The following is a 95,060-nucleotide window of genomic DNA, read 5'->3' as shown; positions in this document are numbered from 1 at the left end:
AGATAAACAAATTATTTGTAGATATTTATATAAAGTTTCATAATCAATAACTACCTCTTCGCCACTATGTAGACCAAACTCAACACCTTCAAATATGCCTCCTGTCGCAATATCATAATGTGCTGAGACATTGTATGCTTTTCCCGGCAACAGCACCTAAAGCACCTATCCCCGCAAACGCAGCTCCGGTTATCGCTCCCGTAACTGCTCCGCCTAAAGCACCGTCCGCAGACTTTTAAACGAGCTTTTTATATCTTGATTATTTCTGCAAAGCAAAGGTATTCCATAGATTTCACCACTATGGAATGCCTTTTGTTTTATGTTTGAAAAAATTAATAATACAATAGAATTCAACTAAGTTTTGTATAAAGTAAATTTAGAAATTATTTTTATCGATTAGAGATTTAATATTATCGGATAACTCTAATATGTTTCTCCATTCTTTATTATTTCTAACAGACTCTACATTACAGGCTTCTGTATTTTGCATTGCTAAATATTTTTCCCTTAACTCAATACTCTTTTCTACAATTTGTTCTGATATCAAATTCGCATCTTTAAGCTTAGATAATGTATTTTGATGAAGAAATGAAACTACATTTATATCAAATTCTTCAAATATATTGTATTCTATATCTTCATCCTCCATGTCTAAAAGATATACACCACACTTTTGTAATGTATCCATATAGAAATCCATGAGCTTATCAATAGATATATTGGTATCCATAAAGCACCTCCTTTATTTTCCTCCATAAATAATCGTAGCTTTGTCACCAGGTATTGGTATATAATCCGGTCCAACTACTTTCACTTTCCCTGTAGCTGCACTTGAATAGCCATAGTAAGAACCACCATGTCGTCCTCCTCCGGGATGATAGAAAATAGATTGATCACCTTTGGTAAACTTCCAACCAGTTTTATTCGAACCATATGCGCCTTCAGTCCATCCTTCGCCTAGTATCTTTGCTATGTCTGCTTTAGTTTTTCCTTGTAAAGAAGCAGGATTTTTTATAATATCATTAACTGATTTTATAGTCTTACCGCCACCCTTATTATAATTCGCATTATGAACCAATACACCATTATTGCCAACATGATATGTATGAAAATCATCGACTTGGAAGTTGTATACCTTGGTTGGTTCATTAGTAATTTCAACTTTTATGTTTTCTACTAATAAGACGTTACCGCTTGAATCAAGCACTTCATTGCCAACTACCAATTCTCCGGCATTAACGAAACCGACATCTTTAACATAAAACGGATGTTCAAAGGTTGTTTTGATTAACTCACCGCTGATTGTCAAATGCACAAGTTCTGTTGTTTCTCGTATGTAGGTTTCAATTACTGTTTTTTCGGCAACTTCAAAAGAATCAATATTTGTCGAAATAACTCTGCCGCCTGCCTTGATACTCTCAATTGCAACTAAGCCAGTTGCGGTTAAAATCATCGTACCTGCAACAAAACACTTCAGTGTAGAAGCTGCTCCCGCGGTGAAAATAGCAATGGCATTAACGGTAATTTGTAATCCATTATAAAGTGCATTGGAATGAAACTGCTTGTTAAATTTAACCAGTGGATTAGACGGCTCAAACAAACCTATGCCCATAGACAGTATATCCAATCCATCCAAGCCGAGGGAAATCGCCATTGTCACTTTTGATGTGACCGTTATCACTTTCCCTAATGTGCTAAGACATTGTATGCTTTTCCCGGCAACAGCACCTAAAGCACCTATCCCCGTCCGCAGAACCATCTAAGAACGAACCTCCACTCATCGCGGAGGTAATCCCGCCCATTTTTACTATTAGACATAAATAGACCACAGCAGCCGAAACTTTGTGGCCCCATGGATTATTTTACATTAATCTTTTACTAAATCAAACCCAATTGTACATTATTCATATGATATGCTTACTCTGCTATTTTCTTCGATAGATTTTTTTAATAGTTCAAGTATTTGCTCAAGTATTTCCTGTTCAGTAGTATCAAGTTTATACTTATCTATACCTTTAAATTGTTCATATGCATCTAAAATATTATCTATTAACCACGGACTTTCATCATACCATCCTATATTAAGGTTATAATAATATGCTAATGCTGTCCATCGGCCTTCTACTGGTTCAATTTTCTGCATTATATTATTAAAATATCCAGACCATAAACTAATGCCTGATTTTTCATCATTTTGTTTAATAACCGTAAAAATTATCTCTGGCTCTCCTTCAAATCCAATATAATACTTTTTATTTATTTCACTCATAGTTCCTCCTTATTTTGCCTGATAATGGCCATCTTGCAACATCTGTTTTTGTGCCTCAGTAGCTGTTCCTGCTTGATTTGCCTTAACAGCTTGGTTCCAAGTTGATTCACTAACACAAGAATCTCCAACTTTAACCTCAACTACTTTTTGCACTCCATTTGCATTGCCGGGTGTTGTTTTTGTAGCTACCCATGTTGTTCCATTATCATATTTTGCTGCTCCAGGTGTTTCTGTATGCCATCTTGCTTCATAACTATATGTTCCATCATTCCATTTATATTTTACCTGCTGATATCCACTTTTAGATTGTGCAATTGCAGTAGCATTGTCAGGAATCTCAATCGGTGAGCCACCATTTGTTCGAATATCAGTTGTTACTTTTGTCAAATCATTACTTGACAAAGAATCAAACTCAATATTATCATATTTAGTCTTACCGCCACCCTTATTATAATTCGCATTATGAACCAATACACTATTATCGCCAGCATGATATGTATGAAAATCATCGACTTGGAAGTTGTATACCTTGGTTGGTTCATTAGTAAATTCAACTTTTATGTTTTCTACTAATAAGACGTTACCGCTTGAATCAAGCACTTCATTGCCAACTACCAATTCTCCGGCATTAACGAAACCGACATCTTTAACATAAAAAGGATGTTCAAAGGTTGCTTTGATTAACTCACCGTTGATTGTCAAATGCACAAGTTCTGTTGTTTCTCGTATGTAGGTTTCAATTACTGTTTTTTCGGCAACTTCAAAAGAATCAATATTTGTCGAAATAACTCTGCCGCCTGCCTTGATACTCTCAATTGCAACTAAGCCAGTTGCGGTTAAAATCATCGTGCCCGCAACAAAACAGACTGGATTCTTCATTCCAACACTGAAGCCCGCGGTGAAAACCGCCAGCGCACTGACGCTAATTTGGAACGTATTATATAATTTGCTGGAGTGCAATTTCTGATTAAGAGCAACTATCGGATTTGTAGAATCGAAAAGGCCAATACCAAAGGACAACAAGTCAAATCCAGCCATGACCGCTGTGATTCCGCCAGAAATCTTTGCAATGTGCGGAATTATCTTTGCAATGTTTCCTATTTTGCCTAACACTTGGCAAGAGTTACCGAGCATCTGACCAGCTCCGCCGATTCCTCCAAATATTGCCCCGGTTATCGCGCCTGTAAATGCTCCATCCTCAAAACCTTCAAAAAACGAGCCTCCAGCGGTAAGGCTTGATACCCCACCCATTATTCCGCCAGTTAATGCACCAACTATTGCACCTTTTGCCGCGAGCAAAAGTAACGGAGCAGCAGCTGGAAAGAAGACAATTACTACAATTGCAGCAATTACAATGATTACAGTCACAATCAGCTTCCAATTATCCTTGCACCACTCGTAAGCCGATTCACAAACATTGCAAAATAAGTTCGTTTTTCAGAAAGCAGTTAAACACCAAAATTAATCGCTACATCATTTAATTTAGTTCTATTTCTCAACAATTTCAATAATATAAGTTTTAATTAAGTTTATATCAACCTGTTCATTAGAATCCTTTGAATATTTTATTTCAAGGTAGTTCAATAATTTATCTGCCAAAACGTTATCCAAATATACTTGATCAAAATTTGTAATAAAGCTTTCGATAGTGTTATAATCAACGCTTTCAATAGTTTGTGGAAGATACTTCTCTTTATTATATTGGTAAGCTTCCCATATTGTATATGCCAGAGCATTTCCTATACAAATCCATACACTTTCTCTTTTTTTATCATCTTCAATTTGCATGTATGTCATAACATCGTTTTCATCCATATTCTCCAAATAATGATATAAATTGTGTGGCTCAATATTTTTAAATTTTACCCATTCCCAACACTTTTCTATTGATTCAACAGCTACATCATAACCCTCGGAGTTTGAAATATTGCTAATTATTAGTTCAGTCAATGATAAAAGATATGTAACTTTGGCATCCACACTTAAATTATCAAATTGATTCATTATATCACTCCCTAATTAGTATATATAAGTACCATTTTTCACTTTAAGCATACGATTATATCAGCCATTCCGGGTGTCTATTAAATCGGGGTAGGGTCATTCATATCAAAGTTTTAGCATTTCATGTAAAACTTGTTATACACTTTGCTACATTTCTTAAACCCAATTTCAATTTTACACCTTGAAATCCGATTGTATACCCAATGCAAATTTTTTTGATAAAGTCTCTTAATTCAATATCATGGATTACGTCACTTCGTGAGAGCCATGATATTGAATTAAGAGACTGGGATTTATGTAGTTGGAAGTCCTAAAGTATAGCCATAATTAAAATAATACCATTTTATTAGTCTGCGATTCTTACCCTTATTTCTCTCGCTGCTATAAAAAAGTTTGTTGCATTATCATCAATTAATAATTTAAATATATAGTTTCCTTGCTCAATTTTATATTTTTTATTCATTTCTATAGCTTCTTCCCCTTCTATTATAGAAATAAAATTTCCATCTTCGTATGAAAAATTCATTAAACACGAAGCCATAAAGGGTTGAATAAAAGAAATCTCTATTACTTCTTCATCTAGTTCATCCAACTTTCCACTTAGTACTATTTGTCCTTCATTCATTCTACATATTTCAAAATCCATCCATTGGTTTTCTTTTAAGCATCTGTTAATTCTTTCTATAATCGCCAAATAGTCTTCTCTACTCATTTAATTACTTCCTCCTACTGGAATATGTGTCATTTTTGATGCCGTTTCATTAAATAATGGATTTTTACTTCCATCCTTATAAAATTCTTTCAAAACTGATTCTGAATACCATTTACCATCAGTCCCTAAATATTGTAATCCATTACCTTGACCATTTGCATCTGTAACTGTATTTTTTCTAGATACTCTGTAAATAGAATCTGCATCTGTATAAGCAGTATTGCCCTCATGAACTCTTACTGTATATTTATAATCTCCTTCTATCCATGTTTCTTTCATTCGAGCAGGCATATTTTCTACGTCCTGATTTTTTAATGCTCTTTGTAAATATGATTGTGGATTATTAGTTTTTAAGCCCTCCTTATTATAATTCGCATTATGAACCAATACACCATTATTGCCAACATGATATGTATGAAAATCATCGACTTGGAAGTTGTATACCTTAGTTGGTTCATTAGTAATTTCAACTTTTATGTTTTCTACTAATAAGACGTTACCGCTTGAATCAAGCACTTTATTGCCAACTACCAATTCTCCGGCATTAACGAAACCGACATCTTTAACATAAAACGGATGTTCAAAGGTTGTTTTGATTAACTCACCGTTGATTGTCAAATGTACAAGTTCTGTTGTTTCTCGTATGTAGGCTTCAATTACTGTTTTTTCGGCAACTTCAAAAGTATCAATATTTGTCGAAGTAACTCTGTCGCCTGCCTGGATACTCTCAATTGCAACTAAGCCGGCTGCGGTTAATATCATCGTGCCCGCAACAAAGCACTTCAGTGTAGAAGCTGCTCCCGCGGTGAAAATAGCAATGGCATTAACGGTAATTTGGAATCCATTATAAAGCGCATTGGAATGCAACTGCTTATTAAATTTAACCAGTGGATTAGACGGATCGAACAAACCTATGCCCATAGACAGTATATCGAATCCATCCATGCCGAGGGAAATCGCCATTGTCACTTTTGATGTGACCGTTATCGCTTTCCCTAATGTGCTGAGACATTGTATGCTTTTCCCGGCAACAGCACCTAAAGCACCTATCCCCGCAAACGCAGCTCCGGTTATCACTCCCGTAACTGCTCCGCCTAAAGCACCGTCAGCAAAACCGTCTAAGAACGCACCTCCACTCATTGCGGAGGTAATCCCGCCCATGACTCCACCAATCAACCCTCCGGCCAAAGCGCCCCAGAATGCACCAGCCAGTATAACTCCTAAAATGCCGCCTGTCAATGCTGTCGCAATTCCCAACGCTGCGACAATGACAACAGTAATAAGAATTTTACCGATTGCTTTCCAATTATCCTTACACCACTCGCCAACTGATTTGCAAGCACCGCAAAACTTCTCCCAGCCGCTTTTTTCACATTCCGGCTTTAAATAATTGTATTTGTCGTAAAAATCATCTTTACGCTTTTTAATAATATCAGCTGCATCGCTATCAATGCGAACAGCGTCTGATATGAACTCTTCGCTGCTATTGTTAAAGGTGTCAAGGGAAGTGATTTTCTGTTCCTGCGTTTGCGAAGACGTTTGTATGGAACTGATGATATCATCCAAATTACATACGCTTTTATTGATTGTTAAGGATTTTGTCTTAAGCGCGGATAATTCAGATTTATAATCGGTTACAGATTTTTTAACGTCCTTGATTAACCCGGGCATCTGGTTGATTTTATTGGCATATAACGCTATGGTCGCCACACTCTCACCTCGTTCAAAGTCAGCTTAAAAGCAATAGCCTTTTTGTGTTGTCGGTTAAAACCAATTCTACTTTATCAAACTTATTTATCAACTTGCAATCCAATTTATCTTTAAAGCTATTATATTGCTAATCAATCCACCTTTTTGTCGGAATTTCTGGTCTTTCTGAATTACTTAATAATTTAGCAGAAGTCTTCCATTATCCTGGTTCAATTTCTCTTAATGTTGATAATAGTTCCCAGTTATCATTATAATTCTTTGTACCATTTTGTCTGGCGGTAAAGCTTTCAGGATATTTAGGAGCATCCTTAACAGAGTTATAAATGTTCTTCGGAGTAAGCAGAGTAAGTAGCGAAGGCTGTGAACCCTCAGAATGAACCGTAGTATTCAGGTTGAAGGCTCATTTGGAGAGCTGAAGCAGAATGTGGGATTTCGTAGATTTTTATGCAAGGGAAAGCAAAATGTCTTGGCAGAAAGTATTCTTTTGGCAATGGCACATAACATAAACAAGCTTCACAACAAAATCCAGGCAGATAGAATTAAAACGCACCTATATCCATTAAAAGAAACAGCATAAATCCCAAAATCCAAAAAAGAAAGTGATTAAAAATGCAGTGGTATTAAATGGCTTATTAAAGTGCGCCTTTTTCATAAAATCAATGATTTTACCCCTATAAAAACTATAGTAAGAACCTATTTATCCAATGAAAAAGGAGCTGTGCACAACTATTTTTCAATAGCTAATGCGACAGCCCCGGCAAGGCAGGGGGGGCGTTACTGTACGGTATTTTTCTCATAGGCCTTGTTGCGATAGTATAAAAGAATATCCGTGGAAACCATTAACAGGTTGATTATGTAAAGTACCATGACAATGTCCCTGCTGTATAATATTTTATGGATAATTCCCGACAGGTACCCTAAAATTACTATATAAAGAAACAGTACACTTTTACCCTTGGTACTTTTGGAGGTGTAGGACTTAAAAATCTGTGTGGGCCAGGCCGCCCCGAAACTCAGCAGCATTAGTGCTTCAAATATACTCATATGTCAGACTCCCGGTATGTAATATTCTGCAGGCCTCCTTAAAAACTTCAAAGCACCTGCGGACTTAATTATTATACACCATTGGGCCTGACAAATAGCAGTCACGGACAAAATTTTTTAAAAAAGGCCTGGGTTGCCACTCCATGGGGGCGGTTCTTCCGCTTAAGTCCGAAAAGCACATTCTTATTGTCCCTGTTGATTAAATTCACACCCTCAAGGCAGGATAAGGAGGCCTTAAACCCCAGCTCCCGCAGGATGGTATCAGATTCCCTGCTGACTGCACCAAAGGGATAGGTAAAGGTATTGGGGATTATGCCGCAGTATTCCCTGAGCTTGCCTTGAAGCTTCATGATATCGGAAGTCAGCATATTGCGGTAGCTCTCAATGGTCTCTCCCTTTCGCCGCTTTGCCCCGTTTCTCTTATTAATGGAGTGCAGGTTGTAGGAATGATTCTGAATCTCAAAATAACCCGAAGCCGCCATTTCCTTTATCTGATCCCAGGAAACATGGGCATAGGTGGGGTCTGCGGTGGGGTAGGGGGGCTGTGAGAAGGCTTCGGTATAGGAGCCTATAACCGAGACGACAGCCTTCATCTTGTACTTTTCAAGTATGGGCCGACCATATATATAATTATTCAGATTGCCATCATCAAAGGTTATTATAACAGGCTTAAGGGGGATATCACCATTGTTGTACACATAATTTATCAAATCGGTCATGGTGATGGAATTATAATTGCGTTCACTCAAGTATCTTATATCCTCTTCGAATTCCGCAGGTGTTATCACATATTTGCCCAGGTGGGAATTCTTGAGAATACTGTGATACATGATGATTGGCACTGCAATGCCATCTTCGGTTATCTGCCCGCCCTCCACGGCATTGAAAACATCCTCCGACATGGTGACCCCCAGTGTAATGGACAGTGTGAGGGTAAAAGCCACCATGATTATCAGGGATAGGTATTTCAAGGTTCTCTTACCTGAAAAAATAGTCATTGTAAATAAGCACCTCTAGTCAGTTAATAAAGTCGGTATATCAAAAGTCATATCCGCTGTTCTCTTCCATGATATCGTATGCCCTGTAGTAATCACGGGTTTCTTCATCCTTCACCACAGAAGAACGGTTTTTCTGTAAAAGGTTCACTATTTCATAGACATTGATCCAGAGCTCGTTTACACATTCCTTCTGGGACTCGTCAAAAATTATCTGCATCCCGAAATGAAGATGGGGTGTTGTAATATTATTTACATTCTCTCTGGTACTGTAACCTGTCATTCCCAGATAGCCTATGACCTCACCTGCCTTGACCGCCTTTCCCTCATAGAGGTCGGCATGGAAGGGCCTGTCTTTTCTCAGGTGGGCGTAATAATAGTACCTCTTCTGGTCAAAGCTTCTGATACCGATTCTCCAGCCTCCGTACATATTCCAGCCCATGACTTCTACAATGCCTGACTCCACTGCGATGATCGGCGTCCCTATGGAACCCATAAGATCGTTTCCCAGATGCTTTCTGGCATAGCCGAAGGTACGGCCGTTGCCAAAGTCGTCGTAGTGACTGAAGCTGTAACCCCTTGCGATAGGGGAGAAGACCTTCAGCCCGTATTTTTTTTCCCATCTCAGGCTGTCGCCGTTGTCAGGGTCTTTAACCTGAACTTCATATTCACCTACAAAATTGCCCAGGATTGCGTCGTAGGCCTCGTGATAGTAGCCGTAATACTTCATGTTTTCTGTCAGTTGCTCCATGGTCTGGCCTTTGTTGAGCTTTGAAACCAGCTCATCCATATCCTTGGACTTGTACTTTTTAAAATTTCCTCCGTATTTTGCAGCCAGGTAGGAAAGCAATTCCACCCAGTTCAACTGCACCTCCTTGCTGCGGGATTTGACATCCAGTGTCAGGGCCCTTTCCATAGCCTGATAGCAGGCATTGAATTCCACCCATTTAATGAATTTTTTTTCACCGGTAGAGTCGGCTGCTGCTGAGATTGCCAGGCCGCGGTCGTTGAACACCACAAAGGTAGATGCGGCAAGTATAGCCGTTATTAATGCAAAGGCTATGAATACTTTATATATGCGCTTATTTATTTTCAAAAAATAAAACAATAGGTCCACCTCTCAAATAAAAAAATGAGTCAAGAAATCAACTACTATAAAATTTATGCTATTTGGTCAAAACATATCCTCGATAAACGTAAAATTAAGTTGTAATATTTTTCAATTAATTAATGATTTACTTTATTAAAGTTATGAAGTAAAATACCATATGTGAGTAATTGCTTGTGGGTTACAGGCAATCTATGCTATAGAGAGAAACGGCCATACGGTAAGACCGGATTTAATTGTGAAGGGATGGATTAAAATTGAAAAAGAAAGCATTAGTAAAAGTATTAATTTTAGCAGTGGCAGCCACTTTCGCGTTGGCGGGCTGCGGGGCAAACGGAGGTGCATCAAATGCATCGGATTCTTCCGCACCGTCAACATCAGAGGTATCCTCAGCGGTAGACTCCTCAACTTCCGCAGATTTGTCCTGGGACAAGGTTAAAGAAAAGGGTGAACTCATTATGGGTCTGGATGAAAGCTTTCCTCCCATGGGCTTCCGGGACGATAACAACAATATAACAGGCTATGACGTGGATCTGGCTCAGGAAGCGGCAAACAGGCTGGGTGTAAAACTGAAGCTGCAGCCCATCAACTGGGAGACAAAGGAACAGGAACTCAATACAGGAAACATAGATTGCATATGGAATGGCTTTACCATTACAGATGAGAGAAAAGAGAACATACTCTTCTCACAGCCCTACATGAACAACCAGCAGGTGATAGTCGTACTTGCAGATTCAAAGTTTCAGACCCTGGCGGACCTGAAGGACAAATCCCTGGCTTTGCAGGCAGCCTCAAGTGCGTCAGACGCATTGGACAGCAAGGCGGATTTCAAGGCCACTCTTAAGGAAGTCGTACAGCTCAAGGACAACAATCTTTGCCTGATGGATTTAAAGACCGGTAATGTCGACGCTGTTGCCATGGATGAAATAGTTGCAAGATACTATATCCAAATGAAGAGCGAAAAATACAGAGTACTTGATGAAGGCCTTTCCAAGGAGGAATACGGCATAGGTTTCAGAAAAGCCGATACACAGCTTATGACCAAGGTGAATGAAGCCTTGAAGGAAATGGCCGGAGACGGCAAGATGGCTGAAATTTCAAACAAGTGGTTCGGCAAGGACATATCAACCATAAAGTAAGTAAGTGCAGACGGGCATTCGACTGCCCGGGTAAAGCTGTCTGTTTGAATTTGTTGGCTCATTATATTGTTATTTTATCGTAAACCGGCATGGTGCGCGGGTTTGTGGCCAGGCAGCAGAAATGTTGGAGGGCTGAGGCGGTAAAAAACATATGGTGGGCCATTACCATTGGATGGATAATTTGCAGGCTGGGGATTAAGTTCAATAAAAATAATTATTTTGTAGAATATCCTTGAAGAATCTTGTATAATTATGTGTACATTTAAAGCTGTCTGGAGAGGAGATTTTTTGTGAAGCTTATCTTGATGCTGGGAGAAGGGATGATTGTATCCGTTCAATTGTTCCTGCTGACTTTGCTTTTTGCAATTCCGCTGGGACTGGTAGTAGCCTTTGGAAGAAGATCAAAAAGCTATATTATCAGGGGTATAACAGGTATTTACATATCCATTATGAGAGGGACCCCCCTTATGCTTCAACTGGTGGCGGTATTTTACGGCCCCTACTATATTTATGGAGGAAAGATAGACCGGTTTGCCGCTGCAATCATAGCCTTTACCCTGAACTATGCGGCGTACTTTGCCGAAATATACAGGGGCGGAATAGAATCCATCCCCAAAGGCCAGTATGAGGCCGGTGAAGTTTTGGGTTTTACGCGGCCCCAGGTATTCTTTAAAATAATACTTCCCCAGGTGGTCAAGAGAATACTTCCGGCAATAAGCAATGAAGTAATAACCCTAGTTAAGGATACTGCCCTTGCAACTGTTATCGGAGTTTCAGAAATGTTCAGAGTGACAAACAACGAAATGAGCAGAATAGCTTCAATCCGGCCATTGTTTGTTGCCGGAGGGTTCTACTATATAATGAACCTGATAGTTGCACAGCTTTTTAAATTTACTGAAAAGAAACTCAACTATTACAGGTAGGTTGATTCTGAAAGGATGATTGACTGGAAATGAAGATGATAGAAGTTTTGAAAATATATAAGAGTTTCGGCGGAAAAGCCGTGCTGTCGGGCATTTCACTTGAGGTTAACAAGGGTGAGGTGGTTGCGGTTATAGGACCGTCCGGTTCAGGAAAAAGTACGCTGCTCAGATGTATAAATCTTCTTGAAAAAATAGACAGGGGCACCATAGCTGTCGAGAATGAAATAATGGTCAGCACCAATGCAAACGGAAGGGCTGAATATGCCGACAAGAAAAAGCTCAGGGATATAAGGCTTAAGCTTGGCCTGGTTTTTCAGAATTTTAACCTCTTTCCCCATTTCAATGTTTTGAAAAACATAACGGAAGCGCCTGTGAGTGTTGCGGGCACCAGAAAGCAGGAGGCACTTGAAACAGCCCTGCAGCTTCTTGAGAAAATGGGGCTTGAGGACAAGGCAGAAGCTTACCCTTTTGAGCTTTCGGGAGGCCAGAGCCAGAGGGTGGCTATTGCCAGAGCCCTTGCACTGAACCCTGACGTACTGTTCTTTGACGAACCCACCTCCGCCCTTGATCCGGAGCTTACCCTGGAGGTAATGAAGGTAATCAGAAAACTGGCTGAGGAGCATATGACCATGGTGGTTGTTACCCATGAGATGGGTTTTGCCAGGGAGGTTGCCGACAGGGTAATTTTCATGGATAACGGGGTCATAGTCGAGCAGGGCACACCCGAAGAGCTGTTTACAAATCCTAAGAATGAGAGAACTAAAATGTTCATTAAAGGCTTCAATTAATTTGATGGCGTATACAAGTTGAGGCATATTTGCTGGAGTCCTTAGCCGGAAAAGGCTGCAGACAGGGATTCAGCCGATATGCTTTTTTGTCTGCGGCTTTTAAATTAACCTGCAGTGCTGTTTAATTTGACAGATAAGCTTGCATGCCCCGTGAGGACGACTTTAAAGAAATGCGCAGCACCCAGGCAGCTTTGGCCTGTACCACATTTTTAATCAGGTACTACAGGTTAAATTATAGGAAAAGGTGTGCACTTTTTGTGCTTTGTTATTATTGACTTATTTTTTGGAATGTGATAATTTATTTCTTGTTTAACAAAAGTAAACAAAAAGTTTACTTTGCCCAAACACAAAAGCTGCCGCCATTGACGGCAATTTTTTAAAATAATAGGCAAACACTGAAGTTTTGAAAATAAGAGGTACATAATGAATATCGGTGAGAAGATCAAGCAGCTTCGGATAAAAAACGGGCTGACGCAGGAAGAACTTGCCGGCCGTTGTGAGCTTTCAAAGGGTTTTATTTCACAGCTTGAAAGAAATCTGACGTCTCCTTCCATTGCCACGCTTATGAATATACTTGAATCCCTGGGAACCGATCTGAAGGACTTCTTCAATGAGACGGTAAATGAAAAGGTTGTTTTCAAAAAAGACGATGTTTTTGTAAAGGAAGACAGGGATTCCGGATTCGAAATACGATGGCTTGTTTCAAACGCACAGAAAAATATGATGGAGCCCATTCTTATTACCTTGTCCCCCTCCGGAAGTTCGGATATGGACAATCCCCATGAGGGGGAAGAGTTCGGCTACGTGGTAAGCGGGGCAATCACGGTTAACCTTGGGTCGCAGAAGTTCAGGGCTAAAAAGGGTGAAAGCTTTTATTTCAAGCCCAGTGCGCCTCATAATATTGTAAATGCGGGTAAGAGTGAGGCAGTGGTATTGTGGGTTTCATCACCGCCAAACTTTTAATAGATTATATAATGAACTTGGGGGAAGGGTATGAACGAGAGCCAGCCAATTATTTTATTAAAGGATATACGCAAGAACTTTGGACAGACAGAAGTTCTAAACAATATAAATCTGTATGTATTAAAAAATGAATTCGTAACGCTGCTGGGTCCCAGCGGCTGCGGGAAGACTACTACCCTGAGGATAATCGGAGGCTTTGAGACTCCGGACAGCGGAGATATATTTTTTGAAGGTCAGAGAATAAACAATCTGCCTCCCTATCAGAGAAATGTAAATACTGTTTTTCAGAAGTATGCCCTTTTTCCCCACATGAATGTCTATGACAATATTGCCTTCGGCTTGAAAATAAAGGGTACGGACAAGCCGGCTATAAGCAAAAAGGTGGATGAGATGCTGGAAATGGTTAATCTGCAGGGCTTCCATAAAAGGTCGGTGGACTCTCTGTCAGGGGGGCAGCAGCAGAGGGTGGCCATAGCAAGAGCACTGGTAAACCAGCCTGAGGTACTGCTTTTGGACGAACCGCTGGGGGCTCTTGACCTTAAGCTGAGAAAAGAGATGCAGGTGGAACTGAAAAATATTCACAAGCGGACCGGAATAACCTTTGTATATGTTACCCATGACCAGGAAGAGGCTTTGACCATGTCGGACACCATCGTTGTAATGAACAAGGGAAAAATCCAGCAGATCGGAACTCCCCAAATGATTTACAATGAGCCCAAGAATGCATTTGTGGCCGACTTTATCGGAGAGAGCAATATTATTGAGGGCAGGATGCTCAAAGATTACTGCGTTGAGTTCGCAGGCCGGGTTTTTGAATGCCTGGACAAGGGTTTTGAGCCCAACGAGGATATAGACGTGGTTGTGAGGCCGGAAGATATTAAACTGGTGCACAGCGATACCGGCATGATATCAGGTGTGGTAAAATCCGTAACCTTCAAGGGTGTTCATTTTGAGATGCTGGTGGAAGGACAGGGCGTGACCTGGACGCTTCACAATACCGAAATGGCGGAGGTGGGAGCCACAATAGGCATGTCCCTTAATCCCAACGATATTCATATCATGAAAAAGACTGCCAGGGGGTAATGAACTGACATGAAGGAAAGATGGAGGTTAGCATGAACAGAAAGTGGGTTTCCTATCCATACTTTGTATGGATGCTTATATTTATAATTATTCCCTCGCTACTGATACTCTTTTATGCCTTTACCGTACGGGACGAGCAGGGAATAAGGTTCACTCTGGACAACTTTTACAAGTTCTGTGAGCCCATATACATAACAGTGCTGTTAAAGTCCTTGGGACTGGCCCTGTTCAGTACGTTTGTCTGCCTGATTGTGGGCTACCCTGTGGCAATGATCCTGGCCAGCAAGCAGTTCAGCAGGAGCACTACCCTGTCCATGCTGTTTATAATTCCCATGTGGATGAATTTTTTGCTGAGAACGTATTCCTGGCTTACCCTGCTGGAGAAAAACGGCATAATAAATGCCATATTGTCCTTTTTCAACCTTCCCAGGCTGGACATACTGTATACCAATACGGCTGTGGTGCTGGGAATGGTATACAATTTCCTCCCGTTTATGATATTGCCCATATACACGGTGCTGATGAAAATTGACGGGAAGCTGGTGGAGGCCGCTCAGGATTTGGGTGGAAACAGCCTTACGGTTTTCAGCAAAATTACCCTGCCCCTGAGTATACCGGGTGTTATGTCGGGAATAACAATGGTATTCATGCCTGCGGTTACAACCTTTGTCATTTCAAAGCTGCTGGGCGGAGGACAGTACACCCTTATAGGCAATTTTATAGAAAGGCAGTTTATACAGTTGAGCGACTGGAATTTCGGTTCTGCCATTTCAATGATAATGATGATATTCATACTTATAAGCATAGGAATAATGTCCAAGTTTGACGAGGACAAGGGAGGAGGAGCGGCACTTTGGTAAAAAGAATCATAATGAAGTCCTATCTTGGGCTTGTATTGCTTTTTATGTACCTTCCCATTGTAGTGCTTATCGTTTTTTCCTTCAACAAGTCAAAATCCAGGGGAAACTGGTCGGGGTTCACCCTCAAATGGTACGGGGAGCTTTTTCAGAACTCCCAGATAATGGATTCCCTGTATAATACTTTGCTGCTTGCGCTGATATCCTCGGTGGTTGCAGTGATTATAGGAACTTTTGCGGCCATAGGCATTCACAACATGAAGAAATTTAAAAAATCCGTGGTTATGAACCTGACCTATCTTCCGGTTCTGAATCCTGACATTGTGACAGGTGTATCCCTGATGATAATGTTTGTTTTCATAGGCTCTCTCATAGGCTTGAAAATGGGGTTTCTTACAATGCTGCTGGCTCATATAACCTTCAACATACCCTATGTTATCTTATCGGTGCTGCCTAAATTAAAGCAGATGAACAAGCATTTGTATGAGGCGGCGCTGGATTTGGGAGCTACCTCCATGTACGCCCTGAGAAAGGTAATAATGCCTGAAATCATGCCGGGCATCATATCCGGCTTCCTCATGGCTTTTACACTGTCCATAGATGATTTTGTCATCAGCTATTTTACCGCGGGGTCAGGTGTTTCCAACCTGTCCATAACCATATACTCCATGGCAAGGACGGGGGTAAAGCCTACCATTAACGCTTTGTCCACATTAATGTTTGTCAGTGTGCTTTTGCTGCTGATATTAATTAATATACGAGCTTCAAGGGAAGAAAAAAGAAAAAGGCAGTATGATGCCTGAGTTTTCAGCTATCGAATTATTTTTTGGGAGGTTACGGGAGATGAAAAGAGTATTAGCCGGTTTGCTGGTTCTGGCAGTTGTTTTGTCCACGGGCGCTTTGGCGGGCTGCGGTGCAAACAATACGACATCAAAGGGGTCGGAGGAAAAAGTTACGCTTAAGGTTTACAACTGGGGGGATTACATCGGTGAGGATGTAATCAAAAAATTTGAAGAAAAATACAACATCAATGTTGTTTATGATACCTTCTCGGATAACGAGGTTATGCATACAAAGCTCAAATCCGGCGGAGGAGATTATGATGTGGCGATACCATCGGACTATATGATAAAGCGTATGATTGACGAGGGTATGGTCAAAAAGCTGAATTTTGAAAATATACCAAACTATAAGTATATTGACGACAGTTTTAAAAATCTGGGCTTTGATCCCAAAAACGAGTATTCCGTTCCGTACATGTGGGGAACTGTAGGCATCATATACAATAAGACCATGGTTACCGACAAGGTGGACAGTTGGAACATATTGTGGAATGATAAGTACAAGAAGCAGGTATTCATGCTGGACAGCCAGAGGGATTCCATAGGTATTACCCTCAAAAAGCTGGGCTACTCCCTGAATACAAAAAAGATGGAGGAGCTGGAAAATGCCAAAGAGGAGCTTATAAAGCAGAAGGAATTGGGCGTGGTGCAATCCTATGTGGGTGACGAGGTAAAGGATAAGATGATAATGGGTGAAGCCGCCTTTGCAGTGGTGTGGTCGGGAGATGCGGTCTTTATGAAGCGTGAGAACCCGGATTTGGAGTATGTAATACCCAAGGAAGGCAGCAATCTCTGGTTTGATTCCATGGTGGTGCTGAATAATACGCAGCACCAGAAGGAAGCGGAACTATTCATCAATTTTATGTGTGAAACGGATATAGCTTTTGAAAATGCGGACTATATAGGCTATTCCACTCCGCATACGGAGGCAAAGAAACAAATGTCTCCCGACCTGCTCAGTGATATTGCAGCATATCCCACCAAGGAGCAGATAAAGAACTGTGAGGTTTTCGAGGATTTGGCAGATTCCATCAGGGACTATGACAGGATTTGGACTGAGATATCAGCAAAATAGCATAAGCTTAAAATTAAGAATAAGTTTTAGAAAATGACATTTTCTAGGAATGTAAAGTGCGTTGGTGAGAAGCAGGAGTTATCTCACCAACGCACTTTGTTTTTGAGTTGGAGAATGTGACAAGGGTGGAGACCGAGTAAACCTTGTAATTGACTGCAGTTGAAATTAAGTAATATGGCACACATTTTCAAATGATAAAACATTTCAGGATTTGAAGGATTATGAAACTTGATATTGTTCGACAGGAAGTCTATAATAAAGGTAATATTTTACATATGGTATTTTTTTACTATAATGATTTTAAAATAAAGTTAGAAACTCTGTGTTAGTGTATAGGCTTCATAATGATTGTTTTTGATGAGGTGATAAAAATGGGGACACTAATTGATATATTAAAAGCTACCTGGTATTTATGGGCATTAATCTTTGCAGTAAGCATATTCAAACTTTTCCGGCCAAGAATTAAAGGCTTTTTCGGGGAAAAGTCGGTCGCATTCTTCCTTTCCAGGCTTGACCCTGCAAAGTATAAAGTAATTAACAACATTATGCTACAAGCCGGAAGCCGGACAACACAGATAGACCATGTAGTGGTCTCCAATTACGGTATATTTGTAATTGAAACAAAAAATTATCAAGGTTGGATTTTAGGTAACGAATTTGACGATTATTGGACACAGGTAATTTTCAAAAGGAAGGAAAAGCTTCATAATCCAATAAAACAGAATTATGGACACATTCAGGCTTTGAAGGATGCGCTCAGTGAGTATGAGAATGCAAATTATGTTTCCATAGTGGCTTTTACTACGAAAGCCGAACTGAAGGTCAAAGCGGATACTGATGTTGTTTATACTGTTAATTTGCCTAAAACTATCGGAAAATATAGCAATGAGACTGTCTCTGATTTCGTTAAAGAGCAGATATATGAAAAGCTGCTTTCACTGAACATTGATAACAAAGAAAACCGGAAAGCACATGTTCAGGCGATACACAATAATCTGGAGGACAAGCACAAAAAAGTTGATGCCAATACGTGCCCCAAATGCGGAGGGAAATTGGTATTGAGAAACGGTAAGTACGGTCAGTTCAAGGGGTGTGGCAATTATCCAAAGTGCAGGTTTATTGCGAAATAGAAAGAAATGAGTTGGACTTTCCAGCCCTATCTACAATATGCCCCATTGCCTTTCAGGCTCTTTTGCCGGAATAATTTGCTTCAGTTTGGTAATAATATAAGCTAAATTAATTCTTTGTGCCAGTTAATAAAGTTTTTAACAGGTAAGTTTGTATGCAAGCAGCTTTCTGTCTGTTTACCACACTTTTAACTGGCACTGCAGGTTAAATTATTATCGAAAGCAAAGGTAAATGAGGACTATTATTTTTGCTTTCCCATCAGGAGGCTTATATGGGTAAGTTAGCAGGTACACAGACATCGGAAAACCTTGCCAGGTCGTTTGCAGGAGAATCCCAGGCAAGAAACAGGTACACCTTCTATGCCGAATATGCAAAGCAGGAAGGACATGCTGCAATAGAGCAGCAATTCAAGGTGATAGCGGAAAACGAACGCGCTCATGCAAAAGTATTCTACGATTTGCTTGTAGACGGTATGGGAGGCCCCAGCAATGTAAATGTCGACGCCGGCTATCCTTTTGAATCCGGAGATACGCTTGCGAACCTTAATTCAGCGGCACACGGCGAGCACGAAGAGCATTCTGAAATATATCCCGCCTTTGCGGATATTGCTAAAAAAGAGGGTTTCCCCCAGGCAGAAGCGGCGTTCAGAATGATTGGCAACATAGAGAAAGAGCATGAGCAGAAGTTCAAGCAGTTGGCCACGGAGCTCAATAACAAGACTCTCTACCAGAAGAAGGAGCCGGTTCAATGGATATGCACCAATTGCGGACATATTCACACAGGAACGGATGCACCGGGCATATGCCCTGTCTGCAAGTATCAGCAGGGCTGGTTTGAAGTAAAGACCAAGCAGTAGGCAAATTTCAATTTCGCAGTATTAATTAACCTTTATCAGCAATAGAATCATAAAGGTATTTATAAGTGCGGGACATGGTTAAAAACTTAACAAACTCAAGGGAACCTAAGAAAACTTGAGATTAAGCAAGGTATTTTTACTGGATTGGCCCACAGGGGATAACTTTGTTAAATAATAAACAATAAGATTGTTGTTTTTTTAACAATGTAGGTCTAAAATGAATTTATAGGATATTTAAGTTTGTTTGAAGCAAACAATAATTATATAAATGGAGGTTAAAAAACATGTGGGAAAACAAAATTGATATTAACCAGATTGTAGAAATCAGAGCGAAGACAACTGCTTTTTTTGGAGTGGGAGCCATTAAAAAGATGGCGGATGTTGCAAAAAACCTGTCCTCACGGGGAATTAAAAAAGTAATCGTAATGACGGGAAAGAGCTCCCATATTAAAACCGGGGCATGGGCTGTAACAAAGCAGGCTCTTGAAGCCAATGCCATTGAGTACCTTCTTTACAGCGAGGTCACTCCAAATCCGACTGTGGAGCAGGTGGATGAAGCCGCAGCACGGGCAAAAAGCTTCGGGGCTCAGGCAGTTATAGCCATTGGAGGAGGAAGCCCTATCGATGCTGCAAAGAGCGTGGCGATTCTCATTTCATACCCGGAAAAGAATGCTTCAGAGCTTTATGAGTTAAAATTTGCTCCTGATACGGCAGTGCCGCTGGTTGCCATAAACCTTACCCATGGTACTGGTACGGAGGTTGACAGGTTTGCGGTGGTAAGTATACCAGCCAAGGAGTACAAGCCTGCTATCGCCTATGACTGCATCTATCCGCTCTATGCAATCGATGATCCGGCATTGATGACCAAGCTGCCTGCGGAGCAGACCCTATATGTCTCTGTCGACGCAATAAATCACGTAGTTGAGGCTTCTACCACCATTGTCACCAACCCGTTTGCCATTTTGCTGGCCAAGGAAACCATCAGACTGGTTGCAAAATATCTGCCGGTGGCTGTGAAAGAGCCTGAGAACCTTACCGCCAGATACTATCTGCTTTATGCGTCCTTGATTGCAGGTACTTCCTTTGACAATGGGCTGCTTCACTTTACACATGCCCTTGAGCATCCGTTGAGTGCCGTAAAGCCTGAACTGGCCCATGGACTTGGCTTATCAATGCTGCTGCCGGCTGTGGTAAAGGAGATATATCCTGCGTCGGGTGAGGTGCTGGCTGAAATATTTGAGCCCATACTGCCCGGTTTCAAAGGAACTGCCGACGAGGCTGACAAGGCCTTTGCAGGCATCAGAAACTGGCTGGACGGCATTGGTGTGACTTCAAGCCTGAAGGATGAGGGTTTTGACGAATATATGGTCGACAGGCTGGTAGATCTTGCATTTGAAACTCCAAGCCTGGACGGTCTGCTTGCAATAGCTCCGGTCAAGGCAACAAGAGAAGCTGTGAGAAACATATATACCAATTCTTTATAAAAACCATGAAAAGCATATTGCTTTTAATTTTTTCTGCTTGATATGTTTTAAGGTTCATAATAATATTCTTTTGCCTTACAAAACCAGCAGTCTTGAAGCCGTATATACTTCAAGGCTGCTGGTTTTCATATCAATACATAAAAAAGCAGATGCCTATATAATGCGTCAGTACACCGAGAAATACGAATATATGCCAGACCATGTGATGGTATTTGAACCCTTTTTTCGCATATATTGCAGCGCCCACAGTATAGAAAATACCTCCTCCCAGTATCAGCCAGAATAATACCGGGTTGGCCTTCCGGAAAAACAGGGGCATGAAGATGACAAGACTCCAGCCCATTACAAGATAAATCATCAGAGAAACCTTGGGAATGGATTGCCTTGAAATGGATTTGTATAAAATACCGAACAGCACCATTACCCATTGCACCGAAAGCAGCACAACAGCCTGCCAGCCGCCTATTACCGAGGCTGCAATGGGCGTGTATGTGCCTGCTATGGCTATGTAAATACATATGTGGTCCATTATCTGCATAACCCGCTTGTGGGTGGTGTCATGCTTCATTACATGATAGAAGGTTGACATGAGGAACATCAGAAAAATACAGATGCAGAATATAGTCACACTGGCAACATCCACAAGTGTTCCCTTTGTGTAGGCGGTAATTATGACTGCGGGAAAGGCGGCCAGCACCATAAGGGCCGGAACTCCATGGGTTATGGCATTTGCAACCTCTTCACCGAAAGTAAGCTTGACTAATTTTTTCGCCATTATCTTTATCTCCTGTAAAGCTTTTATATTAAATTTAACACTGTTGAAGGCTGATTTCAATTGTTCAGGGAATAAATTCACGTATTCTTTCCGCTTTTGTCATATTCAGGCAAACGGTTTCTGCATAAAAAGAGTCTGCCGGTGGCAAGTTAATAGCTGATTTGCTTTTTCATAGGAGCTGGATAAAAATAACATTTGGAATATATTGATAGATTCGTTTGATAGAATTTGCGGAATGGAATATAATAATTATAACCAGGTAATAATTATTATATTCCATTAATTCCAAGGAGAAAAGTATGCACAAAAAAGGCATTTTCCTATCAGAGGTAGACGGCAGGAAAACGGTAACCGGACTGGGTTACTATGAAACGGATACTGTCGGAGATTTCAGGCAACTGGTCAGGAACAGCGTGAAGCAGTTTGGAAATAAGGCTGCTTTTAAGTTTAAGTCAGATAACCGCATAATAGTAAAAACCTATAATGAATTCGGTGCAGAAGTCGATGCTCTTGGAACAGCCTTGCTCAGTCTCGGTCTGAAGGATAAAAGAATAGCGGTTATAGGTGAAAACAGGTATGAATGGGCTGTAAGCCTCTTTTCAATTGTCAATGGTGCGGGAATCGCCGTGCCTCTTGACAAGCATCTGCCCGAAGTGGAAATAGAGAAGCTCATAAGCAGGGGCAGGGTAGACGCCATATTTTACAGCAGGCATTTCCATGGGGAGATGCTGGAACTGTCCGGCAGGAATACTGGAATACAGCAGTTTATATGCATGGATTCTATGGAGGGAGTTTGTCCTCCTGGCTTTTCAAGCCTTGCGGACCTGCTTGAGAAAGGCAGAAGCTTGCTGGCTTCAGGTGACAGAAGTTACGTTGATGCGGAAATTGATCCTGAAAGGCTTTCACTTTTGCTGTTTACCTCAGGAACCACCAGTATGGCCAAGGGCGTGATGCTGAGCCAGAGAAATGTCTGTACGGACATAAGCGCAGTAACCTCAATTATAAAAGTTCATCCAAATGATGTTCACCTTTCCATACTTCCGCTGCATCACACCTTTGAGCTTTCGGCAGGAATGATGTTCATGATTAAAAATGGAGTCACCATTGCCTATGCCGAGGGAATTAAGCATATTGCCAGGAATCTGAAGGAGTTTGAGGTTACTCTCCTGGTGGTGGTTCCCGCCATATTGGAGGCTATGTATAAAAAGCTCCAGGACGGCCTTAAAAAAGCAGGAAAACAAAAAACCGTAAGGGTTCTGGGCAAGGTTTCAAATGCCCTGTCTTCCGTGGGTATTGACATAAGGAGGAAGTTATTCAAAAAGGTTCTGGAGCAGATAGGACCGGGCTTGCGTCTGGCTATTTCGGGAGCGGCCCCCATCGACAAGGAAATCATTCACGGCTTTGGAACTCTGGGGCTGAAGGTAATACAGGGCTACGGACTGACCGAAACCTCCCCTGTGGTTTCCGCAAACAATGATTTTTACAATATGGCAGGAACAATAGGACAGCCTATGAAGGGTATAGAGGTTGCCATAGACAAGCCTGATGAAAACGGGATGGGAGAAATTATCACCCGGGGTCCCAATGTTATGCTGGGATATTATGAGGACGAAGCCGCAACCAGGGAAGCCGTGGATGAACAGGGCTGGTTCCATACGGGAGATCTGGGCTTTATAGATGATAGGGGCTTTATAACCATTACGGGCAGGGCCAAGTCCATGATAGTTTTTACAAACGGCAAAAAGGCCTTTCCGGAGGAATATGAGATGCTCATGAACAATATAGAAGGGGTGAAGGAATCCTTTGCATGGGGGAATGCAGCTCCTGACGGGGATATACAGGTATGCGCCAAGGTGGTGATAAATGAGGCTGTGCTGGCTGAAAAGTTCTGCAGGAAGCCGGAGCCCGATGAAATAGCCGAAATGCTGCAAGGGGAAATCAAAAGGCTGAACGAGGATTTGCCACAGTATAAGATTATCAGATACTTTGTTTTAAGCTATGAGGAGCTTATAAAGACCACTACGCTGAAAATAAAGAGGCCGGTCGAATTCGACAGGATTTCAGAGCAGCTTAAGCTTGCCGGAACCACAATGAGAAAGGCAAACCGGAGGGTTATTGAGCAGCTTTGAGGATAAAATTTCACCATAAAAACACAAAAATCCACTTGCCGGCGGGCGGGTGGTGTTTTTTTGCCGCTTTCCGGCGGGGTGGATATAGATTGAGACAGTATTTTGCATTTGTATGTGGTATGTAGTATAATCACGTTTGGTAAAATAATATACAAAAGTACGTTTTTGGGGGATTTAATGAAAAATATCATAAAGGGAGATAAAATCTTTTATTATAAGCTTTTTACCCTGGCGCTGCCTGTTATCATGCAGAATCTTATAACCTCTTCACTGAGTATGGTTGACGGCGTGCTGGTGGGCAAGCTGGGCAACGAGCCTGTTGCTGCCGTTGGAATAGCAAACCAGTACGGTCTTCTGGTTTTCTTGATGTATGCCGCAATTCACAGCGGGGCAGGAATTTTTATAGCGCAATTCTGGGGCAAGAAGGATTATGAAAATATCAAGAAGGTGGTTAACCTGGGTGCTGCCCTGGGGGCAGGGGTAGCCATTCTGTTTTCGGTTGCGGGAATTCTTTTTCCCGGGCAAATAGTAGGCATATTTAACACACAGCCCATGGTTATAGAGCTGGGAGCGGACTTTTTGAGAATATTCAGCTTCAGCTTCATATTTGCAGCCATCAGCTTTGGAATAAGCGTAAATCTCAGAAGCATTGGAAAGTCGGTTATGCCTATGGTCATAAGCGGTATAGCGCTGGGTGTGAACACTCTTTTGAATTTTGCCCTTATTTTTGGACTGTGGGGCTTTCCAGAAATGGGGGTAAAGGGGTCGGCAACTGCAACCCTGGTGGCAAGAATAATTGAAATGGCCATTTTTCTGATTGTCAGCGGAAGATATTATGATATATTGAGATTAAGAATAAAAGTATTGAAGGCGGTGTCTTCCGACCTTTTCAAGCGTGTTAGCCACACCATGGTGCCGGTTGTTTTGAATGAACTTTGCTGGGGCCTTGGTTTTGCAGTTTATTCGATTGCATACGGAAGGATAAGCACCGAGGCTTTTGCAGCCGTGCAGATAACAAACAATATAACAAATCTGTTCCTGGTGGCAGGCTTTGGAATGGCCAGCGCCTCTGCCGTTATGGTGGGGCATGTCATTGGAGCAGGCGAGGAGCACAAGGCAAGGGATTATGCCTGGAAATTTATCACCCTGTGCCTCCTGGGGGGGATTGTGCTTGGAATTGCACTGCATTTCACCGCACCGTCGGTGGCAAGGCTCTATGATGTTACGCCGGATGTACTTAAGTCGGCAATAGTCATACTTAATATCAATGCATTTATTATTCCAATACGTCTTACAAATATCGTGTCCATAGTGGGGATATTAAGAGGCGGAGGGGATGCAGGCTTCGCATTTAAGGCCGAAGGAGTTACCATGTGGCTTATCGGGGTTCCCATGGCCTTTGCGGGAGCATTTCTACTGAGACTTGAGGTGCAGTGGGTGGTGCTGCTGGTAATGGCTGAAGAATTGGCCAAGATAGTACTTGCGGTATTGCGGCTCAGATCTGGCAAATGGATAAAAAATGTGGTATTAGAGGTATAATTAATTATGGCACATGAAAAGCATAAACATAAAAATCAACGATAGGAGCCGGAGAGTAATGATAGTAAAAAAAGCGGAACATGTTATTACGGCGGTAAAGCCAAACCAGTATCCTGCCACGGGCTATCCGGAGATAGCTTTTGTAGGCAGGTCGAATGTGGGGAAATCCTCAATAATCAACACCCTTGCAAACAGAAAAAATCTTGCCAGGGTAGGGTCCACTCCCGGGAAGACCAGGCAGATCAATTTCTTTAATATCAATGACGTATTTTTTCTGGTGGATTTGCCGGGTTATGGTTTTGCCAATGTTTCAAAGGATTTGAAAGCCTCCTGGGAGAATATTATAGAGACCTATTTATATTCCAGAAAGGAAAATGCCCTTAAGCTGATTGTCCTGCTGGTGGATATAAGGCATTCGCCCAGCAAGGATGATATTACAATGCACCAGTGGCTGAGAGGCTTCGGGCTCAATACCTTGATAATAGCCACCAAGGCCGATAAAATCTCAAGGTCCCAGATAACTCCCAGGCTCAACGACATAAAAAAGGTGCTGCAGCTTGGGAACGATGAAAAGGTAATACCTTTTTCAGCCGAAAAGCGTATTGGGATTGAGGCTGTGTGGAGCGAGATAGACATTAATCTGGAAAGGTTTTTGAATCAAAAGCCTGAAACAATTATTACAGAAAAAGAAACGGAAACCGAGTAAACCGGTTTTGGAGCTGTGTAATGGAAAAATACGATTACAAAAATGAAGAATTAAAATTACGTGTGAGGCTGAGGAATATGAAAATCCTTGCAACTTCACTGCTGGTCTTCATGGCGGTTGTTTTCGCCGTTATGAGAAGATATGAGGACAGAGGGCTGCTGTATTCGTCAATAACGGCCTTTGCAGAAGCGTCCATGGTGGGGGCGCTGGCAGACTGGTTTGCTGTGGTTGCCCTGTTCAGGCATCCTCTTGGCCTTAGAATAATACCTCATACAGCGATTATTCAAAATAACAAGCAAAGGATTGCAAAGGCATTGTCAGGCTTTGTAGTGTCAAATTTTTTCACGCCCGAACTTATAAAGGACAAGCTTGACAAAATGGAATTGTCCTCAAAGCTTGCGGGGTATATTTCCGCAAACGGGGAAATATTGGCCCGGGGAGCTGCCCAAAAGCTTCCGGCACTCATGGACACACTGGTGGACGACTCGAAGCTGAAAATGCATGTCAGCGAGCTTATTATCGGGAAAATCAGGGACATGAAGCTCTATCCCGCACTGGCCGGAGCTGTAAAGCCCCTGGTGGAAGGCGGGCATCACAAGCCTCTGGTAAGGGCATTGCTCACCGCCCTGTCCAAATACATAGGTGAAAACAAGGAAAAAACACTTCAAGTACTTGCGGGAATAAACAAAACTCTGGCCATGCCTATTATAGGTGATCTGATATATAAAAAAATACTTGAATTCCTGCTGGAACAAATAGATGCAATTGAGACGGACGACAACTCTGAAATAAACAGGCTTGTGCTGTCGGCCCTTCCCAAGCTGCTGGAGGATATGAGCGGTGACGAGGAGCTTATCCAAAAGGGGGAGCAGCTAAAAAATCAATTGGTTTCTTCCCAGGGGTTTTCTGCTATGGTGGATAAACTGGGAGAGACTGCGGCAGAGTTTAAAAACTCAATTTTGAAGAATGAAGCTAAACTGCAGGCCGGTATCAGCAGTGCTTTAAAGCTGGCTGCGGGCAGCCTGGCCCAAAGTCCCGAGCTGAGAAAAAATATAGATGCGACAGTGACAGACCTGGCGGTTGAAATGGTAAAACTGTATGGTGACAAGGTGGGTTCACTTATTTATGATACCATGGACGGCTGGGAGACAAAGGACATGGTGGACAAGCTGGAGGTCCAGGTGGGCGCCGACCTGCAGTATATAAGAATAAACGGAACTGTCATAGGCGGCCTGGCGGGTCTGGCCATACATCTTTTGACTCGGCTGTTCTAAGCTGTTTTAAAAGATGTTTTAAAATATGTAATAATGGAATAAAATAGTATTCAGCAAAGATACCCGCAAAAGCACAAGGGTGTATTAAAGGGAAGTCGTATAGCTGAAAGGGTATGCTTGCAGCAATATGTGTAGCGGCAATGGCATGTTGCAGCAATGGTATATAGTGACAATGGTATGTTGCAGCAATGGTTTATAGCGGCAATGGCATGTTGCTGGAAGGCAAGGAGGCACAATGGATAGATTTAAAGCGACGAAAAAGGTTGCGGTTCTGGGAATAGGCGCTAATATTTTTCTATTGGGGATAAAGCTCACGGCCGGGTTTTTAAGCAGAAGCCAGGCAATGATTGCAGATGGCTTCAACAGTGCAGGAGATGTTTTCGCATCTGTAATGACCCTTGTGGGGAACAGCATTGCCAGCCGCCCGGAGGATAAGGACCATCCCTATGGTCACGGCAAGGCTGAATATATTTTTTCCATGATTATAAGCCTTTCCCTGATGGTGGTTTCCTTTACCATATTTAAAAGCTCACTGTCTTCCATAATCAACAAGGCTGCCTTTGGAACCTCCTGGTTTCTTATTACCGTGGCAATAGTGACCATAGTAATCAAGCTTTTGCTGTTTCTTTATACAAACCGTCTGGGAAAAGTGCTGGAAAATCTGCTGGTGCTTGCAAACTCTGAAGACCACAGGAATGACGTCTTTGTCACGGCAGGAACGCTGCTGGGCATTATTATGGGTTATCTGGGCTTCAGTTGGGTGGACGGCGCTGTTGGTATAGGCATATCTCTATGGATATTCTATACGGGTATCAAAATCTTTATCAGCTCCTTTAATGTTCTCATGGATACGGATATCGACCCTGCCTTTAAGGAGAACACCTACTGTATAGTCAGTGAAGTGAGAGGCGTGGACCATATTGACAGCATTAACGCCAAGCCTGTGGGAGCAGGCTTCATACTTCTGATCAAGGTGTCCGTGGACGGAGAAATGTCTGTGAACGAAAGCCACAAGATTGCTTCTGAAGTAAAGGCAAGAGTCAAGAATATAAAGGGTGTCAAGGATGCAGTGGTCCATATCAATCCCTGCTGATACCAAAAGATTAATATATATGAATTCTGTCTGCACAACAGGTTTATTCAATATATGGGGCACAACATGCTTATTAATATATGGGCACACAGAGCTCACAAAAGTGCTTGTTGACCAACCGGGCCGCATACCTTTCCATAACCGGCCTTGAAGCATCAAAACCGTACCCCTTTGCCAGCAATTCGGGAAAGATGCTGCTCCATGCCTCCTGAACAGCTTGCGCCGTATGGGGGATTCTGAATACCGCGTATTTTCCGCCGTGAATATTTCCCCGGCTGACACCGCCGCCGCTAATCCGCCGGTTCTCACAGTCTTCGGGAAGGACAAGGCAGGCATCGTAACGGCAGTTCTCCGGCCTGGTAGTTTCAGGGTTATCCTGTGGTATACCCAATATGACGGATTTATCGTCCAACAGCCGGTTATCTCTTGCAAAGGCCTTCAATTCCTCCATTACCTGTACATTGCCTGCTCCGTATGGGCCGGTTTTTCTCATGTAGGCGATTCCGTATGACGGAAGCCTTTCAATTGTAATATCCATGTGTGTTATTACCTCCTTGAATTGTAATATGAATTTCCAACAATAGGTTACTATGCTTTAAAATGATAATCAACAAAACTTTTAAAATGGATGAAAAATCCAGGAAGCATTATTTTGTTTAGGCCCCCGGTTATGTGGTACATATATGAGGGTGAAAGTGATTACCGCCAATATCGGGTGGGAATTTCAAATATTCAGCAAAAATAATTATTGCATATGGAGGATTTTTTATTATGAAGAAATTTGTTTGTTCAATTTGCGGTTATGTTCATACAGGAGATGCTGCACCTGACAATTGCCCGCAGTGTAAAGCAGTCAAGGAAAAGTTCGTAGAGCAGACTGAGAGTTCTGCCGCATGGGCCGACGAACATAGAATAGGCGTTGCACAGGGCGTGGATGCTGAAATCCTTGAAGGTTTGAGAGCAAATTTTATGGGTGAATGTACTGAAGTGGGAATGTACCTTGCAATGGCAAGACAGGCTGAAAGGGAAGGCTATCCTGAAATCGGGGCGTTTTACAAGCTGGCTGCCTGGGAAGAGGCTGAGCACGCTGCAAAGTTTGCAGAGCTGCTGGGAGAAGTGGTTCACGCGGACACCAGGAAGAACCTTCAGTTGAGATATGAAGCGGAAGCCGGAGCCTGTAAGGGCAAGAAGGACCTTGCTGTAAAGGCAAAGCAGCTTAATCTTGATGCAATACATGATACAGTGCATGAAATGTGCAAGGACGAAGCAAGACACGGCGCAGGGTTTAAGGGCTTGCTGGAGAGGTATTTTGGTAAGTAATCAAGCCTGTATTTAGATAGTGGGCAAATCAGGAGTTTGGCGGTTGCCTAGATAAGAAATTTTAATAAGCCAGTTTTTGAGGGGGTGTTGGAATGTCAACATCCCTTTAGTTCTGTTTTTTACAGATTTAAAGAGGAAATCCCAGGAAAAAGCTTCATTTTTGCCCTTTCATAAAAACACTGCTCAAGGAATATGGAACTCCTTGAGAAAAATTCATAAGGTATCCCCCGAAAGCCCGAGTAACCCACGATTTAAAGAATGAAGGAATACGTGGCAAAAGTCGTATTGACAAACTGATGAAAGAAAATAATATTGATGCTAAAACTATATTTAGGCAGAAACAATGTAAATGAAGGTATAAGGAATACACTTCTTAATGGTGATAATAGGAACAATTTTTTCTTTTTTAATAACGGCATCACAATTATATGTGAAAAATTTGGAGCAAATTATCTTCAAGAAAGTAATTGGATAGTGAAACTTGATAAGGCTCAGATTATAAATGGAGGTCAGACTTGTAAAACAATATTTCAGACAATTGATGAAAACCCAGATAATGATTTTACAAATGTTGAGGTGCTTTTGCGTATTTATGAGGTTAATAATGATGAAAGAGTCATTCAAGATATTACGCTTGCCACCAATAGCCAAAATCCTGTAGATTTTAGAGATTTAAAATCAAATAAACCTGAGCAGAAAGATTTAGAAATTGGTGCAAAACAACTGGGTTATATTTACAGAAGGAAAAGAGATAATCAATCAGGTAAGCTGAATGGATTAGATGTTATTCCATCTTCGGTAGCAGCGGAAGCGGTTTTTGCAATATGGAGAGAGCAGCCTCATCTAGCAAAGCACAGAAAGCACGAGTTTTTCAATATATATTATGATACAATTTTTTCTAACCTTAATGCAGCACAAATGATTATCTCTGTTTTGGTTTTTCGTTATTGTGATAATAATAGAAAGAAGCTTTCAAATGACCCTGAGATTCAAGCCTATAGAAAATTTAGTCAGTATTTTATGGCAATGCTAATGGGAAAACAATTACTTTTGATGTTAAATATAACTTTTGAGCAATTAACACATAGGAATTTTTTAATCGCAAGAAATATGTTTGATGATAAAAAAGAGGAATTATATAATTCATGTGAGGTTTTTTTACTGAAGTGTATGCATGAGAGCCTTAATTATATAAGCGAGTCTTTAAATCTAATAGATGGGCGAACTATAGCAGCAGTTTTTAGAAGATTTGATATTGTTGAAAAATATCTGAAGAATCCTCCAAAGCTTTTTTAAATGAAATTTTCATTTTGATTGGAAAGTCATATCTGTCATTCTCGAAAAGCAATGATAATTCTTATTTCGCAGGTTTCCTCTTGGCTTATTCTGGTGAAGCTGTAGAGATAATAGATAGCAATGTGTATGTAGACTATTGCCAATTACGCACAAGACTCCAAGCTTTAAACAAACAACACTTAATAATTATGCCTTGACAATAAAAACCATAGTTTATATAATGTTCAAAATAACCAAATTCCATGAAGAGGAAAGTACCCTTATAAGATTTCTGACAGCGAGTAGGAGCAGAGTGAAAGTCCTATAAGATATTATCAGGGGAAAAGGGCCTTGGAGAAGCCGCCTGAGCTTGTAAGTCAGGGCGTGACGTTGACTGCGTTAAAGTTCCAAGTGGATTGCAGATGCAATCAACCAGAGTGGTACCACGGGATTTGTCCGTCTCTTATTTCAAGATAAGAGGCGTTTTTTTTATATTTATTTTAGCTGGGAGGTATTATTTAATGAAAAGATTGACAGAACTGATTGCAGATGCGGTAGGGGATGCTTTCTACCAATGCAGCTATTCTCCGGAATATGGGCTGGTTACATTATCAAATAGGCCGGATTTATGCCAGTTTCAATGCAATGGTGCTTTGACTGCTGCAAAGGCGTATAAAAAAGCTCCTATTATTATTGCAGATGAAATAACAAAAGTATTAAAAGAGCACCCTGAATTTAAGGAAGTAACAAGCGTTATGCCTGGATTTATTAATATTACTATGGAAGACAGCTTTATTGTAAGCTATTTAAATGCCATGACAGGTGCTTACAAGTATGGCTGTGAAGAAATTGGAGATAACAAAACCATTATTGTGGATTATGGTGGCCCAAATGTTGCAAAGCCCCTTCATGTAGGGCATTTGAGAACGGCTATAATAGGTGAGAGCATTAAGCGCATTGGAAGATTTATCGGGTATAAAATGCTGGGGGATGTCCATTTGGGAGACTGGGGTTTGCAAATAGGTTTGATTATAGCTGAACTGAAACGTCGCAGCCCTGAACTGATTTATTTCGAAGAGGACTACGAAGGCGAATTCCCCATGAAGGCACCTTTTAGTATAGCGGAACTTGAAGAAATTTATCCTGCTGCAAGCAGTCGTGCTAAGATTAATACTGATTTTATGGAAGAGGCAAAACAGGCCACCTTTTTATTCCAGCAGGGGCACCGGGGATATATTGCATTATGGGAGCATATCCTGAACGCATCCATAGAGGATTTAAAGAAGAACTATGCTGATTTGAACGTCTATTTTGATTTATGGAAAAAAGAAAGTGACGCTCAGCCATACATCCCTAAAATGATAGAAGACTTGAAAAACAAGGGCTTTGCATATCTTAGCGAAGGAGCACTTGTGGTAGATGTAAAAGAAGATGGGGATACAAAGGATATGCCCCCATGTATTCTGGTAAAATCAGATGGCGCAACCCTGTATAGCACAACGGACTTGGCGACAATAATTGAAAGAATGGAATTATACTGCCCTCAAGAGATTGTTTATATTGTTGATAAAAGACAGGAACTCCATTTTGAACAGGTCTTCCGGTGTGCAAAGAAGGCAAAGCTGGTCTCAACTAAAACCAAGCTTACTTTTCTTGGATTTGGGACAATGAACGGGAAGGACGGGAAGCCTTTTAAGACCCGCGACGGCGGAGTAATGCGCTTGGAACAGCTTATAAAGGAGGCCAGGGATAAGGTCTGCCATAGAGTTACAGAGAATAAGGCTATTCCTGAAGAGGAAGCAAAAGAAATTTCCAGGAAGGTTGGAGTGGCAGCTCTCAAATATAGCGATTTATCAAATCAGATTTCAAAGGATTATATGTTTGATGTGGACAGGTTTACTTCTTCTGAGGGGAATACGGGACCATATATTATATACACTGTAGTAAGAATAAAATCCATCCTTAACAGGTTTTATTCAATGAACTCCGGATATGGGAATGATGGTGTGGATGGATGTATACAATTGCCCTGCAGTGGAAATGAGCGTAATCTTATGCTGAAGCTTACACAGTTTAACGAAGTCATTATAAACAGCTTTATTGACTATTCGCCCCATAAGATATGCCAGTTTATTTATGACTTATCCAATGAAGTGAACAGGTTTTATTATGAAAACAGAATTATTTCAGAGCAAAACCCTTCAAAACAAACTTCGTGGATAAAACTCATTTCCTTGGGGCGGGATATTTTGGTTACTTGCCTGGACTTGCTGGGAATAGAAGTACCCGACAGAATGTAGTGAAGACAAGCAAGCTGATAATACAATACAGCAAAAATGACCGTTGAATAATTGGAGAAATAGAAACTGAGGCCGGCAAAAAGAATTTTCTCAATATTCCGACAAAAATCATACATTTTGCGTTATAATAGAAAAATATGGTGAAAAAAATATAATAATAGGAGATAAACGGGAATATGAAGAAAATATCAACTGTTTTACTGGTTTTGCTGGCGGCGCTGTTGACTGTCTATTCTTCATCTTTTACAACAGCATCTGCGGCCTCTTCCCCATACTTTTCCAACAACAAGGCACTGGACGCAGTATTTGCAAAACTGGAGAAGGAGTTTCTTCAATATAAGAAGGATGAAGTTATTCCGCTGAAAAGTCTGGGAGCGATAATCACGGATGGAAGCAAGCCCACAATCAAAAGAACTTCCAAAAAAATGACCGACGCCCAGCTAAAGGCTGCGGCCCAGAGAGCATTAAACGAGCTGCGGGTAGCTGTGGAAGTCAAGGAAGAATATCTGGGAGGCCTTTCACCACAGGAGTATAAGGTTATTGAGGACCGTCTCAATCAAAAAATTTATTTATCAAAAAATACTGGTGTATACGGGTGGGATTACGAAGGGAAAACCGTCACCTTATATGCTGACTTATCCGACTTTACCGAATGGCTGATGTCTAAGGACATGACAGGCAACTATGGAAGGATGGGAAAGGAAAAGGACCAGGTGGACCCGGCGGCATTGAAGGTCAAGGATAAAATCACCCGGTACCTGAACCAGTCCATACAGAAGGGGAATACTGTCAGCCCGAAAATTCTTGAGCAATTGCCGGGTGAGGTCGAGAAGCTGTTTATTGAGCGCAATTTATCCAAAATCATGGCGTCCAGGATACTTTCGGAAATTCATGAAGGTATCTTCACCATTGAAGCCGGAAATTCGTTAGCAGACCGGTTTGACGGTATCCAATCGGTGGAAGAGCTCATTGAAAGCTTCGGGTACTTGATAAACAGCCGGGAAGGTGACCGGGAACGGCAAAAGCAGATAGAGTATTACGAATATCCGGAGGATAAGCCTTCTGCGGAAGCCTGGGATACTATTACCAAAAGAATTGCCGTATATGACCAATTGCCGGAAGCCTTGACCCACGGATTTAATAAGGCGATTACTCTGGGGGAACTGGCACAATTGTACTTTGGAAAAGAAGAGCTTAGTGAGAAAATCGTCATAGACGATAACAGCATTCCAGCAGACAGTCCGGATTACATAAAACAGGCCTATGCCTATGGCATGCTTGATGACACCAAAGGACTGGACAAGCCTTTGACAAGGCTGGAGGCTGCAAGAATACTGGCCAAGGCCCAGGTTTATGACAAGACGTTTTTCTCATTGAAGATTTTGGATGCAAACAAGATACCTGCAGGCGACCTGATAAATGTGGGAACCTGTCTGAATTCAGGAATGAGAATCAAATCTGCCAGGTTCGATCCCCAGGGCAGCTATACAAAGGAAGACGCCATAATGGACGACTCTGCGTTTGAATTTGAAGACCTTAGAGGCTACAGGCTTCCTTTTGACATGTGGGACCTGTCAAAGGTCGTTGTGGGGAAAAATACAATCAACCTGCTTTTTGAAGATAAAGCTCAAATACTGGAATACATTGATGACAATTTTTATGACACCATATTGGAAAAAATCAAGTTAACCGGAAGTTATACAAAAATTGATACGGGGGGAGCCTTGATAGAAGTGTTTACCCCTGAAAACGGTATTAAATTCACCATGAAAAATGGAACAACCTTTATTGACCTTGAAGAAGGGGATTACGGACCGAAATTAGGCTATACAATAGAACCGAAGGTCATAAAAAGCAGTGATAAGGTTGATATGAACATGCAGCCCGATTCTGTCACCAAAAAGCTGAATGGTAAGCTGGATGCCATTGTGGCAAAGATTATCAAGCCCACCATGACAGTGGAACAGAAAGTCAGAGCAATTCATGACTATGTTGTCAAGCATATTACGTATGATTTAAAGTACCGGGATGTACAGAGTGTGGGCAGTGTCATGATATCCATTGACCAGGGCAGAGGTGTTTGCGGAGATTACTCCCAGTTGTTCAAGGATTTGTGTGAGAGAGTATCAATACCCTGTGTTTATGAGGCAGGTGATCCCTATACACTTAACCATGCCTGGAATGCGGTGTTTATCAACGGCGAATGGAAGTATGTAGATACTACCTGGGATGACAAGGATGACGGAAAAGTCCGATATACCTACTTCCTTGTAGACAGGTTTACCTTTATGAAGGATCATACACCCTTTATGGGTGTCCCTGACATCAGGTATTATTCTGATGCGGAACTGGATCCCATGAAGTTGAAAAACCAGGATGAAATCAGGGCCTATCTGCTTAAGAATTTTTACTGGGTGGACGGTTACAAATTGACCTTCAGAGTGGCCGATAAGAATATAAAGCCTGCGGTGGGCTATTTAAATGATCCCTATGTAAGCATTTCCCTGACCTATGATTCAAAAAATAATCTGTATACTGTTGCGGCAAAGTCCAAAAAGTAAAACTGAAGCTGTTATTTAAAAGTCCTGCAAGCAAAGCTCGCAGGACTTTTATGCTATATGCCGCAAGGAGTTTTACGCTGTGCGCACGGTGCTTAATGATACTTTACTGCGCTTGCTGCAGGTATTGCTTCAATTTCATAAAATCCAGCGCATCTACGGTCCCGTCAGAATCAAGATCTGCTGCGGACAAGGCGTCACCGGTCAACTTGGATATCTGAAGCAGGTGGGCTTTGAGCAGCGCCAAATCTATGGCGTCTACCCTGCCGTCAAGGTTTACATCCCCCTTCTGGACTGCTGGTGTGGAGTCCACCAGCTTCAAGGTGTCAAACACGCTGGCGTTTATCCAGGCAACATTCTTGTCTGTTCCGGGAATATCCATGGAGCCCATGAAATTTTCCCGGGTCATGCCGTTGTCATTATCATTGTATGCAACGCCGAAGCCCATTATCTTATCCTTGGTGAGAGTTACAGGCACATTGGTTGTGACTTTCTCGTTGTATTTATCGTCAAATACCTTCAGTTCGATCTCCCAGGTATAGACATTTCCGTTCTTGGTGCGGAGAACCTTGGCGTGGTCGTTATACAGGCTTTGAGTACCGGAGGTATTGTTGTCTATGATGTCATAGTCCAGTTCAATGTGGTAGGCAAAGGCATTATAATTATTCTGATGATTGCCGCCCGAATGGTCCTCGTCTATGAAAAGCTCAACGCAGTCATTGTCATAATAGTTTTTGAACTGGGTGGTATTGGGGGCGGAAAGCTTATCATCGGTTATCTCTACAAGATAGTAAAGCCTTTCCGGTGTCCAGACCAGCTTGAACCGCCCGCTGAAATCGCTTGCCGTCGGAGGATTTCCCAGCCAGACATATTTTATATCCTTCCACTGGGCCTGCTGCCAGCAGTTTTCACTGCCAATGCCGTCAATAACAGGGGCCTGGGCTGCTCGGGGAGCGCTGTAACCCGTTTCGGGGCTGGTTGTGCCGTCCACCGAGAACTGGACGCTTTTGGTGGTCCGGTTCAGGAAACGGTCATAGGCCTCTACAGTCAACTGGTGGCTTCCGCTGAGGCCTGATATATCCAGAGTCATGGAGTTCATGCCCGAGGCGGAGAAGGGCTCCTTCAATTGACCGTCAATATATACCAATTCTTTCACTGTTTCGCTGTCTGTGGTCAGGGGAACGGAAAGCTTGCTGCCCGAGGTCTGTACAGAACCTATACTTAGCTGCGGAGCCGTTTTGTCGGTAATCTTTGTTACACCCAGGGTGGTTGTGCCTGCCAGGTATTTTCTGACTTCATCCACTTTCTTACCTGAAACATTGATGCAGGAGGGATCGATATTACCCAGCCTGCTTGTATTAAGGTAACGCAGGTAGCCAATGGTCTGGGGGTCATAGCCAACGGTCAGGGAGGCTATGCTGTCAACCGCCACCGCATCTTTTCCTGCCAATATGAGCCTCATATTCATCTGATTGCCGTTTGCACCCGAGGCATTATAGGGGAAGGGGCCGTTCTGGTAGCCCTGCAGCCCGTCCATTATTACCAGGTTCACGGGACGGCACTTATAAAAATCATGAATCCATTTATGCAGGTCATCGGTATCGTGATTTACCATGTTATTCCTGGCGGGGTCGCTGGAGGACCTGCCGTATATGTTTCCGGGTGTGGCTCCTATGCCCACGTTCTTGATGCCCCCGGTAAAGCCAGCATTCCAGTGGGTTTTCATAGTGGGCAGGCTAATGACTACGTCGGCTTCTTTATACTTTCGGTTGAGATAATATTGATTGTGCAAAAGGCCGTCAGGAAGATTGACCAGGGTTACACCGGAGGAGTTTTTATCCTGCCAGTTGCCGCTGTCTTTTTCAATGGGGAGGAAGGCATCCACACCCGGAATATTTCCGGAAGTGTATTTATAATAGTTGAATATTGTTGCCGTATCGGTGATAGCCCCCTCCATGACATAAACCTTGCCGCTGGGGTTTACACTTCTCACAAGCTCCACCACTGCCTTGGCAACCCGCCAGTCGGTAGTCACCCCGTTGGCCTCTGCGGACAGTCCGTTGGTCACTATCAGGTTGGGCTTTAGAACCACTGTGTCGCCGTTTTTAACCACACTTCCGATTCCACCCACCTGGGACACCGCATCTGACACCATTTGTTTTATTTCTGTATAATCAATCTGCTTAACATCGGATTTTGAAGATTGTACTATTGCCACATTGGTTTTATCCAGCATTACAGGTGTAAAGGCTGCCAGGGTTGTCTGCTGTGGAAAGAAGTACAGATTCCAGGCCACGGCAGCCAGAAGGGCGGCCCCGCCCAGTATTGCCGCTATTGGACGTGCCGAATGGAATCTTTTTTTAAGCTTCTTATAGATAAATGTGCCTCCCACAATTCCCGTCAGCCATATGACAAAGGAAGAGGCAAGGGGAAAGGCCGCTCTCTGACAGGGATAGGCAGCTCTGCTGGGCTTTGGGATAACCCGGATAAAAAACCAGATAAGTGCTGCAAGGCCGGTAATGGGGAAAATCAGTCTTTTCAGGGTGAATTTAGCTTTTTCACCGTGTGGGGCGGCAGCCGGGCAGCCAGGTGCCGCAGGTGTTTCGGAACTGTTTGTCATTGTAAAACCTCCTGTAAAATGTATTTTAGAAGTCAGTTGAGGATAATTTTTCCCAGCCGAAAAAATCGGATGGAAAACAGGTAAGATATATGATGACAGTTTAATAATTGGGAATATACGTAAATAAAGGTGTGAAATGTAAGTGCTTATATATCTATTATATAAGATATGAAAAGAAAAACAAGCCTTTTAAAGGATTGTTCCCCCTCACTTACATTATATCATTTCACAGCCTGTAAAAACAGACTTATATTTATCCTGCTTAAAAGGTATTATATTATCCTGTTCATATTATCAGGGGCATATATTTTTTCACGTTTTCAAATGGCTCACCTTATATGGCTGAGCCTGACTTTTCGGGTGTTTGTGTATGTAAGGAGGAATGTGATGATTACAGGCAAGGAGATTTGGGATTTTGAAAAGGCGCGTCTTGAGAGGGTTGTAAAGGAAATACGGCTGCAACTGGACAGGGAGACTGACGCTGTAGTCAATTTTAAAAAGGAAGCAATAGAGCTGCAGAAGAAGATGTGGGAGGAGGTTAAGCTGACCACCACAGATTTGACCGATTTGGAGGGTGCCGCCCAGGTATGGCAATATCAGACGGGCATAGCCAATGAGGCCAGAAAATACCAATTTTCCTTCAGCAAGGTAACACGCCTTGAAAAGATGCTTCAAAGCGCATATTTCGGAAGAATAGACTTTGCTGAGGACGGAGAGGCTTCTGCGGAACAAATCTATATCGGCATTCACAACCTGATTACGGGAAATAACAGGGAAATACTTGTATATGATTGGAGAGCTCCAATTTCGGGCATGTTTTATGATTTTGAAAACGGCACCTGCCGTTATGACTGCCCGTCTGGAACCATAAGCGGACAAATGCTGCTCAAAAGGCAGTATAAAATCAGCGGTACCAATATATTATACATGTTTGACAGCAGTTTGAGCATAAACGATGAAATGCTTAAGGAAATACTGGGAAAGAGCACCGACAGCAGGATGAAGACCATTGTCACCAGCATACAGCGGGAGCAGAATACAGTTATAAGAAACAGCGGGAGCAGAACCCTCATAGTGGAAGGGCCCGCGGGCAGCGGTAAAACTTCCATTGCACTTCACAGGGCGGCATATCTTTTATATAAATTCAGGGACAGCATTACAGCGGATAATATTCTGGTGTTCTCTCCAAACCACGTTTTTGAGGATTACATTTCAAATGTTCTCCCGGACTTGGGAGAAGAGGAAATTAAAAGAAGCACCTTCATCGATTATTTCAGAAAAATGCTGGACTCAAGCTACCGGATAGAATCCATGAACGGACAGATGGAAGACATTTTGTCGTGCAGTGCGGCTAAAACCAGGCTTCTTGGCATACGGCTCAAGGCTTCCGCAGAGTTCCTGAGCATGTTGAAAAAATATGTCTGGGAGCTTGAAGGGGGAGAAGGTCTGGAGTTTAAAAGCCTGGTGCTGAACGGCACGGTAATAATCTCCTCCAATGAGATTTATAAGCTTTTCATTAATGACTACAGTTACTTTACCTATTCAAAACGGCTGGAGAAATTAAGGCAGAGGCTTTTTTACCTGTTGGAGAAATTTGAAGAAGACAGAGTTATGAAAGCGGCCGGGGATTCAGGACAGGGCCGCGGGCAGGACCTGGAGTCGGGGAGAAGTCTGGCTGAGAAGGAAATTACTGCGGAATATGAGGTTTTGAAGGAAGAAATAATTAAGATGACTTCCTTTGATATATACCGGCTCTACATTGCATTTCTCAGCAATATGTCCATCTGGACAGCAGAGTCTGACCTTTGGGAGCCTGAGCAGCTTCAAGCCATTGGAACCTATACTGTTTCCCGGTTGAGCAAGGGGGTGATAGATTATGAGGACACAGCTCCCATAATTTATCTTAAAACCGCATTGGACTCCGTAAGTGAGGCAAAAGCCATAAAGCATGTCATTATTGACGAGGCCCAGGACTATACCGTGATACATTACGAGATTTTCAGGAGAGCCTTTGCAAATTCCGACAGGACTATCCTTGGAGATGAAAACCAGTCTGTCAACGGCTATATGAATGTGGGAAACTTTGAAAATATCTATGAAGTTTTTGGCGGAAAGGCTGCGGACAGCACTGAAAGCATTCGCCTGACCAAAAGCTACAGGTCAAGTAAGGAAATTGCAGGTTTCTGCAAACAGTTGCTTTTGAAGCCCGACTGTTCAGAACAACTGGACCGGCACGGCAATAAACCTGTGGTAATAAGGCAGGATAAGGCACATTTGAAGGAAAGGCTGGCTTCAGACATTATGAGTCTTAAAAACAGAGGCCATAAGCTGATTGCAGTTATCTGCAAGACTGCGGCGCAGTGCGAAGCTCTGTTTTCAGCATTAAAGCCGCTGACGGATATTAGCCTGGTATCAAATAAAAATGAGGAATACCAGGGAGGTGCAGTGATAATACCCTCGTATCTTGCCAAGGGACTTGAGTTTGATGCCGTCCTGGTAAGCACCGCCGATGAGGAGGAATACTCCCGGGCGGAGGACAGAAGGCTTCTGTACACCGTGTGCACCCGCGCCCTCCATGAGTTATATTTGTACTACTGCCAGGATTTGTCGGGCTTCATAAAAGAAATGGATGGTGCATATTATACCTGTGAGGTTTCCGGACGGTAGGATTCCCGCGGAGGAAAAACCACATGGCACCCCTTGAACTTTATGGTTGCTTGTTTTATAAATATTGGTATAATGATAAATGTTATCTGCACCATATATCTAGTAAATTAAGGAGTTGACTTGTATGAACAAAAATGCAATGCCAAAAGAGCCATTGGTTACTCACATTTATACAGCCGATCCGTCTGCACATGTTTTTGACGGTAAAATTTATATTTATCCTTCCCATGACCTGGATAAGGATATTGAATCAAATGACAACGGCGATCAATATATGATGGAGGATTATCACATCCTGTCCATGGACAGCTTGAACTCGCCCTGCATCGATAATGGAGAGGCCCTTCACCTGAAGGATATCCCCTGGGCTTCAAAGCAGCTATGGGCACCGGATGCAGCCTATAAAAACAACACCTATTATCTGTTCTTTCCTGCAAGGGACAAGGACGATATATTCAGACTGGGAGTAGCCACAAGCCCTTCTCCTGCTGGACCGTTTACAGCTCAGGAAGAGCCCATTCCGGGAAGCTTCAGCATCGACCCTGCAGTTCTGGTTGACGATGATGACAGAGCCTATGTTTACTTCGGAGGACTCTGGGGGGGACAATTGGAAAAGTGGAGAACAGGCACTTACATGCCTGAGGCTGAAGGCCCTGCCGTATCAGAGCCTGCCCTCGGACCGCGGGTTGCCGAATTGAGCGGGGATATGCTCACCTTCAAGGAAGCACCACAGGAGATATCAATAATTGATGAAGCCGGAAATCCGATACTGGCAGGGGATGAGGACAGAAGATATTTTGAAGGTCCCTGGGTACACAAATACAATGGTTATTACTACCTTTCATACTCCACAGGAACCACCCACTGTATTGTATACGCCATCAGCAAAGATCCAAAAGGGCCTTTCACATATCAGGGCAAGATATTGACTCCGGTTTTGGGCTGGACCACTCATCATTCAATTGTCGAAATTGAAGATAAATGGTATCTGTTCTACCATGACTGCTCCTTGTCGAAGGGCATTGACAATAAGCGCTGCGTTAAATATACCGAGCTTAAATATAATGAGGACGGCACCATACAAACTATAGAACCATATAAATAAAAATAAAAATATAAACATAAATAAAAATAAAAACTCTGGGTCCCTGTCCGGAAAATATTCCGGGTAGGGACTTTTTACTGTCCTTGCCTGCAAGTCCGGGACTCAGATAATGGAACAGTGTCATACATTTTTATATTATATGGTTTGATTAACATATTTTATAAGTAGTGAAATAATGATACAATAAAAATCATCAAAAAAATTCCATTTCAGAGGTATAAATCATGCATAACAATGTTGTATTGGACAAAGCAGAAAAAGTTGTCGTTAAAACTCATAAGCAGCCTGTACTTTCCGGGGCAGACGGGCTGCGTGCCATAGCCTGTCTTAGTGTCATATTGCATCACTTTGCCCAGAAGCTTGCCATAGGGGCCCAGATACGCCCGGTTCAGGAGGTTCAGGGCCTGCTTCTCCTGGGGAACACAGGCGTAAGTGTATTTTTTGTGTTAAGCGGCTTTTTGCTGTCGTATCCGTTTTGGAGACAGTATCTGAGCGGGGGAAAGTTTCCGGATATGAAGCAATATGCAGTGAGAAGGGCAGCAAGAATTATCCCTGGCTACTATGTTTCCTTGTTGGTCTGTACACTTGTAGTCATACTGTTTCACATACCCAGTGAATACACCTGGACACGGCTGGCGGCAGGAATGACCTTTACAGCCGGCTTTCATTATGTAACCTTCTTTCCAAACGAAATAAACTCACCCTTCTGGTCAATCAGCTTTGAAGTTTTCTGCTATTTTCTCATGCCTGTATTTATGCTTGGACTGTACAAGGCAGCGGGAAAAAAGCGCTCCTTTGCAGTAGCGGTCCTGTATTGGCTGGGTGTGTTTGCTGCAATCACCGGCTTGAACCAGTTGGTACATATATTTTTGACACCTGAGAATATAAGGCGCGGCTGGGAATTCGGAACCCTGGGCGGTGCAAAGTACTGGATGCCAAATTACAATCCGGTTGGCTTTTTCGGGCATTTTACCGTGGGTATTGTGGCTGCCGGCATCACCACAAAACTTTTTATAAGCGCGGACAGGTTTAAAAGCTTTAAAAGGTATAACGGCTTTGATCTGGCGGGTCTATTGTGCTTTGCCGGTTCCCTGGTATTGCTCTGGAAGGTGAGAGGACTTGCGGATTTCAGCTTCAGTCTGCAAAATCAGCCCTATTATTTTCCCCTGTATGCCGTACTTATTGGCGGTACACTGGCCGTAACTCCGCATTCCAAATGGCTGGGAAGGATTCTGGACAACAGCTTTTTCAGGTTTACCGCCAAAGTATCCTTCGGGCTTTACATATGGCATTATTTCATTATGTTCCTGGTTTCCCGCCTGTGGGTCAAGACCTATCAGCAATATATGGGAATAGTCAACATAAAAACCTGGGCGCTGGTGTGCCTGGGGGTATTGCTGGCAGCCTATGCCATTGCCGCCCTTTCCTTCAGGTTTGTTGAGAAGCCTGTACTTGACAGGGTGCATAAAAAGTCACAAAACAATTTATTTGAAAAATAAAAAGACCTGTGTTATCATTAAACTGATTTTTACAGAATGGAGGGTTGTTTGATAATGGGCATCATTAGTGCTAGATTCTGGTTTAAAACTTTATTTAACTAATTGAACAGTGATTAAAGTGTCTGCAGTGTGCAGAGCAACCGGGATAAATCTGCCCGTTTTCAGAAAACCCTTTAACAATTCTTCATTACGGCTTACGGCAATGAGATTCGGGATTTTGTATTACTAGATATCGGAGCCCGTTTAATGACCTCTGTCATTAGATACATATCATAGTCCATTTTTACGTATATGAAATTTTAATTTGTTAATTGGGGTAGAATAAAATCTATCCTTATTTTATTGTCTGGATGCAGAGAGTTATCCTTCACTTATTTCACACTTATCTTTATCTGTTCGATTATTCCGGTAAAAATAATCTTGAATACGAAATGGAGTATATATGAACGAAAATTGGAAAAAGAAAATCATACTTTTCCTGACAAGCCAGACAATATCCTTATTCGGCTCCTCCCTGGTCCAGTATGCAATAAGCTGGTATATAACCTTGAAGACCCAATCGGGTGTAATGATGACCATAGCCATAATCTGCGGATTTCTGCCAACCTTTTTCCTCTCTCCCTTTGCGGGGGTGTGGGCCGACAGGTATAACCGCAAAAGGCTCATAATATTATCGGATACTGCAATAGCCCTGGCTACACTGGTTATAGCCATATTGTTTTTAATGGGCTGCAATTCCATATGGCTGCTCTTCGTGGTATCTGTTGTAAGGGCGCTGGGGACTGCCGTACAGACACCTACGGTGGGAGCGCTGATACCGCAGCTTGTGCCGGAGGATAAGCTTACAAAGGTCAATGCTGCCAACGGCAGCATACAGTCCATGGTCATGCTTGTGTCTCCCATGCTCAGCGGAGCACTGTTAACCATGGCCCCCATGGAGATTATATTTTTTATAGATGTGGTTACGGCAGCGGTAGCAGTAATCACCCTGCTCTTCTTTTTGAAGGTGCCCAGTCATGAAAAGGCTCTTGAGAAGCAGTCTGTAAGCTATCTGGGTGATATGGCAGAGGGCTACAGGTACATTAAGAATCATGGCTTTATCAGAAAAATAATCATGTATAGTGCCCTGTTCAGCTTTTTGGCGGCACCCGCCGCCTTCCTGACACCTCTGCAGGTGACAAGAAGCTTCGGAAACCAGGTATGGAGGCTCACGGCAATAGAGATTGTCTTTTCTGTAGGTATGATTTTGGGCGGAATACTGATGGCCTCCTGGGGAGGCTTTAATAAAAAAATACATTCAATGGTTGCGGCAACCGTGGTAATGGGAATAGGAACCTTTGCCCTGGGTATTACCCCTGTCTTCTGGCTTTACCTGGTCATGATGTCTCTTATAGGTGTGGCAATGCCTGTGTTTAATACACCTTTTACAGTCCTGCTGCAGCAGAAGGTGGAAGCAGATTATCTGGGCAGGGTATTCGGAGTATTCGGCATGGCATCGAGTATAATGATGCCTGCGGGTATGCTTGTGTTCGGGCCGCTTTCCGATGCTGTCAGGATAGAATGGCTGCTGCTGGGAACGGGTATGCTGATATTCCTGGAGGGTTTTGTCATGTTAGCCGACAGGGTATTGAAGAAGGTGGAAAAATAGAAGCATGAAAACTGAGGTGGAGACCTGCGGAGGATACCTGCAGTGAAATCCACATTTCCGGTGCTTCAGTGTATTGACAATTTTGGACTATTGTAGTAGTCTGTTATTATAAACTATTGCGATAGTCTGAAAATGAAAATGGAGGTACGAGAGTATGAATTTTATTGCCCGAAAGCCCAGAGTGGGTATGTTGCTTTTGTCCGTGCTGCTTGTCATTTCGGTTTTAACCACCATATGCTTTGCAGAGGGAAATACTACAGCGGCAGGAGGCCGCGAAGAGGCGGGAACCATATCCGTTACGGGTACCGCGGATGTTATGGTCATGCCTGATGAGGCGGTGTTTTCACTGGCTGTGGAAACTACAAATCTGGAAATTTCAAAGGCTAAGTCCGAAAATGATACAAGGATAAAGAAAATAAAGGCTATTACAAATGAACTAAAAATAGAGTCCAAATATGTTGTTACCGATTATATCAATGTGAATCCCAAATATACCTACTCAAACAACGGGGAGAGTATTTTCAAGGGCTATACCGTCCATAGGGGACTGGTGATAACACTGAAGGACCTGGCTAAATTTGAAGAGCTGCTGACCAGCTTGCTGGAGGCCGGTGCAAATTACATTCAAAATGTGCAGTTTAAAACCACCCAATTGAGAAAATACAAGGACGAAGCCAGGACCCTTGCCATCAGAGCCGCCAAGGAAAAGGCTTCTGCCATGGCCAAGGAGCTGGGACAGACTGTGGGCAAGGCCTCCCTTATACAGGAGGTCCAGGAGGATGCCATCTCCTACTACAGCCCGTGGAGTTCAGCATATTCCAGTGCAAACTGGGCTGCAAATTCCATATCCAATGCCACGTCCAATGTGCAAATGCCGGCAGCACAGGGAAGCAGTGACGACGATTTTTCCCCCGGTCAGATAAAGGTAAGTGCGAGAGTGTCCGTAACCTTTAACTTGAACTGACGTTTTGAACAGGATATAAGCAGAATATAAACGGAATATAAACAGAAGGCCATCACCCGTATTCTGAGGGGAGATGGCCTTTTTCGCTGCAAGAGTACTAAATTCTTTGACAACCTCATAAAGTTTTTGTATCATTTTAGTTATGTGGAGCAATTTATATACGGCAATTGTTCCGGCATTTTTTTATTAAAGGGGTCCTTTATGATTAAAATATACAACCGTAAAACCGGAGAATACGATCTGGAAAAGGTAGCCGGGGGAAGGCTGCTGAATGCGCTGTACAAGACGGGGCCCGGAAAACTTGGGCTGGAACTGCTGATTAAACGGAAAATTTATTCTGCCCTCACAGGCTTCTTTTGCGACCTGCCTTTGAGCAAAGGAAGCATTGCCGGTTTCGTAAGAAATTTTTCCATAGATATGACCGAGTGTGAAACTGAGCCTGGGTCTTTTAAAAGCTTTAATGATTTTTTTGCGCGGAAGCTGAAAAAAACTGCCAGGCCTTTTGATAAGCCTGCCGGCTGCCTTATGTCCCCGGGAGACGGGCGTCTTCAAGCCTGGACCGATATTAATCCCGGGAGTATCCTGCAGATTAAGGGAATGAATTACAGCCTGGCTGAGCTGCTTCAAAATGATAAGCTGGCAAAGGAGTATGACGGGGGGACCTATATGATTTTGAGGCTTTGCCCGGTGGATTACCACAGGTTCCATTTTTTTGACAACGGCTCATGCAGTGCGCCGGTCAAAGTGAAGGGTGAATATTACTCTGTCAATCCTGTGGCCCTGGAGAGGATACCTGAGCTGTACTGCAGAAACAAAAGGGAGTACAGCATATTCCGCACCGACAACTTTGGAGAGGTATTGTATGCGGAGGTTGGCGCCACATCGGTAGGCACCATAATTCAGACCTATACGCCGGACAGCAGGCTGGAGAGAGGGGAAGAAAAAGGGTACTTCAAATTCGGAGGTTCCACGGTGCTCCTGTTCTTCAAAAAGGGCCGGGTTGTCATAGATAAGGAAATCCTGGAGCAGACAGCCTCCGGCTTTGAGACCAGAGTTTTGGCAGGAGATACCATAGGAAAAGCCCTAAATGGCGCAAAAATCTGTTAGTTTTTGTATTGTTAATAGTACAGTATTAGTTTATAATAAATTAAATTGGGTTTTTATATTTTTTTTTAAATATATTTTATTAATCTTATCAGTCGGTTTCATGTTGCTTCAATGAGGAAGACCATAAACAGATGAATTTAGAGATTCTCATTACTAAAAGTTTTTTCAAGGTCTTAGGAGGGTTCGTATGAGTGACATAAAAACAATAGGTGTACTTACCAGCGGCGGAGATGCCCCCGGAATGAATGCAGCAATACGCGCAGTTGTCAGATCAGGAATTTATTACGGTTTTAAGATGCTGGGAGTCAGAAAAGGATACAATGGGCTTATAACAGGCGATATATCTGAAATGACAGCCAGAAATGTATCGGATATAATCCACCGCGGCGGAACTATACTTCAGACAGCCAGATGCAAGGCATTTACTACCGAGGAAGGCATGCAGAAGGCCATGTCAATATCAAGGGCTTTTGGAATGGACGCACTTGTTGTAATCGGAGGAGACGGTTCCTACAGAGGAGCAAGGGATTTCAGCAAATTCGGCATGAAGGTGATGGGTCTGCCGGGAACTATAGATAATGATATAGCCAGCTCGGATTATACCATAGGGTATGATACTGCAATGAATACCGTACAGGATGCGCTGGATAAAATAAGAGACACCGCATATTCCCACGAGCGCTGCAGCGTGCTTGAAGTTATGGGAAGGCGTGCCGGACATATTGCTCTTAATGTTGGTATAGCCGGAGGCGCGGAAGTTATTTTGCTGCCTGAGAAGGAATTTGATTTTGACAAGGATATAATCAGGAAGATTATTCAGGGAAGAAATAACGGAAAGAAAAACTATATCATTATTCTCGCAGAGGGCATATCTGAAAAAATCGGCGGTGCACTTGAGCTTGCCAAGAAAATTGAAGATCTCACAGGCATAGAAACCAGAGGAACAGTTCTGGGATATATTCAAAGAGGCGGAAGCCCCACTATCCAGGACAGGGTTATGGCAAGTGCCATGGGCGTTAAGGCTGTTGAACTGCTGAGAGACGGAGTCTTTAACAGAATAATTTCCGTCAAGGATGCAAAGATTGTTGACCTGGATATTGATGAAGCACTTTCAATGAAGAAGGATATCGACCAGGATCTGCTGAGAATGAGCAGTATTTTATCAATATAGCATGTATACATGTATATAAATGAACTGATATAAAACAGGCCGCAGGATTTTAAATCCTGCGGCCTGTTCCAGTCCGGAATGTTTTTTACCTGAAAATTATATCGGAGTATTTAAAAACCGCCGGTGTATCACAGTCAATACCAGTGGTATAGGAGTTGTTCCCCAGCAGCTCAAGTGTGCGAGGCAGCCCCGAACTGTCCAGAAAGATACCCGAATACAGCAGATCGCAGAACACCTGGGTTTTTTTACAGGCTTCATTAAAAAGGTCCATAAATGACTTTGTACTTTTGATGGTGCTGTCAAAGGGCATACACCATTCACTTCCGGAAATATTCAGATAATCCAGTCCGTCTGTCACCTGCAGAGGGTATATCAGGCTGGAGTACAGCGGGAACCTGTAAATAAGCCGGTCAATAAATTCAAGTACCTTTTTCTTTACTCCGCAGGGGTCCCTGAGCAGCTTTTCCACAAGCAGCATTTCCTTTACGGCTCTCTTAACCTTTTTCTTATGAATATTTGCATTAAAAACGGAATTTACCGCACTCTCATACATCTCTCCAATCAGCCCCAACTCCACCTTATTTACTTCCAGCAGTTCGGCGCAGTTTATCTGGTGTACCTGTTTGTCAAGAAACCTTTTGCACAAAAGTACGTCAATGGTCACCTCGAATTTGCGGTGATAATACACAAACAGGTTCTCGTTGTTTGCCTCGGGAGTATTGAAGCCCGACCTGTAAAAAATGTAGGGATGTCCAAGCCCATCCATGCAGTTATGGCTGACAAAGCCCATTAAATATACACTCAATATATCCCTGACATGGCCCTTTTGCCGGAGGATATAATCAACGAGGGCTCTGAACACCATATTTACCTTGGAGCTGTGCATTGTCCGGCCGATATTCGGCTCTATGCTTTTCTTGCTCCAGGGCCACACCTCATAGTAAAAAAGGATATCAGGCCCTTGGACACCCAGGTTGAATACGTTCTGATGCCTTTGTATCAGCTCTCTGCACCCGCTGTTCTCAATGTTTTTTACAGCTTCCAGACCGCATAGGTAATGTGTTGCCAGATTGGGCATAATTGTCTCCTCTCAACGCTCAAGCATCAGTACTAGTATATACGTTTTTTGCATTGATTAAGTATGTTTTAACTGTTTTTTTACAAATTTCCAGGAAAAAATTAAAGAAGTATTGACAGTTATTCCAAACAGTTATATAGTTAGTTACATGAGTAATTAACTATATAACTGTTTAGGTGGTGATAAATTGAATTTGGATTTTAGTTCGGAAAAACCCATATACCTGCAACTGTCCGAGGAAATAGAGGACGCCATATTGGCAGGAGCATACCAGGAAGAGGCTCAGATACCTTCCACCACGGAAATATCCATAAGCTACAGGATAAATCCTGCTACGGCATTGAAGGGTATAAACAGGTTGGTGGACGATGGAATAGTTTATAAGAAAAGGGGATTGGGTATGTTTGTTTCAAAAGGCGCAAAGGAAAAGATACTTGACACAAGAAAAGAGAATTTTTTTGAAATGTATATAACTTCACTTGTTTCAGAGGCTAAAAAGCTTTCAATTACCAAGGAAGACATACTAAAAATGTTGGAAAGAGGGTTTGATAAATGAGCATAGATATCAAGGCTGTAACCATGACATTCGGCAAAACTACCGCACTGGACAATATTTCGCTGAAGCTTGAGGAAAATAAAATCTATGGGCTTCTGGGAAGGAATGGAGCAGGAAAAACTACATTGCTCAATCTTATAACCAACAGGATATTTCCTTCAAATGGAGAAATACTGCTGGATGGGGAACAGGTCATGGAGAATGACCGAGCCCTGTCAAAAATTTATTTTATGACTGAAACCAATTTTTATCCCGAGTGGATGACTGTCAGGAAGGCCTATATCTGGACCAAGGAGTTTTATCCGGAGTTTGATGCAGAATACGCAGCTTCGTTAAGTGAGAAGTTTTCATTGAGTACAGGCAGTAAGATTAAAAACCTTTCCACCGGATACCAGTCCATATTGAAAATAATAATTTCTCTTGCCAGCAATGCTCCTGTGGTACTGTTGGATGAACCTGTGCTGGGACTGGACGCAAACCACCGGGAGCTGTTTTACAAGGAACTTATAAGAGCATACAGTGAGCGCCCCAGAACCATAGTGATATCTACACATCTGATAGAGGAAGCTGCGGATATCATTGAAGAGGTGGTTGTTATTAAGGACGGCAGGCTCATAATGCAGGACCAGGTTGAAAACGTACTTTCCAAAGGCTATTCGGTTTCCGGGACTGCAACGGCAGTTGACAGCTTTGTCCGGGGGAAGAAGGTACTGGGAGTCGATACACTGGGGGGGCTTAAAACCGCTTATGTCCTTGAAACACCACAAAAGGACAGTCTGCCTGAAGGTCTTGAAATATCAAGGCTTGACCTTCAAAAACTTTTTATCCAGCTAACCAACTGAGAAAGGCAAGTTGATAAATCAAATAAATAAAGCCGGTGCAATACTTAATTCTGAACGGTTTATCAATGGTGGAGAATTAATTTTCGCATGGCGGAAAAGGAGTAAAAATGAGAATTAAGGCAATTGTTAAATATTATCTTACAGAAATCAAAACGGCAGTAGTTATGTTCTATTTGATTATGGCTGCGGTTACCATACTCATCAGCTATTCGATAAATGTGACTACAGGTGACGGCGACAGCTTTGTGGGCGGAGGGAAAATGGCCTCGCTGATATTTCTATTTGTTGCAGGCTTGAGTTCCTTCAAGCAAAACTTCCTGTTCCTTTCAACAAACAATGTTCCCAGAAGGCTTCAATTTAAGGGCTTTTTGCTGTCGGCGCTCATATTGTGCGGAGCAATGGCATTTATTGATACTTCATATTCCAATATAGTAGCGCAATTTATGGACTACAGGTCGGCTTTTTACCAGGTATACGGAGAGTGGACTTTACAGGCTTTCGTATTATTGAAAATAGCAGTGAATTTCTTCTTTAATCTTGTCTTTTACCTTTTATCCTATTTGGGAGGCTACTTTATTACAAGCCTTTATTTCAGAATGAACAAAATGCTCAAGATAATAGTCTCAATCGGAGTTCCTGCCATTTTCGCAATCATTCTGCCTGCTTTGGAAAGTGCTGTTACAAAGGGAAGGATATTCAGATTTATTGGAGATGTCCTTTTAGTACTGGGAGGTCTGAAGGATGGGGTAAACCCCTACATTGCCCTGCTTTCCTTCACTGCCGGAGCTGCTGCTGTGGCGGGACTTTGTTTCCTGCTTTTAAGAAGGGCAGCGGTGAGAAAGTAAATTTTTATAGGTTTTTCTTCTGCTGGAATACACATACCGGACTTAACAGGTTATACTTAAAGAAATGAAAAAGTCAGTTAATATCGGAGGAAACACAATTCACCTGAAAAGGCAAAGGATTTGAACCGTAATTGACTTTGGTAGGCAGGAGGATAGCGTGAAAGATACATGTGGTAAGTCAAAGTGGATTTCACGCAGCGAAAGCCACTGCGTGTCTTTCATTACTATTTGTGTACGCGCTATGCGCGTAGATGGGAGATAAGATGAACAGACCCTATATAGGTATTCCCATGGGAGATCCGGCAGGCATTGGCCCTGAAATAGTTGTAAAGGCAATTGCCAGGGAGGAAATCAACAGGGTATGCAAACCGGCAGTCATAGGCTCCGTAAAATTGATAAGCAAATATATAGCTATGCTGGGGCTTGCTCTGAAGGTGCGGGTAATTGAGAGCAGTTCCCGGGGCAGCTATGAAACAGGGATGATAAATGTTGTGGACCTTGACAATATAGAGCCGGACTCTCTGAAACTGGGCTCGGTTCAGGCCGGAGGCGGAACTGCCTCCTACCAGTATATAAAAAAATGTGTTGAGCTGGCAAAAGCAGGCCAATTGGAGGCTATCGCCACCACACCCATAAACAAGCAGGCTTTAAAGGCCGGCAATGTGGACTTTATAGGGCATACCGAAATACTTGCCGCCCTGACTGATACCCCTGATCCCTTGACAATGTTCGAGGTCAGGGGTATGCGGGTTTTCTTCCTGACGAGGCATGTTTCACTTGCAAAAGCCTGTGAACTGGTAACGGAGCACAGGCTGCTGGACTATATTGACAGATGCACCGGGGCTTTAAAAAGTCTTGGCATTACTGAGGGTATAATGGCGGTGGCGGGACTCAATCCACACAGCGGGGATAACGGGATGTTTGGTGCTGAGGAGCTCAAAGAGATTGCACCTGCGGTAGAGAAGGCAAAAAAACAGGGCTACGGGGTTGAAGGCCCCATCAGTGCAGATTCTGTATTTCATCAGGCCCTTACGGGAAAATATAACTCGGTGCTTTCCCTGTATCACGATCAGGGGCATATAGCCACCAAGACACTGGATTTTGAAAGAACCATTGCAATCACCATGGGTTTGCCTTTTTTGAGGACCTCTGTAGACCATGGGACTGCGTACGACATAGCCGGCAAGGGAATAGCCAGTGATGTGAGCATGGCGGAGGCAATACTTCTGGCCTCCAAATACGCTGCACCCTATTCAGCCTGGTACAATAACAAATCTCATGGATTGTAATTTTTTTACAAAAACAGACTGTTATAAGTTTTAACCGTATTATATAATTGAAATAGTTGGTCCCATACCTTCGGGTTTGGCCTGTAACTATTTGAAATATACTTATAACAGGAGGCCAAGGTTGAAAGAAATTTTGAAGCAAATAAAAATAGGGCACCGATTCCATGTCGTGACTTTCATGGAGTCTTGTGCGAGATGGGGGGCATGGAAATATTATGGCAGATGTTATTGATTACAAAATCATCGGAGATGATATGCAGATTGTGGAGGTGGAGCTGGACCCTTCGGAAGGTGTGAGAGCTGAAGCCGGTGCCATGATGTATATGGAAGACGGCATAAGGATGCAGACTTCAACAGATGGCGGAGCATTTAAGGGCTTTAAAAGAATGCTGACCGGGGAGAGCTTTTTCATAACCACCTTTTACAACACTTCTCCTGCCAAAAGGCATATGGCATTTTCAGCGCCCTATCCTGGAAAAATCATTCCAATAGACCTGCCCAGCGTTGGGGGAAGCTTCCTTTGTCAGAAGGATGCATTCCTGTGTGCGGCAAATGGCGTGGATATTGAAGTGGCGTTCACAAAAAGGCTTGGCGCCGGTTTCTTCGGAGGAGAGGGCTTCATACTTCAGAGGCTGGTTGGAAACGGTATGGCCTTTGTACATTCGGGAGGAACCATAATTCAGAAAAATCTCCTGCCAGGGGAGACTCTCAAGGTGGATACAGGCTGCCTGGTGGCCTTTTCACCCAGCGTAGACTATGATATCGAATTTGTGGGAGGCTTCAAAAATGCACTTTTCGGCGGAGAGGGCTTATTCCTTGCCAAGCTTACCGGTCCGGGGCTGGTTTATCTTCAAAGTCTGCCCTTGTCAAGGCTCGCAGACAGGCTCACATCAGCGGGGGCCAGGCACAGAGAGCAGCAGTCGGGAATAGGAGGCATAGGCGGAGGATTACTGGGCGGCTTGTTCGGAGGAGACAACAAATTTTAAAGATGTAAAGTATTACTCATAAAGTTGATTACGGTTGAAATTTTCGTCTTTCAGGCGATGCAATTGACTTGCCGCACTTAAATGAAAATTCCTTCAAGTTACCATAAAATCTCATAATATTGGAAAATAATGTTGAAATAGATTTTTATATATGATATTTTAAATATGGCTGGTCCGGTTTAGGTATTTCTCAAGTAAATTGCTTGAATAAATATGGCCGGACTTCAATTTTATATTTAAAGGGGTGTTTACATGAATAATCTATTTTCCAGGAGAAAAGGCCTGGCTATAAAAACTATTGTTGCAATCGGTATCGGTGCCGCTCTGGTTGTGGCTATTTACCAGGTCAGCATTCCGGTGGGCTTCATACCAAATACAAGACTCCAGTTCAATGCCGCGATAATTGCCATAATCAGTGCTATTTTCGGGCCGGTGGCCGGTTTGTTTACAGGACTGATTTCCCATACGCTGGGGGATGCGATTTTTTACGGCGGAGTCTGGTGGAGTTGGGTTATAGCAGATGCAGTTTATGGCTTTCTGGTAGGACTGACCTTCAAGAAGCTGAAAATATCTGAAGGCGGCTTTGCAAGCAAACAAGCGCTTATATTCAATATAAATCAATTTCTTGCAAATGCTGCAGCCTGGATATTTGTGGCGCCCATACTCGATATACTTATATATGCCGAGCCTTCCGACAAGGTATTTGCACAGGGAGTCACGGCTTTTGCGGTAAATGGAGCCGTAACACTTATTGTTGGAACTATTCTTGCCTTTGCATATTCCAAAATACGCACAGGTAATTCCAGCCTTGAGAAGGAAGCATAACTTGGGGCAGTATACTCTTTATCACAGAGGTCTTTATGAAAAAAGCTATTATAGAGTTTGAAAATTTTTCCTTCAGGTACAGGGTACAAAAACTGCCTTCACTGACAGAAATAAATCTTAAAATATATGAAGGCGAGAAGGTGCTCATAGTGGGCCCTTCCGGCTGCGGAAAATCGACACTGGCCAATTGCATCAATGGGCTGGTGCCTTTTTCTTATTCGGGCGTAACTGAGGGTACCTTGAAAATAAAGGGACAAAATCCTGCCGAGCTTGGAATATTCGGCTTGTCAAAGCTGGTGGGTACTGTTCTTCAGGATACCGACGGCCAATTTGTAGGACTTACTGTTGCTGAGGATATTGCATTTTCCTTGGAAAATGACTGTGTGGAACAGGCGGAAATGAAAAGAAGAGTGGAAGAAACTGCTGAGACGGTTGAACTGTCAAGGTTTAAAGGCCATTCCCCTCAGGCTTTGTCCGGAGGACAAAAACAAAGGGTTTCTCTGGGCGGTGTTCTGGTAGACAATGTGGAGATACTGCTGTTTGACGAGCCGCTGGCAAATCTTGACCCGGCAACCGGCAAATATGCCATGGAGCTGATAGACCGGATACATTCCAATTCAGAGGCCACGGTACTTATTGTGGAGCACAGGCTTGAAGATGTGCTGCATTGCAAGGTAGACAGGATAATTGTCATGTGGGAGGGCCGGATAATGGCGGACACTACACCCTCCCGGCTGCTCTCCTCAGACATATTGAAAAAGGCAGGAATACGTGAGCCGTTGTATATTACCTGCCTGAAATATGCAGGTTGTGAGATTTCAGCCCAAGACCGGCCTGAAAATATCCGCTCCATTGCTCTGGAGGGCCTGGAAAAGAGCATTTCTGCCTGGTATGAGAAAAAAGAGCCCCAACCTGCGGGTGAGGTGCGGGAAAGGTTGCTGGAACTTAAAAATATAAGCTTTGGATATGAAAACAACAATACTGTTTTAAAAGGTGTAAATATCTCGGTCAATAAGGGGGAAATGGTTGGGATAGTTGGGCGGAACGGGGCGGGAAAGTCCACTCTTTCCAAGCTTATCTGCGGTTTTGAAAAGCCCTCGGAAGGCTCTGTGTTTCTGGAAGGAAAGTGCATCGACAAGGACAGTATAGCGGAAAGAGCGCAGAAAATCGGACTTGTCATGCAAAACCCCAACCATATGCTGTCAAAGCCCATGCTTTTTGACGAGGTGGCTTTGGGCCTGGTGACCAGGGGCTGGAAGCAGAAGGAGCTGGAGGCAAGGGTTTTCGAATGCCTGAAAATATGCGGGCTTTATGAATTCCGCAACTGGCCCGTTTCAGCTCTGAGCTACGGACAAAAAAAGCGGGTTACCATTGCTTCCATACTTGTATTGAAGCCCCAGGTTATCATACTGGATGAGCCCACGGCAGGACAGGATTTCAGGCACTATACCGAATTCATGGAGTTTTTGCTGAAGCTGAACAGGGAAAGCGGCACAACAATTCTTATGATTACCCATGACATGCATCTGCTGCTGGAGTATACACAAAGAGCGGTAGTAATGGCTGAAGGAACTGTGGTTGCTGATGACGTTCCTGCCTCCGTTCTAACAGATGATGACATAATCCAAAAGGCGAGCCTGAAGAGGACTTCACTGTACGAGCTGGCCATAAGGGCGGGAATAAGTGATTCCCGTTCCTTTGTACAGCATTTTATTGATTATGACAGGAGGGGCAGGTTTAATGGCTAGATTATTAAGCTACAGTGACAACGGAAGTCCGGTCCACGCATTGAGCGGTACTACAAAACTGCTGTATTTTCTTGTATGGTCCCTGGTAAGCATGATTACATATGACACCAGACTGCTGCTGTTCATGTTCCTTTCAAGTCTGGTTGTTTTTAAGATATCCAGAGTGGATTTCAAGACTGTTGCTTTTGTATTGAAGCTGATTCTGGTTTTTTTAAGTATAAATCTTATTGCAATATTTTTATTCTCTCCGGAGGAGGGAGTGGACATATACGGCGGCAGGACCGTACTGGCGGATTTGTTCGCAGGGTACAGCCTCACAGCCCAGCAGTTGTTTTATGAATTTAATGTGGCACTTAAATATTTTACCATAATACCAATTGCCCTCCTTTTTATCCTTACTACAAATCCCAGCGAGTTTGCCTCTTCCTTGAACAAGCTGGGGCTGAGCTATAAGATAAGCTATTCGGTGGCCATTACCCTGCGCTACATACCCGACATGCAGAGGGACTATGTAATAGTATCACAGGCCCAGCAGGCCAGGGGCGTTGACATGTCCCGCAAGGTCAGCCTTTACAAGAGGATAAAAAATGCCGCGCTGGTGCTGATACCTTTGTTTTTTTCCAGCATGGACAGGATTGATACCATCAGCAATGCCATGGAGCTTAGGGGCTTCGGAAAGAAAGGCAGGAGAACCTGGTATGCAGCGGGAAAAATCCGAAGGCGCGACCGGGTGATAATAGCAAGCCTTGTTTGTTTTGCCATACTGTCAATTGTTATAACCTTTGCAGACGGCAGCAGGTTTTACAATCCTTTCAAATAAGAAATATGCAAAAAAAATCACCCGCTGTGTCTGCAAACCGGCTTGCGGCCGGACTTGTCCATTTTGCAGAGGGCACAGCGGGTGATTTTATTTATACTGGTAATCCCTGTCTTTGTGCTATAATACATATGTTGATAGTATGGAACAGGAGGCTGTGCCCCTGGTCCGGGGTAATTTAACTTGCGTGGGTAATGAAATCTTTTACGAATATATTTGCATGTCACACGAGGCGACTTAAAAGAAATGCGCAGTATGCGAGACCTGGATCGCCGAGTTGCTGCGACGGCTAAAAAACATGCTGCAATATTACAAGCATTTATTTAAAGCTCGTCCGGGAGTGAAAAGCAGGTATACAGGTAAATAAAATGAATATTCAGAGGTCTTACATAAATGATGACTGCCAAACTGGAAGAAAAAAAGCACTATATTCTCAAAGATTTTATCGAAGGGTCCAGACTAAGTATTCCCATAGCGTTGGGGTATTTTCCTGTATCCTTTACTTTTGGCCTGATGGCTGTCAGGGGTGGTATCCCGGTGTGGATAGTGATTCTCATATCCATGACAAATCTTACCTCCGCCGGACAGTTCGCAGGGACAAATCTGATAATTGCAGGAGCGGGACTTGCTGAAATAGCTGTTACAACCTTTGTAATCAACATCCGGTATATGCTCATGTCCCTGTCCCTTTCGCAAAAGCTGGCAAACGGCATATCCAGCCTGAAAAGGTGGGTCATGGCTTTTGGGGTGACAGACGAGACCTTTACGGTAGCTGCGATGCAAAAGAGGGATATAACCTTTCCCCTGATGGCCGGGCTTGAGCTCCTGCCTTATGTGGGCTGGGCGGCGGGGACGGCAGCAGGAGCAGCGGTTTGTACCCTGCTGCCTGAAACCTTGCAGAACTCAATGGGAATAGCACTTTACTCCATGTTTATTGCGCTGGTAATTCCGGCTGCGAAAAAATCAAGGCCTGCCTTTATGGTGGCAGGCTGTGCAATTGCAATCAGCTCGACTCTGAAATGGCTGCCTGTCTTTTCAACTGTTTCAGGGGGCTGGAGGATAATTATTTCAACAGTCATAGCCTGTACGCTGGGAGCTTTGCTGTTTCCGCCGGAGGAGATCCGGCACGGAGGTGGAGATGAATAAAGTGTTGGCAGGAGTACTTGTAATGGCACTTGTTACATATTTACCCAGGGCACTGCCTTTGGCTATATTTCAAAACAAAATACGCTCACGTTTTATCACAGCCTTTCTGAGCTATGTCCCGTATGCTGTCCTGGGAGCAATGATATTTCCGGACATTTTATATTCTACCGGGCATCTGCCGTCAGCCATAGCAGGCCTTGTGATTGCTTCGGTAATGGCCTATTTTGAAAGGGGGCTCCTGCAGGTAGCCGTTTGTGCCATCATCGGAGTATATGTTTGTGAACTGATAATTGTAAGAATGGTTTAAGGTTCTTACGATATTGCCGTCTATGATATTGCCACGAGTACAATAAGATATATTGGAGGCCGTAAAAGCCGATTTAATTCATCAATCATACAGGGAGGACATTATGCACAAGAGATATATTTTATCGCTGGATCAGGGAACCACAAGTTCAAGAGCTGTCCTGTTTGACAGCCTCACAGGGCAGATAGCAGGTATGAAGAGCGTTCCGCTAAGGCAGATATACCCTCGGCCGGGCTGGGTGGAGCATGATGCCTCTGAATTATACTCAGACCAGCTTGAGGCCATGGCAGGAGCATTGGAGGAAGCTGCCGTGGGCCCGGAGCAGGTGGCCTGCATAGGCATAACCAATCAGAGAGAAACTGTGGTGGTGTGGGATAAAAATACCGGCAAGCCCGTATACAATGCCATAGTCTGGCAGTGCAGGCGTACCTCCCATATGTGCGACAGGCTGAAAATGAAAGGGCTTGCTGCGGACATAAAAAAGAAAACCGGACTGGTAACAGATGCATATTTTTCGGGTACAAAAATAAGATGGATACTTGAGAATGTGGAGGGAGCAGGAGAAAAAGCTCAAAAGGGCCAATTGCTGGCCGGAACCATTGACACCTGGCTGGTGTGGAACCTGTCGGGAGGCAAGGCCCATGTGACGGATTATTCCAATGCTTCCAGAACAATGCTTTATAATATCAGGGAGCTGAAGTGGGACGAAGAACTGCTGCGGGAGCTGGATATCCCTGAAAGCATGCTTCCTGTGGTTGTACCCTCCTCGGGAGTATGCGCCTGTACCGGATATCCTGATGGAGCAGGGAAAGCCGGCGGGCAGTTGGACTACAGGGAAAGGGTCATAAAAAGCATTTTGGACATGGGAATACCTATATCTGGCATGGCAGGGGATCAGCATGCCGCTTTGTTCGGCCAGGCCTGCTTCAAGCAGGGAGATGCCAAAAACACCTACGGCACAGGTTGTTTTATACTGATGAATACCGGGAAAACACCTGTGGAGTCAAAGAACAATCTTCTTACCACCATAGCCTGGGGGATGGACAATGAAGTTGAATATGCCCTGGAAGGCAGTGTTTTCAATGCAGGAGCGGCAATCCAATGGCTCAGGGATGAACTGGGCATAATAGAAAGTGCCCATCAAGGTGATATTGAAGCCGAGCAGGTGGAGGATACCGGAGGCGTATACGTGGTTCCGGCGTTTACCGGACTTGGTGCCCCGTACTGGGATATGTATGCACGCGGAACTATTGTAGGTTTGACCAGAGGCACTAACAGAAGGCACATTATAAGGGCAACGCTGGAGGCCATAGCCTACCAGAGCAGGGACGTGCTGGAAGCGATGCTGAAGGATTCGGAAATCGGGCTTAATGAACTGAAGGTGGATGGGGGCGCCAGTGCCAGCGATTTTCTCATGCAATTCCAGGCGGATTTATTAAATATACCTGTGCTCAGACCTGTGATAAGAGAGACAACTGCGCTGGGAGCAGCTTATCTTGCCGGCCTTGGAGCCGGTATATGGCAATCCCGGGAGGAAATTGCCCGGGCCTGGAATCTGGACAGAATATTTACGCCCTCTGAGGACAAAGACAGGTTCCATGAATTGTATTTAAAGTGGAAGAAGGCTGTAGAGCGTTCCATGAAATGGGAGCTATAGCCTTTTTGGACGGCACATTTCCCGAGGGTTGTCCGGAAATGTTATAAATTGTGGTAAAGAAAAGTGTACTATATTGGTTTAATGTGTTATAGTAATACAAAAGTGTATCGCCGGGAGGTTTTTGTATGGATATAAAGCAGGTGTGTGTTAAGGCCGGTGAGGCATCCATAAGGATGGCCGAGCTTGACGGTGCTGCCAAGAATACGGCGCTTTCAGCTATAGCCGATGCGCTCCTTGAAAATAAGAATAAGCTTGTTGCTGCAAATAATGAGGATATGAAGCGAAGCCGGGAGGAAAAGCTGGCAGAGCCTTTGTTGAAGAGACTTAAATTTGATGAAAAGAAAATAGAGGATGTGGTTGAAGGCATCAGAAGTCTTATGAGCCTGGAGGAGCCGGTGGGGAGGACGCTGCTTTCAACTATGCTGGATGATGGGCTGGAGCTCTACAAGGTCACCTGCCCCATAGGCGTGATCGGTATTATTTTTGAATCCAGGCCTGACGCCCTTGTACAGATTTCAACGCTTTGTCTTAAGAGCGGAAACAGCGTACTTCTTAAAGGAGGACGGGAAGCCAGGGAAACCAACAGGGCCCTGACCGAAATTATAGAAGGTGCGTCAATTGCTGCCGGTTTGCCGGAGGGCTGGATTACACTTCTGGAGAGCCGTGATGATGTGAATGAGATGCTTAAGATGGACGAATACATCGATCTTGTGATTCCCAGAGGTTCAAATGAATTTGTAAGATATATAATGGAAAACTCAAAAATTCCTGTCATGGGTCATGCCGACGGAATCTGCCATGTTTACGTGGACAAGGATGCAGACCTGACCATGGCGGAAAAGATAACTGTGGATTCAAAAACACAGTATGTGGCTGTGTGCAATGCCACAGAAACCTTGCTGGTACATGAGGCTGTGGCTGGGAAGTTTTTACCTGCCCTGAAGGAGGAATTTGACAGGAGACAGGTTGAAATCCATGGGGATGAGGGCACCAGGAAAATTATTGCTGTAAAGGCTGCCCATGAGACCGATTGGTCCACCGAGTATCTGGACTATACTATCTCCATCAAACTGGTACGGGATGCGGATGAAGCTATTGAGCATATAAACACTTACGGCTCAGGCCATACCGACAGCATTGTAACTTCAAACAAGCTGACTGCGGTGAGATTCATGAACCTTGTGGATTCCGGGAATGTTTTCTGGAATGCCTCCACCAGGTTCAGCGACGGCTTCAAGTACGGCTTTGGAGCCGAGGTGGGCATAAGTACCAGCAAGCTTCACGCAAGAGGTCCCGTGGGACTTGACGGTTTGTTAAGCTATAAATATATGCTGATTGGAAACGGCCATATCGTTGACGATTATGCAAACAACAGGAAAAGCTTCAAGCATCTGGGGCTGAAAAAGCAGATCGGGGATTTATAACATATATATTTCAATTGCACTGAAAGAAGGAGAGAAGGACATGAAAATTGAAACAATAACCACAGACAAGGCGCCTGCTGCAATAGGACCGTATTCACAGGCAATCAGGTGCGGAAACTTTATATACACCTCCGGAGCCATACCTGTTGACCCTGTGAGCGGGGAAGTGGTTGCCGGCGGAGTTGTCAAACAGGCGGAACGGGCCCTTGAGAATCTTGCCCAAGTGCTTGCCGGCGCGGGAGCGGGACTTGAAAATGTGGTAAAGACCACGGTATTTATTAAGGATATGAATGATTTTGCTGCTATAAACGAGGTTTATAAGAAGTACTTTACAGGCAGTTTTCCTGCAAGGTCCTGTGTGGAAGTTGCCAGACTGCCCAAGGACGTGCTGATAGAGATCGAATGCGTTGCAGTAATATGACCTGCCTGGGTCTGCCCGGGTGTTGAGGAAAAAGCATAAAAAATAAGTGGGGCTGCTGAATTTGTAGAGTTTCAGCAGCCCTTTTTATCTGTGTGTTATTTTTCTGGAAGCTACATGTCCCTGTAAAACGCCAGGTTCACTTCCATATCCTTGTCTACAGGCTCATTTTTAAATAGCTTGGAATACTTGGCTGTAAGGGATTTGGCGGTTTTTGCCCTGGAAATATTCATCTGGCTCAAAAGGTCTGAAAAAGCCGGCTGTTTCGCCAACGTATCCCGCATCTCCTTTGGAGGCGGGCAGTAGCGGAAAAGGATGGAGCGCGCCAGCTTGTTAAGGCGCAATATACCTCGTGATTCATAGTTTATCCAGGTTTCGTAGTCGCTGGTGAAGATGTCCCTCATGACATTTCTGTTCTTCTGTATCTGTACCTTTATCTTTTCTTTTGCATCTTCAGTCAGATCGTGGTTCTTTTTGAAAAACTGTATATAATCGGTGTATTCCGAAGTGAGAGATTTCTCGGTAATGTCATTCCAGGCCACTCCCATCATGGTTCTGCAAAGCTCCCAGCGGAAGGAACCTACCAACTTCAGAATCAGCTCTGAAATATTTTCATCAGTAAAGGCGGGCACAATAAACCTTCCGGGAGTATTTCTTGCCTTCCCGGTAATTTCCTGCCACATGGATACCCTGGACCCGAAGGTGGGAACTATTATTATATCAGGGCGCACCTCCTTCATGATGGGTTCCTTTTCAATTCCCCTGGCGTCATTTTTGTACCAGATTTCCCTGTAGAATATGGAGAAATCCACCGACAGCAGGTTGTTGATTGCCTGCTGCAGCTTGTTCGGCGTAACTACTGCTCTTTCCAGATCACGTGCTATTATGTCCTTGTGCAGTACGGGGAAATAGCTGCTGATATGACCATGGCAAACCTTCTGGTTGGTTTTTAGCATATTATTTATCTCAAAGCCCACCTTTGCTTTTACATCACGGTCATAGGCGGGTTTATCGGCATCGGAAACCAGCTTTCTCTTTTTCATGTCTCTGAACACATCAAAATAATCCTGGCCAAAATCATTTATTGAAGGTTCTTTTTTATTTTGATGTATCATTTCCAGCCATTTTTTTGAGGTGTAGACCGAGAAGTCGGAGCAGTTGTATTCCTTGTCGCAAAGCCTGTACAGCGTGATAGCCTGATCTACGGTGACAAGGCGCTCGTCCATGTAGCCGAAATTCAAGAACATGCTTATAAGCTTGGGACAATCATTATCTTCCTGGGTCTTCCTGAAGGCCTCTTCATAGAGCACAAAGAAGTCCTTGGTTATTGAGGCGCGCAGCTCCCTGACTTCCGGGTCGGAGGAGGTTTTGTCCTTTAGGGCCCTGAAATGGCTCAGCCTTCTGTTCATGCTGTCAATCCTGTCCTGGGAGCTGTTGCAGTAGTGCATGATTTTTTCCAGGCTGTTTTCCAGCTCTCTGGGCAGCTCGGAACCCACTTCCGGATTTGCCGGATCTGAAGAGCCGGGGCTGATTGATGCCTTGGCTCGTACACCGTCCAGAAGACGTGAAAATTCCGTCTTGTCAATGTTGGTGAAGGTGTCAAATTCATTTTGAAGCTTGTCTATGCATTGACTGGTAATATTTATGGCCTGAGTCAGTATATTCAGTATATTGCGGGCAGCTTCCTTATCCTCTCTGGAATCGGCGGTAATCCTGCCATAAGAGGAGAGCAGGTTTTCAGGTGACAAATAGAGAAGCTCCATATTTTTGCATAATGACGAAAAAATATTCTTTATTTCAAATATTATTGAATCCAGTATCTCGGAGCCTTTTTGAATATGATACTCGCATACATAGCTGTTGCTGTTGAAAAAGTTTTTACGGCTGTCCATGGGTACATTCAATAAACTTGTATAGTAATCAATGCCCGCATTGTCCAAATCGGGAGAATCCGCCGCAGGAGCGGCTATATTGCGGGTCAGGACGGTATCCCCGTCCAGAGGGAAAAATTTATAGCCTTCATTTTTCAAGTCCTCATATGTACTTTGATAAGTTTTCAGCAATTCTATATCAGGAGTGTAGCTGAAATAGAACTTATCCCTTATTGCCCAGAAGTAGAGCATTAGATTCTGAGTCAGAGCATCAATGTTATGACATATGGGAAGAAGCTTCTGATATGCAGTATGGCTCAAATCAATCAAAGTGGCCAGCGAAGAGACAAGGTAGGCTGAATAGTCCTTCTGGGTGGAAATAATATTTTTTATCCCCGCTGAGGAATCTGCAGGAAAACAGTATAGGTTGCACACATCCTTTGCCAGAAGGCTGAAGGAATTTTGACCGCTTCTTATAACATCATTAATACTTAAAAATGTGTTTTGATCAAGTGTAAACAAACGGCAGCTCCTGGAAATCAGTAACTGGTCCTTGGTGAAAATATCGTCAAAGGGAGACAGGAATACATCTATTTTCCCCTTAAGCAATAATACTATTGAGGATGCCCTGTCACCCTCACATACCAGAAGTTCACCCTGAATGGATGAGTATTGGCCTGTAAAATCAGGTTTTATGCTCATAGTAGTTCTCCTTATGTGTATTAATCCCTGCTAATATCATAACAGTGGGCTGATTCATTAGTAGATCGATGAACATTAACATAATAAATTATACACTATATGGAACAATAAAAAAAGCCGGACTAAATACCCAAGACACTGAATAGCTGCACCTAATCAGCGTCCCGGTTTTGTCAGGCAGTTTTAAATAAATTGTATGAATTTGAGCTGCGGTTAAAGGGCATTATTTTGCCTGGATGTAGCCCGCAGCCTTCAGGTATTCGGCCATAAGCACGGCTCCGCCTGCAGCGCCTCTCACGGTGTTGTGGGAGAGACAGACAAACTTGTAATCATAGAGACTGTCCTCGCGGAGCCTTCCGACAGTGATACCCATGCCGTTTTCTATGTCTCTGTCCAGCTTTGTCTGCGGTCTGTTATCTTCCTCAAAATATTTCACAAACTGCTTTGGAGCGCTGGGAAGCTGAAGGGACTGCGGCTCGCCGCTGTAGCTTTCCCACAGCTTTAAAATTTCTTCCCTGGAGGGTTTGTTTTCAAAGGAAACAAAAACTGCAGCCAAATGGCCGTCTGTTACCGGAACCCGTATACACTGTGTGGTAATCAGGGGAGCGGCAGCTTTTACAATTTCTCCGTTTTGAACAGTACCCCATATTTTCAGCGGTTCCTGCTCACTTTTTTCCTCTTCGCCGCCAATATAGGGAATGACATTATCAATCATCTCGGGCCAATCGGTGAAATTCTTTCCTGCACCTGATATAGCCTGATAAGTACAAGCTACAACATTTTTTATGCCGTATTTCATCAGTGGAGCCAGTGCGGGAACATAGCTCTGAATAGAGCAGTTGGGCTTGACCGCAATGAAGCCGTTTTTAGTTCCCAGCCTTTTTCTCTGGCTGTCGATAACCTTTATATGATCGGAGTTTATTTCAGGTATGAGCATTGGAACATCAGGAGTCCATCTGTGGGCAGAATTGTTTGAAACTACAGGAGTTTCATTTTTAGCGTATTCTTCCTCCAGCTTTTTTATTTCATCCTTTTTCATGTCCACTGCACTGAAAACGAAATCAACTTCTGCACAGATTTCCTTTATATCTTCCGTTGCATTTTTAACAACAATAGCTTTAACGCTTTCAGGCATCGGCGTTGACATTTTCCATCTGCTGCCCACTGCTTTCTCATATGTTTTACCTGCAGAGTTTTCACTTGCAGCAATAGAAACAACCTCAAACCAGGGATGGTCGTCTAGCAGAGAAATAAATCTTTGACCAACCATGCCGGTTCCACCAATAATACCCACCTTCAACTTTGACATTAAAACTGCCTCCAATCCAAGTATTCTATTACTTTCATTCATTATAAATATAATATGCCATACATTTATAATTTTTCAAAATGTCCGCCAATGACTGACATTTGTTCTCGTATTGTGTATTTTACCATAGGCAAATGGAAAATTCAATACTTATATTAGCATAGATAAGCAGATTTTACAGTGCGTAATTCCTGTAAATTTTTTTGGCGGTCCCGTATGCCTGGAAGAATTTGAGAGTATTTGGCAATTCAGAGCATCAGTTTGCAGTAAAGGCATCCTGAGTAATACCCCATTTTTTCAGCTCCTCCTGGGTACCTACCCATACAGGCGCTTTTACCGGCACAAGCGGAAACAGCTCTTCGACACAATAATTCTGCATTCTGATGCAGCCGTGGGAGACAAACTTGCCTATTGAATAGAAGGAATTGGTGCCGTGTATCCCATAGGACCCGTCTGTCCGGTTTATACCCATCCAGCGGCTGCCCAGGGGATTCTCCGGTGTGCCCCCCTTTACCGGCTTGGCAAAGCCGCCTCCACCCCAGTCAGGGTCAATTATTTTGATGTTTATATAAAATTTCCCCGATTTGGTAAGGGTATGCGGATTACCTACGGCCACAGGATATTTCTTAATCACCCTGGTGTCCTGATATAGGGTCAGGATTCTTTTTGTCTTGTTTACAACTATCCACTTACCGGTTGTGGGAGTGGCGGATACTTTATCGGCATAGGACATGCTTTTGCTTACAAGCCTGTTTATGAGCATATCCTCGGTAGCGTTGTCCCAGGCTCCCGTGAGGCTCATATTGTGGTCACTCTGAAAAAGCAGCAGTGCATTTCTTTTGTTCAGGGCTTCATCTTTTGAGGTGGTTTTGTAGTAGCCCAACTGTTTCAGGTATTTCAGATATGTACTGGCGGTGAGCTCTGCGGCAAGCTGTTTCCGCTTTTCTTGAATCTGCAGCTTCTCACGGTCCTGCTTCAATTGCTCCTGGTCCTTTTTCAGCAGTTCCTGGCTCTTCTTTAACAGCTCCTGGTCAAGTTTTAGCTGACTCTGTTCTTTTTTTAGCTGCTCACGATCCTTTACCAGTTGCTCCTGTTCTTTTTTCAGGTTCTCTGTTTCTTTCGCCAGCTCTTCCGCAAGCTGCCTGAGTTCTTCGGGACTCAACTGCTCAAACTGCTGTCCGCCGGCACTTGCTGCCTGAGTATCATAACTTTCTGAATCCTGCAGGGTTATACCTTCTGCAAAGCTTACCGCTGTACTTTGCAGAGTCAGAGCCATAACCAGGGTGCCAATCAATAAAAATCTTTTACACATGATTTTGTCCATCCTTGATTTAAAATAAAATTCGATATATACATTCTACTAATGGAGGAGGATAATAATTACCACTTTTTATCAAAATGCCATGGGGAGTATCTGGTAAAAGTCGTCCTCAGAGTTATTCGCAAACTTATCCTCCCGGGACTTGCAAACTTTATCCTGCCGGAACTTTATTAACTGGCACAGCAATTTTGATTTATTATAGTAATGTGGTAAAATAATACTGTAATAAACTAAAAAACGACATTTTTCAACAAAATATTTATACATGATATTGAATTTTTATGCATTATATTTTATAATATTTCACATGAGATAAATAAATCATTTTGGAGGGGTATCAAAAAATGAAAGGGATTTTTAAGAAGGCTTTAAGTCTGACCATGGTGGCTGCACTTGCTGTTTCTGTGGCCGCATGCGGGGACGGAGCCACAATGAAGAAGATAGAAAAAAGCGGAAAGCTTGTTATCGGCACAAGCGCCGATTATGCTCCCTATGAATATCATACAATGCTTGACGGAAAGGATACCATAGTTGGTATTGACATATCCATAGCAAAGGAAATTTCAAAAGACCTGGGCGTACAGCTTGAAATTGTGGACATGGGTTTCGACGGACTTCTGGCTGCCCTGAATACAAACAAGGTTGACATAGTTATTGCAGGTATGAATCCTGATGAGGAAAGAAGAAAGGCCGTTGATTTTTCCAAGATATATTATGAGGCAAAGCAGGGCATAATGGTGAGGACCGGGGATAAGGAAAAGCTGAAATCCATAGACGACCTCAAGGGAAAGAAGGTTGGGGCACAGCTTGGAACGGTGCAGGAGAAGATTGCAAAAGAACAGATAATGGATGCCAATCTGATTTCCCTGGGCAAAATTCCCGACCTTGTAATGGAACTGAAAAACAGGAAAATTGACGCACTGGTGGTGGAATTGCCTGTGGCCAACGGATATGTCAGGAATAACAATGACCTTGCCCTGACGGATATTGCAGTAAAAGAAGATACAGGCGGATCTGCAATTGCAGTAAGGAAGGGAAATACCGATCTTGTAAAGCTTATCGACCAAACTCTGGACAGGCTTATGAAAGAAGGCTCCATCGACAAGTTTGTGCAGGAAGCCAATGAGATGAATGTGACAACTGAAGAAAAATAATACTTTGTTATACCATATCAAAGGGGCTGTTTATCAGGTCAATTGCTTTTGACTTTAAAACAGCCCTGATTTTGTATGGCAATTTTGGAATAGTAATTATGTGAAATTTTTCGCAGGAGGGAAATATTTTGGACTTTGGTTTTTTATCCGATTACTCATACTATTTTTTGACAGGCACTGTCAACACTGTATTGATAGCATTTCTGACTGTTATAGCAGGTGTTGTCATAGGCACTCTTCTGGCCCTGATGAAGATATCAGGAAACCGGGCCTTCAGGGTTGCCGCAACGGCATATATTGAATTTATTCGAGGAACGCCCATTCTGGTGCAGGCCTTGATTTTTTTCTACCTGATACAGATTCCCGATTTCAAGGTGCTGGGGCTTGATATGGCCAGATTTATTCCGGGTGTCATTGCGCTTTCTGTAAACAGCGGAGCTTATGTTGCAGAAATTATCAGAGCGGGCATTCAGGCTGTTGACAAGGGCCAGATGGAGGCGGCCCGATCTCTGGGCTTCACAGCAGGCCAATCCATGAGATATATAATCATACCCCAGGCAATTAAGAATATTCTGCCCGCTCTGGGTAATGAGTTCATAGTGGTCATAAAAGAATCCTCCATACTGTCCGTTATTGGTATAGTTGAATTGATGAGAAGTGCCGACATAGTGAAAACAGCTATTTACCGGCCCTTTGAACCCTTGCTGGTAACTGCCGTGATTTATTTCATACTGACATTTACCTGTTCAAGAGTGCTTGGCATAGCTGAAAGGAGGCTGCGTACCAGTGATTAAGGTGAAAAATCTTCATAAAAGATTCGGAAAGCTCCATGTACTAAGAGGGGTGGAGGTCAGCATTAAAAAAGGCGAGGTGATTGTGGTCATCGGGCCAAGCGGCTCGGGCAAGAGCACCTTCCTCAGATGCCTTAACCTTTTGGAGCAGCCCAGTGACGGTGAAATTATATTTGAAGGTATCAATATCACCGATAAAAGGAATGATATAAACAAGCTAAGGCAGAAAATGGGGATGGTTTTTCAGAACTTCAACCTTTTTCCACACCTTACGGTATTGGAAAATATAACTCTGGCACCGGTCAAACTCAAAAATGAAAAGCCCAAGCAGGCAGAAAGAAATGCTCTGGCACTTTTGAAGCGTATAGGCCTTGAAGAAAAAGCAGATAATTATCCTGCTCAGCTTTCGGGAGGACAGAAACAGAGAATAGCCATTGTCAGGGCATTGGCCATGTCCCCCGACGTAATGCTGTTTGACGAGCCCACCTCGGCTCTTGACCCTGAAATGGTGGGGGAGGTTTTGGAAGTCATGAAGGAACTGGCCTCCGAGGGTATGACCATGGTAGTGGTAACCCATGAAATGGGTTTTGCCAGGGAGGTTGGAACAAGGGTGCTCTTTATGGATGAGGGAAGTGTAAAGGAAGAGGGAAGTCCTGAAGAAATTTTCTCAAATCCCGCAAATGAGCGTACAAAAGAGTTTTTAAGCAAAGTGCTGTAGGAGGCGGTATTCCTCCTGCTGTAAATTATGGAGGGGTATATGTTTACACTTTTGAAGGCGGCTTCCATTTACTCGCCTGATTTCCTGGGCAAAAAGGATATCCTTTTTTGTTTCGACAAGATAGCTGCGGTTAAAAATTCAATTGATGCTGCCATGTTTGACCAGATTGAGGTTGTGGACTGTGGGGACAAGATTATTCTGCCGGGCTTTATAGACCTGCATGTGCATATTACCGGAGGCGGCGGGGAGGGTGGCTTCTCAACCCGGATAGCTCCGGCGGAAGCCGCCGACATCCTTAAGACCGGAATTACCACGGTAGTTGGGGTGCTTGGAACCGACGGAGTCACCAGAAGTGTCGCAGGTCTGTATGCCCAGGCGAAAAAGCTCGAAGCCGGAGGCCTGACCACTTACATGTACACAGGCTCCTACCAGGTGCCGGTTATAACCCTGACAGGAAGCATTCAGAGCGATATTGTTTTCGTGGACAAAATAATCGGTGTGGGTGAAATATGCCTGGAGGACCACAGAGCCTTTCAGCCCACCTTTGACGAACTTGCAAGAATAGCAGCCCAGGCAAGAAACGGGGCACTGCTGTCTGACAAGGCGGGGCTTGTACATTTTCACATGGGACTGGGTGAAGCGGGACTGGATTACCTGTTCAGAATGCTGACCGAAACCCGGATACCTGCCGCCCACTTTCTCCCCACACATGTAAACCGCACAGGGATGCTTTTCCAGCAGGCCTGCAGCTATCTGCAAAAAGGCGGATATATTGATCTGACGGCGGGCTTTATACCAACCAGGGAAGACCCTGAATGCATAGCAAGCTATGATGCCTTGAAAAAGCTGGTGGATACAGGCGCGGAAATTGGCAGGGTAACCTTGAGTTCCGATGCATACGGCAGCGTTCCTGTTTTTGACCCCCAGGGAAAGCTCGTGTCCTCAGACACGGTTTTAACAGGAATATTATTTGAGGAAATAAAGGTGGCGATTAAGGAAAAGGGCATTCCAATAGAGACCGCAATATCCTTTATTACAAAAAATCCGGCCTCGGTTTTGAAAATCCAAAAGTACAAGGGCAGCCTGGAGCCCGGCAAGGATGCGGATTGTGTAATCTGTGACAGGGATTTGAACATAGAGGCTGTGTATGCAAAAGGTATAAAATACTCCTAATTGGTAAAAGGGTATCATATAATTAATAAGGGACAACTTTATTAATTTTACCTGAGGGAGTTGAGTTTTTTGTGCAAGGAGATACGTAGATCCATACTGGCTTTTTCTGTAGTCTTTGTGTTGTTTATTCTGGCAGTAGTCATATCGGAAGGTGTTAACAGCCGGCATATACTCGGCACATATCCGGAACGGATATCTGTGGCAATACCTGATGTGGTTTCAATATCAAAACCATCACCTGAAGCTTTTGAGTTTCAGACAAGCAAGGTTGCAACCTGGCTTGTCAGACTGTTTTTAAGCTTTGCAGTACCTGCATTTTTTCTCTTTTCAAGACTGTCGGCAGGCATCCGGGCCTGGGCTGTCAAACGGACACGGCGATGGGTTTCAATGGTAGTTGTGTATTTTAGTATTTATTCATTTATAGAAATTCTCATATATTTTCCCGTGGATTTGTATACCGGTTTTTTCCGGATGCACAGCTACGGTCTTTCAAACCAGACACTGCTCCAGTGGCTGGTGGAGCTGGTCAAAGGTTTTCTGGTAAATACGACAGTTACATCTCTTGTAATCTGGGTTCCTTTCCTCATAATAAAAAAATCTCCCAAACGCTGGTGGCTGTATCTGGGGCTGGTTACTATACCATACCTTTTCATAGGTTCTTATGTGCAGCCTGTGGTAATCGATCCCATATTTAATGAATACAGGCAGGTTGAAGATGTTCAGCTCTCCCACAAGATAGACAGCCTTATTGCGAAAACTCCCATAGAGAACTGCCAGGTGCTTCAGGTGGACAAGAGCAGGGAAACAAACCAGATGAACGCTTTCATGACGGGAGTTTTCAATACAAAAAGGATCGTACTGTGGGATACCACCATTAACTATTTAAACAACGAAGAGGTTCTGGGGGTGGTAGCTCATGAAATGGGACACTATCTCATGGGACATATATGGAAGTCGATTGTTATAGGAGGGCTTGCCGGAATCATTGCCTTATATTTCGTATACAGGCTCTCCAACTGGTTTATCCGGAAATCCAACGGAAAGTGGGGCTTCACCGGGCTGCACGATGTAGCCGCACTACCGCTGATAATGCTGATGATAAATCTGCTGCTTTTTGTTTCGGCACCCCTGTCAAATGCCTACTCAAGAAGCATGGAAATTGAGGCAGACAGGTTTGAACTGGAGCTGACAAGAAATAATTTTGCCACAGCCACGGCAACGGTGAAAATGCACCAGCAAAGCCTGGCTATGCCGCAGCCGGGCTTTGTATACATGCTGTGGAACTACGACCACCCCACCTATAAGTCAAGAGTGGATTTTGCAAATGATTACCGTCCCTGGGAAAGCGGCAGACCGCTAAAATACGGGAAATTCATAAAAGGCCAAAAATAACCAAAAAGTAAAGGGTGACAGCAAAAAGGTCACATTTGATAACCATAGTTGAAAGGGCATAGTAATAGCTTGAAACCTTTGAATAAAATACCCGAAAGCACATATTTGCCTGAAAGGCGAAGGTTTCAGCCGCAATTGACTTTATGATTGACAGGAATAAATTTCTTGTTTATGATGTGTAGGAATAACTTTATGGAGGGATTGAATAATGGAAATACTTAAGGGCCTGGGGGTTTTAGACACATCTTTTCTGATACCTGTAATTATAGTGGCTGCAATTATTTTAATCATTGCAAAGGTTGCAAAAAGCATACTGAAGCTGGCGGTTTTTGCGGCAGTAATCGCCATTGGTGCAATAATCTATTTTAACCTGCCCAGCTTTTCTGTCAATGATGGTACGGCCACTCTTGACCTGTTTGGAAAGCAGCACACCGTCAGTGTAAAGGATGCAAAAGTCATTACGGAGCAAAAGGACGGTAAGACAAAGGCCGTTTTGGTTTCCGGCGGCACGCGTATCGAGCTGCCGTTCAGCAAAAGCTTTGCAGATAAATTTATAATGGAAAAGCTGAAAGAAGAAAGGTAATCTTGTATACAATAAACTTTTTTAATTTTTGAAACCCGCATAAAATAAGTGTTTGTGCGGGTTTGTTATTTATTTCCTTTAAAAAAACATGGTTTAAGCCTCCGTTTTGTGGTATAAATAAGTCAAAGCAGTTTTGCTTATACTTACTTATACAATATATATTTTTTATTAAGAGGTGGTTTAAATGGAAGCATGGAGAGATTTCAAACGAGGCAACTGGTCTGAAGAAATAGATGTAAGAGATTTTATCATCAGCAATTATGCTCCCTATGAGGGAGATGCCGGGTTTCTGGAAGGGCCTACGGAGGACACCCTGAAGCTGTGGGGAAAGGTCAGTGACCTGCTGGTAAAGGAAAGGGACAATGGAGGAGTTCTGGACGTTGATACAAAAATCATATCCACAATGACCTCCCATGAGCCGGGATACATTGACAAGGATCTGGAGCAAATTGTCGGTTTACAGACCGACCTGCCCTTGAAAAGAGGAATTATGCCCTTCGGAGGAATAAGAATGGTAACCAAGGGCAGCGAGGCGTACGGCAAGAAACTGGATGAAAGCGTTGAAAAGATTTTTACCGAATACAGGAAGACCCACAATGATGGTGTCTATGATGTTTACACTCCTGAGATGATGAGAGCCAAGAAGGCGGGTATCATTACAGGCCTTCCCGATGCATACGGCAGAGGCAGGATAATAGGAGATTACCGCAGGGTGGCTCTGTATGGCGTTGCCAGGCTCATTGAGGATAAGGAGAAACAGTTTAAGAGCCTTGAGCTGGATTATATGGATGGAGAAACAATTCAGGAGAGGGAAGAAACCCGGAGCCAGATAAGAGCACTGGAATATCTCAGCCAAATGGCCAAACAGTATGGCTTTGACATTTCCAGACCTGCAGAAAATGCTCAGGAAGCCTTCCAATGGCTGTATTTTGCTTTCCTTGGGGCAGTCAAGGAACAAAACGGTGCTGCCATGAGCTTGGGAAGGGTGTCAACCTTCCTGGACGTATACATTGAAAGAGACCTTAAGGAAGGGACACTCACAGAACAGAAAGCACAGGAGCTGATGGACCATTTTGTTATGAAGCTCAGAATGGTGAGATTCCTGAGAACTCCCGAATACGAAAAGCTCTTTTCCGGCGACCCTACCTGGGTTACTGAAAGTATCGGAGGAATGGGTCTTGACGGCAGAACCCTTGTAACCAAAAACTCTTTCAGGGTGCTGCATACACTTTACAACCTGGGTCATGCTCCTGAACCGAACCTGACTGTACTGTGGTCGGTTCATCTTCCGGAGGGCTTTAAAAGGTTTTGTGCCGACACTTCCGTGAAAACAAGCTCCATACAGTACGAAAGCGATGATATTATGAGATATTATTGGGGAGATGATTACGGCATAGCCTGCTGTGTATCCGCAATGAGAATAGGCAAGCAGATGCAGTTCTTCGGAGCCCGCTGCAATATGGCAAAGGCCCTGCTTTATTCAATAAACGGCGGACGTGATGAAAAGTCCGGTGTCCAGGTGGGGCCTGCACTGACTCCTGTTGAAGCTGAATACCTTGATTACGATGATGTTATGAAACGCTTTGATGCAGTGCTTACCTGGGTGGCAAAGCTGTACATCAATACTTTGAACATAATCCACTATATGCATGATAAATACGCCTATGAGAGACTTCAGATGGCACTGCACGACAAGGACATACTGAGAACCATGGCTTGCGGCATAGCCGGGCTTTCGGTGGTAGCCGACTCACTCAGCGCTATAAAGTATGCCAGGGTAAAGGTAGTCAGAAACGAAGAAGGCCTTGCTGTGGACTATGATATTGAGGGCGACTACCCCAAATACGGCAACAACGATGACCGGGTGGACAATATTGCCGTCATGCTGGTAAAGAGATTCATGGAGAAGCTGGAAAAACAGAGGACCTACAGGCATTCTGTGCCCACACTTTCAGTCCTTACAATCACCTCCAATGTTGTTTATGGTGCCAAGACAGGCAATACCCCTGACGGAAGAAAAGCGGGAGAACCCTTCGGACCGGGTGCAAACCCAATGCACGGCAGAGACCTGAACGGAGCCCTTGCAGTACTCAAGTCCATTGCAAAGCTTCCCTACCAGTTTGCTCAGGACGGTATATCCTATACCTTCTCCATCATTCCAAAGGCACTTGGCCGGGATGAGGATTCAAGAGTAAGGAATTTGTCGGCCCTGCTGGATTCATATTTCAAGGAAGGCGGACACCACATAAACATCAATGTTTTTGAAAGGGAGATGCTGCTGGATGCCATGGAACATCCCGAAAAATATCCGCAGCTTACTATCAGGGTCTCAGGTTATGCGGTAAACTTTATAAAACTTACAAGAGAACAGCAGATGGATGTCATTAACAGAACCATACATGAAAACATATAGTTGTCAGCAGTTGATTGACTTGAACTGTAGACTGCAGAAAGGGGTGATGTTATGGAAGTAAAAGGAAGGGTTCATTCTTTTGAAACCTTTGGTACTGTTGACGGGCCGGGCATAAGGTTTATAGTATTTTTGAAGGGCTGCCCCCTGCGCTGCAAATATTGCCACAACAGAGATGCCTGGAGCTCAGAGGGAGCCCGGCTCTTTACCCCCGAAGAAATAGTAACGGAAATAAACAAATACAGAAACTTCATAGATTCCTCAAAGGGAGGTATAACCGTCAGCGGCGGTGAACCATTGATGCAGCCGCAGTTTGTAAAGGAGCTGTTTAAAAAATGCAGGGAGCAGGGCATTCATACCGCTCTGGATACCTCGGGTTATGCTGTTCTGGATGAAGAGGTAAAGGCGGTTCTTGACCATACCGACCTGGTGCTGCTGGATTTGAAGCAGGCCAATGCCGGCAGGCATAAGGAGCTGACCGGAGTTGAAAACGGAAGGATAAGGGAGTTTACAAAATACCTGGGAGATATAAATAAACCGGTATGGATAAGATATGTGCTTGTACCGGGCTACACCGACGCCGAAGAGGATTTGGAGGCGGCCCATGAATATCTTGCCGGCTTTAAAAATATTGAAAAAATCGAGGTGCTTCCCTACCATACCATGGGTAAGGAAAAGTGGGAGAAGCTCAATCTTGTATATCCGCTGGAGGGAGTACCTACACCCACCGGGGAAGAGGTGGAGAAGGCCAGAAGCATACTGACTGCGGGCAGAGGGGTATGACATTGGGGTGTCAAATTCCATTCTAGGTTTGAAATATAGTCACCAAAAAATAAAAATCTTATCAAATAGTACTAAAGATTCGTAATTTGGGGCAACATAATAGTAAATCTCCCCATACAGTCCATAATCGGGTTGTATTGGCAGATTACTATGTCCCTGGATTTACGGATGCTTTAGTACTTTTTTGTGTTTAAAATTTTAAAATAAATGGTGATATACATATATGAATATATGGATTTTTTTCATTGTTATCTTGTTGACAGCGGCAATAACAGTATTGATTACAAGGCTAAGCAGGCATTCCTCCTCAAAATTGCAGATTGAGGACATTGTTCTGTGCAGTGACGAGCTTGAGCGGCATGCGGAGGAGCTTGCAAAAGCTCAGGGTAAAATCGGAAAGAAGCGCAGCGTCAGAATGGTGTCAAAACGGGTTGAAAACAGGTACAAAAGTATACTTGAGACCTATGAAAACCTGAACCGGGATGCTGCTTCGGCTTTTCCCATCCCTCCTGCCGCCGAGTGGCTGCTGGATAACTTCTACATCATTGAAGAACAAAAAAATGTTGTAATAAAGGAATTGTCCGAGAGCAGGAATGTGGTTCCCGTATTGGCGGACGGCCCCTACAGCGGTTTCCCAAGAATATATTCCATAGCAGTAGAAATTGTTTCCCACGTGGATGGAAATGCAAATGAAAAGGTCATTAAGGATTTCATTACGGCCTATCAGAGGTATACCTTCCTGTCGGTGGAGGAACTTTGGCTGCTCACTCTCATGATTAAAGCAGCATTGATGGAAAAGCTCTGGGTAGTATGCCGGAAGATGGACGCAACCCGCAGGGACTGGTATAAGGCGCAGGAAATAGCAGGCATGATAAAAGGCTTTCAACAGGACTGCGAGGCATTCAAGGAGCAGATTACAGGGCTTGATGACCTTTCACCTGCCTTTGTGGAATTTCTCATAAGAAAACTCAGGAAAGAGGGTTCAAAAACCCTCTGGATGATTGACTGTATTGACAGCATACTTGTCCAGAACAGCGCCAACACGGACAGCTATATTTCCATAGACCATCACAATCAGGCGGTAAATCAGGTTTCCATAGGAAATATCATCAACAGTCTCCGGTCTCTGGCAGGCTATGACAGTACTGCGCTGTTCGAAAGCCTTAGTGAGGTTGAGCGGCTGCTCAGACAGGACCCGGCGGGAATATACTCTCAAATGGATTTTAATTCCAGAAATTATTACAGGAATATTATAGTAGAGCTGGCTAAAAAATATGAAACAACCGAAATAAATATAGCACGGCTTAGCTGCAGGTACGCTCTGGAGGCGAAAGCCACAGAGGGGAACGGCAGTGCCGGGGATGGGACGGCAAATGCTTCACAGGCCACCGGGCCGGAAAGCCTGCACCGGCACGTGGGCTATTATCTGATCGGCAAGGGACAAATAAGGCTGTTGCAGGATTTCAGCAAAGAACACAGCAGGAATAGTGAAAGTATTCCTTTTACAAAAAGGCAGACGGTAAACAGATTTATTGTCGTCATTGCGGGTTTATCACTGGTTTTTGCCGCTTTGCCGGTTATTTGCGGTCTGAGGCAGGAAACAGGCTTTTCAAGGGTTTGGGTGCTGGTGCTGGGAGTGCTGGGGCTGCTTCCGGCAGGAGAAATTGCCGCCACACTGGTTAACTCGGTTCTCAGCCGTGTCATAAAGCCCTCGCGCTTTGCCAGGCTGGAACTGAAACAGGGAATTCCTGAGGAACTGGCAACCATGGTTATTGTCCCGACGCTTATACCCAATGTGAAAAGGACTCTGGAATTGATAGACAATCTGGAGGTATTCTATCTGGCTAATAAAGGAGAGAATCTTTATTTTTCTCTGGTGGGAGATTTTAAGGATTCCGCTGAAGAAACACTCCCAGAGGATGCCGAGATTATCAGGAACGCTCTGGCAAGAATAGAACAGCTCAATAAAAAGTACCCCCGTGAGGCTGCCCCCATATTCTATTTTTTGTGCAGAAAAAGACAGTTTAATGAGAACCAGCAGAAATGGATGGGCTGGGAGAGAAAAAGAGGGGCCATCATTGAATTGAACCGGGTGCTGAGAGGGAATAAAAACACTGGCTACGTACACTTAAGTGCGGCTTTGGATTCCATGCCCAGGGTGAAATATGTCATAACCCTTGACGCGGATACCCAGCTTCCCCTTGAAGCAGCAAGGCAGTTGGTGGGAACCATTGCCCACCCCATGAACATGGCGGTCTATAATGAGGAAAAAGGCCTGGTTACCGACGGCTACGGCATTCTTCAGCCCAGGATAGATGTAAATATAGAAAGTGCCGGAGCATCACTTTTTACAAAGGTCTTTGCAGGACAGGGAGGCATAGACCCATATACTACCACTGTTTCAGATGTATATCAGGATGCCTTCGGGGAAGGGATTTTCACCGGCAAAGGCATATATGAGATTGATATTTTCCAGCAGACTCTGGATGGAGTTATACCGGATAATACGGTGCTCAGCCACGATCTGCTGGAGGGCAGCTATTTACGTACCGGACTTGTCACGGACATTGAGCTGATAGACGGCTATCCGGCCAAATACAATTCCTTTATGATGCGACTCCACCGCTGGACAAGGGGAGACTGGCAGTTGCTGCCCTGGATATTCGGACAAAACCAGTTATCCCTGCTGTCAAAATGGAAGATGTTTGACAATTTGAGAAGAAGCCTGGTTTATCCGGTGATGGCACTTATATTTCTGCTTTGTATGCTTCTGCTGCCTGAAAGCTGCGGAGCCTGGATAGTTCTGAGCATACTCGCACTGTGTTCTCCTGTAATAAGTTATTTTGTACACCTGCTGATGGTGGGCGATTACAGGGTATATGTAGCCAAGAGAAGTGCCACCATACTCACAGGGTTTAAAGCAATATTGCTCCAGATAGGCCTGATGCTGACTTTTGCACCATATCAGGCATATCTTATGACTGATGCAATAATAAAGACACTGGTAAGGGTGCTGGTGACAGGGAAAAACCTGCTGGAATGGATAACGGCTGCCGACATGGAACTGGCACTGAAGAATGACCTTCCGGGCTATTACAGGAGAATGTGGTTTGCCCCTGTATACGGCGTGGTTGGTCTGGCAGCGGTGATGTTTTTCCACCGGGGCTATCTGCCTTTATATATAGTTGTACTTGGGCTGTGGCTGCTGTCACCCTGGCTTGCCTTTTATATCAGCAAGCCTGCAGGCTCAGACGATGAAAGGCTGACTGAAGAGAAGAACCAGGAACTCAGGCTGCTGTCAAGAAAAACCTGGTGCTATTTTGATGAATTCGCCGGAAAAGAGGAGAACTATCTCCCGGCGGACAATTATCAGGAAGAGCCCTATAAGGGAGCAGCCCACAGGACATCACCCACAAATATAGGGTTGCTGCTGGTTTCTCAGCTTGCAGCAAGGGATATGGGCTATATAAATTCCATAGATTTGATGAAGAGAGTCAGAAACACGGTAGATACTGTTGACAGAATGCAGAAGTGGAACGGGCACTTGTACAACTGGTACAATACCACAACTCTTGAAGTGCTCCGTCCAAAGTTTGTGTCTACTGTAGACAGCGGTAATTTTGCCGGCTATCTGATGGTACTGGCGGAGGGACTGAGACAGTACGGGCAGAAGGCAATCTATGACCGGAGTAATCTGGAGGCTTTTTTTGACCTGCTGGAGCTGTGCAACAGAGAAATAGACGGAAATAAGCCCTATTTTGATATTGACCTGCTCAAAAAGCTGATTTCCAGTCAGGTGGAAGTTGACAGGGAGGCTCAAGCTGAAGATGCAAGGAAACTGGAAGGAAAATATTCGCAGTTGTACGAGTCCATAGCAAAATATCTGGATCAGCTTGGGGAGGAAAATAAAAAGGGCTACTGGGTCAAAAAGCTTATGGAAGCTTTGAATGCTTACCGGACTTTGTACCGTGGTTTTGGGGGAGCAGTTTTTGACAGGTTTGACAATATTGAAGAGTTGAAGGAGCAATTGGTGAGCCTGAGAAAAAGAATCCAGGCTTTAATAGACGGCATGCATTTCAGAAGCCTGTACGATCCTCGGAGAAACCTGTTTTCCATTGGCTATGACGTGGAGGAGGGACATCCCAGCAAATCCTTTTATGATCTTTTTGCTTCCGAGGCAAGGCAGACCAGTCTTGTTGCCATAGCAAAAGGCGAGGTGGAAAAACAGCATTGGTTCAAGCTGGGGAGAAAACTGACACGGGCAGACCGTGAAAAGGGGCTTGTTTCCTGGACCGGCACCATGTTTGAATACCTGATGCCCAGGCTGGTTATAAAAAGCTATCCCGGTACTTTGATTGACAGGACCTATAGTTTCGTTGTAAACGCACAGATTAAATACGGTCGGAGCAAAAATATCCCCTGGGGTATTTCGGAGTCCTGCTATTATGCATTTGATATAGCACTCAACTACCAGTACAGAGCATTCGGAGTTCCGTATCTGGGGTTGAAGAGGGGACTTGTCAACGATCTTGTTGTTGCCCCTTACGCAACTGTTATGGCAATTGATATTTCTCCGGCGGAGTGCTGGAACAATATTGAAAAGTTCAGACAACTGGGAGCGGAAGGTCAGTTTGGACTGTATGAGGCTCTGGATTTCACAGACTCAAGACTGACGGAAGGACAGCAGTGTGCAGTGGTAAAAAGCTACATGGTGCACCATCAGGGAATGAGCATGCTGGCCTTGGTCAACTATTTCAAGGACAACATCATGCAGGCCAGGTTCCATGAAAATCCTCAAATCAGAGCTGTTGATTCGCTGCTGCAGGAAAAGTTCCCTGCAAACGTGATGCTTTCAAAGGAGCACAGGGAAAAACCGCAGTTCACCTACAGAAAGCAGATGAACCTGGAAGAGACGGTCATCCGCAGTATTACCAGGCTGGACCTGGTACCGGAACTGCACCTGCTGACCAATGGCAGCTACAATGTTATGCTGACCGACAGGGGCAGCGGTTCTGCAAAATGCCATTCCCTGGCAGTTTACAGGTGGTATGGTGATTATATGACCAGCAGCGGAATGTTTGTCTACCTGAGAAACATTAATTCAAATGAATTCTGGTCAACCACCTATAACCCCACAAACACAAGGCCGGAGGCCTACAAGGTTATTTTTTCTCCCCACAAGGCGGAATATATCAGGAGAGAGGGAAATATAGAAACAAACACCGAAGTGCTTGTAAGTACGGAGGACGACACTGAAATAAGAAGGGTGAGCATCCATAATCACAGCAGCTCCAGAAGGACCATAGAGCTTACAAGCTACATGGAAATGGTGCTGCAGCAGTCTGAGTCGGACACTGCCCATCCTGCCTTCAGCAAGCTGTTTGTAAAGACTGAATATATGGGTGAGCACAATGGACTGCTGGCCATGAGGAGAAAAAGGGACGATGTCAAGCAAACCGTATGGGGCTACCACACCGTTTCCACAAATGGCTCAATACAGGGAAATATCGAGTATGAAACCGACCGTGCCCAGTTCATAGGCAGAAACAGAAATCTCTCACAGCCTAAAGTCATGGACCCTGACCAGCCGTTGTCAAACTCCGTAGGCCCTGTACTTGACCCGGTTTTCAGCTTGAGAATCAGGGTGGCTATTGAACCCGGAGAGTCGGCAGTTGTCAACTTCACGGTTGGCACTTGCGATACAAGGCAGACTGCTTTGGATATGCTGGAAAAGTACAGTGATGTCAGTGCTGCCGACAGAGTGGTTGAGATGGCATGGACCAGGAGCATTGTAGAGGCAGGCTTTATAAATATTAGCGGAAACGATGAAAGGGCATACTTGAAGCTTCTGCCAAAGCTGCTGTATGGTACCGGCAGGGAAACACAGGCCGGGTATATTGCCCGGAACAGCCTCAGCCAGCCCGATTTGTGGCCTTTTGGAATTTCAGGCGATTTGCCCATAGTTCTTATAACGGTTCACAGCAGGGACAGCTTTGAAGAAATCCGCTGGTGCCTTAAGCTTCATGATTTTATGAGGCTTAAGGGAGTAAGCTTTGACCTGGTAATTCTTATAACTGACGAGGAGTCATATATCCAGCCGATTTTTGAAATGATAAGAGACCTTGCGGTTTCAGGACGCTCCTGCGATTTGCTGGATAGAAGAGGCGGAATATTTATCAGGAACTCCAGGCAGATGAATGAAGGACAAAAGAATCTGCTTTTTGCCTGTGCAAAACTTATAATAAATGCTGATGACGGGGTAGCGGACTATATTGACGAGGCGCTGGACTCCGACGAAATAATTCAGGCTGCCGGGAAACAGTCTGAGAATAATACTGTTTTTGCACCGGACTTGGAGAAAGCTTCAGTTGCTGTATCTGAAAATGGTAAAGTTGCTGAAAAAGAGCGGGCCGGGCAATTTGACCACCGGCAGGAGAGCCTGTTTGCCGGTATGAGCGGCAAGCTGAGCTATTTTAATGGCATCGGGGGTTTCGGCGAAAATGGTGACGAGTATGTTGTATGCCTGAGAGCGGGGCAGACGACCCCGGCGCCCTGGTCAAATATTATTGCAAATGACAGGTTCGGTTTCATATGCACCGAAGCAGGAGGAGGGTTTACCTGGCATCTGAACAGCAGCCAGAATAAGCTTACCACCTGGGCAAATGATCCTGTCTGTGATATGCCTTCGGAAATTGTTTACCTGCACCAGGAGGAAGATGAGGTGTGGAGCTGCACGCCCCTTCCGGCAGGAGGAGACAGGGAATATATAATAAGGCATGGCTTTGGCTACACCTCATATTTTCACAGGAGCCGGGGGCTGGAAAATGAATTGATACAGTTTACCGCCGCAGATGCTCCCGTAAAAATAAGTATATTGAGTCTGACCAATATCAGCGATGCTGAAAAAACAGTTGATGCGGCCTATTATTTAAAGCCTGTACTTGGAACAGAAGCAGGACAGACAGCACCCTACATTGTCACAAGCTTTGATGGCAGCCTTCCGGCAGTGCTTGTCAACAATGTGTATTCTTCGGATTTCAGAGGCTTGAGTGCCTTTTTAAGCTGCTCGGAAGACAAACTGAGCTATACCGGACACCGACCGGAATTTACCGGCGACAATATGGATTTGTCACTGCCTTCGGGAATGAAGCTCCCTCTTGAAGGAACTGTGGGCGCTGGCCTGGACCCCTGTGCGGCAGTAAAAGCACGGGTAACCATCCCCGCGGGAGGGAGCCGCCGCATTATATTCCTTTTTGGACAGGACCGGCCGGAGCAGTTAAAAGAACTGGTTTCCAGGTACAGGACGGTTGAGCAGGCACTGGCTGAACTTGACAGGGTTAAAGCTGGCTGGAAGTCCAGGTTGAAACAGATACAGGTCAACACCTCCGACAAAACCATGAATATTATGCTCAACGGCTGGCTCCAGTACCAGGTGCTCTCCTGCAGGGTCTGGGCAAGATCGGGCTATTATCAGGCCGGAGGAGCTTTCGGCTTCAGGGATCAACTTCAGGATGTGATGGCAGTGGTATATTCCATGCCTGAAGTTACAAGGAAGCAGATATTGCTGCATTGCAGGCACCAGTTTCTGGAGGGCGATGTGCAGCACTGGTGGCACGAACAGAAGACAAACGGCATTCGGACAAGATATTCCGATGATCTGCTCTGGCTTCCGTATGTTACCTGTGACTACATCAATACCACAGGCGATTATGAAATACTCAAACAGGTAGAACCGTATTTACAGTCTCCGCTGCTGGGTGAGGATGAGCATGAACGCTATGAAATACCTTCTGTCAGCAGTGAGTCCGGAAATGTGTATGAGCACTGTATCAGGGCCATAGACAAGGGCCTTGCCTTCGGACCGCACGGAATTCCCCTTATGGGCGGAGGGGACTGGAATGACGGTATGAACCTGGTGGGCGTCGGCGGAAAGGGAGAAAGTGTCTGGCTGGGCTGGTTTTTATACTGTGTGCTGCTTCGCATGCTCCCTGTATGCAGCTATATGGGTGACGAGCAAAGAGCGGAGGAATACAGGCTGAAAGCGGATGAAATCATACAGGCCCTTGAAGGAGAGGCCTGGGACGGCAGTTGGTACAGGAGAGCATATTTTGATGATGGAACACCCCTGGGCTCCATTCAGAATGATGAGTGCAGGATAGATTCCCTGTCACAGTCCTGGGCTGCCATATCGGAAGCAGCAAGGTCAGGCAGGGTTGAGGAAGCAATGAGTGCTGTGGAAAAGTATCTCATAGACAGGAAAAACGGCTTGATAAAGCTGCTGACTCCTCCTTTTTATGACGGCAATCTCAATCCGGGATATATTAAAGGTTATTTGCCCGGAGTCAGAGAAAATGGCGGACAGTACACTCATGCGGCCACCTGGGTTATATATGCCTTCTCAAAGCTTGGAAACGGAGAACAGGCCTGGGATTTGTTCAATATGGTCAATCCCGTGAATCATTCCAGAACCGATATGGAGCGCATGACCTATAAGGTTGAGCCCTATGTAATGGCTGCAGACGTATATGCCGTATACCCAAATGAGGGAAGGGGCGGCTGGACCTGGTATACAGGGGCGGCTGGCTGGATGTACCGCATAGGCCTGGAGCATATTCTGGGAATCAAAAAGCAGGGAGGCGGTCTGATAATAGACCCATGCATTCCTAAAAAGCTCAATGAATACTCTGTCCGGTATACCTTCGGTTCAAGTGTATATGAAATAACAATCAAAAATGAAAGCCATAGAAACACCACAGTCAGCAAAATAATAGAAGACGGAAAAGTTACGGACGGCAACTGGCTGGAATTGAAAGACGACGGAAAAATCCACAGGGTGGATGCCATAATGTAAGAGGGGGGACAAGCCCCCCCTTTTTTATATGTGGGAGCCTGTCCCTGAGCGCAAGCTCAGAATATGCTGCTCAAGCTTACCTCAAGTCCTTCAAAAGTATATGAAGATATGGACTCATCCTTTTTATAGGTTGTATTTTTTAAAACATCATTATTTTCAAAGAGGAAAACAGTTACTTCCTTATTAAAGGGATTTACTATCCAATATTCCTTTACACCTGTAGACATGTACAAATCCAGCTTTCTTACCGAGTCTTTACCCCGGCTGCTTTCTGACAATATCTCTATCATAAGGGCCGGTACACCCATATAATAGTCCTTTTCATTCAGCTTTTCCTCCAGGTCGCATATGACCATCAGGTCGGGCTGGACCACGTTTATATTTTCAAGGTCCCTCTTAAGGGTGATATCATAAGGGGCCAGCATGGGACGGCACTTTTTGCCTCTGAACCAGGTATAAAATATCCCAAACAATTCTCCAAGCACTTGCTGATGAGTAGTTTTGGGAGAAGCCAGCAGGTAAATCTCACCGTCAATATACTCATAGCGTTCCTCGCTGTTTTCAGAAAGCTGCAGGAACTCTTCGTAGGTTGCCTTCCGGGGAAACTGGCAGTAGGCTTCCACCAGCTCCCTGACAAGAGGGGGCTGCTCGGCAGAATAAGCCTCATCTCCGTAAGCGGACAGCCTGGCAACCTTCCTGCCGTTGCTTGTAATGATAATATCTTCTCTCTCGGCTGCTCTCAGGTATTTTCCCAAATTATTTTTCAAGTCGGTAGCATTAATAATCATAAGGTTATGTCCTCCTGCAGATATTAGCTAATATAGCTTTAGTTACACTGGTGATGATTAGCTAAAATAGCTGATTTCATTATACTGGATTTTAATGGCAGTGTCAATATAAATCCGGATAAGTTTTTACTTCTTCATTTACATACAGCCCTTCAGTATGCTATATTAATGAATGACCATAAAATAAATCACCATGTGTGAAAAATATAACGAAAAAATAACGGGAAAAACAAAAAATTATAACATAAAAGGAGCATGTGTATGGCTAAAATTATTATGAAAACTCCTCTTGTAGAAATGGATGGAGATGAAATGACCAGAGTTATCTGGAAAATGATAAAGGATATTTTGCTGCTGCCCTATATCGACCTGAAGACCGAGTACTACGACCTGGGCCTTGAATACAGGGAAAAGACCGGAGACCAGGTAACCGTGGATTCCGCTCTTGCTACAAAAAAATACGGTGTTGCCGTAAAGTGTGCTACCATTACTCCTAATGCGGAAAGAGTCAGAGAATATGACCTGACTGAGATGTGGAAGAGCCCTAACGGAACTATCAGAGCCATTCTTGACGGAACAGTTTTCCGTGCCCCCATACTTCTCGACAGTATAAAGCCCTTTGTCAAGACCTGGGCTAAGCCTATAACCATTGCAAGACATGCCTACGGAGACGTTTACAGGGATGTTGAGTACAGGGTTCCGGGAGCAGGAAAGGCTGAGCTTGTATTTACAAACGAAAAAGGCGAGGAAACCCGCCAGACCATACATGATTTTGACGGAGCGGGCGTAATTCTCGGAATGCATAACATAGACAAGTCCATAGAAAGCTTTGCAAGATCCTGCTTCAACTATGCCCTGGATCAGAAGCAGGACATATGGTTTGCTACGAAGGACACCATTTCAAAGAAGTATGACCATACCTTCAAGGATATATTCCAGGAGATATATGAAAAAGAATACGACGAAAGGTTCAAAGCAGCCGGAATAGAGTACTTCTACACCCTTATCGATGATGCCGTTGCCCGTGTGGTCAGGTCGGAAGGCGGATTCATCTGGGCCTGCAAGAACTATGACGGCGACGTTATGTCGGATATGGTGGCAACTGCTTTCGGAAGCCTTGCAATGATGACCTCCATACTGGTGTCCCCTGAAGGCTACTACGAATACGAGGCAGCTCACGGAACGGTACAGCGCCACTACTACCAGCACCTGAAGGGCCAGGAGACCTCTACAAACTCCATGGCTACTCTGTTTGCCTGGACAGGTGCACTCCGCAAGAGAGGAGAACTTGACGGCATAGCAGAACTGGTCGAGTTTGCCGACAAGCTGGACAAGGCATCTCTTCAGACCATTGAGAACGGAGTTATGACTAAGGACCTTGCTGCACTTTCTGATTTAAAGCAAATAAAAACAGTAAATACAGAGGATTTCTTAAAGGAAGTTAAAAAGACCTTTGAGGCCATGTAAGGTTGTTCATGCCAGCAGGCTGAAGGCACCAGTCATCAATTAAAAACAATTATCGAGCTTTTATATAAAAAGGGGCCGTGCAATAATTTTTATTTTTAGTGCGACAGCCCCTTGACCTTCATCCTCGCAAGGGAACGTCAACCTATCCATTCATAGTGTGACAAATTACATGATTTGCACTGTTTCTCAGTGCTTGGCATCACGAGCCGTGGCTCATTCTTACGTTGTGTGTGATGTTAACTCTGGTACGGAAGGATTGCAAGTAGATTCTAGGGAGTTTTGAATAGAAAAAAACAGAGAAGAAAAAATATTATACCTTCTCTGCTTGGTATGCTGTTTTAAGATATGCCTTATGAGAGTAAAGGGAATTTTCCCCCTTAAACCCCCGTCTGCCCCCATTTTAGCATGAGTAAAAATATCGGTCAAGATATGGTTCACCATGAACCATGGGGGGCGCTATATCTCATGAACTGAGTAAAAACCGGGCTGGAGAAATTAATCCGTACAGCATGTTTTCAATCATCAAATCCCTTGCCCCTGTGTGGCGACGTGTTACCCCTGTTTCCGATTTTCAAGCGACTTTGGAGTACGAATACCCATGCATAGATTGAGAAGGAATTTGAGGGCAATTTGACGACTGTTCGTTCCGATACTTTCCCGAACAAATTGTGCTGAACCTATGGGTCGAAAATGATGCTGGTTAAAGAGGGGTGGTCGCAGAGCGCCCCCTCTCGGCTCACATCAGCCCGCAATGCGGGCTGCGGCATTTGGCATGGGTAGTCGGAATAAGCCATAGTGTGTCGGCTAGGTGGTCGAGATAGGTTGTAAGCGCCCATTTTCTGGCGTTTCAAAGGTGGTCTTTAAGGTGGCTGTTAAAGCCTCTTAAAGATGCTGACAGCCATCTGTTGCCTTTTGCAACAATGCGCTCTTTTCACTTGCTTATTAGTTGAAAATCGCAACATCTTTGATATAAGCTGTTTTTGCATGTTGTATAGTATAAAGACAAAAATATGCTATAAAGCGTTTTGAAAGTATATCCTAGAACGTTCACTTTATTAGCTTTATGTCTGCTCGAAGAGCAAGAGGAAAGGCCACATCAGCCGAAACTGGTATGCTCCCTTTGTAGTAGACAGTTGAAATAATAAAAACTGTTTATGAAGAAGGGAGCATATTTTTTAATGGGACGAAAAGGAAAAATTTCAGCATTGGAAAAACAAGATGCAGTTCAAGAATACCTATCAGAGAAAAGATGCATATCTCAAATATGCCGAGATATGGGAGTTGATAGGCATTCTTTCTACAAATGGCTTCAAAAATACCAGATGTTTGGAGTTGAAGGATTAACAACGGTAGGAAAGAATAAATATTATCCTGCAACAATTAAGCAGCAGGCTGTTAGAGAGTATCTTGCGGGAAAGAAATCTCAAGATGAAATCTGTAGACAATACGAAATTTCATCTCATAGTATTTTGCAGCAATGGATTAAGAAGTATAATGGTCATGAAACATTTAAATCTCATGATTTTAAAGGAGATAAGAGCATGACCAAGGGAAGAAAGACAACATTTGAAGAAAGAGTTGAGATTGTAGCTTTCTGTATTGCTGATGGCAATAATTATCAGAAAACAGCAGATAAATTTCAGGTTTCCTATCAACAGGTTTATACCTGGGTGAAAAAATATGAAGAACATGGTTCTGAGGCACTATCAGACCGCCGTGGCAAACATAAGAGTTTGGAAGAAATGAATGAAAGCGAAAAACTTGCTGCACATTTAAAACTTCTTGAAGCAGAAAACAGTAAATTGAAGATGGAGAATGACTATTTAAAAAAATTGGACGAGGTGGAAAGGAGGCGTTCAGGAAAAGGGCATGTCGTGAAAACAAATATATAACCATAAGAGAACTTCACGAAGCGAAAAGATACTCTATTACTGAGCTGTGTAATATGGCTGGTATTAGACGTTCTTCCTACTACAAATGGAATAACAGATTGGAAAGTGAAGCAGACCATGAAAACACGGTGGTTCTTACGGCGATGATTCAATTATATACAGAAGTAAAGGGTATTTACGGCTATAGACGTATGACTATGAATATCAACCGGAGTCTCAATAAACAGTATAACCATAAGCGCATTTATCGGCTGATGAAATCGGTAAACATGAAGTCTGTAATTCGCAAGAAGAAAAAGAATTATATGCCCAGTACACTGCAGATAACTGCTGAAAATGTATTAAACAGAGAATTTCAGACAGATAAACCAAATCAGAAATGGGTGACTGATGTTACGGAATTCAAACTAACAAATGGGCAAAAAGCTTATTTGAGTGCGATATTAGATTTATGCGACAAAAGTATCGTTTCTTATGTACTTGGGCGTTCCAATAATAACCAGCTTGTTTTTGACACCTTTGATTTAGCTGTAGCCGCCAATCCTTATGCAAAACCGCTTTTCCATAGTGATAGGGGGTTTCAATATACTAATAGACAGTTCAAAAAAAGACTTGACATTATCAATGCTACCCAAAGTATGTCCCGTGTCGGCAGATGCATTGATAATGGACCAATGGAAGGCTTTTGGGGTATCATCAAATCTGAGATGTACTATTTACACAAGTTTCATACCTATGAGGAATTAAAACAAGCAATTGAAAAGTATATTGATTTTTATAATATGAGAAGATTACAGAAGAATTTAAGAGGTCTGGCCCCGATGGAATATCGAAACCAGACCTTAGTAGCATGATTTTTTATTTTTTACCTGTCTGCTTGACAGGGGGCAGTTCAAACTGTGTGACCTTGAAACCTACATCTGTTTTGGGGAACAGTCTTCAAAACTTTTTTTCGTTAACTTGCCAAAATACTTTAGTAATATTTCTTTAGTCTTTGAATCTTCTTCATAATACAAACTTTCAATTATGGCAACTCCGATTAAATTTTTTGTTTCTTCATCGCCATTAGTAAACATATCTTCAACAAAAATGAAGATAGTTTTTAGTTTTTCCTCGTCATAACAATTAGCTTTGTCCAAAATGAATTTCACAAATACAGATTCATAAAATACATATGGAAGATCTTCGTAATCATCGATATTTTCTTCATAAACTTTTCTTAGTTCCGAAAAATTGTTGATTAGAATATTTATAGCTTCTTTGTATTTGTACATGAATACGCCTCCTATTTACCACTTAGCGCTTTATTAATGTCCTCTATTAAGGAATTAACAACTGACTTATCATAATCATTTAAATCTCCAGCCCTCAACCTTCTTTGTAAGGCATTTGAATAGTCGTTAAGCTTTTGCGTATGGAATTTCCCATTTGTTGGTAGCCCAGTTTTGAGCTCATTCCTAACTGCATCCATTGTGGTTCCATTCCCAATAGTGTTAGAACCACCTTGTCCTTTATACAAGTCGTTAATAATATTTTTTAGTTTTTCATTAGAAACATTAGGCTTTAAATCTAAATTAATCTTAGACGCTCCCGTATTATAGAAGCTCTATACTATGCTGTTTTCCTGCAGCTTTCCTTACCCCTAAAAAACTCGCTCTATATGAAGCCTCCTTAAAGAAGCTTATTTACATTTTTTACAATTCTATTTTACCATATTGACAGTTCCAGACAACATCAATCTACCAACTTTTCAAACGGCTTGTATTCGGTCTTTGTCCGCATCATGCCGTAAATAATCCTTACAGCCCTTCTGGTTATGCAGACAAGGGCTTGCGGCTTTGTTTTGCCTTCCTTGAGCTTGCTTTCAAAATACTCTCTGAATACCGGGTGCCTTGCCTTACCGTTCGGATTTACCTGCACCAATTGGATGGCGAGAAAGTGGAATATTGCATTCAAAACCCTGTTGCCCTGTCTGCTTCGCTGGTCTTTGCCCTTTCCGGCAGAGCTGAAATTGACCGGAGCTACACCGCTGAACCGAGCCAGCTTGTCAGAGTTCGGAAACCTTTCAATATTGCCAATCTCAGAGATAATGCCTGCCGCTGTGATAAGGTTGATGCCCGGCATGGTATGAAGCTTGTACCCTGTAAGCTGAATCAGCCTTTCCAATTCCCTGTCTATATCCTCATTCTCCTGCTTTCTGAACTTCAATTCACGCACAAGGCTCTTGATAACTAGGTCACGCTCATCCTGATAGTCCTTCTCCTCCGGGCTGTTTCTTTCTGAAAGTGATATTATCTCCTGCACCTTCTTTACCGTCATACCCCTATGCACCTGCCGTAATTCCTCCAGTAACTCTTCCGGCTGTACACCTTTCAGATGCTTGGGATGGGGGTACTTCTCCCAGAAATACATGGCTGTTTTGGTGTCCACATCACAGAAATATTGCTTGTAGCTTGGGTAAACATAGGTAAGCTGGGCATTCAGCTGGTTTTTGGCAACAATAATGCCTTTGACAAGGGAATCCCTGCGTTTGACAAGTTGCCGGATCGTCCAGGATAAATCGTCATGCTGTTCATCCGGCAGGGTGTCCAGCATATCCCTCAGTATCCTTGCCACACAGAAAGCATCGTAGGAATCATCCTTCCTGGACATGGGTGCACTTGAACGCATTGCGTCAGTGTAGGCAGGATTTACATGCTTGACGGTGTATTTATGCCCCAAAAGGTAGGAGGCAAAATTCCGTCCAAAGCCCCTGGTATCCTCCAAGCCGAATATGGGCTGCAAGTCTCCATATAGCGATTTCACATCGACCATGAATTTGTCATAGGCTGACGGCCTGTTGGCGAAGGTGATCTCGCCTAATTTGTTAGTCCAGCAGTCCATAACCACTGCCGTATGGGTATCCTTATGCATATCAATGCCTATAAAAGCCATCTTACGTTTTTGATAAATACTATCTCCTCCGTTTCTTTGCTTTGTCTCCATAAAACCTGCCGGCAGCCGCACTTTATGAGCGTTAGATTTGGTTAGGGACATTTCTTGAAAAGATGTGTCCCTTGATCTTAATCCCCGCAAGGGAGCGTAAACCTATCCACTTTCCATGTGACAAATTACGTGATTTGCACTGCTTTTCAGTGCCTGGCATCACGAGCCTTGATTCAATTGTTGTGTGTGATATTAACTCTGGTACGGAAGGATTGCAAGTAGATTCTGAGGACTTTTGAACAGAAAAAAGAACAAAAAACAGAGAAGAAAAAATAATCGTTTAATCTTCTCTGTTCGCATATGCTATTTCATAATATTCCTTATTGAAAGTTCTGAGGGAAATTCCCCCTTAAAACCCCGGCTGCCTCCATTTTAGCATGGGCGAAAATGCCGGTCAAGATATGGTTCACCATGAACCATGGGGGATGTGCTATGCCTCATGGATTAAGTAGAAACCGGGCTGAAGGAATTAATCCGTACAGCATACTTTCAGTCATCAAATTCCTTGCCCCCGTGTGGCGACGTGTTACCCCTGTTTCCGATTTTCAAGCGGCTCCGGGATACGAATACCCATGTACAGATTGAGAAGGAATTTGAGGGCAATTTGGCGACTGTTTGTTTCGATACTTTTCCGAACAAATTGTGCTGAACCCACCGGTTTATTTTGATGCTGGTTAAAGAGCCGGGGTCAAATACTTCCCCGGCTCGGATTACATCAGCCCGCAATACGGGCTGGAAGGCTGTCTCAATAGGGGTCGCATTGACAGCAATGGGGTTGCAATCGGGGTCATAATTTATCCGATTGCCAAATTTATCAAGGAGAATATAGGGGTCATTGCCGATCCTTTTGAGCATATAAAAGGGCAGGCTGTTACACCTACCCGGATTTATTATTCAGAAAAACCAATACCTTTAACAATAGTACCTTCTGGCAACCCATTAGTCTTTTGAATCAATTGGCTACAGATGCTCCAATAAACATCCATGTCACTCTTTTCAAGATTTTGTAGTGTATCCTCTCCACCTAAGAAAAGCATAACTTTATATCCTACACACTCATTAATTTTCAACCCATCGGGATTGATTGATGTCCAGTCCTTAAAGAACTCCGAAGCCAAACATGAATCGTGATACTCTGGAATTTCTTCATCGTGAAATTGAACAATATTACATGGTATTTCTAAAACTTCTGCTGTACCAGGTTCGAACATTAGTATTTGAGGTTGTTCATTCTCTATCCTTTGATTATCAAGAGCAAATTGACGTCCAAGCCAATCATAGCCAAAGCATGTTATTCTTCCATTAAATTCTGGGAAAGCCTGTATAACGTTGTTATTCCACTTCTCCACATCACTCAGAGTATGTAATCTATAAAGACCTTTATTAAAAGACTTTCCCCCAAATGTATTTAATAGTTTGCTTAGTACTTCCACCGAGTTGTTTCCCTTTATGACATTGCTTACCTCATTAATACTAAAAAACTTGCAAAATCTCTCAAACATCCTTATTCACCTCGCTAAGATTATCGAATCGTAAATTCATCAAATTGTGTTCCGACTGGATAATCCTTAATTTTGTTCTGAATCTGCTTACCCAAGCTTCTATTAACGCTGTTATCTAATGGATTCATATTTAATATATCATCTGCACCGCCTAGCTGTAAATCAATTGTATGGTCAACATCCTTTCCTTGAGGTACAGAGTCTGGTCCATTAGCTTTTTTATATCTTGATGAAGCAGATGTCCCACTTCTATTTGGTGCAGTTTTTACAGTTGGTGCTTCCGTTAATGCTTGAACTTTTGCATCCGCTTCTACCCTTTGTGCTGCTGTCCAACCATCTTTATACTTTAACTCAATATTTACACCATTCTTGACCTCAGACGCTCCCTTATTATAATTCGCATTATGAACCAATACACCATTATCGCCAACATGATAAGTATGGAAATCATCCACTTGGAAGTTATATACCTTGGTTGGTTCATCAGTAATTTCAACTTTTCTGTTTTCCACTAATAAGACGTTGCCGCTTGAATCAAGCACCTCATTGCCAGCTTCCAATTCTCCGGCATTAACGAACCCGGCATCTTTAACATAAAACGGATGTTCAAAGGTTGTTTTGATTAACCCGCCGTTGATTGTCAAATGCACAAGCTCTGTTGTTTCCCGTATGTAGGTTTCAAGCACCGTCTTCTCTGCAA

The 95,060-nt window shown here is 43.6% G+C and carries 76 protein-coding genes, 1 pseudogene and 1 other annotated feature; of the genes and pseudogenes, 53 read left to right on the top strand and 24 right to left on the bottom strand.

Annotated elements, in window-relative coordinates; all coding sequences use genetic code 11:
* Nucleotides 1–376: 376 nt before the first annotated feature.
* The 7 genes from CLHUN_RS16265 to CLHUN_RS22375 form a co-directional block, all read right to left on the bottom strand.
* The gene (locus CLHUN_RS16265) at nucleotides 377–730 is read right to left on the bottom strand and encodes a hypothetical protein (protein WP_080065687.1); all 354 of its coding nucleotides are present in this window, start codon (nucleotides 728–730) and stop codon (nucleotides 377–379) included.
* A 12-nt stretch (nucleotides 731–742) separates the two neighbouring features.
* Nucleotides 743–1,759 carry a polymorphic toxin-type HINT domain-containing protein gene (locus CLHUN_RS16260; protein WP_080065686.1) on the bottom strand — a complete coding sequence of 339 codons (1,017 nt, stop codon included), beginning with the start codon at nucleotides 1,757–1,759 and terminating at the stop codon, nucleotides 743–745.
* Nucleotides 1,760–1,900: 141 nt separating this feature from the next.
* The gene (locus CLHUN_RS16255) at nucleotides 1,901–2,269 is read right to left on the bottom strand and encodes a hypothetical protein (RefSeq protein WP_207559177.1); all 369 of its coding nucleotides are present in this window, start codon (nucleotides 2,267–2,269) and stop codon (nucleotides 1,901–1,903) included.
* 9 nt (nucleotides 2,270–2,278) lie between these two features.
* Complete coding sequence (locus CLHUN_RS16250) at nucleotides 2,279–3,637, bottom strand: polymorphic toxin-type HINT domain-containing protein (RefSeq protein ID WP_242656541.1); 1,359 nt, start codon at nucleotides 3,635–3,637, stop codon at nucleotides 2,279–2,281.
* Nucleotides 3,638–3,757: 120 nt separating this feature from the next.
* The gene (locus tag CLHUN_RS16245; protein ID WP_080065684.1) at nucleotides 3,758–4,273 is read right to left on the bottom strand and encodes an Imm6 family immunity protein; all 516 of its coding nucleotides are present in this window, start codon (nucleotides 4,271–4,273) and stop codon (nucleotides 3,758–3,760) included.
* Nucleotides 4,274–4,619: 346 nt separating this feature from the next.
* Nucleotides 4,620–4,985: a hypothetical protein gene (locus tag CLHUN_RS16240; RefSeq protein WP_080065683.1), complete on the bottom strand. Its 366-nt coding sequence runs from the start codon at nucleotides 4,983–4,985 to the stop codon at nucleotides 4,620–4,622.
* Complete coding sequence (locus CLHUN_RS22375) at nucleotides 4,986–6,695, bottom strand: polymorphic toxin-type HINT domain-containing protein (protein WP_207559176.1); 1,710 nt, start codon at nucleotides 6,693–6,695, stop codon at nucleotides 4,986–4,988. It abuts the gene before it with no gap.
* Between the two features lie 367 nt (nucleotides 6,696–7,062).
* Between CLHUN_RS22375 and CLHUN_RS16230 the strand changes: the two are divergent.
* A pseudogene (locus CLHUN_RS16230) lies at nucleotides 7,063–7,272 on the top strand (transposase); the annotation flags it as partial.
* 197 nt (nucleotides 7,273–7,469) lie between these two features.
* Here the strand turns inward: CLHUN_RS16230 and CLHUN_RS16225 are convergent.
* The 3 genes from CLHUN_RS16225 to CLHUN_RS16215 form a co-directional block, all read right to left on the bottom strand.
* Nucleotides 7,470–7,739, bottom strand: a complete 270-nt coding sequence (locus tag CLHUN_RS16225) for a hypothetical protein (protein WP_080065681.1) — start codon at nucleotides 7,737–7,739, stop codon at nucleotides 7,470–7,472.
* A gap of 101 nt (nucleotides 7,740–7,840) precedes the next feature.
* Complete coding sequence (locus CLHUN_RS16220) at nucleotides 7,841–8,737, bottom strand: polysaccharide deacetylase family protein (protein ID WP_080065680.1); 897 nt, start codon at nucleotides 8,735–8,737, stop codon at nucleotides 7,841–7,843.
* A gap of 40 nt (nucleotides 8,738–8,777) precedes the next feature.
* On the bottom strand, nucleotides 8,778–9,749 hold the full coding sequence (locus CLHUN_RS16215) for a M23 family metallopeptidase (RefSeq protein ID WP_422785067.1): 972 nt from the start codon (nucleotides 9,747–9,749) through the stop codon (nucleotides 8,778–8,780).
* A gap of 350 nt (nucleotides 9,750–10,099) precedes the next feature.
* On the opposite strand from CLHUN_RS16215, the gene CLHUN_RS16210 reads away from it, so the two are divergent.
* From CLHUN_RS16210 to CLHUN_RS16160, 11 genes are all read left to right on the top strand, one after another.
* Nucleotides 10,100–10,981, top strand: a complete 882-nt coding sequence (locus tag CLHUN_RS16210; protein ID WP_080065679.1) for an amino acid ABC transporter substrate-binding protein — start codon at nucleotides 10,100–10,102, stop codon at nucleotides 10,979–10,981.
* A gap of 290 nt (nucleotides 10,982–11,271) precedes the next feature.
* Nucleotides 11,272–11,904 (top strand): amino acid ABC transporter permease, encoded by a 633-nt coding sequence (locus tag CLHUN_RS16205; RefSeq protein WP_080065678.1) that lies wholly within the window; start codon nucleotides 11,272–11,274, stop codon nucleotides 11,902–11,904.
* A 29-nt stretch (nucleotides 11,905–11,933) separates the two neighbouring features.
* The gene (locus CLHUN_RS16200; RefSeq protein ID WP_080065677.1) at nucleotides 11,934–12,692 is read left to right on the top strand and encodes an amino acid ABC transporter ATP-binding protein; all 759 of its coding nucleotides are present in this window, start codon (nucleotides 11,934–11,936) and stop codon (nucleotides 12,690–12,692) included.
* A 423-nt stretch (nucleotides 12,693–13,115) separates the two neighbouring features.
* On the top strand, nucleotides 13,116–13,655 hold the full coding sequence (locus tag CLHUN_RS16195) for a helix-turn-helix domain-containing protein (RefSeq protein WP_080065676.1): 540 nt from the start codon (nucleotides 13,116–13,118) through the stop codon (nucleotides 13,653–13,655).
* Between the two features lie 30 nt (nucleotides 13,656–13,685).
* The gene (gene potA, locus CLHUN_RS16190) at nucleotides 13,686–14,738 is read left to right on the top strand and encodes a spermidine/putrescine ABC transporter ATP-binding protein (RefSeq protein ID WP_080065675.1); all 1,053 of its coding nucleotides are present in this window, start codon (nucleotides 13,686–13,688) and stop codon (nucleotides 14,736–14,738) included.
* A gap of 32 nt (nucleotides 14,739–14,770) precedes the next feature.
* The gene (locus CLHUN_RS16185) at nucleotides 14,771–15,598 is read left to right on the top strand and encodes an ABC transporter permease (RefSeq protein ID WP_080065674.1); all 828 of its coding nucleotides are present in this window, start codon (nucleotides 14,771–14,773) and stop codon (nucleotides 15,596–15,598) included.
* A complete protein-coding gene (locus CLHUN_RS16180; protein WP_080065673.1) occupies nucleotides 15,592–16,398 on the top strand; it encodes an ABC transporter permease in 807 nt (268 codons plus the stop codon). Before CLHUN_RS16185 ends, CLHUN_RS16180 begins: the two co-directional genes overlap by 7 nt.
* A 40-nt stretch (nucleotides 16,399–16,438) precedes the next feature.
* Complete coding sequence (locus CLHUN_RS16175; RefSeq protein WP_080065672.1) at nucleotides 16,439–17,512, top strand: ABC transporter substrate-binding protein; 1,074 nt, start codon at nucleotides 16,439–16,441, stop codon at nucleotides 17,510–17,512.
* 371 nt (nucleotides 17,513–17,883) lie between these two features.
* Entirely contained in the window at nucleotides 17,884–18,642 is a 759-nt protein-coding gene (locus tag CLHUN_RS16170) for an NERD domain-containing protein (RefSeq protein WP_080065671.1), read from the top strand.
* A 269-nt stretch (nucleotides 18,643–18,911) separates the two neighbouring features.
* Nucleotides 18,912–19,496, top strand: a complete 585-nt coding sequence (gene rbr, locus CLHUN_RS16165; protein ID WP_080065670.1) for a rubrerythrin — start codon at nucleotides 18,912–18,914, stop codon at nucleotides 19,494–19,496.
* Between the two features lie 284 nt (nucleotides 19,497–19,780).
* On the top strand, nucleotides 19,781–20,980 hold the full coding sequence (locus CLHUN_RS16160; protein ID WP_080065669.1) for an iron-containing alcohol dehydrogenase: 1,200 nt from the start codon (nucleotides 19,781–19,783) through the stop codon (nucleotides 20,978–20,980).
* Between the two features lie 130 nt (nucleotides 20,981–21,110).
* Here the strand turns inward: CLHUN_RS16160 and trhA are convergent, their stop codons facing one another.
* Nucleotides 21,111–21,755, bottom strand: coding sequence for a PAQR family membrane homeostasis protein TrhA (gene trhA / locus CLHUN_RS16155; RefSeq protein WP_080065668.1), 645 nt, complete (start codon nucleotides 21,753–21,755; stop codon nucleotides 21,111–21,113).
* 299 nt (nucleotides 21,756–22,054) lie between these two features.
* Here trhA and CLHUN_RS16150 point away from each other — a divergent pair, with 299 nt between their 5' ends.
* From CLHUN_RS16150 to CLHUN_RS16130, 5 genes are all read left to right on the top strand, one after another.
* Complete coding sequence (locus tag CLHUN_RS16150) at nucleotides 22,055–23,884, top strand: AMP-dependent synthetase/ligase (protein ID WP_080065667.1); 1,830 nt, start codon at nucleotides 22,055–22,057, stop codon at nucleotides 23,882–23,884.
* Between the two features lie 177 nt (nucleotides 23,885–24,061).
* On the top strand, nucleotides 24,062–25,423 hold the full coding sequence (locus CLHUN_RS16145; protein ID WP_080065666.1) for an MATE family efflux transporter: 1,362 nt from the start codon (nucleotides 24,062–24,064) through the stop codon (nucleotides 25,421–25,423).
* A gap of 58 nt (nucleotides 25,424–25,481) precedes the next feature.
* The gene (gene yihA / locus CLHUN_RS16140) at nucleotides 25,482–26,129 is read left to right on the top strand and encodes a ribosome biogenesis GTP-binding protein YihA/YsxC (protein WP_080065665.1); all 648 of its coding nucleotides are present in this window, start codon (nucleotides 25,482–25,484) and stop codon (nucleotides 26,127–26,129) included.
* Between the two features lie 20 nt (nucleotides 26,130–26,149).
* Nucleotides 26,150–27,403, top strand: a complete 1,254-nt coding sequence (locus tag CLHUN_RS16135) for a DUF445 domain-containing protein (protein ID WP_080065664.1) — start codon at nucleotides 26,150–26,152, stop codon at nucleotides 27,401–27,403.
* A 235-nt stretch (nucleotides 27,404–27,638) separates the two neighbouring features.
* Nucleotides 27,639–28,496 carry a cation diffusion facilitator family transporter gene (locus tag CLHUN_RS16130; RefSeq protein ID WP_080065663.1) on the top strand — a complete coding sequence of 286 codons (858 nt, stop codon included), beginning with the start codon at nucleotides 27,639–27,641 and terminating at the stop codon, nucleotides 28,494–28,496.
* A 73-nt stretch (nucleotides 28,497–28,569) separates the two neighbouring features.
* Here CLHUN_RS16130 and CLHUN_RS16125 read toward each other — a convergent pair whose 3' ends face one another.
* Nucleotides 28,570–29,034 carry an AraC family transcriptional regulator gene (locus CLHUN_RS16125; RefSeq protein ID WP_080065662.1) on the bottom strand — a complete coding sequence of 155 codons (465 nt, stop codon included), beginning with the start codon at nucleotides 29,032–29,034 and terminating at the stop codon, nucleotides 28,570–28,572.
* Between the two features lie 233 nt (nucleotides 29,035–29,267).
* Here CLHUN_RS16125 and CLHUN_RS16120 point away from each other — a divergent pair, with 233 nt between their 5' ends.
* The 4 genes from CLHUN_RS16120 to CLHUN_RS16105 all read left to right on the top strand — a co-directional run bounded on the left by CLHUN_RS16120 (nucleotide 29,268) and on the right by CLHUN_RS16105 (nucleotide 35,952).
* Complete coding sequence (locus CLHUN_RS16120; protein ID WP_080065661.1) at nucleotides 29,268–29,816, top strand: NADH peroxidase; 549 nt, start codon at nucleotides 29,268–29,270, stop codon at nucleotides 29,814–29,816.
* 315 nt (nucleotides 29,817–30,131) lie between these two features.
* Nucleotides 30,132–31,112: an AIPR family protein gene (locus CLHUN_RS16115; RefSeq protein WP_080065660.1), complete on the top strand. Its 981-nt coding sequence runs from the start codon at nucleotides 30,132–30,134 to the stop codon at nucleotides 31,110–31,112.
* Between the two features lie 233 nt (nucleotides 31,113–31,345).
* Nucleotides 31,346–31,558: a binding site (T-box leader), on the top strand.
* Between the two features lie 54 nt (nucleotides 31,559–31,612).
* Nucleotides 31,613–33,391, top strand: coding sequence for an arginine--tRNA ligase (argS, locus tag CLHUN_RS16110; protein ID WP_080065659.1), 1,779 nt, complete (start codon nucleotides 31,613–31,615; stop codon nucleotides 33,389–33,391).
* Between the two features lie 176 nt (nucleotides 33,392–33,567).
* Nucleotides 33,568–35,952, top strand: a complete 2,385-nt coding sequence (locus CLHUN_RS16105; RefSeq protein WP_080065658.1) for a transglutaminase domain-containing protein — start codon at nucleotides 33,568–33,570, stop codon at nucleotides 35,950–35,952.
* 103 nt (nucleotides 35,953–36,055) lie between these two features.
* Here the strand turns inward: CLHUN_RS16105 and CLHUN_RS16100 are convergent, their stop codons facing one another.
* Nucleotides 36,056–38,569: a sugar-binding protein gene (locus CLHUN_RS16100; RefSeq protein ID WP_080065657.1), complete on the bottom strand. Its 2,514-nt coding sequence runs from the start codon at nucleotides 38,567–38,569 to the stop codon at nucleotides 36,056–36,058.
* Nucleotides 38,570–38,956: 387 nt separating this feature from the next.
* Between CLHUN_RS16100 and CLHUN_RS16095 the strand changes: the two genes are divergently transcribed.
* The 7 genes from CLHUN_RS16095 to pfkA all read left to right on the top strand — a co-directional run bounded on the left by CLHUN_RS16095 (nucleotide 38,957) and on the right by pfkA (nucleotide 48,730).
* Nucleotides 38,957–41,236, top strand: coding sequence for a HelD family protein (locus CLHUN_RS16095; protein WP_165755776.1), 2,280 nt, complete (start codon nucleotides 38,957–38,959; stop codon nucleotides 41,234–41,236).
* A gap of 124 nt (nucleotides 41,237–41,360) precedes the next feature.
* Nucleotides 41,361–42,341 carry a glycoside hydrolase family 43 protein gene (locus tag CLHUN_RS16090; RefSeq protein ID WP_080065655.1) on the top strand — a complete coding sequence of 327 codons (981 nt, stop codon included), beginning with the start codon at nucleotides 41,361–41,363 and terminating at the stop codon, nucleotides 42,339–42,341.
* Nucleotides 42,342–42,565: 224 nt separating this feature from the next.
* Entirely contained in the window at nucleotides 42,566–43,840 is a 1,275-nt protein-coding gene (locus CLHUN_RS16085) for an acyltransferase family protein (RefSeq protein WP_080065654.1), read from the top strand.
* Between the two features lie 442 nt (nucleotides 43,841–44,282).
* Nucleotides 44,283–45,488, top strand: coding sequence for an MFS transporter (locus CLHUN_RS16080; protein WP_080065653.1), 1,206 nt, complete (start codon nucleotides 44,283–44,285; stop codon nucleotides 45,486–45,488).
* Nucleotides 45,489–45,642: 154 nt separating this feature from the next.
* Nucleotides 45,643–46,452, top strand: a complete 810-nt coding sequence (locus CLHUN_RS16075) for an SIMPL domain-containing protein (RefSeq protein WP_080065652.1) — start codon at nucleotides 45,643–45,645, stop codon at nucleotides 46,450–46,452.
* 201 nt (nucleotides 46,453–46,653) lie between these two features.
* Nucleotides 46,654–47,559 carry a phosphatidylserine decarboxylase gene (locus CLHUN_RS16070; protein WP_080065651.1) on the top strand — a complete coding sequence of 302 codons (906 nt, stop codon included), beginning with the start codon at nucleotides 46,654–46,656 and terminating at the stop codon, nucleotides 47,557–47,559.
* Nucleotides 47,560–47,746: 187 nt separating this feature from the next.
* A complete protein-coding gene (pfkA, locus tag CLHUN_RS16065) occupies nucleotides 47,747–48,730 on the top strand; it encodes a 6-phosphofructokinase (protein WP_080065650.1) in 984 nt (327 codons plus the stop codon).
* Nucleotides 48,731–48,815: 85 nt separating this feature from the next.
* On the opposite strand, the gene CLHUN_RS16060 is transcribed toward pfkA, so the two are convergent.
* The gene (locus CLHUN_RS16060; RefSeq protein ID WP_080065649.1) at nucleotides 48,816–49,808 is read right to left on the bottom strand and encodes a zinc dependent phospholipase C family protein; all 993 of its coding nucleotides are present in this window, start codon (nucleotides 49,806–49,808) and stop codon (nucleotides 48,816–48,818) included.
* A gap of 187 nt (nucleotides 49,809–49,995) precedes the next feature.
* Between CLHUN_RS16060 and CLHUN_RS16055 the strand changes: the two genes are divergently transcribed.
* The 13 genes from CLHUN_RS16055 (at nucleotide 49,996) to CLHUN_RS15995 (ending at nucleotide 62,671) form a co-directional block, all read left to right on the top strand.
* Nucleotides 49,996–50,364 carry a GntR family transcriptional regulator gene (locus tag CLHUN_RS16055; protein ID WP_080065648.1) on the top strand — a complete coding sequence of 123 codons (369 nt, stop codon included), beginning with the start codon at nucleotides 49,996–49,998 and terminating at the stop codon, nucleotides 50,362–50,364.
* Nucleotides 50,361–51,206, top strand: a complete 846-nt coding sequence (locus CLHUN_RS16050) for an ABC transporter ATP-binding protein (RefSeq protein WP_080065647.1) — start codon at nucleotides 50,361–50,363, stop codon at nucleotides 51,204–51,206. Before CLHUN_RS16055 ends, CLHUN_RS16050 begins: the two co-directional genes overlap by 4 nt.
* A gap of 107 nt (nucleotides 51,207–51,313) precedes the next feature.
* The gene (locus CLHUN_RS16045; protein ID WP_080065646.1) at nucleotides 51,314–52,051 is read left to right on the top strand and encodes a hypothetical protein; all 738 of its coding nucleotides are present in this window, start codon (nucleotides 51,314–51,316) and stop codon (nucleotides 52,049–52,051) included.
* Between the two features lie 263 nt (nucleotides 52,052–52,314).
* Nucleotides 52,315–53,340 carry a 4-hydroxythreonine-4-phosphate dehydrogenase PdxA gene (pdxA, locus tag CLHUN_RS16040; RefSeq protein WP_080065645.1) on the top strand — a complete coding sequence of 342 codons (1,026 nt, stop codon included), beginning with the start codon at nucleotides 52,315–52,317 and terminating at the stop codon, nucleotides 53,338–53,340.
* A gap of 215 nt (nucleotides 53,341–53,555) precedes the next feature.
* Nucleotides 53,556–54,326, top strand: coding sequence for a TIGR00266 family protein (locus CLHUN_RS16035; RefSeq protein ID WP_080065644.1), 771 nt, complete (start codon nucleotides 53,556–53,558; stop codon nucleotides 54,324–54,326).
* Between the two features lie 252 nt (nucleotides 54,327–54,578).
* Entirely contained in the window at nucleotides 54,579–55,151 is a 573-nt protein-coding gene (locus CLHUN_RS16030; RefSeq protein ID WP_080065643.1) for an ECF-type riboflavin transporter substrate-binding protein, read from the top strand.
* 35 nt (nucleotides 55,152–55,186) lie between these two features.
* Entirely contained in the window at nucleotides 55,187–56,899 is a 1,713-nt protein-coding gene (locus CLHUN_RS16025) for an ABC transporter ATP-binding protein (RefSeq protein WP_080065642.1), read from the top strand.
* Nucleotides 56,892–57,719 carry an energy-coupling factor transporter transmembrane component T family protein gene (locus CLHUN_RS16020; RefSeq protein WP_080065641.1) on the top strand — a complete coding sequence of 276 codons (828 nt, stop codon included), beginning with the start codon at nucleotides 56,892–56,894 and terminating at the stop codon, nucleotides 57,717–57,719. Before CLHUN_RS16025 ends, CLHUN_RS16020 begins: the two co-directional genes overlap by 8 nt.
* Before the next feature lie 390 nt (nucleotides 57,720–58,109).
* Entirely contained in the window at nucleotides 58,110–58,862 is a 753-nt protein-coding gene (locus CLHUN_RS16015) for an AzlC family ABC transporter permease (RefSeq protein WP_080065640.1), read from the top strand.
* The gene (locus CLHUN_RS16010) at nucleotides 58,855–59,169 is read left to right on the top strand and encodes an AzlD domain-containing protein (RefSeq protein WP_080065639.1); all 315 of its coding nucleotides are present in this window, start codon (nucleotides 58,855–58,857) and stop codon (nucleotides 59,167–59,169) included. Before CLHUN_RS16015 ends, CLHUN_RS16010 begins: the two co-directional genes overlap by 8 nt.
* Nucleotides 59,170–59,272: 103 nt before the next feature.
* Nucleotides 59,273–60,826 carry a glycerol kinase GlpK gene (glpK, locus tag CLHUN_RS16005; RefSeq protein ID WP_080065638.1) on the top strand — a complete coding sequence of 518 codons (1,554 nt, stop codon included), beginning with the start codon at nucleotides 59,273–59,275 and terminating at the stop codon, nucleotides 60,824–60,826.
* Between the two features lie 125 nt (nucleotides 60,827–60,951).
* Entirely contained in the window at nucleotides 60,952–62,250 is a 1,299-nt protein-coding gene (locus CLHUN_RS16000) for a glutamate-5-semialdehyde dehydrogenase (RefSeq protein ID WP_080065637.1), read from the top strand.
* 40 nt (nucleotides 62,251–62,290) lie between these two features.
* Entirely contained in the window at nucleotides 62,291–62,671 is a 381-nt protein-coding gene (locus CLHUN_RS15995) for a RidA family protein (RefSeq protein ID WP_080065636.1), read from the top strand.
* A 110-nt stretch (nucleotides 62,672–62,781) separates the two neighbouring features.
* Here CLHUN_RS15995 and CLHUN_RS15990 read toward each other — a convergent pair whose 3' ends face one another.
* The 3 genes from CLHUN_RS15990 to CLHUN_RS15980 all read right to left on the bottom strand — a co-directional run bounded on the left by CLHUN_RS15990 (nucleotide 62,782) and on the right by CLHUN_RS15980 (nucleotide 67,862).
* On the bottom strand, nucleotides 62,782–65,241 hold the full coding sequence (locus CLHUN_RS15990; RefSeq protein WP_080065635.1) for a hypothetical protein: 2,460 nt from the start codon (nucleotides 65,239–65,241) through the stop codon (nucleotides 62,782–62,784).
* 223 nt (nucleotides 65,242–65,464) lie between these two features.
* Entirely contained in the window at nucleotides 65,465–66,550 is a 1,086-nt protein-coding gene (gene asd / locus CLHUN_RS15985) for an aspartate-semialdehyde dehydrogenase (RefSeq protein ID WP_080065634.1), read from the bottom strand.
* Between the two features lie 256 nt (nucleotides 66,551–66,806).
* Complete coding sequence (locus CLHUN_RS15980; RefSeq protein ID WP_242656539.1) at nucleotides 66,807–67,862, bottom strand: L,D-transpeptidase; 1,056 nt, start codon at nucleotides 67,860–67,862, stop codon at nucleotides 66,807–66,809.
* A 353-nt stretch (nucleotides 67,863–68,215) separates the two neighbouring features.
* Here CLHUN_RS15980 and CLHUN_RS15975 point away from each other — a divergent pair, with 353 nt between their 5' ends.
* The 9 genes from CLHUN_RS15975 (at nucleotide 68,216) to CLHUN_RS15935 (ending at nucleotide 85,726) form a co-directional block, all read left to right on the top strand.
* Complete coding sequence (locus CLHUN_RS15975) at nucleotides 68,216–69,025, top strand: ABC transporter substrate-binding protein (RefSeq protein ID WP_080065633.1); 810 nt, start codon at nucleotides 68,216–68,218, stop codon at nucleotides 69,023–69,025.
* A 128-nt stretch (nucleotides 69,026–69,153) separates the two neighbouring features.
* Nucleotides 69,154–69,819: an amino acid ABC transporter permease gene (locus tag CLHUN_RS15970; RefSeq protein ID WP_080065632.1), complete on the top strand. Its 666-nt coding sequence runs from the start codon at nucleotides 69,154–69,156 to the stop codon at nucleotides 69,817–69,819.
* Nucleotides 69,812–70,534, top strand: a complete 723-nt coding sequence (locus CLHUN_RS15965) for an amino acid ABC transporter ATP-binding protein (RefSeq protein ID WP_080065631.1) — start codon at nucleotides 69,812–69,814, stop codon at nucleotides 70,532–70,534. The genes CLHUN_RS15970 and CLHUN_RS15965 overlap by 8 nt, the downstream gene beginning before the upstream one ends.
* 39 nt (nucleotides 70,535–70,573) lie before the next feature.
* The gene (gene iadA / locus CLHUN_RS15960; RefSeq protein WP_080065630.1) at nucleotides 70,574–71,707 is read left to right on the top strand and encodes a beta-aspartyl-peptidase; all 1,134 of its coding nucleotides are present in this window, start codon (nucleotides 70,574–70,576) and stop codon (nucleotides 71,705–71,707) included.
* Nucleotides 71,708–71,776: 69 nt separating this feature from the next.
* Nucleotides 71,777–73,099, top strand: a complete 1,323-nt coding sequence (locus tag CLHUN_RS15955; protein WP_080065629.1) for a M48 family metallopeptidase — start codon at nucleotides 71,777–71,779, stop codon at nucleotides 73,097–73,099.
* 208 nt (nucleotides 73,100–73,307) lie between these two features.
* Nucleotides 73,308–73,682, top strand: a complete 375-nt coding sequence (locus tag CLHUN_RS15950; RefSeq protein WP_080065628.1) for a hypothetical protein — start codon at nucleotides 73,308–73,310, stop codon at nucleotides 73,680–73,682.
* 184 nt (nucleotides 73,683–73,866) lie between these two features.
* Nucleotides 73,867–76,095 (top strand): formate C-acetyltransferase, encoded by a 2,229-nt coding sequence (pflB, locus tag CLHUN_RS15945; RefSeq protein WP_080065627.1) that lies wholly within the window; start codon nucleotides 73,867–73,869, stop codon nucleotides 76,093–76,095.
* Nucleotides 76,096–76,146: 51 nt separating this feature from the next.
* Complete coding sequence (gene pflA / locus CLHUN_RS15940) at nucleotides 76,147–76,875, top strand: pyruvate formate-lyase-activating protein (RefSeq protein ID WP_080065626.1); 729 nt, start codon at nucleotides 76,147–76,149, stop codon at nucleotides 76,873–76,875.
* A gap of 223 nt (nucleotides 76,876–77,098) precedes the next feature.
* Nucleotides 77,099–85,726, top strand: a complete 8,628-nt coding sequence (locus tag CLHUN_RS15935) for a glycoside hydrolase family 94 protein (protein ID WP_080065625.1) — start codon at nucleotides 77,099–77,101, stop codon at nucleotides 85,724–85,726.
* A gap of 56 nt (nucleotides 85,727–85,782) precedes the next feature.
* Here CLHUN_RS15935 and CLHUN_RS15930 read toward each other — a convergent pair whose 3' ends face one another.
* Nucleotides 85,783–86,514 carry a type II toxin-antitoxin system Phd/YefM family antitoxin gene (locus CLHUN_RS15930; RefSeq protein WP_080065624.1) on the bottom strand — a complete coding sequence of 244 codons (732 nt, stop codon included), beginning with the start codon at nucleotides 86,512–86,514 and terminating at the stop codon, nucleotides 85,783–85,785.
* Nucleotides 86,515–86,775: 261 nt separating this feature from the next.
* Between CLHUN_RS15930 and CLHUN_RS15925 the strand changes: the two genes are divergently transcribed.
* From CLHUN_RS15925 to CLHUN_RS15915, 3 genes are all read left to right on the top strand, one after another.
* Nucleotides 86,776–87,981, top strand: coding sequence for an NADP-dependent isocitrate dehydrogenase (locus CLHUN_RS15925; RefSeq protein ID WP_080065623.1), 1,206 nt, complete (start codon nucleotides 86,776–86,778; stop codon nucleotides 87,979–87,981).
* A gap of 1,178 nt (nucleotides 87,982–89,159) precedes the next feature.
* A complete protein-coding gene (locus CLHUN_RS15920; RefSeq protein WP_080065622.1) occupies nucleotides 89,160–89,873 on the top strand; it encodes a helix-turn-helix domain-containing protein in 714 nt (237 codons plus the stop codon).
* On the top strand, nucleotides 89,813–90,727 hold the full coding sequence (locus CLHUN_RS15915; protein ID WP_117387072.1) for an IS3 family transposase: 915 nt from the start codon (nucleotides 89,813–89,815) through the stop codon (nucleotides 90,725–90,727). The genes CLHUN_RS15920 and CLHUN_RS15915 overlap by 61 nt, the downstream gene beginning before the upstream one ends.
* 60 nt (nucleotides 90,728–90,787) lie before the next feature.
* Here the strand turns inward: CLHUN_RS15915 and CLHUN_RS15910 are convergent, their stop codons facing one another.
* The 6 genes from CLHUN_RS15910 to CLHUN_RS15885 form a co-directional block, all read right to left on the bottom strand.
* Nucleotides 90,788–91,147 carry a DUF7674 family protein gene (locus tag CLHUN_RS15910; protein WP_080065620.1) on the bottom strand — a complete coding sequence of 120 codons (360 nt, stop codon included), beginning with the start codon at nucleotides 91,145–91,147 and terminating at the stop codon, nucleotides 90,788–90,790.
* Between the two features lie 11 nt (nucleotides 91,148–91,158).
* The gene (locus tag CLHUN_RS15905) at nucleotides 91,159–91,344 is read right to left on the bottom strand and encodes a hypothetical protein (protein WP_080065619.1); all 186 of its coding nucleotides are present in this window, start codon (nucleotides 91,342–91,344) and stop codon (nucleotides 91,159–91,161) included.
* Between the two features lie 263 nt (nucleotides 91,345–91,607).
* Nucleotides 91,608–92,858: an IS110 family RNA-guided transposase gene (locus CLHUN_RS15900; protein ID WP_080065618.1), complete on the bottom strand. Its 1,251-nt coding sequence runs from the start codon at nucleotides 92,856–92,858 to the stop codon at nucleotides 91,608–91,610.
* A 489-nt stretch (nucleotides 92,859–93,347) separates the two neighbouring features.
* Nucleotides 93,348–93,713 carry a hypothetical protein gene (locus CLHUN_RS15895; RefSeq protein ID WP_080065617.1) on the bottom strand — a complete coding sequence of 122 codons (366 nt, stop codon included), beginning with the start codon at nucleotides 93,711–93,713 and terminating at the stop codon, nucleotides 93,348–93,350.
* A 35-nt stretch (nucleotides 93,714–93,748) separates the two neighbouring features.
* Nucleotides 93,749–94,360: a T6SS immunity protein Tdi1 domain-containing protein gene (locus CLHUN_RS15890; protein ID WP_080065616.1), complete on the bottom strand. Its 612-nt coding sequence runs from the start codon at nucleotides 94,358–94,360 to the stop codon at nucleotides 93,749–93,751.
* Nucleotides 94,361–94,380: 20 nt separating this feature from the next.
* The coding region (locus CLHUN_RS15885) for a polymorphic toxin-type HINT domain-containing protein (RefSeq protein ID WP_242656538.1) at nucleotides 94,381–95,060 on the bottom strand (680 nt) is incomplete at its 5' end.

Origin of the sequence: Ruminiclostridium hungatei (genome assembly GCF_002051585.1) — a bacterium.
Lineage (GTDB): Bacteria > Bacillota > Clostridia > Acetivibrionales > DSM-1351 > Ruminiclostridium > Ruminiclostridium hungatei.
The sequence above is the reverse complement of the archived record's forward strand: the minus strand, read 5'-3'. Positions and strand labels throughout refer to the sequence as shown.

Bases quoted from the DNA above. Each gene is read 5' to 3' on its own strand.
- CLHUN_RS16265 (WP_080065687.1), bottom strand. From the start codon at position 730: ATGGATACCAATATATCTATTGATAAGCTCATGGATTTCTATATGGAT.
- CLHUN_RS16260 (WP_080065686.1), bottom strand. From the start codon at position 1,759: ATGGTTCTGCGGACGGGGATAGGTGCTTTAGGTGCTGTTGCCGGGAAA.
- CLHUN_RS16255 (WP_207559177.1), bottom strand. From the start codon at position 2,269: ATGAGTGAAATAAATAAAAAGTATTATATTGGATTTGAAGGAGAGCCA.
- CLHUN_RS16245 (WP_080065684.1), bottom strand. From the start codon at position 4,273: ATGAATCAATTTGATAATTTAAGTGTGGATGCCAAAGTTACATATCTT.
- CLHUN_RS16240 (WP_080065683.1), bottom strand. From the start codon at position 4,985: ATGAGTAGAGAAGACTATTTGGCGATTATAGAAAGAATTAACAGATGC.
- CLHUN_RS16225 (WP_080065681.1), bottom strand. From the start codon at position 7,739: ATGAGTATATTTGAAGCACTAATGCTGCTGAGTTTCGGGGCGGCCTGG.
- CLHUN_RS16220 (WP_080065680.1), bottom strand. From the start codon at position 8,737: ATGACTATTTTTTCAGGTAAGAGAACCTTGAAATACCTATCCCTGATA.
- CLHUN_RS16200 (WP_080065677.1), top strand. From the start codon at position 11,934: ATGAAGATGATAGAAGTTTTGAAAATATATAAGAGTTTCGGCGGAAAA.
- CLHUN_RS16195 (WP_080065676.1), top strand. From the start codon at position 13,116: ATGAATATCGGTGAGAAGATCAAGCAGCTTCGGATAAAAAACGGGCTG.
- potA (WP_080065675.1), top strand. From the start codon at position 13,686: ATGAACGAGAGCCAGCCAATTATTTTATTAAAGGATATACGCAAGAAC.
- CLHUN_RS16185 (WP_080065674.1), top strand. From the start codon at position 14,771: ATGAACAGAAAGTGGGTTTCCTATCCATACTTTGTATGGATGCTTATA.
- CLHUN_RS16175 (WP_080065672.1), top strand. From the start codon at position 16,439: ATGAAAAGAGTATTAGCCGGTTTGCTGGTTCTGGCAGTTGTTTTGTCC.
- CLHUN_RS16170 (WP_080065671.1), top strand. From the start codon at position 17,884: ATGGGGACACTAATTGATATATTAAAAGCTACCTGGTATTTATGGGCA.
- rbr (WP_080065670.1), top strand. From the start codon at position 18,912: ATGGGTAAGTTAGCAGGTACACAGACATCGGAAAACCTTGCCAGGTCG.
- CLHUN_RS16160 (WP_080065669.1), top strand. From the start codon at position 19,781: ATGTGGGAAAACAAAATTGATATTAACCAGATTGTAGAAATCAGAGCG.
- trhA (WP_080065668.1), bottom strand. From the start codon at position 21,755: ATGGCGAAAAAATTAGTCAAGCTTACTTTCGGTGAAGAGGTTGCAAAT.
- CLHUN_RS16150 (WP_080065667.1), top strand. From the start codon at position 22,055: ATGCACAAAAAAGGCATTTTCCTATCAGAGGTAGACGGCAGGAAAACG.
- CLHUN_RS16145 (WP_080065666.1), top strand. From the start codon at position 24,062: ATGAAAAATATCATAAAGGGAGATAAAATCTTTTATTATAAGCTTTTT.
- yihA (WP_080065665.1), top strand. From the start codon at position 25,482: ATGATAGTAAAAAAAGCGGAACATGTTATTACGGCGGTAAAGCCAAAC.
- CLHUN_RS16135 (WP_080065664.1), top strand. From the start codon at position 26,150: ATGGAAAAATACGATTACAAAAATGAAGAATTAAAATTACGTGTGAGG.
- CLHUN_RS16130 (WP_080065663.1), top strand. From the start codon at position 27,639: ATGGATAGATTTAAAGCGACGAAAAAGGTTGCGGTTCTGGGAATAGGC.
- CLHUN_RS16125 (WP_080065662.1), bottom strand. From the start codon at position 29,034: ATGGATATTACAATTGAAAGGCTTCCGTCATACGGAATCGCCTACATG.
- CLHUN_RS16120 (WP_080065661.1), top strand. From the start codon at position 29,268: ATGAAGAAATTTGTTTGTTCAATTTGCGGTTATGTTCATACAGGAGAT.
- CLHUN_RS16115 (WP_080065660.1), top strand. From the start codon at position 30,132: ATGCTAAAACTATATTTAGGCAGAAACAATGTAAATGAAGGTATAAGG.
- argS (WP_080065659.1), top strand. From the start codon at position 31,613: ATGAAAAGATTGACAGAACTGATTGCAGATGCGGTAGGGGATGCTTTC.
- CLHUN_RS16105 (WP_080065658.1), top strand. From the start codon at position 33,568: ATGAAGAAAATATCAACTGTTTTACTGGTTTTGCTGGCGGCGCTGTTG.
- CLHUN_RS16100 (WP_080065657.1), bottom strand. From the start codon at position 38,569: ATGACAAACAGTTCCGAAACACCTGCGGCACCTGGCTGCCCGGCTGCC.
- CLHUN_RS16095 (WP_165755776.1), top strand. From the start codon at position 38,957: ATGATTACAGGCAAGGAGATTTGGGATTTTGAAAAGGCGCGTCTTGAG.
- CLHUN_RS16090 (WP_080065655.1), top strand. From the start codon at position 41,361: ATGAACAAAAATGCAATGCCAAAAGAGCCATTGGTTACTCACATTTAT.
- CLHUN_RS16085 (WP_080065654.1), top strand. From the start codon at position 42,566: ATGCATAACAATGTTGTATTGGACAAAGCAGAAAAAGTTGTCGTTAAA.
- CLHUN_RS16080 (WP_080065653.1), top strand. From the start codon at position 44,283: ATGAACGAAAATTGGAAAAAGAAAATCATACTTTTCCTGACAAGCCAG.
- CLHUN_RS16075 (WP_080065652.1), top strand. From the start codon at position 45,643: ATGAATTTTATTGCCCGAAAGCCCAGAGTGGGTATGTTGCTTTTGTCC.
- CLHUN_RS16070 (WP_080065651.1), top strand. From the start codon at position 46,654: ATGATTAAAATATACAACCGTAAAACCGGAGAATACGATCTGGAAAAG.
- pfkA (WP_080065650.1), top strand. From the start codon at position 47,747: ATGAGTGACATAAAAACAATAGGTGTACTTACCAGCGGCGGAGATGCC.
- CLHUN_RS16060 (WP_080065649.1), bottom strand. From the start codon at position 49,808: ATGCCCAATCTGGCAACACATTACCTATGCGGTCTGGAAGCTGTAAAA.
- CLHUN_RS16050 (WP_080065647.1), top strand. From the start codon at position 50,361: ATGAGCATAGATATCAAGGCTGTAACCATGACATTCGGCAAAACTACC.
- CLHUN_RS16045 (WP_080065646.1), top strand. From the start codon at position 51,314: ATGAGAATTAAGGCAATTGTTAAATATTATCTTACAGAAATCAAAACG.
- pdxA (WP_080065645.1), top strand. From the start codon at position 52,315: ATGAACAGACCCTATATAGGTATTCCCATGGGAGATCCGGCAGGCATT.
- CLHUN_RS16035 (WP_080065644.1), top strand. From the start codon at position 53,556: ATGGCAGATGTTATTGATTACAAAATCATCGGAGATGATATGCAGATT.
- CLHUN_RS16030 (WP_080065643.1), top strand. From the start codon at position 54,579: ATGAATAATCTATTTTCCAGGAGAAAAGGCCTGGCTATAAAAACTATT.
- CLHUN_RS16025 (WP_080065642.1), top strand. From the start codon at position 55,187: ATGAAAAAAGCTATTATAGAGTTTGAAAATTTTTCCTTCAGGTACAGG.
- CLHUN_RS16020 (WP_080065641.1), top strand. From the start codon at position 56,892: ATGGCTAGATTATTAAGCTACAGTGACAACGGAAGTCCGGTCCACGCA.
- CLHUN_RS16015 (WP_080065640.1), top strand. From the start codon at position 58,110: ATGATGACTGCCAAACTGGAAGAAAAAAAGCACTATATTCTCAAAGAT.
- CLHUN_RS16010 (WP_080065639.1), top strand. From the start codon at position 58,855: ATGAATAAAGTGTTGGCAGGAGTACTTGTAATGGCACTTGTTACATAT.
- glpK (WP_080065638.1), top strand. From the start codon at position 59,273: ATGCACAAGAGATATATTTTATCGCTGGATCAGGGAACCACAAGTTCA.
- CLHUN_RS16000 (WP_080065637.1), top strand. From the start codon at position 60,952: ATGGATATAAAGCAGGTGTGTGTTAAGGCCGGTGAGGCATCCATAAGG.
- CLHUN_RS15995 (WP_080065636.1), top strand. From the start codon at position 62,291: ATGAAAATTGAAACAATAACCACAGACAAGGCGCCTGCTGCAATAGGA.
- CLHUN_RS15990 (WP_080065635.1), bottom strand. From the start codon at position 65,241: ATGAGCATAAAACCTGATTTTACAGGCCAATACTCATCCATTCAGGGT.
- asd (WP_080065634.1), bottom strand. From the start codon at position 66,550: ATGTCAAAGTTGAAGGTGGGTATTATTGGTGGAACCGGCATGGTTGGT.
- CLHUN_RS15980 (WP_242656539.1), bottom strand. From the start codon at position 67,862: ATGTGTAAAAGATTTTTATTGATTGGCACCCTGGTTATGGCTCTGACT.
- CLHUN_RS15975 (WP_080065633.1), top strand. From the start codon at position 68,216: ATGAAAGGGATTTTTAAGAAGGCTTTAAGTCTGACCATGGTGGCTGCA.
- iadA (WP_080065630.1), top strand. From the start codon at position 70,574: ATGTTTACACTTTTGAAGGCGGCTTCCATTTACTCGCCTGATTTCCTG.
- CLHUN_RS15950 (WP_080065628.1), top strand. From the start codon at position 73,308: ATGGAAATACTTAAGGGCCTGGGGGTTTTAGACACATCTTTTCTGATA.
- pflB (WP_080065627.1), top strand. From the start codon at position 73,867: ATGGAAGCATGGAGAGATTTCAAACGAGGCAACTGGTCTGAAGAAATA.
- pflA (WP_080065626.1), top strand. From the start codon at position 76,147: ATGGAAGTAAAAGGAAGGGTTCATTCTTTTGAAACCTTTGGTACTGTT.
- CLHUN_RS15935 (WP_080065625.1), top strand. From the start codon at position 77,099: ATGAATATATGGATTTTTTTCATTGTTATCTTGTTGACAGCGGCAATA.
- CLHUN_RS15930 (WP_080065624.1), bottom strand. From the start codon at position 86,514: ATGATTATTAATGCTACCGACTTGAAAAATAATTTGGGAAAATACCTG.
- CLHUN_RS15925 (WP_080065623.1), top strand. From the start codon at position 86,776: ATGGCTAAAATTATTATGAAAACTCCTCTTGTAGAAATGGATGGAGAT.
- CLHUN_RS15920 (WP_080065622.1), top strand. From the start codon at position 89,160: ATGGGACGAAAAGGAAAAATTTCAGCATTGGAAAAACAAGATGCAGTT.
- CLHUN_RS15910 (WP_080065620.1), bottom strand. From the start codon at position 91,147: ATGTACAAATACAAAGAAGCTATAAATATTCTAATCAACAATTTTTCG.
- CLHUN_RS15905 (WP_080065619.1), bottom strand. From the start codon at position 91,344: ATGGATGCAGTTAGGAATGAGCTCAAAACTGGGCTACCAACAAATGGG.
- CLHUN_RS15900 (WP_080065618.1), bottom strand. From the start codon at position 92,858: ATGGAGACAAAGCAAAGAAACGGAGGAGATAGTATTTATCAAAAACGT.
- CLHUN_RS15895 (WP_080065617.1), bottom strand. From the start codon at position 93,713: ATGCTCAAAAGGATCGGCAATGACCCCTATATTCTCCTTGATAAATTT.
- CLHUN_RS15890 (WP_080065616.1), bottom strand. From the start codon at position 94,360: ATGTTTGAGAGATTTTGCAAGTTTTTTAGTATTAATGAGGTAAGCAAT.